The sequence below is a fragment of the Bacillus sp. 7894-2 genome, assembly GCF_002272225.1.
Taxonomy (GTDB): domain Bacteria; phylum Bacillota; class Bacilli; order Bacillales; family Cytobacillaceae; genus Cytobacillus.
This window is the reverse complement of the sequence record NZ_NPDG01000015.1, coordinates 1-115,343: the sequence shown is the minus strand read 5'-3', so window position 1 is coordinate 115,343 and position 115,343 is coordinate 1. Positions and strand designations below refer to the sequence as shown.

The window sequence follows — 115,343 nt, the reverse complement described above, 5'->3', positions numbered from 1 at the left end:
TTACGAAGAAAAGGTATAATCCACTCCTCCCGATTCAACTGGAACAAAACTTCTAACCTAGTAATGCAGAGTTTAATGAGTTTCCCGTTAAAAAATAATACAGAAGAAAAGTTCCTTCCAAATATAGTTTCTGCAGAAAATGACAAATCAAGGAAAAAAGTTGCTGTCTTTTCACCTCTGCCTCCTTTAGAATCTGGTATATCCATTTATTTTAAAAATATATTGGATGAGCTGTCAAAACATTATGATATATCTATATTTATCGATGAAGGGTATATACCCGAAAAGAATATCTCTCACAATAAAAATATTAATATCTATAATCACAGCACATTCGAGGAAAAGAAAAACGAATATTCCCATATTATTTATCAAATGGGAAATAGTTTATATCATGCTTATATGCTACCTTATATGCAAAAGTATAAAGGGGTAATAATTTTACATGACTTGAATTTACATGGCCTAACAAATGCTATTACTTTAGCTAAAGGGGACAAGAAGGGTTATCTAAGAATCTTAATGGACGATTATAAAAGAAATGAGGCCTTTAGAATTATCAGAAAGGTTACGAGTGGTTCAAAAGATGGAAGGTTCGAGAAAATAATTGTTAATAAACACTTTATTAACAATTCAAAACTAATAATTGTTCATAATGAGCATTCTAAAAGAATTCTATCTAAAAAGGGCATCAATAATGTTGAAGTGCTTAATCTGCCGACACATTTACCATCTTTAATTGAGGAAAGTAATATGGAAGATAAGTTGGTATTATCGTGTTTTAGTCATGTAAGTTCAAATCGAAATATTGAGATAATAATAAAAAGTGCGAGAAGGTTATTTGAACGAGGGTTTAGAAAATTTCATTTAAATATAATCGGTAAATATGACCCGCAATATTTAATAAAATTAAAAGAAATGGTTAGTCAATTTAATTTGAATGACCATGTAACTTTTACGGGTTATGTTAACGATAAAATATACAGTGAGTATTTAGCAAATACCGATATAGGGATTAATATAAGGTTCCCTACAAATGGAGAAACCTCCTTAACTTTACTTGAATTATTATCATATGGAAAACCAGTGATAGTAACTAATATTGATAGCTTTTCTGAATTTCCTAATGACGTATTAATAAAAATACCAGTTAAAGAGGGAATAGAGGATGTTTTATTTAATAATCTTTTATCCCTATATAATAATAAACAGAAAAGATTAAGCCTTGGAGAAAACGCTAGAAATTATATAGCAAACTATCATTCTGTCTCTGCGTATGTAAATCAAATTAAAAAATTGTTGGATTAAAAAATTTAAACCATAGGAGTATCTGTCATGAATCCTAAAGAACTAAGAAAATATTGGAGAGAAAAGCTGGAAGTACCACCCGGATTATCAGAATTAGATATTATTAATTTCTGGAAAAATGAAGATAAACCTTATTCCAAAAGAGTAGAAGCTGTAAAAGATTATGGAAGGATATTCAATAAAAATATCTTGGTTGAAACCGGAACCTTCCATGGCGATATGATTGTTGCTGTGGAAAATTGTTTTGATAAGATAATTTCTATTGAATTAGATTTAAAGTTATATGAAGAAGCAAAACAAAAATTTTTTCATGAACCTAATGTAGAAATCCTACATGGTGATAGTGGGAAAATCTTAATGGACGTCCTTAATGATATACATGAACCCTGCTTATTTTGGTTGGACGGACACTACATTCCTAACACAAATTATACTGCAAGGGGGGAGTTAGATACACCTATCATGCAGGAGCTGGAGCAAATATTTAATCATTATTGCAAGGAACATGTAATTTTAATTGATGATGCCCGCTGTTTTATAGGACCTAATCCTGTTCTTAATGGCTATCCGACAATCAAAGAATTAAAAGAGTTTGTTTACAAAAAAAATCCAGAATTGACTTTCGAAGTTTCAGATGACATTATTTGTATTTTCAAAAAAAAAGTTAGTAAAAATGATATATAAACGCATATTCGGCTAATAAAATGACCCCGGTATTGTACTAAGCCGTTCTCTTTTCGAGTACCCGCAGGTATAAAAGAATATATAAAAACATCTATAAAAGCAGTGCAATTCACATGTAGAATCGCACTGCTTTTTTATCTTGAAAGAACAATAGCTCTTCTCAAAACAAGACTGTTTAATTCAAACCGGCAAGGTTAGTGAAAAGAAGGAAAATCTTTTACAATTGAAGAATGTAGTAAATGGTATCAAGAAGATTCTGGGAAATGTCTAATTAATTATAAAAGACCGTCATTTGAGGGTCTTTTTTTAGTAAAGAATTTTTAATATAACAATTAGCCTATCATTGGCAACAATTACATAAAAAACTTGTAACCTTTTCTAATGCTCGAACGATTAATAAATGAATACATAACGAGGGGGGAAAAGATTGCCTAATTTTGAGAACTTAGAAGACAGGATTATTGAAGCATATCGTCAACACTATTTAGATGTGTATCGGTTTCTTATTTGCTTTACAGGAAATCAAAATGATGCAGAGGACTTGACTCAAGAAGTGTTTATTCGTGTACTTAACAATTGGTCCAATTTTAACACCGGCAATTTAAAAACATGGATTTTTTCAATTGCAAAACATGCTGCCATTGACCATCACAGAAGGAAGAAATTTAGTTCAATATTTGGGGAAGGATTTTTCAAACAAATAGTATCCACTGAAAAAGAACCTAATGAATTAATCGAACAAAATGAAACCAAAAGGCTGGTTCATGAAGCAATTTCAAAGTTAAAACCAAACTTTAGGGCGGTAGTCATACTAAGAGGCATAAACGAATTTTCAATAAAGGAGACATCTGAAATCCTTCAATGCAGCGATTCAAAGGTTAAGGTAGATTATCACAGAGCCTTAAAAGAACTTAGAAAGAAATTAAACATTGATGCAGAGGAGGTTATTGGAAATGCAAACTGATAAGGATTTGTTTGACCTAATTAAAGAATCGTATCCACTCAACCCTAGAGAAGAGTTTGTAATAGATACTTCTAATAAACTTAGAATAAGTGCAAAGAAATTAAATAAAAAAAGAAGAGTTAAACAATTTTCTTTTGCCTCAGCCAGTATTGCAATGTGTCTTATAGCAATATCATGGTTTTTCTTCTATGGCGGAAAAGACATACTTACCAACAATCTTTATTCTTCCCTTGGAGATGAAAAATCGTTGTCTTCAGTTAAAGAGCAAGAACCCTTAGTTTATATATATCAATCACACAATTTAGAGTCATTTTTCACAGAAGTTAAAACAAGTGATGCCAGTCAAGCTTTTCACGATACAAAAAATATCACATTAGTTGGTGAGAGATTAAGCCAATCATTGTTAAAGAGAGGTATTAATTCCATCCATGATAAAACCAATATAACAGCAATTTTAAAAGAAAAAAGCTTGTCTTTTAGCGAAACGTATACTGTTTCAAGAGAGCCATTAAAAGTCGCCCTGGAAAACAATAAAAGCATTAAAATGGTATTTGATATACACAGAGATTCAAGAAAAAGAAGTGAAACAACCATCAAGTTAAACGGAAAAGATTACCCAAGGATGGCGTTTATAGTATCTCGTTCAAGTATTAATTACGAAGATAATTTTAAGTTTGCTGAAATCTTGCATAAAAGAATTGAAGAAAAATATCCTGGCTTATCGAGAGGAGTCTTTGTTAAAGACAATCCACCAAAACAAAATACTTATAATCAAGACCTTTTTGGGAACTCAGTTTTATTAGAAATTGGTGGACCCGAAAACACATTGGAGGAAGAATATAAAACCGTAGATGTCCTTGCAGAGATAATTACCGTCCTACTTAAGGAACCTAATAAATGACAGTAAATTAGCGATAAAATGAGCAATGGAAAACTAATTCCATTGCTCATTATTATTTTTACTACGAAACTGAACTGTTTATTTTCAATTCACTTCTGTTCTTTATTGCATATAGATAATATCTTTGAGCTCAAATATTTTATCGGTTATTCCCAGTCTTTGTGCCGGTGTTAGATTTTCTCCATCTTTTGTTTTATAAGGCAAACAGAAATTAAAGTAAACTCTTAAAATTGTCAATGCGTATTGGGCATATTCCGGATTAAAATTGGCATAAATGTAACTTTTGCCGTCTCCTCTCGCAGTAACTAGAGGGCGTTCTAAAGGAGATAGCCTTCTCCTTATTAATTGAATAAACGCGTCAGTTGCATTGTGATTTACATCTAACAACATTCTAGCCAAATCTCGTTTTTCGTATGAGGATGCATCAGTCACACATTCGACAGTACGATAACCGTTATCCGTTGATGCAAGTGGATGTAGCAATGGATTATTAGCTCTTTTGTAATTCTTACCGTCAGGTAACAGTTCGTGAAACTTATGGTATTTTAGCAATTCGGACATATACTCAACTGCAATAGTTCTAAGACTTCTTGATTTAATATCATTTCTAGCAGCCCACTCAAACAACACTTCTCTGGCATCATGGTACTCTGTCATAGCTTGACTTAATGATTTATCCTTATCAACTTTTGACACGAAAACATGTCCATCGTATCTTTTGATTTCTTCGGCAAAAACTCTGTAAACTGCCGCTAGGATTGAATAGTCCTCGTCAGTTACAATTCTCCATTCACGTACATTCAGTGCGTTTTTAATTAGCCAATAATGGGCAAGAGTTGTATAAGTTGCGTTGACATGAATGCCATCTACGTACTTACTCCTGATTTCAAATTTATCAAGGTCATTTTCGTATTCTGCCTTGCTTTGATTGTCATTGGTGGTGGGTGGCATTGGATAGGAGGTAAAACCTCTTCTAAATCTTGCATTCTTTTTAGCCAATTCATGAAGATGGTCATCTTTATAAAGAACAGTATCGAGTGCTAGGTCATCAAGAGAGAAATTCCAATCGTAAGCTATATCAGCCCTGAAGACATATCTACTTTGCATTTCCGAAGTGATGACAATGTGTGTTGGGAATTTTGACTCCTCACTTCTTTCTGCCGGAGACTTCCTACCATGCCCCTTTTTCCTGACGTTGCTAAGATGGTATGTCATTTTATCCGTATTTAACCAACACTCACCAATATTTAGGTTCTTAAAAGCCTTCTGTTCATGTCTCTCTAGAAACTCAAGGCATCTTTTATAAACCAATTCGAGTTTCTCATAATAGGTCTTCACACCAATATCCAACATCTCGATAGTTCTATTAATCGCAACCTTGTTTACAACTGCTTTTGCCAAATCCAAAAGAATATCATTTCGCTTTTGATGGTAAGTAGTAGAATTCTTTCTCTTTGGCATTACAGAAGTAATTTTTAAGCATTTTTTACATTGATATCTCTGTGCTTTAGCTTTATTTATTCCTTTTTTCTTGAAACAATCCGCATCGGCAAAGGGCGTTTCATCCGAATAAATGCAGCCGCTTTTATGAAACTCGTAGTCTGGTTCTACATCTTGCAAGGTTTCTAAGGTAATTAGCCTTTTAATCTCTTCAACTACAGACCAATTTGATACGGTTTTGCAGCCACATCCTAAAGAAATTCCTTGTCCAGATTTTTCGGGGTCTGGGTTACATAATAAATCCTTTTCATCCCCAGCACCACCTAATTTGTACCTGCTTGGTTTGTTTTTTACATTTTCATACCTCTTTTGAGGCAATCCGAACCACTTGCAATAGGGATTAATACAAAAATTATATTGTATGTCGTACTGATTACCTTTCCAGATAAAACTCTTGGGGAGGTAAACGTGATGATGATATCTCTTCGCAAACTTCTTCGGGTCCATTAAGGGATAGTTCTTGATTCTATCCAAAATTTCCTCCTGGGAAACTGGCGACAATACATTAACAATGGTATCTGTATCGGTAGAAAGACGCTTAATTTTCGTCATTTTAATCCTCCGAAGGGTCTTCAATTCCAAGTAGGGTTAAAAGACGTTTATTATTGCGTTTTTTCTTAACCCAAGTTATGAAGTCTTCATCCAATAGAATGTTGGTTAAGAAAAAATCAATAACTTCATTCTCAGTGCGTTCTGAATACTCCGCATACTGCTTAACAATAGTCCTCGATTTCTCAGATACTAACCAATCCACTTTTTCAGAATTGAGATTTTTAGGTTTAAGGAAATTCAAATTTATCACTCCTTCAACAAAACTCTTTTAGCATACAAAATCGCACCTCAATTAGCAAGAGCATAATAAAAATTATGCTGATGCTAAACATTATGGGATTTAGATTGCGAGTTTAAACCTTTTACCTTTAATAAATACTGGAAATACAACAAAAAAGCAGAGCGAATTCATATGCGAATTGCTCTGCTATTATAGCTGCTTTTATATGTGTTTTTATATGTGCGGGTACCTCAAAAGAGAATGGCTTAGTATTGTACCGGGGTCATTTTGTTTATCCCAATTAATAACTTCCAATTCATGTTTATCCCTTTTAAAATCTGATTTCAAATCCAAACCCAATAGGCAATAAAAACAGATAGAATCATGCATATCAAACTCAAAGGGAGTCCTGCTTTAAAGAAGTCTGAAAATCTATAGCCTCCTGGACCATATACCAGCAAATTGGTTTGGTAGCCTATTGGAGTCAGAAAACTGCATGAAGCGGATATGGCTGTAAGCATTGCAAGCATCTTTGGATCTAAACCGGACTGAAGTGCAACGGTGTAGCCAATAGGAAACATAATGGCAGCTGTAGCAAGATTATTTAGGAGTTCAGTCATAATTAAGGTAACAAGATAGAATAAAAATAGAATTCCTATTATGCCTGTAAACGACTGAAACATTGTTAAAAAAGAAGCTATAAATTTTGCCAGACCAGTAGATTCAATTGTGTTCCCAATTCCAATAGAGCTCCCCATAATAATGATGACACTCCAGTTAATGGATTTTTTTGCTTCATTAACCGTAATAATTTTTGTTAGGACCACGGTCAGCGCTGAAATTAATGCCAGGCTGAATATGGACATCAGCTGAAATGCCGAAGAAAAAATGATTCCTATAAGAATCAATATGACCACGACTTTTTCCTTTTTTGTATTATTATGTTTATTTTCTATAGGAGATATAAAATAGAAATCTTCAGCATTCGTCCATGTTCTTAAAAAATCATGATTTGCCAGCAATAAAAGAATATCTCCCTTTTTTAAAACAAAATTTCCAATACCTGAAGTTGTAAATTTTCCATTTCTTTTAATGGCTACAATTGCTGCATTATACCTTGAACGAAATTTGCTTTCTTTAACTTTTATATTTAATAAAGGAGATTTATCTGAAATACCTACTTCTAAAAATGTAGCTGGGAGGCTATTATGTTCTTTCCTTTTGTCCCCCGAAACTTGTCTTAATCCAATAATATTGCAGACCTTTAATAATCCATCAGGGTTTCCTGAGAAAACAAGGATATCCCCTTCCTGAATAGGTTCATCATTTGGTGCAGGAATAATAGATTTCCCGCTGCGGATTATTTCAATTAAAAATAATTGTTCCAGATTGCGCAGCATGGCATCAATTATGTTTTTTCCAATTAATGTGGAATTTTCTTCGACACTAAATTTGTGGATAAAGGGCAGCTTTCCATCTTGGAATAACTCACTATTATGTGCTCTTTCGGGCAGAAGCCGATGACCTATTACTACAAAATATAAAATTCCCGCAACCGTAATAGGTATGCCAATATAGGCAAAATCAAACATTTTGAATCCGCTTAAGCCTTTTTCTGTTAATAATCCCTGAACAACTAGATTTGTTGATGTCCCTATAAGAGTAATAGTTCCTCCAAGGATAGCAGCATAGGATAAGGGAATAAGCAGTTTAGATGGTTTTACCCCATTTGCAATTGCCCATTTCTGAAGGACGGGGATCAGCATCGTTACAATTGGGGTGTTATTCATAAACGCAGATATGGCACTTGTTGGCACCATCAAGCGAAACAATATATACTGTATCGATTTGCTTTTGCTTAATATTCTCTGAATTATTGCGTGCAATATGCCGCTCTTGGATACAGCTGCTCCTACAATAAAAAGAAACGCAACAGTATGGACTGCCGGGTTTGCAAAACCCTTTAATGCTTCAGAGGGAGTCGTAATTCCCGCAACTATAAGAACAGCCAGTGTAAGAAAAACCATGAACTCTGCTGGAAACCATTCTTTAATGAGTCCAAAAAACATGATGGAAAGAATGCAGCATAGGATAATTGCATCGATATTCATAAGATATCTCTCCTGACAATTCCAAATAAGTAATCATATTATACCTATGTGATAATTTCATTTTTGCGTAGTTGTTCGCCTCGTTTTTCAAACAAATACCATTCTTTTAGAAAATTTTAGCGGCTTGCCAAATATTTTGGACAGGAATTAATGGAGTTGCCTATAACAAAAAGGACATAAATACATAAAGTAACTTAGACAGGTAGGTCCTTTAGAAAAACTAACTTTTTGAATAAATCTTTAAGTGGCAGAATCAGCAGGAAGAGAAAGTCTTTAAAGAAACAGCGATATGGTATTCCCTATGAATATTCCATGACTATCAGTGTTTCTTTAAAGATTTAATTTAATTTGGAGCTTTTCAACTGATTGAAAGGAATTGGAGGAAGGAGACATCTAAATGAAAGGAATAATTCTTGCGGGAGGGACAGGAACACGTCTATTACCTTTTACTAAAATCCTAAATAAACATCTATTGCCGGTTGGCCCCTATCCTATGGTCTATTGGCCAATTATCAAACTAAGGGATGCAGGAATTAAAGACATACTTATCATTACTAATGAGAAGCACCTGAGCTTATTTAAAGAAATGTTAGGTGATGGAAGGGAATTCAATATAAAACTTAAATTTCAATCACAGCAAAATGAGGGCGGAGGAATTGCTGATGCACTTCTAGCTTCGCGTGACTTTATAAATAAAGAAAAATTTGTGGTTGTATTGGGTGATAATCTCTTTGAAGATTCACTAACACCCCATATAAAAGCTTATGTAAACCAGAAAAAAGGGGCAAGAGTTCTTTTGAAGGAAGTCAGTAACCCAACACGTTACGGGGTTCCGAAATTAGATTTGCATGAAAAGAAAATACTTTCCATTCATGAAAAGCCAAGCAGTCCGCCTTCTTCTTATTGTGTAACTGGCATATATATGTATGATGAGGAAGTATTCAAGCTTATTAAAAGCATTAAGCCATCAGAACGAAATGAGCTGGAAATTACAGATGTAAACAATCTGTATATACAGAAAAACCAACTGGAATATGATATTTTAAATGGCTGGTGGATGGATGCAGGAACCCATCATTCGTTATTTTTGGCTCAAAAGTATATTTATGAAAATATGAAAGAAGAGGATCATCATGGTTAAAAATATTCTCGTCACAGGTGGAGCAGGATTTATTGGTTCAAACTTTATTTCCAGAATGCTTAAGAGTGAAAACTATTATATTACCAATATTGACTCCCTGACATATGCTTCTAATAAAGAGGAAATTCAAGCCTTTGAGAATTCAAATTATTATCGTTTTATTAAATGTGATATAGGAAATGAAATTGAATTAAATGAAGTCTTCGACTTGAAATATGAGGCTATTATTAACTTTGCCGCTGAGACACATGTGGATAGGAGTATTCTTAACGCGTATCCATTTATCAAGACAAATATTCAAGGAACATATAATTTATTGCAGGCTGTCCTAAAAGGAAAAGCAGGTAAAATGATTCATATTTCAACAGACGAAGTATATGGTTCCCTTACCCCTGAAGCTTCGCCCTTTACAGAACAAACTCCTCTTGCACCCAATAATCCTTATTCCGCTAGTAAAGCCAGCTCTGATTTGCTTGTCCGCTCTTTTTATGAAACCTACCAGCTCCCACTATTCATTACACGCTGCAGTAATAATTATGGACCTATGCAGCATACGGAAAAGTTTATTCCTAAAATCATTACAAACGCACTTCATAACCAGGAGATCCCTTTATATGGTGATGGATTAAATATAAGAGATTGGATTTTTGCAGAAGATCATTGCAGGGGTATAGAAATGGTCTTAGAAAAGGGAATTGCAGGTGAGATTTACAATATTGGCGGTAATGATGAGAAGACCAATTTGGAGGTAATTCAAATTATTTTAAACCAGTTAAACAAAGATATAAGTCTTATCAAGTATACAGAAGACCGCAAAGGCCATGACAGACGCTATGCAATGAATTCAGGCAAGATATCAAAGGAACTCGGATGGAAGCCAGAGGTTTCATTTGAAGAAGGGATCAGCAGAACGATTAGTTGGTATAAATCCAGATACAAAAGAAGAAGGTGACGAAATGGATATATTAATCACCGGCGGAGAAGGTCAATTAGGGAGGGAATTGCAAAAATTCCTTAGCAGTAAGCATCCTATCAAAAGTCTTGGAAAAAGAGAGCTTGATGTAACAAATAAAGAAGAGGCAGAGTTCATAATTAAACAGTTAAAACCCGATATTATTATTCATGCAGCAGCGTATACTGCAGTAGATAAATGTGAGTCAGAGAGAAAGAAGGCTTTTGAAGTTAATAGTTTAGGTGCCGGATATATAGCTTCAGCAGGGAAAAAAGTAAATGCAAAAATCATCTATATAAGTACTGATTATGTTTTTGATGGAAAAAAACAGAGTTCCTATACGGAGGATGATATTCCAAATCCTCTTTCGGTCTACGGGATGAGCAAATGGCTTGGTGAAAGAATGGTTCTAACCAATAGTGATGCATCGGTTATCCGCACTTCCTGGCTTTACGGACATGAAGGGAAAAATTTCGTTAAAACCATGCTTGCACTCGGAAAGGAAAACAGGGAAATAAGAGTTGTCGATGATCAGATTGGTTCACCTACCTACGTTAATGACCTGGCAGAAGTTATCGAACAAATAATGGATAAGAAAAATGGTATTTATCATTTTAGCAATACAGGCTCATGTTCATGGTTTTCATTTGCAAAACGCATTTTTGAAGAAGCAGGCTATGACCCAAATAAAGTACTGCCTATAACCAGTGCAGAATATGGTGTTCCCGCACAAAGGCCCGCCTATTCAGTATTGGAACATCAGGCAATTATAAATCAAGGCATAAAGACTCCCAGACATTGGGAGTACGCAATGAAAGAATTTATAAGGAAGGAGTTAAGAAAATGATAGAAGGAGTAAAAACTAAACAGCTTATAAAGCATTGCGACGATCGCGGATTTTTTGCCGAGCTTATCAGGGATGATGAGCCTGAGTTACTGTCAGGGTTTGGGCAGGCTTCCTGGTCCATGAGCTATCCTGGTGTCATAAAAGCATTTCATTACCATGAAAAACAAGATGATTTGTGGTTCTTTCCTTCAGGTAATGCACAAGTGGTCCTTTATGATCTTAGAGATAAATCATCCACTAAAGGGGAGACTAACGTATTTTATATGGGTGAGGAAAACCCTATTTTGCTTCTTATACCCAAGGGAATTGCTCATGGATATAGGGTACTTGGGGAAAAGCCTGCTGTCATCATTTATTTTACTACTGAATCCTATGATAAAGATAATCCTGATGAAAAGAGAATCAGCTGGGATGACCCTACTATAAACTTCAAGTGGAATACTGAATTCAGGTAACGTGAAAGGAAGAAAAATGATGAAAAAAGGCATTAACTTGATTGGCTACGCCAGAGCAGAATTTGGATTGGGAGAAGCCTGCCGTTCAGCAGCTAAAGCATTTCATGCAGCTGACATTCCTTTTTGCATTATTAATTTTCCGCACTGTCCTGCCAGGCAAACTGATTTGACATGGAGACACAAAGAAGTGGAGGGACCGATTTTTAAGACAAACCTTTTCTTAATAAATGCAGATCAGCTATTTATTCATTACCAAAATAATCATTTGAAAAAGAGATGGTTTATGAATCGGCATAATATTGGATACTGGCACTGGGAGCTTCCCATTTTTCCTGATTTGTGGAATAGCAGCTTTTCGATTGTGGATGAAGTGCTGGCTCCTACAGCATTTATAAGAAACTCGATTTCACAAAAGACCTCAAAACCTGTTAATATCATTCCGCATAGTATCTCTCTGGAAATTCCTCAGAAAATAAATAGAAAGTATTTTGGCCTTCCAGATAACCGTTATCTATTCTTAGCGATGTTCGATACAAGAAGCACATCAGCAAGAAAAAATCCCGCTGCAGCAGTTGAAGCGTTTAAATTGGCATTTGATAAGGGTGATAAATCAGTGGGTCTAGTCCTTAAAGTGAATAATGGCTCACATACCGCAGAAGAGTTGGATTACCTTAAACAAAGTGCAACCGGGTATGAAAATATCTATATAATTAATCGAATTCTAAGTCGTCAGGAAGTAAACGGATTAATTAATGTTTCAAATAGCTATATTTCCCTTCATCGATCAGAGGGTTTTGGTTTGCCAATTGCTGAAGCCATGTATTTAGGTAAACCTGTTATCGTCACAAATTGGTCAGGAAACACTGATTTTACGAAACCACATAACTCTTTTTTGGTTAATTTCACACTTAGTAAAATTAGCAAAGACCATGGTCCCTATCATGCAGATCAACTATGGGCTGAGCCTGATATTAGCCATGCGGCCACGCTGATGAAGACAATTGCTGGTAATCAGCAGCATGCAAGAAGAATTGGAGTGCAAGGAAAAAAAACAATTGTAAGGAAATTCTCGCCATTAACTGTTGGAAATATGTACAAGGAACATCTTAAAAGATTGAAACTATTATAGAAAAATAGTTATTTAAAGAACTTAAAGTCATTCGTGATAGAAAAAAGAAATCTGGGAATTAGCACATTTTGTACAAACATGCTCAAATCCACTCCCATTAAATAAACTCTGCGAATAAAATATTCTTAATCTAGTGAAAAATTTGGATATAAGGAGCTGTTCAAATGAAGAAAGCTTTAATTACAGGCATAACCGGGCAAGATGGATCATATTTAGCTGAACTTTTATTAAGCAAGAATTATAAAGTATATGGGCTTAAGAGAAGATCAGCCACTCCTAATGAAGAGAATATTAACCACATTGCAGAAAATATAGATATCATTCCCGGGGATCTGACTGATATTCCTTCTTTGATAAATGCAATCAGGATTTCTGATCCTGATGAAGTTTATAACCTGGCAGCCCAATCTTTTGTCGGCGACTCCTGGGGACAATCAATATACACCGGTCAGGTTACCGCTCTTGGTGTATCAAATCTTCTGGAAGCGGTAAGGCTTGTAAAGCCTGAAGCCCGTATTTATCAAGCCTCAAGCAGTGAAATGTTTGGCAAGGTATTAGAAATACCGCAAACTGAAAAAACTGGATTTTACCCGAGAAGCCCATATGGAGCTGCTAAAGTCTATGGACATTGGATGACAGTTAATTATAGGGAAAGCTATGGAATGTTTACCTGTTCGGGTATTTTATTCAACCATGAGTCGCCCCGCAGAGGCCTGGAATTTGTATCCCGAAAAATAACAGATGCTGTCGCTAAAATAAAGCTGGGAAAACAAAAGGAACTAAGATTAGGAAATTTAGACGCAAAAAGAGACTGGGGATTTGCAGGGGACTATGTAAATGCTATGTGGCTCATTCTCCAGCAGGAACAACCTGATGACTTTGTCATTGCAACTGGAGAAACACATACAGTCAAAGAGTTTGTTGAAATTGCTTTTAGTCACGTGGGTTTGGATTGGAGCCAATTCGTTGTACAGGATCCAAAATTCATGAGACCTGCTGAGGTTGATCTGTTACTGGGAAATCCAGAGAAAGCAAAAAGAATATTAAATTGGTCTCCAAGTGTATCATTTGAAAGTCTGGTAACAATGATGGTAGATTCTGACCTTAAAAGAAACAGTGGTAAACAATGAGAGCTTTGATTACAGGGGTTTCAGGATTTGCAGGCAAATACCTCGAAAATTATTTAACAAATCAAGGTGCAGAAGTTTTTGGAACATCAAGACAATCAAAACCTCCAAAGAAGTACTATACACTGGACCTCGCAGACAGGAAGGCTGCGGAAAAAATAATCAGAGAGGTAAAACCAACTCATATCTTTCACCTGGCAGGAGCAAGTAATGTAAGAGATTCATGGAAAAATATAAGCGATACATTTGAATCCAATACAATGGGGACTGTTAATCTGCTTGAAGCCGCAATAAATGCCGATACTGGCCCGCGCATCATTACAATTGGGTCTTCAGAAGAATACGGAAATGTCACTATACCGCTTAATGGCATAACAGAGGAGGCTCAAATAAATCCCATCAGCCCTTACGGATTAAGTAAGTCAGTTATTAATAAACTAATAAATCAGTATAAAATCTCGTATGGTATTGATGCTATTCATTTACGGCCTTTTAATCATATAGGTCCTGGCCAAAAAAGGGGATTTGTTACCTCAGACTTTGCCTATCAAATTGCCTTAATAAATAAAACAAAATCCAACAATGTATTAAAAGTGGGAAATCTTGAAGCAGTAAGGGATTTTACGGATGTTAGAGATATTGTTAAAGCCTATTATCAAATAGCTTTAAAAGGGAAATCAGGAGAATCATATAATGTATGTTCCGGCAAGGGAATTAAAGTACAAGAGATACTCAACATGCTGCTGTCCTTTTCAGCCAGGGAAATAATAGTTGAGCAAACAGCTGAAAATATGAGGGCTTCTGATATTCCTTTCTATGTAGGAAGCCCGAAAAAAATTAAAATTGCTTCGGGCTGGGAGCCCATTATTCCAATTAAAGATTCATTAAAAGATATTTATCACTTTTGGCTAAGCAGTCAGCAGGTAGGAGAATAGAGCAGTTTTAAAATCACTAAAATTGAGTAGGAGGAGCGAGGTGAAGATAAATGTCTAAAGCAAACATTAATAAAACTAACCTGAAAATAAGCTGTATTTTAACGAGTTATAATCGTCCTCAAAGAGTCCGTGAGGCCATTGCAAGTGTGCAGCAGCAAACGTATCCTAATTGGGAGCTCATTATTGTAGATGACAATTCAAATGCACAAACTAAAAACGTATTAAAAGGAATTGCAGATAAGGATCACCGAATTACATTAATTCACACAGGAGTAAGTCCGAAGGATCGCCCGAAAACAACCAGGTATGCAACCTGCATAAATTTGGCTTTGCAGAGGATAACAGGTGATTTAGTAACATATTTAACTGATGATGATATTTATTATCCAGCACGATTTGAGAAAATGGCAGAGGTTTTTCAAATGAACCCTCATATCTATGTGCTTTATGGCAAACAAAAAGTAATAGTGTTTTCGGGTAATAGGGTAAAAAGGACTTTTATTCGTCCATTAGTGGGAATAACACGGGAACCAATGGGGAAGGTTGATCATAATTCCTTTATGCACAGGCGATCCTGCTTAAAGCTCGTGGAAGGGTGGGATGACCACCCTGCCCATTGGAATGCCGGTGACGCCGCTTTTTTTAAAAGGCTTGTAAAACATTGGGATTTTTACCCCCTGCATGTATTAACCGATGAACACAGAATACATGGTAAAGGTGTTCAAAGGAAACTTCAACGCGGAAACAAACCATGGAATAGTGAAGATGCTGAGTAGGCTGATTTCCCATGATTGAAGGTAGTTTTTTACTGAAATATTAAATATTCATAATCTAATATTATTATTGGAGCTTACTCAGCATGTCTTCCAGTCTTTTTTCAAAAGTATGTTCTTTTAGGACACGCTTAGAGGCGAGTTTAGCGATTTCCTTGCGCTGTTTTTCATGTTTAATATAATAGTTGATTTTTTGAAGCAGTTCTTCTTCGGTTTTAAATGATACGATCTCTTTTCCTTCGATAAAGTGGATTGGCAGATCCTCTTTGTACTCAATTAATTGAAAACCTCCGCAAGCAGCAACATCAAAAGTTCTATTATTTATGCTATTGCCCTTTATGCCAATCCGATTTTTGTTTTGAGTCAAATTGTAAGGCCTATGCGTATTTAGAACAATTTTTGCTCCGTTATAATATTTAGCCGCAATCGATGGTTTCACCCAACTATCATGAACCTCCAATCTGGGATGGTTTTTCAGCCGGACTAATGTATGTCTCCATTCGCCGATTACTTTAATTTTATAAGGTGTTTTTTGCAAAAGAACTTGGATTAGCTTCACTCTCTCAGGATATGGAAAACCAAGGAGACAAATATCACTTTTATACGCTGGTTCCACCTGAACAGGCTTAAATATTTCAGTTGAAGTACCTAATGGCAAGTGGAAAGTATGCTGGTGTCCTTTTTGAATATAGAAATCCATGGCGGCTGTGTCGATAGTAAAAATATAATCATAATCAGGTACTAGCACTTCCGATTTGTCCATGTAATAAGGATCTTCAGTAAGCCAGACTGCCGTCTTAATTTTTTGCGTCTTTAGCCACTGAATTAAATGTGAAGGGACATTAAACCCAACGAGGGCAATAGCAATTTCCGGTTTAAACTGATTTACCATGGTTATTAGATTTCGAGTGCCAGTTAGGGGATCCAATAGTTTCACTTTGTTTTTCTTTTTAAGCTCTCTCATAATCCACTCTTCAAAAAAATTATAAATCCCTGTATAACCTGATGAAATAAATAGAATTCTCATAATTACCACCTAAAAATTTATAGAAATGCAGTTTAAGGTATTGATTCCTTTTCCTTCCATTTTATACATACTGATTGAAGTTTCACTTTATATTTGGGTAAACCTACTTGTATGTTATGCAGCTTCACCTGCTATGTGTTTGGGCTTTTGCTTAAATTCAACCACTATCCGTTTCGATTTTTTCTTTAGTATGGCAATAATCCAAGCCATCCACATTTAGAAGATTATAATGCTGTGTACAGGAATTTTTGGAGGGAGAGAATGTGAGCAGAAATTTCATGAAAGTGATTCCGTATCAAGAAATATGTACGGCCAAAGACTTTAAGGAATTTAAATTAGGAATACTACCGGAGAATACTTTATATCATTTAAGTGATCCAGAAAGAACCCGCATCATACCACCCGTGCGGCCATTTCCAGGTATAAGATTGCCGAATGAATGTGTAACACAGGATTTTTATGTAGCAAGTCTTAAGAACACTTTATGTTTAAGGAATCAGACTATTATCCAAGACAGAAGGTTTGTTCTTCCTGATAGCTTCAGACATTACGAGTTTAATGCCTCTACAACCAATCTCATCTATCATGGAAGATCAAACCGATTCTCACTGAAGGTTAAAAGCCAAAACACAAAATACCAGTCAGGTGATTATATTTTTTTAAGCGGAGAAAAAAGCGGCTTCGGACATTTTTTATTAGAGGTTATCTCCAGATTGTGGATTACTAAATATATTGATGTTAAGAATGTAAAATTTATTATGAATTCAGAAGATCGAAAAAGCTGGCAACTCGATCTGCTTAAACCATTCGGAATAAGTTTGAAGCAAATCATATACTTGGATAAACCTATCGTGTGTGAAAGACTTCATATACCAGTCCAGTCCTTTTGTTTAAGAAAATACACCTCAACATTTGCCTATAAAACATGGAAAACGATCGGAGACTACTATGACAGGGGGACAGGGTTTGAAAAGATTTATGTCTCCAGATCAAAATTGAAAAACCAGCGAAGAGTTTTACTGAATGAGAAGTCTGTTGAAAGGATTTTTTCTTTAAACGGGTATAAAATTATTCACCCTGAAGAATTAAAGGTCTCAGAGCAAATTAATTTATTTCGTAACGCAAAGGTCATAGCAGGAACTTCAGGTTCAGGTATGTATAACAGTGTCTTTCTGCAAAATCATCCAAAAGTTTTAATCCTTGCCTCTAATAAGTTTTTTAAAATGAGTGATATATTGGTGAATACATCTACTGGAGGCAAGCTGCATTATTTTCTCGGTCAGACAGCGGAATTAAATGCTTCTGGCAATAAAGCAATCTGGACATTAAACACAAAGCACCTGCACCAATTTTTGAAGGAATTTTAAAGAATCTTTTAATATGTATGAATGAATTAGGGGAGATGAGAAAGTGATAATATTTATCCACATACCAAAAACAGCTGGCACCTCCATGAGGAAAACAATTGAAAATCAGTATAATATTCATCAAATCCGTTCATATTATGCTGGATATCAGGACGCTTATAACAAACTAAAGGGAACTCCGCAGTCAGAACTATCTTCGGTAAAGTGGGTACAGGGCCATTTTCGATTTGGGCTTCATGAAGCTATATCGCACCCTGTTCAGTATATTACCATGCTTCGACATCCTGTAGACCGTGTCATTTCCTATTATTATTTTTTAAGGGAGAACCCTAGACACCCTTTATATAAACAAGCTAATTCTTTAAATTTAAAGGAATTTATTATGGATGAAGATGGAATTATTCAAGATGGAATATATAACTTACAAACAAAAATGATTTCCGGTGATGGCACTCCATCAATAGAAAAAGCAAAAAAAAATATCGAGGAACACTTTTTGATGGTCGGAATAACGGAGCGTTTTAATGAGTCATTGGCTATTATGAGAAAGAAGCTTGGATGGAATGTCCCTTATAATCATAAGCACAATGTAACTAGAACACGTCCGAAAATGGCACAGGTTCCAGCAGAAGTCAGAAAGCTGATCGAACAGAAGAATGAAATTGATTTTCAGTTATATGAGTACGGAAAAGCTTTCCTTCAGAAAGAAATTAATTCTTTGAATTGATAAAGTGAAACTTAATGAAATTATTGATAGATCCTGACCGAAAAAATGAAAGGCTGACTCGAATGATAGATTTGAGTCAGCCTTTTTCTAAATTGAAAGATTAACTTATTTTCATCTGCAGAGGAAAATATCAGGATTGGCGCGAAAGCAAACTCCTTCCCCGCAAAATAGTATACTCAAGTCTTCTTTTTGGTATAAACGCTTATTAATCTTTTATTCTCTTTCAAGATTCTTTCGGTATGCGGGCTGACTTCAAATCCCGGCAGGCTGATCCGGGATTTTTTCTGCAATGTTTTCATGGTGCTGTCAGCATGTATTCGCGGTAATTTCTTTTTCTTATCCGCTGGTTCCTTCATGGTCTTCGTCCTCCTGTTCGGCAGGGAGCATTAGGTCGTATATTGATATGAGTGAAGTGAATAGCAAATAGTCGAATTCGGTTACAAAACGGCCGGAGGTCACTTTAATGATATAATCCTCTTCGAAAATAGAAAAAGGGATTAGTGCCAGCTTTTCTTCCGCATCATAATAAACTTCCCTGCGGTTTAGCCGGCTATGAATCAAGGCTTTATCGGTGTAGTGCTCAAGGAGATAGTCTTTCTCTTCCTGTGTTGAAAACCTGCATAACGATGCCTTCATATCGACTTTTTCCGCAAAGTCAGCCAAAAGCTTTTCGATTCCTGCAAGATAAGCTTCTTCATTTCCATAATAAATGTCAATCGGTTCATTTCTCAATAAATATTGAAACGATTTCAGCTTATTCATATGTGAGTTTAACAGGTCGCTGTTTTCTTCAAGCAAATCTCTTGTGTCAGTGGCCAGTTCATTATTTCCGACTCGTTTCAAATAAGATCCAAGAAAAACAAAAGCATCGACAAGAGCAAATATAATCGCGACAATCAGGTAATTCTGCCAGTGATCAAAAATGGTTTCCGGCTCATTTGTCCAATAAATTACTGCACCCAGTACATAAAGAATATACCAGGTTTTACGAATGACGGACATTTTTTCTTTTACTTTCTTTTCCCAAAGCCAGACAGAAATAACATAAAACCCAAGACAAGCGACAATGATCCACACAGCAATCTTAAAGAATATCAGCAAATAAATCGCCTCGTCTGCCATAAAATGAATTTCTGTTAGAATATTTGCATAATTTTAATACCATTATATCAGAAAATATGCCATAAATTTGAAAATAAATGCGGAGGAACTAAAAATATGAAGAAATACCTAACTATGACGGCGGCTGTTCTTGTAATTCTGATAATCATCAATCACTTTTAAAGCAGGCAGTTGAATTATGTGAAGAATCCAAAAAGGATGCACATATAGACAGAGATCTATTTGCCATTAATTGGAGTGTAAGCTGTAAAGAGTAGTTATTAGTACAGTTTTTCATTTTTTATAAAAAATGATATAAATGCCATCCTCAACTTGTCCACTCCTTGTTGCGTCCAGCCGCATATAAAATAGTAAGCCATAGAAAAACAAGCTTTTTTATTTTGGAAAGCTTCGGATTCTGTTGGCTAAAAACAAAAAGTAGGAGTGTAGAATATGAAGAAAAACCATTCGTACGGCTGTGGAAGCAGCGACAAATGTCCTCCATTACCGAAGTGTGACACGGCTAAATCGCATACTCATTTTTGTGATGTAGGAGATCCGCAAAATACAGGCGGAGTAGAGCAGACAATAATTCTTGGAGATGTTCCAATTCAGACATTAACTGAAGCAGATATTTATCTTCCTTCATATGCCACAGAAATTAAACAAATCCGAAAGAATGTATATCTGACACAATGTAAAGCTGTACCTGTTATCCCGGAAGGCTTCCCTGAAACACCTCCAACATCTGTAAAGCTTTATGTAGAAGGGTATATTCACAAGAACATTCAATATGTTGATGATTGTGAAGGCTATGTGAAAGACTACAGTGTCAACGTTCCATTTAAGTGCTACTCCCTGGTAAACACCCTTCCTGAAATTGATTGGGAATTCAGCAATAAGAACAGCAATTCCAACGAAATCAGAGAGCTTGCAAAAAATGGCATGGGTGCAGACAGATGCAGCTTTGGCTCCTTCACATTTGAGTTCTTGAATGAGCCAATCAAGTGTAAACTTCTAAATGCTTCCGTTACTCAAATGGATATTCTGAGCGATTTTGATAAATGGGGCAGATTTGACAAGATTACTGAAAAAGCAGAAGTTAATTTGCTAGTAAGATTAACTCAGCGTCAATTGGCAAACGGCGGGGGAGACCAATAATCGGGTTTTCCTGGTAATGAATGAGAGGGTATCTTCAGTAGATACCCTCTTTACATTTGTACGATTTGCTCCTGAAAAAAATCCATAGACAGCAAGGCTTTGCCCATGATTTCAAGACCGGGATGATCTTCTGCATTCCCATGCCAGAGAACACGAATACTCTTCAATTTACAGGTGATTTCCTCTGTGAATTGCTGGAAATATTCGAAATGATGATCCAGTCTGTTTTCGTGAATAAACATAAACTCCTTTTTATTAGACGAAGCTGGCATCTGAGGAGGGGAAATCCACTCCAGCTCTATGGTTTTATCTATAGAAAGGGGCATCCTTATGTTTTGCAGCTTATTATGAGTTTCAAAAAGGATGTCTGCCATTAGGGTACCTTTGATGAAAATTGTTTTTAAAGGCAAAATGGCAGAGCATTGCAAAGATTCCACTGACCATTTTATTTTTGAAATGTGACCATTCTTAATAGGCACCGTCAAGCAATCGAATATTGTAATGTCCAGGTCCGCTTTTCCTATTAAGACAGGAAGCTTGACTTGAAGTCCATTCCAGAAACATTTACTGCAGCATGGCGCAGGTTCTTCTTCATCCATAAGACTGCTGCTTGAGGATGATTCCTCCAGCAGCTCAAACAGGTCATCACTTAACTCCTCTGAACCTTCACTTTCATCAGAGACAGGATTCACGCTTTCTTCAGTTTCGTTTATTGACTCTTCTTCTTCATATTCAGGTGATTCGCTTAAAATAACACCCTGCAGCATAGCTGAGAAGTATTCAAGCAATGATGAAACTTCCTTATATGTTGCTTCTTCTGGATTGGCTGACGATTCAGATTCTTCACATTCACTCTCCATAAATAATTCTTCCTGCAAAAAGTCATGACTGCTAATAGTGTGATCAGAAGATTCATCCAGCAGTGCAAGGAACTTTTCCTGAAGCGGGGGAGTGTCTTCACACTCCTTATCCAGGATGCTGCAGGCTTTTTTCAGAAGAAGTGAGAACTCGCCTTCATAGCTGGACGACTCTTCATTATAATTGTTTTGCCAATGATCTTCAGAGTCACCATCCTTTGCTTCTTCCAAGATAGGATGCTCTCTTTCGGATGAAGATTCTTCGCACTTTACATGATTGACAGTTTCACGGGCAGAAGATTCACTCTTGTCAGAGCCAGCTTCTAAAATCAGTGCAAATTCTTCATCCTGTTTGCTCTGAAAATAGTCAAATCCATTTTCTATGGAGGAAGACTCGCCGAGCATCTCGGCAAACTCATCCTCCAATAAAATAGCAGACTCAGATTCTTTATTAGCTGCTTTAGGCATGCTGCTGTTCAATTCTGTATCTTCATTTGTATCGGTCATCATGACGTCATCAAGCATGCTAAGGAATTCCTGTGTCAAATCAGTTTCTTCCGGATCCTTAATAGAAGATTTGTATTCTTGCATTTCAGCCTTTTGCTCAACTACTATGGTTTCATGATTGTCTGCTTGACCGGGAATTTTTTCGGCTGGCATAAATTCGTTCAGTTTTGTTTCTGCATCCGGCCGGGATGAATCTTTCTCATCAGACCCGCCAGGTAAATGGCTCTTGGTGAATGCAGGCTGATTTGAGTATCTGCTGGGTAAAGAAGGGGACCAGCTCAGCATTGGAGAAAAGGGCGTCAGCATGTCATTCAGCTGCGCCGGAAGTCTGAATTTTTTCGGCTTAGTCATTTCGTTTTTGCCTTTAGGAGGTACACTCTCCTCCTCCTTATTTTCCTTTTCAGCAGATTCTTCTGATAGTGCACTGGTTTTGGTAATAAGGTTCGATTCAACTGATGGAGGCGGTAAAATAAGCGGTAACGACTTAGTTTTTCCGCGGTTAAAAGAGTTCCAGGCTGCCTTTTGATCTTTTTTAGATTCCTTTTCATCTACAGCTTCAGCTGGTTCTTGACTATTTGAATTGTTTCCTGTATAAAAGAAAAATTGCTGCTGTTCCATCGGATTTCCAGTATCTGCATCGATCCGGTAAATCCGGTTATAGGCACTTCTCATATCACTCATATACATAGGAAGGTGCTGCAATTGCAGAGCATCCCCACCGGTCCCCTCCTTACGTCAAATAGTAAAAGCTAATCATTCATCGGAAAACAGACTGCTGACTTTATTCACAATCGAAGCAGTCATCGTGATCATTGGTGGTTGAAGAAACACGGATTTGCTGTTTTTGCAAAACTTTAATGAGTAAGTCTATAACCATTTTTTCCTCTACCTTGGTAAATACTCCTTCTCCGATCGGTGAGCGGTTAGGCAGAGGACGGCGGTCAATCGCTTCATCCCATTCAATTATTCTGCTTGAAATCAGTTCACAAAATGGCAATTCATTATAATGCTGCACACTTTTCTGATGAAACTGAGAAAGATCACTCGATTGTAACTCATCTTTCTCCGGGTACCCCCGCGGCACAGGCTTGGATACAAGGAAATCAAATTCCTGCCGGTGATTCAATTCAGGCATCACCGGACAGGTAAGAAATTTTTTTATTTCTGTCACACATTGGAACGGAACATCAACTGTATAAGAATGAATATCAGAAGCTACCGTTTTATCTGTATGCATTTCAATGTCAGGACAGGGGGTGGCATACTGAATATTCTTGCGCACAAAGCCTTTAATAAAAAGCTGATCAGCAGGCAATAACAGCCGGCATTGTGTTAACTTTACTGTTTTCTTGATATCTTTAATTTCCAGAACAGGTTCCGGAAAGGTAATAAGGGCATTTACATTTACTTTTAGAGATAGCTCAGCCAGAACGACAGGGACCTTTGCCGTAATTTTGCCAATATTGACATGAGGATGATGAGGGGTGCTTTCACAATCACAGTTCTGAGCAGAAACCTGGCATTCCGCTTTATCTCGATCTTTATTTTCTTCAGACATTTGGGCTCCTCCTGAAATCATGATAATCACATCCTATGCATGATAATCGTCTATGTTTGGGCGCATACCTATGTAAAAAAAGAGAACTGCAAAACCAAAAAATGGGTACGGGAAATTTGGTAGGTGAATGTCATTTTATGGGCTTTTGAATATGATGCTAGTAAAAATAAAAAAGCAATACCTGTCCCAAAAAGGAACAGATATTGCCACTCGTTGTATTAAAGTGCTGTTACTCTGACTTGTTGGTTTTGAAGAACTTTCACAGTAAACTGCAGGAACATTTTTTCAGAGATGGTTTCAAATGTTCCTTCCTGCCAGTTGGCATTGTTGTGGAATGGCTTGCGGTCAAGTGCTTCATCCCATTCAGTAATTCTGCTGGAGATCAGCTCGCAATATGGCATTTGATTGTAGAATTGGCTGCTGTCCTGATGGAACTGGGAAAGATCGCTTGATAGGAAGTGATCTTTTTCAGGATAGCCATGTCCAAGGTCCTGCTGTCTGAAGAAATCAAATTCTGCACGTGCGTTCTGGAAAGGAAGCTGTGGAGTTCTATCAAAATCTCCCTCTGCAATTTCGACGACACATTCAAAAGGCACATCAGTTGTCAGTGAACGCATCTCTGAGTTCACGCAAACACCTGAATTGTAGCAAGGTGCAGCATATTGAATATTTTTTCGTACATATCCTTTAATGAATAAATGATAAGAGCCTTCTACAAAAGGATCCGTTCCTGCTGCAACACCAGGCAGAAGGAGTTTGCACTGGACGATTTGAACTCTCTTTTTAATATCTTTAATTTCCAGGACTGGCTCCGGAAATTTAATTTTAGCTGCGAGGTTTGTCCTAATATTTAAAACAGCAAGTTCAACAGGCACTCTAATGATGGCTTCACCTGCGTCTGCAATAGGAGTGGATCCAGGGGAATAAGCACAATCTCCCACATTAGCAGACACATTAAGATCTACGCATTTATTTTCTTTTTTCAATGTTGTTCCTCCTTATTAAATTTACTTCAAGATATATTATGCAAATCCTTATATGAATGCATTGGACAAACATGGAAATTTCTATTGTTGATGCAATGGCGGATAAATGTGAAAGGGTACGGGCACAATTGGACTCCTATCACGCATAAGATTCAAAAGGAGGAGTGAGGAGAAAATGGATAGACACAATTTTCTTGCTGTTGATATAGGAAACAGCTGGTATAAGGCATTAGCTTCTGAAAATGGTATTTTGTCAGAATATCAGATTCCCAATGCTATTGCTTTATTTGATGCGGAATTTTACGAAAAGCCATATGATGACGATGATATCGTGTTTGAAGATAACTTAATTGTGGAGGTAAAGAGCAAGGCTGTTGTAGATCGAAGAGAAATATTCTATATCGGCAAGGGAGCGGCTAAACAGCGGGACGTAAGCCTGACTGCTTTCAATAACCAGAAAGTTGATGAAGACAGAACCTATCTGCTGTTATTTGGTCTTGCAGGCTACCATGCTGCACTTCAACACCCCGAAGAAACAGAAATCACCTATTCTATTGATCAATTAGCTGTATCTCTTCCAACTACACAGTATAAAGAGAGAAAAACCCGCCTTAAAGACAAACTGGCTGGAACACATACAATCATTTTTCATAAAGTACCCGGGCTTTCAGAACCAAAGGAGTTAACCGTTAAAATCACCATAAATGATGTGATTGTCGGTGCTGAAGGTGCGTGTGCCTATCTGGGGTTAACCAGAGATCAGGAAACCTTGGGCATTAAGAATGAAGAGCTTGTTAAAGAATCACAAAAAGGAATCATCATTGGCGACCTTGGAGGCGACTCAGTCGATTTTGTGGGAATAAAAAATAATAAGCCTGTTGCATCTGTAGAGGGGGAGCCGTTCGGGATCAACCAGTTTCTGGATCATATCATTCAAAGAGTGAGTAAAAAGGAAATGTACCGGTTTGACTCCCGTGCCGAACTGGAGGAGAAATTGGCAGAAGGACCTTCAGGATGGTATGTGGAGCCATTTGCAGGGGTCAGGAAGGATATAAGCAAATACATTTTGCCGCAGTTAAAGTCGATGGCAATCAAATACCTGGAACATTTTGATCGGGTAAGGAGCAGTTCATCAGAGATTAAAGGGGCTGTCCGATATATCGCTGTAGGAGGAGCAGCCAAACTCGCCCAAAAGCAAATTCAGGAAGCTGCCGCAAAATGGTCGGATAGAGGAAGGCCAATTGAATTGACTTTTCCTGAAAACATGGAAAAATTAAATGTCCTTGGTCTTATGATTCTTGCAAAGATGAATCAGCTTAAAAGGGAAAAAGAAAGTAATCATTCCATTTCAAACAGAGGTTAAGGATGATGGAAAAGTTGAGAACATATACCGACTATGCGAATAAAACAGCCTTAACACTCCCGGATCATTTTATTGATGTAAAAACCGGCAATTCAATAAAAGTCTCACAGAAAATTCAGGAACAGGTCGATTACCATTCCAATAACAATACACTGATCCATTTAGTCCTATCCGCTTTAAACAGCTATCTCCATCCTAAAAATACGAACAGCGACATCATACTTGCAGAAATTAATGAAATTAAAAAAATGATGCAATCAGGCTATGTTCCAGTCCAAAAGCTAGCAGTTAAAGAAAAGATTCTTCATGCGTCAATTCCAGATGAGGTTGATTTAAAAGAGGTAGAGGATGTACTGGAGGCATTTGGAGGATAATACTCTAAGAAACCAAAAAAGGTGCACCATGTCACAAGGGTGTACCTTTTTTGGTTGGCTGTTTAAATTAGGATGAGAATGAAACTTTTATAAGCGGACGGCAGGCAGACAGGTAACAGCACAAAAACAGGAAAGATCCACATTAATGCAGATGCCTGTAGGAATAAGATCTTCTACGTTTTCACAGTCGATTTGGCTGCAAGGGGAACAGAAATCTTTTGTATGTGTTTTAAATGGGTCTTTAGAAGATTTACATTGCTTGAATGTCAACAGTTCCAATACAGCGCATTTGCCATCAAATTCTTTTATTCTAAAAATGAATGATGTGATACAAGCAAATTTTTTTTCCTTAGAATGATTAGTGAACGTGGTTACACCTGTGGCTTTGAATGGTTCACAGTTTCCGCAGTATAACAGGAAAGGAATTGTATTCTTTCTTGGCTTCTTATGCCCCCCCATAAGGTCATCAATGGATTCCCGGCAGGAACTCCTGCAGTCATCATCCATACCCGCTTTTTTCTGCGCTCTGAAAATGGCTTCCAAAACCTCTTCAACACAATTTTCATAGAAATTTTTCCGGTGTTTCCCCTCATCCCATTCCGGTTTTATATGACAATCACAGTCATAATCATGCTCATGGCAAAAATCATGCCTTTCAAAGTCTTTATTTTTTTTTCCGCACAAACCCATGATTTTTCACTCCCCGAAAAATTAGTTCCACCATTAGCATACGGCTGAAATGAATATATCGAGTGAGAATCCCGCCTATAGACCGGAAAAAATTTGGTCTGAATTTAAAATAATTTTTAAAAGCAATGAAATTAGTCTGATTAACATGTCCAGACCTTTATTCCTTAATAAACATATATTAAAAGTATATAAAACTAATTAAGGAGTGACTTTGTGGAACAGCCAATATTTTTAGAGCCTGTTTTCCAAGAAAGGATCTGGGGAGGTACAGCTCTTAAAAATATATTTGGCTATAACATTATTTCAGAAAAAACAGGTGAATGCTGGGCAATATCCGGACATGCACATGGCGAAAGCACAGTGTTATCGGGAAAGTTTACTGGGAAGAAGCTTAGTGAACTCTGGAGGGACCACCGTGAATTATTTGGTAATCATCATGCACAAGATTTTCCGTTGCTTGTAAAACTGCTTGATGCCAATTCAGATTTATCTGTTCAAGTTCATCCTGATGACGAATATGCACAAAAGCATGGAACTGATATGTTTGGTAAAAATGAATGCTGGTACGTCCTGGACTGTATAGAGAATGCTAATATCATCTTAGGCCACAACGCCCAAACTAGAGAAGAGCTAACAAGTTTAATCGAAAAAGGGGAATGGGGTGAACTGCTGAATAAAATCCCAATTAAGAAAGGGGATTTTATATATGTTCCCAGCGGGACTGTTCATGCTTTAGGGAAGGGGACCCTCATCCTGGAGATTCAGCAGAGTTCGGATACCACATATAGACTCTATGATTATGACAGAATAGACGGCAATGGAAAGAAGCGCGAACTTCATTTGAGACAGGCTATTGAGGTGATTTCTGTACCTCACTATTTGCCTGAGCTTCAGCCGGAGTATGTTAAAAAGGGCAAAAACCGGTTTATAAAGTTCTTGGAAACTGAAAACTTCACTGTTTGCAAATGGGAAATACAAGAGTATGCTGAAATGAAAAAAGAAGTACCATTTCTGCTAATCAGTATTATAAACGGTAATGGGAGTTTAATCATAAATAAAAATCGATACAATCTGAAAACAGGCGACCACCTCATCCTGCCGGCACCCGTAACCATGTACTCACTTGAGGGTGAATTTGAGGCTATCGTTTCATACTCTTTATAATTTCCGTTTCTTAACCTTTTAGAACTTACAGGAAAAGCAGTCCAAATCAGGCCTGCTTTTTATTTTATATTGGATGTATATAAAACTCGTTAATTTCATCCCCGAAAATATCCTGCATATTCCATTATTTATATGTTTTCAGACTGGCAGTAGTATGAGCAGGTCAAAGGTACAAGCCATTTCTGCATGTAAACATAGAATAGTATTGGCAAGTACTTGCTGTATAAAGTGAAACTTCAATCAGTGGGGTTCTTACTGCCCGTTAGACTGCGATAAAATTGACTAATAATGAAAAGGAAAGCTTCAGGCCTTGGAAATAACATATTAAGGAGTGAATACGATGAAGCTTTATTTAGACCCTGGACACGGAGGGACGGATCCGGGTGCTCTGGGAAATGGAATAAGAGAAAAGGATATTGCGCTTGATATCGCAAAAAATATAAAAAACATCTTAGTTGCAGGTTATCAGAATGTAGAAGTAAAAATGAGCCGTGAAAACGATACAACTAAAAGTTTGAGCCAAAGAACATCTGAAGCGAATAGCTGGGGGGCTGATTTTTATCTGTCCATTCACTGCAATGCAGCAAATGGAGCAGCGAGGGGGTATGAAGATTTTATTCATAACAGCTTAAACAGCTCTTCGCAGACCGCCATTTATCAGAATAGTATTCATGCTGAAGTTATAAAGCTGAATAACCTTATTGATAGAGGGAAGAAGAAGGCAGACTTCCATGTGCTGCGTGAATCTTCCATGCCAGCCATGTTAACAGAAAATGGGTTTATTGATAATTCTGCTGATGCCGCTTTAATGAAAGATCCGATATGGAGACAAAGAGTGGCACAGGGACATGTTAATGGAATCGTTAAAGCCTTTAACCTAAAAGCAAAAACAGCTGTTCCGCCAAAGCCGCCGAAGCCAGCCGATCCCAGTAATCTGTACAGAGTGATCGCCGGGTCATTTACAAATAGAAAAAATGCTGAGGACAGGGCCGCCCTTCTAAAAAACAAGGGCATTGAATCGGTTATAGCCATTGCTGAAATATCTGGCAAGGTCTGGTACCGTGTACAAGCCGGGGCTTTCACTACAAAGGAAAATGCAGAAAAACAGCTGGAAGCAGTAAAAAAAGCAGGAATAAGTGATGCCTATGTACAGTCTGACGCTCCGCCGGCAGTTCCTTCTGAACCCAGAGGCTATTCCATTCTCGGGGCAACTCATTTGTCAGCTGAGCATATGAATCAATATGCAAAACAGACAAACCCGAATGCCCCAAATTTAGGTTCATTCTATTCAGCTTTTGGAGAATATTACGGAATCAGAGGGGATGTAGCTTTTGCACAGGCCATGCATGAAACCAACTTCCTCCGATTTACCGGTGATGTTAAACCAGGCAAGAATAATTTTGCAGGACTCGGCGCTACAGGGAACGGTGCGTCAGGAGCAAGCTTTCCCACACAGGAGGAAGGCGTACTGGCACATCTGCAGCATTTATATGCCTACGCTTCGACACAGCCCCTGCCTTCCAAATACACGGTAGTGGATCCGCGTTTCAGCCTGGTGAAAAGAGGTTCGGCTAAGCTATGGAAGGAATTGAACGGCAAATGGGCAGTACCCGGTACAAATTATGCTGAATCTATCATGAACATCTACAAAAATATGATCAGATTTTCTAATGGAAAACTGGAAGCTGTTTTAAAGGATATTGAAGGAAGTAAATAAAAAAGGCGGACTGATCTGCGTCCGCTTTTAAATCACATACATGAACACACAAAGAAAATGTGTCATGCTTCCCATCATGATGAAAATATGAAAAATCTCATGAAAACCCATTGAATTAAATTCGAGGAATTTTGGTTTAACAGCATAAATCACTCCGCCGATTGTGTAAAGGATGCCTCCGAGCAAAAGCAGCATAACACCTGCTGAGCTTAAAGATTCAGAAAGAGGAGAGAAGGCGAAAACGATAATCCATCCCAAGGCAATGTATAACGCTGTAGAAAGCCAGCGCGGACAGTTGAACCATATCATTTTAAACAGAATGCCTGACAAAGCAACAACTGTAACTATTCCAAATAAAACCCAGCCAGTCACACCATTTAAAGTGATGAGGCAAAAAGGTGTATATGAACCTGCAATCAGTACATAAATCATAGAATGATCAAGCTTTCTTAAAAAGGCAATGACTTTATCTTTAGCGACGACCATATGATAGGCAGCAGATGCTGAATAAAGAAGCATCAAACTGATTCCAAAAATAGCAACAGCCGTAATGGCAATCGGTGAAGAGGTTGTCAGCGAGGCTTTGATCACCATAGCAAGCAATCCGGCAAAGGATAGAATGGCCCCTGCTAAATGGGTTAGTCCGTTGATGGGCTCCCGGATGTACGAATTCATTATATCTCCTCCTAATGTTCTTTCATATAGTTTTAATAACTACTTATTATAATATATACAAAACAACACATAGTCAATATTTACAATCTGCGTTTTTTTAAGTAGAATTTATATAACGACAAATGAGGGGTTTGAGGGATTGTATGGAATTGAAAAAGCTCATGGCGGATAACCAAATTCAATTGGAAGATATACCGCAGATTGACCTATACATGGATCAGGTAATCCAGCTATTTGAAAATACTTTTGGCAGCACGACGAGAAATGAAGAGGAAAAAGTGCTGACCAAGACAATGATAAATAACTATGCAAAAGGAAAGTTGTTTTTTCCTGTTAAAAATAAAAAATACTCAAAGGAGCACCTTATATTAATTGCTTTTATCTATCAGCTAAAAGGGGCTCTGTCTATAAACGACATTAAAAGCCTGCTGGATGGCATCAACTCGAGGACGGCAGAAGGAAAGTTGGATCTGGACCATTTTTATCAGCTTTATCTCGATTTGGCAAAGCGGAATACAGATGCATTTATGAATGATCTGGAAAATCAGGCGGGCAGGGCGGCAGAACTAAATAAAGGGAAGCCATCCCAGCTCGAAAAAGTCCTGCTGGCATCTTCACTGGTTCACATGAGCAACTTGTACCGCAAAGCAGCTGAACGCATTGTGGATGAGGTAAAGGAGACAGAGGATGAGGATGGCAAATAGAAAATTCATTAAAAAGAAAGAAAAACGAAAAACGGGATGGCTGCGCGAAATCTTTGACGAGATCCTCGATTCAATTGTTGTGGAATTCTTTATTCGGACCATACTGTGGATACCGCGGTTAATTATCAGCTTTTTTAAAAATGTGTTTTGATATGAGCTTGTTGGATCGGACATAAATAGGGGAAATTCAGCCCGATGTGTCCGAATCTAGAGCTGCTTCGCACACAAAAAGCAATAATCAGGGAATCTGAGTCCAAACCTGTGGCAACTTCAGACACAAAAAGGGAAAATCCCGGGTTCAGAGTCCGAACCTAAAGCCACTTCGGACACAAAAAGCCAAAATCAGTGAGTTTGAGTCCGAACCTGAGGCAACTTCGGACACAAAAAGCGAAAATCCCGGAATTTGAGTCCGAACCCGGAGCAACTTCTAACACATAAAGGGGAAATCCAGCAGGCAGAGTCCGAACCTCCAAACAAACAGAAACCCGGGCCACCAGAGCCCGGGTTCATTTTTATAGAAATACGAAATAGATAACCCCCGCCAGTACAATCCTGTAAATGGCAAAAGGAATCAGTTTAATCTTGCCGATAATTTTCAAGAAGAAGCGGATCGAAATTAAGGCAAAAACAAATGCACTGATGAATCCTGCAATAAAGAACGGAAGCGCCTCGACTGAAAAGTAATCAAGATTCTTGATTAATGAAAGAAAACTTGCACCGGCCATGATCGGCACAGCCATGATAAAAGTAAAATCAGCTGCAGCCCGGTGTGAAAGGCCAAGCAGCACGCCGCCGGAAATGGTGGAGCCTGAACGCGAGAAACCAGGCCAAAGGGAGAAACACTGTATCAATCCGATAGATAAAGCCTGTTTATAGGTGATTTGATCAACCGATACTGTTTTCGGGTTTTTGCCTCCAAAAATATCAGCAAAAATCATTAGAAATGCACCAATAACCAAACCAATCAGTACAGTCTCAGTTGAAAACAGATGTTCATCAATATAATCCTCAAACAAAACGCCAAGAATCCCTGCAGGAATTAACCCGACAATTACTTGAGATAGTTTTAGGCGGCTTTGTGTTTCTTCAGAGCTTTTACCTCGTCCCCCAAGACCGAGCATTTCAATGAACCGATCTCTAAAAATGATCACAACCGCTAAAATGGAACCGAGCTGAATAACGACTTTAAAGGTATTGGCTTCATATTTAGATAAAAACTCTTTTGTATTAAGCCACATATCATCGACAATAATCATATGTCCTGTTGATGACACTGGGGCAAACTCTGTCATTCCTTCAACAAACCCCAATATAATTGCTTTCAATATCATAATAAAATCCATAACTGTTAAATTCTCCTTTTAATCTGATGCAAACAACTCCATTTAAAGATTATAAACCATTTAAGATAGATTGGAACACTTTTTTACAAAGTAATATAGATGTAAACTGTCTATTAATTCAGCTGGAAATGACGCAGAAGTGATTGAAACACCGGTCAATGATAGGCAGAAATCACAGTTCAAAGTCTTTAAAACCTCAATAGGTTCTTACTAAAAAATAGTTCGATCACTAATTCACAAACTCTTCACAGAATTCCAAAGTCTTGTGAGAAAAATCACCAATTTCAGAGCTGATTTACCATATGATAAAAGCAGATAAACCAATCGATTAAAAGGAGGAAATTAAGATGAGAAAAGGAGTAAAATATCTGCTTACTTCCGCAATAGGCATAGGCTTGCTAACGGGATGCAGCCAGGGGGCAGCACCTGAAAATGCACTTCAGCCCGAGGAAAAAGTACTGGCAGCAGAAACCCAGCCTGAAGCAATCGCTCCGCACAAAGATTTAAATCAGGAGCCTATTCCATTGAAGATTGAAAGAGTCGGAGAGAATGAAGTGAATGTCGAAATGACTTCCCAAATTACAGATATCGAGATCGATAAAGGAAAATTCTATAAAGCGTGGACATTTAACGGGGAAGCACCAGGACCGGTAGTAGTTGTCAATGAAGGGGACACAATCAATTTCACCTTAAAAAACATGGATCCGGCAATACCGCACAGCATGGATTTTCACGCTGTACACGCAGCTCCTTCAAAAGACTTCTCCAACGTCAAGCCTGATGAGACGGGAACATTCAGTTACCCTGCCAATAAACCTGGCGTGTTTATGTATCACTGCGGAACTTCACCGGTATTATCACATATCGCAAACGGAATGCACGGAACGATTATTGTTAAGCCAAAAGCCGGCTATCCGACTGATAAAGAGATTGATAGAGAATATACAATTATTCAAAACGAATGGTATAAATACAACGACCTTGATGATTTTACAAATGGGGTTCCGAGTCATGTAGTTTTCTCAACAAAGGCGCTAAAAGAGGGAGACCCTAATACAAATGGGGATACGTTCACACTTAAAGACAAACCGCTTCTGGCTAAAGTAGGGGATAAAGTAAGGATGTATGTAAATAATGTGGGGCCAAATGAAGTGAGCTCTTTCCATGTGGTGGGTACAGTGTTTGATGATGTATACATTGACGGCAACCCTTTTAACCATTACAAAGGTCTCCAGACGGTCATGCTCCCGGCGAGCGGCGGAGCTGTTGTGGAATTTACCGTAACGAAGGAAGGCAGCTACCCCATCGTGACGCATCAATTTAACCATGCACAAAAAGGAGCCGTCGCCATTCTAAAGGTAACTGCGACCGGTGAAGACGACGGTAAGGCTACAATGAGCCACTAAATATAAATAAAAACTCAACTCAAACTAAATTATACAAGAGAAAAATTAAAAATGGAATACCTTTTTCGGCTATCTTCAAAGAGATAGCCGGAACGCATATTTCCGGGCAGGTGATTGCTGAGTGTATAAAAAAATCGGATGGTTTCTATTATTTTTCAGTATGATCCTGGCCGGAAAAGCTTCCGCTCAGGAATTCTCTGCAGCATCATCAAAAGAGCTGAGAGAAGCCTTGTCGGATCCGAGTGTATCAGTCATTAAATTACATTCTGGAAAATATGAAGGAAGTTTTTCAATAGAGAGAAAAGTTCATATTATCGGGGATAAAGGAACAAGAATTATAGGATCTGAAAATGGCCATGTGCTGACAATTTCAGGTGATGATGTCATAGTGGAAAACCTGGAAGTGGAGGGAAGCGGATCACAGAATGCCGGAATCTATGTGACAGGAGACCGTGCCTATCTTCACCATATAGCGCTGAGGAATGTTTTTCACGGCATATATGCAAGGAATTCATATGGACACCGGTTTGAAAATAATATCATTACAAGCTTCCAAAGTAAGGACCGTCACAAGGGCTTTGGCATCTATTTGGTTGAAGCTCCAAATACTGCGGTAAGAAATAATTACTTCTACCACACGCAGGATGGTGTTTATGTGTCCTATTCTGATTTTTGCGAAGTCAGCGGGAACATCATGTCCAAAGCACGCTATGGCGTGCACACAATGGATTCCCGTAATGTTTTAATTGCAGACAATAGGGTGACCGAAAGCATCAACGGGCTCATGATCATGCAAAGCTATGAAGTATTTATCCTGGAAAACTATTTTTATAAGAATACAGAAAATGAGGGTGCCGGGATTTTTATGTATGACACCTTTGATTCCAAAATTGCTTCCAATATTGTGAGGGGCAATTACAGAGGAATGATTCTTGAAAATGCACAGCGGAACAGACTTGAATTTAATCAGATTCAGGAAAATGATACCGGCCTGGAAATGGGGAAGAATTCAAATGATAATATCATTTATTTAAATAATTTTTCCGGGAATACAAGGCAAATCATCTCTGAAAAAGATAACAGGAATCTATTCAGTAAGGATACCTATGGCAACTATTTTGATGATCATCAATTATTGAATCTGGATCATGACCATAAAGTGGACTTTGCCTATAAAAGCGGGGATGTTTTTTATCAGTTGGCAGATGAAGAGCCTTTACTGCAGATCTTTTATCAAAGTCCGGCCGTAGAATTGTGGAATATGATTGAACAATACACTCCGATTCCATCAGATGCCTTTATCATAGATGAGTCACCGCTTGCTAAAGCTGCGCCTGTAAAGCAGAAAGAACTCAAATCAGAAAAAAGGAATGCCCTTCCAAGCCGTGAACCTTCTTTAATCCTGTTCTTTTTTCTTATCACTTTAACAAGTTTGCTTATATTGAATTATGGGAGGAAGCACTATGAAATTTAAACCTGTTCTCCTAATGGCTGTTCTCGCAATATTGCTGAGTGCCTGTTCTTCACCAGCATCGGAGCCGGCAGAAATTAAACTGAATCAGGATAGCTGTGCTGCCTGTAATATGGGAATCGCTGATTTGGAATCAGCAGCACAGATAATTTTAAAAAGTGGTGAGCCTGTATTGTTCGATGATATTGGGTGTATGACACAATATTTACAGTCAGAGAAGCCTGAATATGAGGCAGCCTTTGTCCATGATTATCTCAGCAGGGAATGGATATCGTTTGATGCTTCTGCATTTATACAGCACAGCGATATTGAAAGCCCCATGAGCTATGGAATAGCAGCTTTTGAATCATTGGAAAAAGCTGAGGAATACCGGAAAGAACATGGAGGAACTGAATATTCGAAAGAAGAGCTCCTGAAAGCCGATATAAAGAGCTTTAAAGGAGACGGAAAGAATCACAGCCATTAACGAGATATTTACCCTCAGCACGAGGAGGAATCAAGATGAATCCCGGACTTTTGTTTACTATGACAAAACATGAACTACGGCTGCTGTTAAGAAGCAGATGGCTTTTAAACTTTATGATTCTATTTTTCTTTCTGGCAGTTCTCCTTTATTTATACGGCCTCCAGTCTGTAAAATCTGATCCCGCTGAAGTAACGTATGGGCTGGAAGGTGTTAATGACAATATTGAGACAATGGGTGTGAACCCGGAATATTACGGCCTTAAAGAAATAAAGACGGAAGAGGGCAATACAGAAGGGTTCAGCCAGTCTGCCTACAACCGTTCGATTGCCATGCTGATCAACCTATCTCTTTGGATGATTCCGGTCATTTGCATGATTCTTGGAGGTAGTTCCATTATTGCCGATAAAGAAAATGGGAGATTATCCTTATATAGAACCTATCAGGCATCTTCAGGATATTATCTGATCAGTAAATTCCTGGCTTTGGTCCTCTCGTTATTCTTTGCAGCAGGTATTTCATATGGGTTATTCGGCTTGATCTCATCTTTGGCTGGCAGTTCTTTTGCAGCCCATATTTATCAGGTTTTTCTGCTGGTGAACATGTTTTTAATCCTTGTATTCTCAGCGGCATCCTTACTGATTGGAGCCCTTTCCAAAACAAGGATGCAGGGACTGTCAGCAGCCATTATAGTATGGATTCTAATGGTGTTTGTCTACGAATTTATCATCTTTTCTGTCATCGGGTTGGTTCCATATGCAGTCAAGCAAAACAGCCTGTTCATGTTTATCCTTTTGAACCCGGTTGAATCCGTGCGCGTATGGTCGATCTCTAAACTGAATTCTGAATATGTATTCGGTCCTGAATACTTAATAATCGAAGAGTGGGGAGCAAATGGCTCTTTAACTCTTGCCCTTACAATATCCATTACCCTCATAATTCTAATCACCATCCTATCTTCAGCCCGGCTTTTAACGAAAAGAGGTGTTTAAGATGATCGTGGAAATGAAGGAGTTATCCAAAGCATATAAAAACAAGACAGCATTAGCACCATTGAATCTCCACATTGATCAGGGGGAATGTATCGTATTATGCGGGGGGAATGGAGCGGGAAAAAGTACGATGATCAAAATGCTGACAAATGTTGAAAGTCCCACCACTGGAAGTGTGGTGTTCCATTCCAAACAGCAAAAGCCATTTGCTTACATGCCTGACCAAATGATGTTCCCAGCAGAGCTTACACCTTATGAAATCCTTGATTATTATGCTCGATTTTTAAATAAAGACAAGGAAACGATCAAATTAGTTTTAGAGAAAACAGGCTTATGGAGCGAACGGAACCAGAAAGCTGGAGGATTTTCAAAAGGGATGAGTCAGCGGCTTAATCTGGCTCAGTGTCTGCTCGCCGATACCGACATCTATATTCTTGATGAACCGACAGACGGATTGGATCCCTATTGGGTTATTCAGCTGAAAAAGATAATAAAGGAGTTGAAAGATAAGAATAAAACGATCATTATCAGCAGTCACATTATGAGGGACGCCATAGAAATCGCCGACAAACTGATTATCTTATTTAACGGGAAAATAAAATTTCATGGAACACTTGATCAAGCTTACAAAGAATACAAATGTGCCTCCTTAGAGGAAGTATTCCTTTCTATACACAAAATGGAACAAAAATCGGACTGAGACAAAGAGCGATTCCATTTAGGAACCGCTTTTTTGTCCTCTGTTTTCATAAAATGAATATTGTTCAACATCTTTTGCCCATAGCTTTGCATTTTTTCCGCTAAGCTCAGCAATCCATAGATCGCCTTTTTGCTCTGCAAGCTTTTTTCTGACCCATGTTAATTTACCGGCTGTCTTTAGGTAAAGAGGGTTATAATCTCCAATTGAATTTTTGGGATAGGTGATTCTCGTCTGCTGGGTCTTGTTGAGCTGAATCAGACAGAGTGTTGGCTCAGGCCGTCTTTGCGGATCATTTGACCATTCACTTTCATCCACTCGTGATGCTACGAGTATTTCATTATCCACCCACGTAAAACCCATTTCTGCAAATTTAGCAGGGGTAAGGTTCAAGGTTTTAAAGGCAGGCAATTCTGCCACCTTCAATTTTTTATTCTTGAAGCCCATCACAATTCTGCCCCCGCCTGCAATGTAGCCCAATAAATTCCTGCCCGGCGCCCACTTGGGGACGTCCAGATGAAGGATCATCTCATCAAGAACTTCAAAATTCTTCCCATCAGGAGAAATGACGCAAACCATATCACTGTCCATGGCCAGGGATGCAGTTGGACTCACTATGAAAGAAATCCATTTTCCATCAGGTGAGAATTCAAATGTAGTTGCGTTAATGGACATAATGGAAGCATTGCCGTTGCCTATTTCCTTAGGTAACGTGAAAAACGGTTTCACATGCTGAGTTAAATTCATATCCTCAAGCTGTTCCGGCAGCTGAACCTTATATAGAATGGGGCTGGTCCAGCCGTCCGGCTTTAAGTCGGCGCTTGAAGATAAAATAAATCCTTTTCCGTCAGGATACCAATTATAATCATCTACACCTAAAGCGATATTGTAGAATTGATTCATATCCGATATGTTTAAGACTCCGTTGCTGGTGAAAGCAATCCTGTAGTCGGAAGGTGCCCATTTGGCATTCCCGCCCCCTTGAAAAATCCTCTTATGCTTCTTTGACTTTACATTGTATACCCATATCTCTGTGCTGTTTTCGATAGTAGGCGAATGAGGTTCCTGCGCTTTTTTTTCATATAGGAGCCATTGGCCATCATAGGACCACTTTGGTGTATTTGTGAACTTTCCAGGTTCAGCAGAAATCTGTTCTTCAGTCACTCCGGTCTTGATCCACAAATAGCCATTTCGTATAAAAGCTGCCTGCAAATGATTTTCTGCCGTATCTCCCCATGCATCAGACGGGATAATAAGCAGGAAGCAGCAAAGCAGCAAAATCAGCTTGCGCATATCCTTCTCATCTTCCTTCAAGTTATTTAATCATGCTTATTATGGACAAAGAGAGTTATTTTATTGAAATTAATAAAAAGAGCACAATGAAAAAATGGTTTCTATTTTCGATATAATTTCATTTACTTTATAATGATGGTTTAGTATACAAAATTGCCCAGCACCGTTTTTTCGGATGTTAATGGGGTAAAAACAATTAAAAACGGATTAATATTGGAGGAAATCAACTTTGTTCATTGCTATTTTGTTTTTCATGTTCATGTCCTTTTTCCTGTCGGGAAGTGAGACTGCCTTAACGGCTGTTAACAAAATGAAATTAAAATCCAGAGCAGATAATAATGATAAGAAAGCACAAAGAATTTTGGATGTCGTGTCAAAGCCTGATGAGATGATTACATCGATATTAATTGGCAATAATATTGCTAATATCATGCTGCCTACACTGGTTACCATCATTGCGCTTGACTATGATTTCAATGTAGGGGTGGCGACGGGTATTCTGACTGTGGCACTAATTTTATTTGCGGAAGTTCTGCCAAAATCCATCGCAGCAAGCTTTTCCGACAAAATTGCTTATCTTGTATTTCCGGTCATTAGAATCCTAATGCTGATCTTAAAGCCGGTCACTTTTCTAATATCCAGGTTCACGAGAGGAATTATTAAATTTCTTTCAAAAAATGATGAGGATTCAGTATCAGTATCCAAGGAAGAGCTTATTACCATGGTTGATATAGCTACAAGCGAAGGAACCTTCCATGAAGAAGAAACACAGCGAATTAAAGGGATCATTGATTTTTATAATTTAGATGTCAGCGATGCGCTAAAAACGCCGCGAATGGAAATTGAAGGCATTCCATTTGAAGCAACAATAGAAGAAGCAAAGAATATAGTGCTGGATAATCGTTTTACAAGGTATCCGGTGTATAAAGATAATATGGATAACATTGTCGGGGTTTTCCATGCTAAGGTTTTGCTCTCCTGGTCCAATCAGCCAGAGAAATCCCTGAAGGATTTTACCGACTTAGAGCCGTTATTTGTCTATGAATTTCATAGCATTGACAAGGTATTCAAAATGATGATGAAAGAAAGGAAGCACCTTGCCATTGTTCTTGATGAATATGGCGGGACGAAAGGCATCATCACCCATGAGGATATTCTTGAAGCGATGCTGGGCCAGGAAATTGAAGACGAAACGGATGAAAACGCGGAAGTGCTGATCGACGAATTAACGGAAAACCATATTATTGTTCACGGCAAACTGGCAATCCGCAGAATCAATGAAGTTTTTAAAACAAAAATTCCCGAAGAGGAAGACATCCTTGCAGGATTTTTATTAAAAGAACTGGGGCATTTTCCTGAAGAAGGGGAAACATTCGAATACCACCATCTGCATTTTGAAATAAAATCGATTGAAGATAACAGAATTAAACTGGTCGAAATTAAGAAGAAAACACCTTGATGTATATGAGCATTATTTCCAGACGGGAATAATGCTTTTTTATTATCACTAAATAAACCAGGATAGAATGAGGGATAATAGTTACAGGGATACAAATAATTTATTTTTATTTTTCTGAAAAAATAGGTCCTTTTTAGTATATAATATAATAAAAACAAATATCAGAGGTGATCTTAGCATGGAAAACAAACCATTTCATTATGACGGAAGCGTACAAATGAACTACGAAACAGACAGTGAAGCAACTTCAAGCATTCCTTTTGAACTAACGGATGAAATGAGAAAAAATATCGGAACTAATCCGTATTCACCTAAAGAACAAGAATAAATATGGACCCAATGAGGGTTCTTTTTTTTGAGGATTATCCAACATGAATTTTGGGTATTTAAAAATAGCATGAGCAAATCATTTGAAAATCTTTTTTATTTTGAATATGATTATCTCGGATTAAGAATAAAAATGATCATACTGCAGGATGAATACATATTTTACTTCTGATTCAAACTAAATTGACTACTCAAATTGGAAAGGTGATAAAATTATGGCTCAGGTTTTATACATTACAGCACACCCTCATGATGATAAGGTGTCATATAGCATGGCAGCAGGAAAAGCATTTATTGATTCTTACAAGGAAGCTAATCCAAATGACGAAATCGTTCATATTGATTTATACAAGGAAAATATCCCGGCAATTGATGTTGATGTTTTCAGTGGATGGGGCAAGCTTCAGTCAGGCAAAGGTTTTGAAGAACTGTCTGAAGATGAAAAGTCAAAAGTAGGCCGTCTTTCAGAACTAAGCGAACAGTTTGTGGCAGCTGATAAATATGTGTTTGTTACACCGCTTTGGAACTTCTCGTTCCCTCCGGTAATGAAAGCGTATCTTGATTCAGTGGCAGTAGCCGGCAAGACATTTAAGTATACTGCTGAAGGCCCAATCGGGTTATTGACTGACAAAAAGGCGATTCACATCCAGGCTCGTGGAGGCATCTATTCCGAGGGGCCTGCAGCAGAGATGGAAATGGGTCACCGCTATTTAACAGTATTAATGCAATTCTTCGGCGTTCCTTCATTCGAGGGTCTCTTTGTGGAAGGGCACAACGCAATGCCTGATAAAGCTGAAGAAATAAAAGCTGACGCCATTGCCCGTGCAAAAGACAAAGCGAAAACATTCTAAACAAAAGCAGCGGATTTCCGCTGCTTTTTCTTTTTTGCTAGGCATATATAAGAAGAGCTCTTGTCCCGGAAGAATAGTATAATACAGGAAGTATATAAGCTGGGAACGAAAGGGGGACATTTTGTGAAAATCTCGGAATTCAGCCCCAGCCATTTAAATGAGAATGATGTTACCAAGCTGCTTTATGAGGGTATTGAGGATAATCTGCAAAAAGGGGATTTAATTTTTGTGCCTGGAAGCAGCAAAGCAGCAGAATATCGATTACCGGAAGCTATCAGGCTTTATCAGGAAGGAAGAGCAAAAAAGCTGCTTTTGTCAGGTGGTGTAAAATGGCCGGGCAATGAAATGACTGAAGCAGAAATGTTAATGAAAAAAGCCATTTTGTACGGCATTCCTCCAAATGACCTCTTCCTTGAAAATAAATCTCTTCATACAAAAGAAAATGTTCTTGCCTCTATGCTGGTTATGGACCGGATGTGCGGACTCGAGAACATCTCCAATATCATCGTTGTAACAGCTCCATTTCATATGAGGAGGCTGCACTTAACATTATTGACATATATGCCGAATTGGATTAACTATTCTTTAGTATGTTCTAATGATGGTTCAACCGGGAAAGAGCAATGGAAGCAGCATCCTTATGGAAGAAAAAGAGCGTTTGATGAAGCAGGGAAAATAATTGATTACGTTAATAAGGGAATTCTTATAGATCAGGAAATTTAATGACAAGAAAAAACCCCGCCAGTATCCAATCGGCGGGATCCTTATTAAAATGTATTATAAATATTCTCGCATTCTTCCGCTGTAGGCTCGTAAAAACAATGGAGCTTAAATTTCCCCGCAAACGGCTGATTGTACCATGTGGGTGGACATTCGCCAGGCGGCCTGAAATACCATAGTGCAAATTTAGCGGGCCAAATCCTTTCACCTTTTACAGCCCTACGTGCGAGTCTTCTCTCCACTTCTCTTGGCCGCTGATAAAAATAGCCTTTCTGAACTGCTTCAAAAGCATGCGGCTGGTGTATCATCTCCGGTATAGTGCGGATTCCTTTGAAATCAGAACAATTTCCCCTGATTCGGTTAATCCCCACATTTCCAACCATTAGCATGCCCTGCTGGCCTTCTCCTTCAGCCTCGGCCCGTAGAAGGCGGGCCAGTAAATCTATATCCTGTTCGCGTGCCTTCACCACTGCCATTCTGACTCACCACCGTTCCCTCAATATTAGATAGGCTGATATAGGGTATGCACAAAAGAGGGGGATGTGCTTTTAACAAGAGAAAAAGCTCCGGCAGAAGCAGGAGCTTTTAGTTGGCATAAAAATTTTCGGTATAATAAGGCTGTGATTTTGAATTAAAAGCGACACCAACACCCAAAAATTCATAATCCGCACGCAGAATGTTTTTGCGGTGTCCGAGCGAGTTCATTAATCCTTCGTGAGCAAATATACTGCTGAATTGGCCGGAAGCAAGGTTTTCCCCGGCTAACATAAACGAAACTTCATCCGCCTGCATTCTGTCAAAAGGGGAGAGGCCCTGCAGATTGGTATGGTCAAAATAATTGTTCTCTGCCATATCGCTGCTGTGCTTACGCGCCGTTTCCTTAACAGTATCGTCCCACTCCAGAACGGGCACTCCATGAGTTACTCTCTCTGCATTGGTAATATCGAACAGCTGCCATTCAAATCCTTCTTTTAAAACACTGCTGGCATATGCATAAAAGGATTCTTTTTGCTTTTCAAGTGATTTGCTGATTATTTGAATGGATGTGACCGTATTGTTACGATGCTTATCATAAAAAATGGTTACGTAATTCCCATCCAGTTCGTATAAGTCATAATCACGATTCTCTTCAAGCTGGAAGATGACCAAGTCTTTTCTCATTCTATCCAGCGGCTTTCCAAGCTGCTGTGTCACGGATGACTTTGGCGTCCCGTAGGCAATCTCTTTTGTGGAAGAAATCAGATCCTGATTTGTATAGATGCCCGCTGCTTTTTCCTGCTTGTCATAAGCAACCATTACGAAATTTTGATAGTGATCATGATAGGCATGCCAGTCTGTTCCATATTCATTCGCGGAGATACGGCCCGAGGGACCAAGATTTTTTTCGATTTCCGCCTTATCATCTCCTATTTCTATGTTATGAATAGAAAAGGTTTGTTCCTCAGGGGCTTCCAAAACAGGTTTTTCGGCTTTATCCTCAGGAGAAAGATTTTTTTCCCCGGTATATTGCCCGATTGTCAGGAGAAATTGATCCGCCCAGTTTTGCGCCTCCTCCATAACGTCAGTTATTACATTCTGGAGGTCCTTATTGTCTTTAAAAAGCTGAATATCTGTTTTTATATTATCCATTACAGTTCCTGACTTGGAATCATCAGCTGATTTTTCATCCGGCTGTGAAAAAGCGAAACCGAGAAATAACAGGATAAGTATAAATAAAACCTTCCTCAAATAATCTCCTCCCATGCACCTTTAAACCCATTATCAAAGGTATGCCCATTCATTATAAGATCTAAAAATCCGGAAATGCAAAACATTGCGGCTTTCCTTATTTTTCTACCCTGTTTGCCTGTCACTTTAACCGTGATTCGATATTTTCCGTTTTTAAGTGAAAAGTTTGGGTAACATAATTATAAAAATGAAAAATGAACAGATGAGCTGCAAAGGGGGAAGCATGATGAAACTAACACCTGAACAACGAATTGAACTCCATGGATTTAATAATCTGACAAAATCGCTCAGCTTTAATATGTATGATATTTGTTATACGAGGACAAGGGAGGAGCGTGAAGCCTATATAGATTATATTGATGAGGAATATAGCGCGGAGCGGCTCACAAAAATACTTACGAATGTTTCCGATATTATTGGTGCCCATGTCCTGAATGTGGCACAGCAGGATTATGTGCCACAAGGTGCAAGTGTGACGGTTCTTGTATCTGAAGGTCCAGTAGTGGAGGTACCGGCTGAATCTTTTGATGAATCTCCCGGACCGCTGCCGGATAACGTAGTCATGCAGCTGGATAAAAGCCATATAACCGTTCATACCTATCCTGAATATCATCCAGACGAAGGAATCAGCACATTCAGGGCTGATATAGATGTATCCACCTGCGGAGAAATTTCCCCGCTAAAAGCCCTTAATTACCTGATCCATTCCTTTGATACAGACATCATGACTATAGATTACAGAGTCAGGGGATTTACACGGGACAAGGACGGGAAAAAACTTTATATCGACCATGATATCAGTTCAATCCAAAATTATATTCCTGACGAAGCAAAAGAAGATTTTGATATGATCGACGTAAATATTTATCAGGCACACACCTTTCATACCAAATGTAAAATAAGGGACTTCGATTTGGATAATTATTTATTTGGTTACACAAAGGATAAGCTTGATCCAAAAGAGGCCGAAGAGATTACTGAGCGGCTTACAACAGAGATGGACGAGATTTTTTACGGGAAGAATATTAAACCCGGTTCTATATCAGAGTGAACGTGAAGGCTCCCAATCAGGGAGTCTTTTTTCATAACTCCCAGAATTCGGGAAATGATAAAGAATAACGACATTTAGGGGGATATGGGATGGAAGAAAACAAGGTTCATTTGACATCAGGTGAAGTGGCAGTTTTATGGACGGGTTACCAAAATGACAGTATGTCATTGCCTCTTTTGGATTACTTTGATAAAACCGTGGAAGATGATGAAATAAAACCTGTCATTGAATTCGCCCGTCAATTATCGGACGGTCATATCAAGTTTTTGACCGATTTATTTCAAAAAGAAAGGTTTCCAATACCTGCAGGTTTCTCGAGTAATGACGTTAACCTTAATGCGCAAAAATTGTACACAGATACGTTTATGCTGGAATTCCTACTGCAGATGGCCAAATCCGGTCTTGTTGCGTATGGCAGCTCTTTGGGCATGAGTGCCAGGAAAGATTTAAGAACATATTTTATAAAATGCATCCATCAAACCATGGAATTGTTTGAAAAAGCTACAGATATAGCTTTAGAGAAAGGAATTTATCTGAGAAGGCCATACATAGACCTTCCAGCGGAAATAGACATGATTGATGATAATAGCTATTTAAGCGGGTTAAATCCTTTAAGGAAGCCGCGGCCGCTAAATGCAATTGAGATTGCACATTTATCATTTAATGTGGAAACCAACATGGTGGGAACGATGCTGGCTCTCAGCTTTTCACAGGCTGCTAAATCAAAAGAGATTATCAGCTATATGGAACGGGGTAAGGAAATTTCAAAAAAACATGTGAAGATTCTGAGTGCAACATTGCTGGACAATGATATACAGGCTCCTAATTCCCCTGATTATGCTGTAAACGGCAGTTCTGAATCACCATTCTCAGAAAGGCTGATGATGCAGCTTATGGCATTTCTGAGTACATTGGGATCAGGGAACTATGCAGCAGCTGCTTCAGCCAGTCAAAGAAGTGATATAATCCTGAATTATGAACGTCTTTCTCTGGAAATCGCCCAGTTTGCCAAAGACGGGGCAGACATTATGATCAAACACAAGTGGCTGGAACAGCCGCCAGGTTCACCCAACCGGAAAGACCTGGCCAGAAGGCAAAGCTAGAACCAGGGAATGCTGCTCTCCTGGTTCTTTTCAAATATACAATCCTATTTCCAAAACTTCCACCATTTTTTTTCAGGTTCCTGTGAGGCAGCCGCGCTTCGGAAGGAAACAATCATATCCTGAAAAACATCTTCCCGCTGCTTTACTTCATGCCAATATTGCTCCCGCTCTTTATTAATGGTTTCGATATAAATTTCCCTGTCCGTATTTAATGTTTCAATCAGCGAGCTGATTTCGGTGCTGGTCACCTCGGCAGAAGAGGAGATGTAATGGATCATGGTTTTGAATTCTTCGGAGGATGCTTCCGAGGATTCCGTCAGTTTGTTTGTCAACTGATGGATTTGATCAGTTGTACGTTTCGAACTCTTCGCAACCCTTTTCGAAAGAGTTCCGAACGCTTCGGAAGTATCCTCCGAAGTCTGGTCAATCCTCGCTGACAGTGATTCAATTTCCGCTTTCGTTTTTTCGCCTGATTTGTAGATTGAATCCGATAGGCTTTTCACGGTATGCAAAGATCCTTTGCTAATCTCTTTTTTCACTTCTTCTAATACTTCCTTTCGAACGCCGCTGCGAATTTCATTTCTGATATCTGAAAGTAAACTGTCCCTGAAATTTTCCATGATAGCCATGAGCTGTTCAGCATTCATGACTGATTCCTGCTCTTTATGTAATGCTGTTTCCGGTTCTATTGCCGCCAAAGCCGTTTCATTTGCTGGTGAAGCCGTTTCAGAAGCATAGTCCATATGTTTTTGCATTAATTCCCGGATCATTTCCTTGCTCAGGTTTTTATCGCGCATTTGCTTCACTTTTTCAAGCAATGCAATTTCATGGTCTGTATAAAAACGGGCTCCCTGTTTGGACCTAGGAATCAGCAATAATCCGTTCAAATCCTTTTCCCATTGTCTTAAGGTCCCCGGAGGCACATTTAGCATTTTCGAAACCTCTTTAATTGTATAAGCCTTCATATATTGCGTATCCATTTAACTCAGCCCTTTCCAAAATAGATTCTGAATCATTCGGAAGCGGGTTCCGAATCAATTTCTACTAACCTATTCAGCATGCTATCCCTCTTTTTCCTGCCGCATGACAAAAGCTATCAAAACAAGACCTTATTCATCAGAAAAAAGCAAAAAACCGATCTCTTGACAAAAATTCTAAAAAAAATTGCCTATCATCAGGCGATTTGTCATATCCGCGCGGGTATGGCACAATGGTGGGGGAGTTTAGCAAACTAGAATATTATGAAAACAGCGAAATGAAAAGGGAGTTTGATCAATTGGGCAATAGAATTATCGCAATGTCTATAGCTGCCGGGGTTGGATTGTCTCTGACTGTGGGAGGCATAAAGATGGGGAGCAATGAACACTCAAATGAAAAGGAAATTTCCTATACAGCTGTTCCGCACGCGGAGGCACAGCATGCCCCGCCCGTGAAGCAGGAAATTATGAAGAAATCGGTGCTTCTGGATGTGCCATTGTACAACCAAATGGATCACCCGCGTTTATATAATGGTTGTGAGATTACCAGTTTAGCAATGATTATAAGCTATGAAGGCGTTAAAGTATCAAAAAATGAGTTAGCAAAGGAAGTTAACCGGGTACCGCTCAAGTTAAGCGGAGGTGAGTACGGGAATCCCAATGAGGGCTTTGTCGGCAATATGGAGGATGGTCCGGGATTGGGCGTTTATGAGGGGCCGATTTTCGATCTGGCGAAAAAGTACTTTCCTGACCGTGCTGAGAATCTGACTGGCAAGCCGTTTGATGTGCTGCTTGAAAAAGTAGCGAAAGGGTCGCCGGTCTGGATCATTACAACCGCAAGTCTGTCACCCGCTGCATCTTTTGAGACCTGGAATACACCGGGCGGACCGGTGGATGTGACCTTCCAGATGCATAGTGTGGCAATAACCGGATATGATGAGGAAAATATCTATATTAACGATCCGTATGGCACTAAAAATAAAAAGGTGCCTAAACAGCAGTTTATAGAAGCCTGGGAGCTAATGGGATCACAGGCTATTGTCATTAACTAGCATAATAGCAAAAGAAGGGGCTGCAGAATGCAGTCCCTTCTTTATTCGCTTGATGATCCTAATCTCTTAAACTTCAAAAAGATCCATTTTAAAAACGGAGGCACCACAAAGAAGATAAAGAATAAGCGAAAAAGCTGATACCCTGTTACGATGGCCAGATCGGCCCCGGTTTCATGGGCGATGATGGCCATTTGGTCCATTCCTCCCGGAGCAAGGCTCAGTAATCCGGTGGCAGGGGAAAGATGAAAAGCGTGCATAACCCAAAAACTGAGCAGAACCGAACACACCACGAGAAGCAGGCCGCTTAAGGCAGCAAGTGAAATCGTTTTAACCTTATTGCCCAGCTTTTCAGGCTTCATCATCATGCCGATGTGGGCTCCTATTAAAAGCTGTGATAAATCCAAAACAGACGGAGGGAGCTGAGGCCCGTTAATGCCGGAAATGACAAGGGCAGCTGTTCCCATAATCGGACCGAGAAGGTATGTGGTAGGGAGCTTCAGGCGTTTACTTAGGATAATGCCTGCAAAGGAAACAAGAGCAAAGAGGAAAATATCAGGGAATAAATCCCTCCATAAAGGAACAGCGGCTGTAAATTCAGAACTGACTTCCATGTTCATCCATGGTCCGAAAACCAGAACAGGGACAATGAAGATAATCATCGTCAGCCTTGCAACCTGCATAAAGGTAACGACTGTGATATCAATTCCTTTAACTTCCTCTGCCAGAAGAATCATTTGTGAAAGACCTCCGGGAATACTCCCGATCAGCACTGTTGGATAATCGATGCCCAATAATTTAGCAATGAGAAGGGCAGAAATGGCACTAAAGAGAATCAGGCAAACCGTAATGAGAAAAATAAAAGGCAGCTTCTGAAGGATAAGCAAAACCGCTTCCTTTGTAAAAGAAAGGCCGATGCTGTAGCCGACAATAATGATCCCGGCATCCCGAAATGCGGCTGGCCAGTAAAATGGAATCCTGCTGAGCCGGCTTCCAATCATTACAGCAGTCAATGCACCAAGCAAAAAGGCGACCGGAATATGCAATAATGAAAATAACCCTGCACCTAATGCAGCAGCAGAAAAGGTGATGAAAACATTTTTTTTCACGAAAAAACCTTCTTTTAATTAGATTACCTAAAGATATTTATACCATATTTGAACTATGAATGAATTACAAGTTTTATGTAATGGTATGTTTTCATACATTTATATAAGAGGCGGGTATTTGTAAAGGGGGGACTAACCATGCCGGAAAAACTAAGCCATCTGGTTTTCATCTTATCGTTTATATGCCTCGGTTTATTTTTGCTGCTGGGTTTTTCGCCGCTATATGATTTTTATCTGAACAAAATCGGACATCGGCCATTTTCTCTCCTTCTCCTGTTGACAGTTCTTGTCTTCCTCTTAAGTGTCCTTGTCTTAAAGAAAGTCCAAAATTGGCAGTCTGGCTTTCATGTAGTATTTTCCATTATCCTCACGCTTTTTCTTTCCTCGGTCCTCGCGATCATTGTTTTCTTCGGGAGCCAATTTAGATAAAAGAAAAGAGCCTGCACCATCATTGGTACAAGCAGGGTCTTTTACTGGATTGGCAGCCAGTTATCCTTTTATTCCTCTCCTATTTAATTCCTTATATAAAAGATAGAATTCCTTAACTGAGAGATATGAAATCTACTCTAAATAACAAATCCGGAGCATTTTTTACACCTATTTATCTCCTTTTTTAAGCAAGGGAGTAAGAGCTAAAAAATCGCTGGGTAAATTATATATCCAAGTATAAAACCCATCGTTTGATCAAAGGATAAGGTTACCATAATTTAACGGTACAGAAGGGGGACACTATGCTGCGATGGATTAAACGCAAAATTGAATATTCCAAACTAGACCGCAAAAAGGATTTTAGTGTTTCTGACCGGATGGTATCTAAGAAATTAAGTGAGAATATTACCTATATTTCCGAGCTTTTTGAGAAAAATTCTGATGTTGTTTTTAGGCGTTTTACTATTGGTCGGCAGCAGAAAGCAGATGCTTTTCTAGTTGGAATAGATGGATTATATGACAAAACTGCCATACACGAGAACATTATCAAGCCTTTAATGGAACTTGAAACAGGGGATCTTCCTATTTTACAAAGGCTTGAGACCATAGAGCAGGATCTGCTAAGCATATCCGACATTTCAACAGAGAGAACGATGAAAAAAAGTGTATCTCAATTATTAAAAGGGGATCCCTTACTGTTAATTGACGGGATGGAGTATGTATATATTTTGGGTTCGAGAACATGGGAAATGAGAGGCATACAGGAGCCTGTAACAGAAACCGTTGTTAGGGGACCTAGAGAAGGATTTGTTGAAACCTTAAGAACCAATACAGCCATGCTTAGACGAAAGATTCATAACCAGAACCTAATCATAGAACAAATGACGATGGGTACCTTGTCACAAACAGACGTGGCAATTGCATATATTAACCATTTAGTGAATCCTGATTTATTAGAGGAAGTAAAAAATAGGCTCAGAAAAATAAATACTGATGCCATATTGGAATCGGGGTATATTGAAGAATTCATTGAAGACGCACCTTATTCTCCCTTTCCTACCATATCCAATACTGAGAGGCCGGATGTTGTATCTGCGAGAATTTTGGAAGGAAGAATTGCCATTTTAGTAGACGGTACTTCCACTGTATTAATTGTTCCATATTTAATGATGGAATCATTCCAGGCAGCTGAAGATTATTATTCAAGGCCCTACTATACATCATTCATAAGAATGTTAAGGCTTATTGGCTTTTTGGCATCTACGTTAGCCCCTGCCGTTTATGTGGCGTTTCAAAATTTTCATAAAGAAACATTCCCTACTGAATTATTGATCAGTCTATCGGCATCAAGGCAGGGTGTTCCTTTCCCGCTTTTTATTGAAGTATTTCTTATGATGATTAGTTTCGAATGGCTGCGTGAAGCTGGTATACGTATGCCAAGGCATATAGGACAAGCTGTTTCCATTGTCGGGGCATTGGTTTTGGGAGAATCTGCTGTGAATGCAGGATTTGTTGGTGCTCCCACGGTCATCATTGTTGCAATTTCAGCGATTACCAGCTTCATTATAACCCCGTTGAATGATGCAATCGCTTTGATCCGATTCGCTTTTTTATTTGCTGCTGGAATTTTAGGGATTTATGGGGTTATGCTTGCTCTTACCTTTTCTCTGCTTCATGTTGCTTCTTTGCGCTCCTTTGGCGTGCCATACATGTCGCCGTGGTTCCCTATTATGTGGTCAGACTGGAAAGATTTTTTAATCAGAGCGCCATTTTGGAAATTGAATCACCGTCCAGAAGCCTTACACACTCTGAATGATCTGCGTACGGCGAATGGCAACAAACCAAAATCGGGCAAAAAGCAAGAAGGGGGAGAAGAGTAATGAAATATTCGGCTCTATTACTTCTCCTTTTTATGTTAGTAATGCTGAGTGGATGCTGGGGGAGTAAAGAATTGAGGGATGTGGGAATTATGTCGGGTATAGGAGTTGATAAAGGAATCGACTCGGGATTTGATGTCACTGCCCAAACGATTAAACCAGGTTCTAAAAGTGATCTCCCCATTTCTGCCATTGTCCATACTACTCATGGAGAAACTGTTTTTGAAGCAGTCAGGAATATGATCAGTGAAGCAAAAAAGAAGGAAATCCATCAACATATTGATTCGCTCATTATTGGAAAGGCTGTTGCCGAAGATGGAGTGACTTCTGCTTTTGATTTCTTTTTACGTGATCATGAACCTCGGTTTAACATGTCTGTTTTCTTAGCGGAAGGAAATGCTAAAGAAATTTTAGAAATCTTAAATACCGAATTATATGATATTCCAGCTAGAGAGATGAAAAACTCTCTTGTCGAGCAAAAAGCATTATCAAAAGCCCCTTATGTGGAATTGCATAATTTTTACCAACGTTTAATTGATCCCTATCAAGACCCTTATATGCCAATCATTCATAAGATAGATAATGATTTTAAGAATGAGGGTACAGCAATTTTTAAAGGAGATAAGTTGGTGGGAGAGCTAAATGGAGTTGAAACAAGGGGAATGCTAAGAGTACAGGGAGAGTTAGAAGGGGGGATTCAGGTTATTCATGTGCCTTTATCTGAAGAAGAAACCGTTAACGTATCCATCGAAGTTAAAGACTCAAAGACAACTATTAATAATTTTTTGAAAGACGGACAGCCAGTTATAGAGATATCAATTCAAGAGACCGGATTTATTGGTGAAACCTCAAAAGCTGTCAGATTAGCGAAAGATGATATTAAAAAAATCAATCAGCTTTACAAAAATGCTATAAAAAAAGAAGTTGAAGATTCTGTGGATAAAATTCAAAAAGAATTAAAGGCAAATACCTTTGATTTTGCTGAAATCATTCGCAGGAATGAAAAAGACTATTGGAAACATCATAAGGAAAATTGGGAGGAAATATATCCCTCATTAAAAGTAGTCGTAAAAGTCAATACAGAGTTGCCTGCAAACGGTTTAGTAAATTATGAAGGAGGAAGATAATGTGGAAGTTGTTTCATATCGGCAATCCGTCTTTCTTCTGTCCATGATTTTGCCCGTTACTGGCCACTTTCTTTTATTGCCGACAATCTTTTCCATGGCCGGCCATGAGGCATGGGTGGCCATCCTCCTAGCCATGCCTTTCGGGTTTTTTTTGGGGTTTACTATCTTTCGGCTGCATATGATTTATCCTAAATCCACATTAGACGGGATGCTTGTGCAAACCTTTGGCAAAATAGCCGGAAAGATTATGATACTGCCTTTTGCTGTTTATTTTTTATATTTAACAATCATAACTTTTTTTGGAATTGTAGACTTTGTACAGGTGATTTTTCTGCCTGAGACACCAAGGTGGGTAATCGGTACTGCATTTTACCTGATCGTTCTTTATGCTTTATTCGTAGGCATTGAGAATATTACAAGAATTAGCGAAGCTATCCTGCCATTCATCGTTATTACTGGTTTTGCAATAGCTATAAGCACTTTTGGAGAAAAGGATTTTAATAACTTGCTGCCTATTTTTGAAGAAGGCCTATTTCCTCTCTTTGATGCCATTATTTTAACTGTTGGCCTATATGGGGAAATGACCTTACTGTTAATGGTACAGTTGAGAAAGCAATATGAAAGTTCGAAATCCTTGCTGTATACAAACAGCCTTTTAGTCCTTTTGATTGCAATTATGTTTGTTGGAACAGTAACAGGTACATTGGCTGTTTTTGGGGAGCAGTTAGTTAGAACACTTGAATATCCTGCACAAAGTATCGTGAGACTTGTTTCTTTCGGATTTGTGGAACGTTTTGATGTTTATGGAATTATCGTAATTGTATTTGGCGGGATCATCCGTATTTCTGTCCTGCACAGTTCGATTGGAAAAAGCTTTGAGCCCTGGTTCAAAGATAAAGGTAAATGGGGGGTACACTTTGCTTCTGTAATAGTAGTTGTGTTATTCACTGTTTTCGGTATTAAAAATTATAATCATTTTATTTCTGATTACATATCTAAATATTATCCTCTGACTGCTTTGATCTCCTTCACAATTCCTCCTTTTACTTGGCTAGTTGCTGAAATCAGAAAAAAGGTTAAGGAGAAAAACGCAACATCTCAAATTAATAAAAACTAATTGAACAGTTGCTGGCAGGCAGAAAAGAAGAATACACAGTGTCGAGGTGCTCCATGTGGAGAGCCTCGACCAATCCTATACAAAACTAACATAAACTAACTGATGGGAAGCTCTAACCAATTAGTCTGCCCTAAATTATTTATTGATTTTTTTCCTAATTAAATAAAACCACATCAATGCATAGGTTAAGAACAGAAGGAGCAAAAATAAGGACACAGACAAGTCGTTCTGAATGATCATTCCAGTACACCTCGCTTTATGTATGCATTTATTTTAGGCTGTCCAATGGAAACGGAAAAAATAAGTAGAATACCACCGCAGCAGGCAGGGAAATCAGCATGGCAACCGCAGGTCTTCGATAGTGGATTCGCAATACAGCAAATAGAGCGATATTCAGCCAAATGTTATGCCAGCTGTTCCAGCCGTTATCGTACACATACATTCCTTTGTGGGCAAACAGTGATTGAATAATGGTAAAAAAGCCAATCCATATAGCAGAGTAAATGTATCCCTGTTTTTTATTGTCAGGGTAGCGCTGCAGGTAAATAATCAGAGCCATAGGAGTAATAAAAAATGTGAAAGCTAAGTTAATAATCGAATGATTTAGCCATTCAGCCGTAATACCTCTAAAAGCCCACAGTGTATGATTAAAATAGAGCATATTGTAGGTCAGGTTGATCGCAATAAAAAATAAGACAGTAGGATATTGCTTTTTCCACTGCGACCAGTCAATAAAGCGGTAAGCGAACAATATCCATACGATGATTACAAGTGCAAGATACATAGTAACATCACCTTTTACATTTAATACATACAGGTATTTCCATTTCACAAAAAAATATTCATCTAAAATGCGCCTTCTTTGAAGGAAAGCGGACTTACCTATATAATGGCTTTATTGTGTTAATTGAAGAAAGGAAGAGGACTATGAAAGAAGCAAAAATTCCCCCGCAGATCAAATTAATCGCCCTTGATATGGATGGAACATTACTGAACTCCAAAGGGGAAATTCCTGAAGAGAACCGTGCAGCTATAAAAGAAGCAAAGGAGAAAGGAATCGAAGTCATTTTGAGCACCGGCAGATCCAGGTTAACGGCAGGCGATCATGCTGATTCTCTAAAATTAAATTCTTATTTGATCACGGTAAATGGCAGCGAAATATTTGGACCTGGTGGTGAATCCATTTTAAGAGCTCCAGTGGATTCTAAAGTAATGGAATGGATGTGGAATCTGTCTAAGACACACAAGACCAATTTCTGGGCAACCAGCTGCGAGCGCGTGTGGATGAACGAAATGCCGGAAAATATCCATGATCATGAATGGCTTAAATTTGGATTTGATATTTCAGATGATGCGATCAGGGAGCTGATTCATAAAGAGCTTCAGTCTAAAGGCAACCTGGAAATTACTAATTCCAGCTTAACCAATATAGAAGTCAATGCTTTAGGCATCAACAAAGCCAAAGGTATCCTAAAAGTAACCGACCTCCTTGGTATTTCAATGGAAAATGTAATGGCGATGGGAGACAGCTTGAACGATATTGCCATGATTAAAGAATCAGGCTGGGGAATAGCGATGGGCAATGCACAGGACATTGTTAAAGAGACAGCCGATGCTGTGACAGGAACAAATGATGAAGCCGGTGTTGCACTGGCCATCCGCAAATGGGCTCTATAACTTAAACCAAAACACCGGCTATCAGGCCGGTGTTTGATTTTTACGAATGGTTTCCTGTACTTCCACTTCCACATTTCCTTTAATCGCCCTTGAGATCATACAGGATGCTTCTGCTTTTTGGACAAGCTTATGTGCAAGAGTATGGTCCTTATCATCAGCGTCTGATTTAAGCACAATAACTGGGTGATGAATAATTTTTTTGTAAGTAATCACCCCTTTGGTGACATCAACAACTCCTACCGACTCCATTGTAAGGTCCTCTTTATCGAGCCGGCTGCGTTCCATCATGGCTGCAAGTGTAATAATATAACAAGTAGCCGCCGCCCCGAGCAGCATTTCATCCGGATTCGTTCCGATTCCGGGACCGTCCATTTCCGGTGGAATGGATACCTGTGTTCTCAGGCCGCCTGTTTCTATTTCCCCAACATCATTGCGAAGACCAGGCCAATGTGCTTTCAAGTGAAAATGGTGTTCAGCCATATTTGAATCCTCCAAGCTATGTATTCTTACTTACACCTTAAAGAGGAAGCGGCAGAATTGCAAGCTTTACAGATTTCATGATTCAGGCTAAGATAAAAACAGCCAACTTAATAGTTTTACTGCTAGGGGTGCCCGATGCTCGCGGGCTGAGAAAGAAACCGGACTGTTTTTTACCCTTCGGACCTGATCTGGATCATACCAGCGTAGGAAAGTAGTAATTTCGGAGAACAAACATAATTCTCTATAGATTATTCAGCCAGGTCCTTATATGGATCTGGTTTTTATTTTGTTCTCTTTTCAAAGGCTATTGAGCGGCAAACGCAGAGGAGGAATGAATGTGAACATTCAAGAGATTAGCAGTCTATTGGAAAAAGTAAGAGAGTTTAATCCTTTAGTACATAATATCACCAATGTGGTGGTAACCAATTTCACTGCCAATGGCCTGCTGGCAATTGGGGCATCACCTGTAATGGCATATGCGCATGAAGAGGCGGGTGATATGGCTAAAATTGCCGGGGCACTGGTTCTCAACATGGGAACATTGACTGAAAAAGAAGTGAAAAGCATGCTTATCGCAGGAAAATCAGCCAATCAGCATGGGGTGCCGGTAATCTTTGATCCGGTTGGTGCCGGCGCGACAGCCTATCGCACAGAAACAGCCAATAGAATAATGGAAGAATTAGATATTAGCATCATAAGAGGAAATGCAGCAGAAATTGCCAATGCAGCAGGACAGAAATGGAATATTAAGGGCGTTGATGCAGGAGAAGCAGAGGGAAACACTTCTGAGCTCGCAAAGTCAGCAGCAAATAAACTTGGTGCAGTCACCGTCATTACAGGAAAACAGGACATCATTTCAGATGGAAGAGCCACTTTTACCATTAACAATGGACATCCCCTGTTAACGAAAGTAACGGGTGCCGGATGCCTTTTGACTTCTGTTATTGGAGCTTTCGCTGCTGTTGAAAAGGATCCAGTAAAAGCGGCAGCTGCTTCATTGGTCGTGTATGGCTCTGCCGCCGAAATCGCTGCAGAAAAAACGGATGGCAGGGGCCCGGGCACTTTCCAAATAGAGTTCTTGAATAGCTTATATACTATCTCAGCCTCAGATGTTGAATTGCGCGGCTCTTTTAGTCAGGTAGGAGGGGAATAAAAATGAAGGTGAACAAAGCTTTAACCATAGCAGGATCAGACAGCGGCGGCGGTGCTGGTATTCAGGCAGATTTAAAAACCTTTCAGGAACTCGGTGTTTTCGGCATGTCAGCGTTAACTGCCGTAACGGCACAAAACACCAGGGGAGTGCAGGGAGTTTATCCCATGACCGCAGAGGCTGTTGCGTCACAATTACAATCCATTGGAGAGGATTTAAGGCCTGATGCAGTCAAGTCAGGTATGCTCTTTAGTGCTGAAATTATCGAGACGGTTTCAAAGGAGATTGCGGAATACGGATGGAACAATATCGTCATTGATCCGGTGATGATAGCAAAAGGTGGAGCATGTCTTCTTCAGACTGAAGCCATTTTAGCGATGAAAAAGCATCTAATTCCGCTCTCGATGGTGATTACACCCAATATACCCGAGGCGGAGGTTTTAACGGATGCTAATATTCGTTCAATGAAAGATAAACGGAAGGCAGCAAAAGAACTACATAGGCTTGGAGCGAGACATGTCATCATTAAGGGCGGCCATGATGAGGGAAAAGTGGCTGCCGATCTATTATTTGACGGTGAAAGTTTTACCGAGTTCAAGAGTAATAGAATACAAACAGTAAACACGCACGGTACTGGCTGCACCTTTTCGGCTGCCATTACAGCCGGACTCGCTGAAGGCTTTTCTGTGCCGCAGGCTGTTGATCGTGCAAAGCAATTTATCCAGGCAGCAATTGAACATGACTTAAGAATTGGCAGCGGTCATGGACCAACCAATCATTGGGCTTATAATTTGAAGAAAAAGGAGAATTTCGTTCATGAGAATTAATTCAGAGGAAATGAGTGAGCTGCTTAAAGTATATTTAATAATGGGAAGCGTAAATTGCTTCCAAGAGCCTGAAGATATTCTCCGATCAGCAATTAATGGGGGCATATCCCTGTTTCAATTCCGTGAAAAAGGTGCAGGATGCCTGCAAGGCAAAGAGAAGGAATCTCTTGCAAAAAGGCTTCAGGCAATCTGCAACGAGAGCGGCATTTCTTTTATCGTCAATGATGACATTGAATTGGCGCTTACTATTAATGCAGATGGAGTCCATATAGGCCAGGAAGACGAACCGGCAGATGTGGTCAGGAGAAAAATCGGCAGCAAAATCCTTGGCGTGTCCGTTCATAATATGATTGAAGCAGAAGCAGCAATCCGGCAGGGAGCAGATTACCTCGGCATTGGCCCTATTTATCCGACAAGCACAAAGAAAGATGCCAAAGCAGTTCAGGGTCTTACTTTTTTAAAGGAATTGAGATCTGCTTCTATCCAGATTCCTGTGGTAGGTATTGGCGGAATTAACTCTAAAAATACACCTCCCATTATGGCTGCTGGAGCAGACGGTGTTTCAGTCATTACGGCAATCAGCCAGGCGGATTCCCCTGAAAAATCAGCCAGGGAGTTAAAAGAAGCAGTAAGGAGAAATGTCCATTAATTTTGAGCATTTTTTTTAAAAAATCAGTATTATCGATTGCCTTTCAAGTTTCAGTGTTTATTACTATGCAATTATTGAAAAGCCATGGTAATGTTGTACTCATACAGATTTTTTCGTAAGGAGATACAATTGCAATGAAACTCGTATCATGGAATGTGAATGGCATTAGGGCCTGTGTGAAAAAAGGCTTCACAGATTACTTCAAAGAGGTGGATGCAGACATCTTTTGCATCCAGGAGTCCAAATTGCAGGAGGGACAGATTGAGCTCATCCTGGATGGCTATCACCAATATTGGAATTATGCGCTTAAAAAAGGATATTCGGGTACAGCTGTATTTACGAAAAAAGAGCCTATCTCTGTCCGCTATGGATTGGGCGATGAGGAAACAGAACCAGAAGGCAGGATTCTCACGCTTGAGTATGAAGGCTTTTATCTGGTGAATGTCTATACGCCAAACTCAAAGCGTGACCTGGCCCGGCTTCCATACCGCCTTGAATGGGAAGAGCGGATTCGGGAGTATTTGCTCGGGCTGGATGAAATAAAGCCTGTTATTATGTGTGGTGACTTAAACGTGGCCCATAATGAAATAGATTTAAAGAATGCAAAATCCAATCGCGGAAATTCCGGGTTTACCGATGAAGAACGTGAAAGAATGACCAGTTTGCTTGGTTCCGGGTTTGTTGATGCCTTCCGCTATAAATATCCGGAAGCCGAGGGTGCCTATACATGGTGGTCGTATATGGCAAAAGTAAGGGAGCGGAATATCGGCTGGCGGATCGATTATTTTATTGTGTCAGAAAAGCTTCAGGAAAAAATAATAGATTCACAAATTCATTGCGACATTATGGGCAGCGACCATTGCCCGGTAGTCCTTGAAATGGATCTATAGGATGAAGCCTCTGCAATGTGCAGGGGTTTTGTTTTAGAAAAACAGGCAATAATTGAATTAAGATTAGCTAAAGGAATGGTTTTATGAACAAAACAGAAATGCTGAAGCTTTTTGTTCTTATTGAAAGAGTGTATCCGCCTTTCCGGATCAAAAGCGAAATTGTTCATCATTATTTTGATCACTGTCTCGAATTCGACTACGATATAGCCTTCAACAGCATAAAAGAGCATATCAGGAAAAGTCCGTATCCACCGTCAATCAGTCATATCGGCGGGTTTTATGAAATGGCAGACTGCCGGAAGTGGGAAAAAGAATATTTCCTTGCTGATCATGTTTGTTGATAGTGATGGGTTATTTTGTTATAATGCCCGTAAATAAATAGAAAAGGTTTTCTAGGGTTCCGCAGCAGATGCTGGACTGGTCCGAGAGAAAACTCATAGCCTTTATGGCTATGCCACGGAGGGATAAAAGCCTGGGAGATACTGATCATCAGATATCTTCCGGGCTTTTTTCTTTTTCAGAAGATATTATTCGTTAAAAAGGAGCTGATATCATGCAGTGGCTAAAGGTATTTATTGCTGCATTTTTTGAAGTGTTTTGGGTCATTGGCTTAAAGCATGCGGATGATCCATTATCATGGGCAGGGACCATCATAAGCATCGCTGTCAGTTTTTATCTGATGATCATGGCGGGCAGGGTGCTGCCGGTGGGGACTGTATATGCTGTCTTTGTTGGCATGGGGACTGCCGGAACAGTATTATCTGAAATTATATTTTTCGGAGAGCCTTTGAAATTATCTAAAATCCTTCTTGTTCTTGTTTTATTATTAGGAGTACTTGGTTTAAAGCTGGTGACAAACGAAGACAAATCGAAAGGAGCTGAAAATTCATGAGCTGGCTGTATCTGATTCTGGCTGGGGTTTTTGAAATGACAGGTGTCACCATGATTAACAGCTGGCACCAAAATCGAAACTGGCAGTCCTTACTTCTGCTTATTGGCGGCTTTGGCGCCAGCTTCCTCTTCCTGTCTCTGGCCATGAAAGAACTGCCGATGGGCACAGCTTATGCCGTCTGGACCGGAATTGGCGCCGCCGGTGGAGCAATCCTTGGCATGATCCTGTACGGGGAACCGAAAGACGCCAAGCGAATATTCTTTATTGCAATGGTATTAAGTGCGGCAATTGGGTTAAAACTTGTGTCTTAGCTATGAAACCCGGTCTAACCAAGAAACGCTCGCCATCAATATCTCCTAGCAGTTCACCAGCATTCCATAGTAAAAAAACAGAAGTTCGTTCATATTAAAAAGGACATGAAAAAGAGGTGACTGCTATGAATTTTGATTACACAGTTGAATCAGAGAAATCCATTGAAGAAACAATTACAGCATTGGAAACGCATTTAAAAGAAGAAAAGTTTGGTGTACTTTGGACTTTTGATATTAAAGAGAAGCTGGAGGAGAAGGGCTTTCATCTGGATGAAGAATTTAAGGTCCTTGAAGTTTGTAACCCCCAGGAGGCGGAGAGAGTACTGAAAGAAGATAAAATCGTTGGCTATTTTCTCCCCTGTAAAATCGTTGTATATAAAGAAAGCGGAAAAACAAAGATAGGATTGCCAAGGCCAAGTGTGTTAATGAGCATGATGGAAAGTCAGAACCTTAAAGAAATGGCATCAGATATAGAGAAGCGCCTGATTGCCTGCCTGGATAAGTCCATTTAAGCCGTTTCCATAATAAAACTTCCTTCCAAAGACAAACAGCAAATAACACTGTTTGTTTTTCTTTTTATGCCTTACAATAGAATATAAATTCTAAATGTTGTGAAGGTGAATCCATGGATACAAAATTAATTTTAATCGAAGGTCTGCCAGGTTCAGGCAAATCAACTACGGCAGGATTGGCCTATGATGTGCTTAGGCAAAACGGAACCGAAGCAGAAGTATATTACGAAGGTGATCTCGACCACCCGGCAGATTTTGAAAGTGTCGCTTACTTTACTAATGAAGAATGGCACCTGTTATTAGAAGAATTTAGCCCTTTCAGAGAGCAAATTTCAGAGAAAGGCATTTCAGAAGATAATGGATTTTTGCTGCCTTATAAAAAGCTGGGATCAGATATTCCAGATGCATTTTATGAAATAGCATTTAAACATGATATCTATGAGCTGCCATTGGAGCAAAATATAAGACTCATCACTCAAAAGTGGGATAGATTCGCCAGGCAAGCTGAAAACAGCAATAAAGTTCATATTTTTGAATGCTGTTTTATCCAGAATCCGATTACAGTCGGAATGATAAAATATGGGGCACCCCAAACAAAGATACTGGATTATGTTTTAGCGCTGGAACATTCGGTGAAAAAGCTTAATCCGATGCTAATTTATATCAATCAGGATAACGTTGACTACTCCTTTAAAAAAGCGATTAAAGAACGGCCGAAAAGCTGGTCTGAGGGCTTTATTAATTATTATACGCAGCAAGGATATGGAAAGCAGAATCATCTAAGCGGGGAAGAGGGAACAATAAAGGTTTTACAAGCAAGGAGACAGGCTGAAGAAGAAATCCTGAAAAAACTGTCAATCCGAAAGACCATTATCAATAACTCTGCCTATGATGAGCATTCCCACAAAACCGCTTTAGAGAATTTCCTGATCAATTACCCTGTAAGGAAAGGAAAGGATTAAATGACGCATCAGGAAAATTGTCCTTTTTGCTATCCGCACAAGGACCCTCACCAGAATATCATTTTTGAAAATCGGACCTGTTATTTTCTTCAGCACGATAAAGAACAGGACGTTTTGGAGGGCTGTGGAGTCATTGTGCCAAAAGCTCATCATTCAGATGCCTTTCACTTAACGGCTGAAGAATGGAAGGATACATATGAACTTCTTCAAAAAGCCAAGGGTTATTTGGATAAAAAGTATGCATCCGATGGATACACTCTTGGATGGAATGTTGGTGAAGCTTCCAATCAATCCATTCTGCACAGCCATCTGCACGTTATACCCAGATATAATGATGAACCACACGCGGGAAAAGGGCTCAGACATTGGCTGAAGCAGCCTGATAATAAAAGATGAAAAAACACACAGCATGACTGTGTGTTTTTCAAGTTACTGTATTTTCGGAGGATTGCTCTTGACTTCAAGTACATCCAGCAGAAACACAAACACCGGTATACCGACAATCAATCCCCAAACACCGAAGAAATGCTCTGAGAAAATCAGGACGATGAACGTATAAAATACTGGCAAATCCGTTTTGGAAGACATAAGCTTCGGGTTTAAAATATAGGCTTCAATCGCATGGATCACCATAATTAACAGGAGGATATAAAACACCTGGATGAAGCCGCCTAGTGAATAGGCAATTGTACATAAAGGAACCAGGGAAATAATCACGCCTGCCACCGGGATCAGACCAAGAAGGAAAATAAGTATAGACAAGCCCATCAGGTGAGGGAAGTCCATGATCCAGAGGGCAAGTGTTGTCAGGATACAATTCACTGTGGCAATGACCACCTGAGCTTCAATTACCTTTCCAAATGTTTGCACAAACTTACTTCCAAAATAGGAAATCTCATTATAAAATGCAGCCATTTTGCTGTATTTGAACTTTAAAGTAAACTCCATAAGTTTAGGCTTTTCAAGCAGGAAGAACAAACTAAGGATAAGCGACAGCAATACTTGAATCGCAATATGACTAATATCGGAAAAATATTGAAGCAGGAACGCAAAGCCCTGTTCGAGATACTTCGTAATTTCATTTCTTTCAAGCATTTGTACAATGTAAGTGATAACAAGATTGTCATGTTTCTGAGTATAAAAGCTTTCAACCTGCTTAAACAGCTGAGAAATTTCATTTACTATTAAAGGAAGATATTTAATAATCCCGATAGAAAGCAGGCCAATAATTCCTATATAAAGGGTTACGACTGTCAGTTTTCTATTCAGTTTAAATCTCGATAGAACCAGTTTCACGAGCCTATCCATCAAGAAGGAAAAAATAAAAGTTATCAGGATTAAATTAATCATGCTTCTCGACAGGTAAAGAGCCAGAACTATAATTCCAAAAATGATGAATCGTTTAAAGCCGTTATTATTAAATAGTGATTTAATCGTTTCCAATTCTATTCCTCCACACTTTAGTAAGTTTCTTCAGGGTTCCATTAAATGCGGAGATAATTACTCTGAAACATGTAGGGTGTCATGTATTCATTGCTTCTATGGAATGCAGCAGATGTAAGAGGCTGAAAATACATGCGCCGTACTTTAAAATTGGTTGTTTTGGCAGTAGTTTTTACTGCAGTTACCAGTGTACTGCAAAAAGCAGGGTTTTTCAGAGCTGGTGAATCGATCACAATGGCATCTCTTCCCAGGTCATTGAAATCTATCTGCTCCTGGCTTTGCTGCACTGAAGGAATCAAACCGGATAAAAGCAGGAAAATGCTGATAAATATGTGAGCCAACTTGTTCATCCTCTTATTTTCAATATATTTATTATTTTATAATACTTTTACATTTAATTATATATCTATTTACATTCGAAATAAAAAAATTTGTTCCGGAGAAAGGATGAAGGTATTGAATACAAAATACGCAGTCATTACCGGCTGTTCAAGCGGATTTGGAATATTAATGGCCATTGAGCTGGCAAAGAACGGTTTTCATGTACTAGCCACCATGAGGAAACTGGATAAAAGCAAAATATTAATGGAGAAAGCTGATAAAGAGGGAGCACTTGCTCAGATTTCCATTCACGAATTGGATATCACTTCTTCAGCTTCTATTGAAAATTTTAAAAGCCTGCTGCTCCAATTGCCTTCTGTTGATATATTAATCAATAATGCAGGCTACGCAGGAGCAGGATTTGCTGAAGAAATCCCGCTGGATGAGTATAGAGAACAGTTTGAAACAAATGTCTTTGGAACCATCGCCGTAACCCAGGCAGTTCTGCCATTTATGCGGGAACAGGGATCGGGAACCATCATAAATATCAGCTCCATCAGCGGAAGAGTCGGTTTTCCGGGCTTATCGCCATATGCCGCTTCGAAATTTGCAGTAGAGGGCTGGAGTGAATCACTTAGGCTTGAAGTCAAGCCATTTGGAGTAAATGTGGTGCTTATTGAGCCAGGATCTTTCAGGACAGGCATTTGGACAACAGGGAAAAAGATCGCGGAACCCTCATTGAAAAACGACTCGCCTTATTACCCGTATATGACAAAAATACAGAAGTACCTTGAACAAGGAGAGCCCTTTTACGAAGATCCAATGATCGTTGCAAAAAAAGCAGTGGACATTATCCGGGAAAAAGAACCTGCTCTCAGATACCCGGTAGGTAAGGGAGTCCGAACAAGAATACGCCTGAAACACCTTCTGACGTGGAAAGCGTGGGAGAAAGTCATATTCAAGACACTATATAAAGATTAATATTATTTTCATTTTTTCATACCGATTAAAGGACAAAAAGGTTTCAAAATTTTCCTTTTTTTCTTCTTTTTTCTTAAGTCCCCAATCTCTGATTAAATTTCTTGCATCTAGAGAAAATAAGAAAACTAATCTTTGATCGTCTGGGGGACTCGGAATGAAAAAGGGAATGAAAAAATATACGATCACGCTGTTATCATTCATAGCCCTGCTGCTTGTGTGGAACCAGACGGAAGCTGAAGTTTCAGGACCGCCAACTATCCATCTGCGCGTGATGGAAACAACTGATTTACATGGAAATATGATTGGGTATGATTATGAACACCGCAGGAAAACAGTGGAGTTTGGGCTTTCCAGGACGGCCAGCCTGATTAAACAGGCAAGAAATGAGTCCCCTAACTCCCTTTTATTCGATAACGGGGACATTCTTGAAGGCAACGGGCTTGATGAATATGCCTATAGAAGCCATCCTCTGGATATGGCTAATGTCCATCCTGTTTTTAAGGCCATGAATACGCTGCTTTATGATGCTGCAACAGTGGGAAATCATGAATTTAATTATGGAATTGATTTTATGGAAGAAAGCCTGAGGGGAGCCAACTTTCCTTATGTGAATGCCAATATCTATGTGGAAGACAGCAATCAGCTTGAGGAAGATGACCTCAATTATTTTAATCCCTACACCATTATAGAAAAAGAAGTGACAGATACAACGGGAGAAAAGCATCGGCTGAATGTCGGAGTCATCGGCTTTATTACTCCAATTGTTGCGGAGTGGAATAAAGAGTATTTTCGCGGGAACCTTAAAGTGAAAAATATAAAAGAAACGGCAGAGCACTTTATTCCTATAATGAAAAGCAAAGGGGCGGATATCATTGTGGCCCTTGCCCATACCGGCCTCCAATCCGATAGAGGCCTGGAGGAAAAAAAGGGCAATTCAGTTCAGGCACTCAGCAAAGTTCAAGGAATAGATGCCATTTTATTCGGACACAGCCACTCTGTTTTCCCTGTCAAAGATGAGCTGCAAAAGGTGCCGGGAATCGACTTGAAGACAGGGACCATAAATGGAACAGCTGCTGTTCAGGCTGGCTACTGGGGCAATCATCTCGGCCTAATCGATTTGAAAATAGTCTTTGAGGATGGAGAATGGAAAGTAAAAAGCAGTCTATCCTCCATCAGGCCTGTTTACAGGACTATCAAAAGTAAAAAGAAGGAAGTCATCCCGGGGGACCCGTTAATAGAGCAGATTATGAAAAAGGATCACCAGGATGCATTGGATTTTTTAAAACATAAAAAGTAAAAGGCGCCCAATGGACGCCTTTTTCCTATAAAACCGAAAACTCTTCATTTTTTAAATCAGTAATAAACATATGTCCCGGTGCATGTGTAATCATAATCTCCGGCTTCACATGCATGGCAACTGCCTGAGGAGTGACGCCACAGGCCCAAAAGACCGGTACCTCTCCATCTTTAATCGTCACGGCATCGCCAAAATCGGGCTGATGTATATTGTTTATGCCGATTGCTTCAGGGCTGCCGATATGGACAGGCGCCCCATGGACAGAAGGGAAGCGGCTTGTCACCTGGACAGCCCGAATGGCTTCCTTCTCTGTCATCGGCCGCATACTCACGACCATTGGCCCTTCAAACCGGCCTGCTTTTACACACTCAATATTGGTTTTATACATTGGAACATTCCGATTTTCCTCAATATGGCGGATAGGGATATTGTTTTTCAGCAATGCTTCTTCAAATGTAAAGCTGCAGCCGATCAGAAATGCCACCATATCATCATCCCAATAAGAAGTGATGTCTGAAAGCTCCTCTGAGAGAACACCGTTTTTATAAATCCTGTATTTGGGCAAATCGGTTCTGATATCAGCATTTGGAGCTGAGAGCATCGGGACAGGAGATCCAGGTTCCGTCACATCGATGATTGGGCATGATTTTGGATTCCTTTGACTGAAAAGGAGAAACTCAAAAGCAAGATCCTTTGGCATTATGGCAAGATTGGCCTGAATGAAGCCGTTTGCCATTCCTGCTGTCGGCTTCTCCCATACCTTGCTGCGGATTAATTTCCGCGCCTCATTGGGATTCAATAGAGAAGGGGAGTTCATAACAAGATCTCCTTTCATGCTTATTTAAATAGCTCAGGGATTCCATTGATTAATGAGTAAACCCCCATGTAAGACATGGCAATCACGATAATGACTCCGAATAGAGTCATCCAGAGCGGATGCTTATAATCGCCGACAATTTTGGTTTTATAGGCAGCAATCAGCATGACACCTAATGCGATCGGCAGGATGAGACCGTTTAACGAACCTACTAAAACCAGTATTTTTACCGGCTTTCCAATTAAAACAAAGACAAATGTAGAAACGGCAATAAAACCGACAATCACCCATTTATGATATTTTTCAATAGAAGGGCTCAATGTGCGAATAAATGAGACTGAGGTATAGGCTGCACCCACTACAGAAGTAATGGCGGCTGCCCACATAACGACCCCAAACATCTTATATCCAATATTGCCCGCAGCCAGCTGGAAGACAGAAGCTGGCGGGTTGGATGGGTCGAGTGCCACCCCCTGTGACACTACACCAAGTGCTGCAAGGAAAAGGAAGATACGCATAATGGAAGCAATCCCGATTGCACTCACAGAGCTCTTTGTGACTTCAGGAAGAGCTTCTTTTCCTTTGACACCTGCATCAATCAGGCGATGGCCGCCGGCAAAAGTGATATAGCCGCCGACCGTACCGCCGACAAGTGTAATAATGGCCAGGATATCAATTTTATCCGGAACAAACGTTTTGACGACAGCTTCACCAACAGGAGGCTGTGCCGTGAACATGACATAAAGAGTAAGCCCAATCATGACAAATCCTAAAATCTGTGTGAAGCGGTCCATTAATTTTCCCGCTTCTTTTACAAGAAAAATGCCAATCGCCAAAATTCCGCTTAAAAGGGCGCCTAATTCAGGCGAAATGCCGAATATAACATTAGTACCTAAGCCGGCACCTGCAATATTCCCGATATTAAAAGCCAATCCGCCCATGACAATCAGGGCAGCAAGGAAATACCCGAGGCCCGGGAGAACATCATTGGCAATATCCTGTGCGCGTTTTTCAGACACAGCGATGATGCGCCAGATATTCATCTGTGCACCAATATCAATAATAATAGAGATTAAAATGACAAACCCGAAGCTCGCAAGCAGGGTTTCTGTAAAAACGGTCGTCTGAGTCAGGAAGCCTGGTCCAATGGCAGAGGTAGCCATAAGGAAAGCAGCGCCAAGCAACAGACTGGCATTAGATTGCTTTTTCATTCATTTTCCCCCAATAGTTCAATTAATGGTTATTTTATTATGCTGTTCGCGCTGAAGATGGTGATTAGTGCCGTTTGAGCTGCCTAATCCGGCATGAATGGTACTATTACACCATAAATGCGATCCGCGCTTAACAAGTCACCAATTTTTCATTAACCCCATCTATACCAGTTTTATTTCAAAAACTCACTGATTTTTGCCACCTGGATACCAGCTTCATTCAATGCCTTCGGAATATACTGGGCAAATTCAAGAGCACTTTCCCCGTCACCGTGGATGCAGATCGTATTGGCCTCAATGGAAACATCAGTGCCTTGTACAGAGTGAACTTTTCCTTCCTTGACCATGCGGATTACCTGATTAGCAGCAGCGCTGTGATCTGTAATCAGTGCATTGCTTTCCCGTCTTGACGTAAGCGATCCGTCCTCCTGGTAGGTCCGGTCCGAAAACACTTCATTGGCAGAACGGAGGCCAATTTTCCTGCCGGCTTTAACCAATTCGCCCCCTGAGAGACCGAACAGAATCAGTTCTGGGTCCACTTTGTAAACAGCTTCTGCGATTGCTTCCGATAATGTTGCGCTTTTTGAGGCCATGTTGAACAGTGCGCCGTGCGGTTTAACATGCTGAAGCTTACCGCCTTCTGATTTAACAAAAGCATATAAAGCGCCAATTTGGTAAACTACCAGGTCATAGGCTTCCTGAGGTGTAATACTAATATCCCTGCGGCCGAACCCGTGCAGGTCCTGGAGTCCCGGATGGACACCCAGGCCAACATTTTTCTCAAGCGCCAATCTGACTGTTTTTCGCATAGTCGCCGGGTCTCCGGCATGGAAGCCGCAGGCGATATTGGCTGAGGTGATGTGGTCCAGGATTTCCTCATCGCGTCCCATCTTGTAGGAACCAAAGCTTTCTCCCATATCACAGTTAATGTCTACAATGTGCATGTTAATTTCCTCCTCTGGTTTTTAAAGATATCCCTTGTTTTAATTCCTTTAATTTCAGTTCTCTCTTTATGAGTAACTGCTGCGCCTGTCCATTTGATATTTCTTTAAACCGTAAGGCGTCCCCGGGTTTAGCCTGCGCCAGAAGGGGAAGATCGACAGCCGCAACCTGTCCAATTTTCGGATAACCGCCGGTTGTCTGCCTGTCAGCAAGCAGGACAATCGGATTCCCATCCGGCGGAACCTGAATGGAACCGAAATTAACAGCCTCAGAAATTTGTTCAGCATGCTCTGACAGCGCGAGGGAAGTACCCTTCAATCTGTATCCCATCCTGTCCGATTGGGCGGTCACCTCAAATGCGTGATTAAAAAGCTGAATCCTGCTTTCATGGGTAAATAAATCAAATTGACGTCCCCTGGTAATCCTGATTTCCGGATTCCCTATAGTTTCCGGAATGAGTTTTGAAGCAATGCCCCAGTCGTTTTCCACAAAAGTTTTATCATGGAGCTGCTTAGACAAATAGTCCTCCATTTTCAAAGACTGGAGGGAAGGTTTGCCGGTCTCCAGCACATCTCCAGCCTTTAATGCTCTGCCTTTGAAGCCTCCAATACCAGCGCGGAGGTAGGTGGATCTACTGTTCATTACTTCCGGAACGGAAAAGCCGCCGGAAACAGCCAGATAGGCCCGGCACCCTTTTTGACATCCCCCGAATTTAAGTTCACTGCCTTTTTTCACAAAAATGGACCGCCATGTCCGAATAGGCTGGCCATTGATCAAAGGGGAAAGGTCTCCGCCGCAGATTGAAATTAACGTGGCTTCTTCAAATGTCAGGGTTGGGCCCATCATTGTTATTTCCAAGGCAGGATCATTTTCCTCATTTCCGGACAGCAGATTGGCCATCCGATGCGAAAAAGGATCCATGGCTCCGCTGGCTATGACGCCAAACTTCTGATAGCCGGTTCTCCCCAGATCCTGGATGCTTGAAAGGAGTCCAGGCTTTAACACTTTAATCATTGATCCCTCTCCTCCCAATGATGGTATTCTTCCAGACTGATTGGCTTGAATTTAATTTTATCGCCAGCTTTTAACAAGGTGGGGGATTCATCCAATGGGCGAAACAGCTGAACAGGAGTGCGGCCGATCAGCTGCCAGCCTCCTGGCGTCTCGATCGGGTAAATCCCGGTCTGCATCCCGGCAATCCCAACTGTACGCTCGGGAATTTTTAACCGTGGTGTATCCCGTCTTGGTGCGGCAATTTGTTCTGACATTCCGCCGATAAAAGGAAACCCTGGCGCAAAGCCGATCATATAGACCAGATAGCTGCCTGAAGAGTGAATGTCTATTACTTCATCAGGGGTAAGTCCGTTATGTTCGGCAACATAATCAAGATCAGGGCCGAATTCTCCTCCATAGCAAACCGGTATTTCGACAACTCTTGCTTCCATTGCCTTATTTTCACCCAGCTCTTCCATAAGCGGTTTTATGAGAGAACATATGTAGTCAAGTGGAAGTTCTCCATTTGAATGCTGATAGATCTCAAATGGATTATAAAAAACAGTAACGGTCGTGTAAGCTGGTATGTATTCTATCATCCATTCTGGAGGATGTTTCTCGAGAAAGGCTGTCAGTGTCTGCACTTTTTGATGTGCATCCTCACAGATTTCGTTCCCAAGTTCAATTAGAACAGCATTGTCTCCTAAAGGATGTACAGTGTATAGCATTATTTCACCTGCTTTCGAAATAAATGTAAGGAACTGAAGGTTGTAAAAATATTATTTAATAATAATAAAAATCCATTTTCACCGAAACGAAATACACATATTATTCTTTTCGAAAATAAGGGAAATCTATATTTATTCACGTTAAGACGTAAAAAAATATTAGTAAACTTATATATTTATGCAACGTCTTCAGCTAAACAATATAATATCATATAATAGATTGAAAATTCTATTTGTGCAAATTATTCTGCCGGAAGGCGAACCAGAATCTTCATAGTTTATTTTGTTCTCTAATATGGGAATAAAGTAGGGACATTATGAATTAGGGAGAGATTATTGTGGGTACAGAAATAAAAATGAACTTATCAGAAAGATTCGAGGCTGCCTTTAACCGCATTCACAAGGCCTTGAAACAATCTGCTAAACAAGCCCGAACAGACAGATTTTACAAGCTGATTGAAATACAGAAAAACCATTCGCTGATTCGATTATATGAGGATGATTTACATCAGTTTGCCAAACTGAGAAATGCTATTGTACATGAAAAAATTGATCTGGATTATTATATAGCAGAACCTCACCTTGAAACGGTGGAAAAAATTGAACTGATTGCCGGCCATTTTGAAAAGCCCAAAACCGCGATGTCGATTGCTGCCACACCCGTATTTTATTTTTATGAAGATGGCAAGCTTTCAGATGTACTGGCCATTATCAATAAATTTTCGCATTCCCAGTTCCCCATTTATTCGCGCGAAGAGGAATATTCCTGGCTGCTAACATCGGCAGATATCGTAAAATGGATGGCTGAGCATTTTACGGAAGAAACGATTCAGCTGAAAAAGGTGAAAATCAAAGAGCTTTTCAACAAGAAATCGAAGCACCAAATAGCCTTTGCCGCACCGAATACTTCCATTTTCGATTTGGAGGATATGTTTGAGGAGAGCAGAAATAAAAATGAAAAGCTTGAAGGAATCATTGTAACCGAGAATGGAAAGCCGACTGAAAAACCAAAAGGCATCATTACAGCCTGGGACCTGCTGGAGGCAGATTCAGAAAATTAATCTTTTTCATGATTTAGAATTATAAAACTTTTTATCTCATTATAAGTAACATCTTCTAAAACTCCGGTAAAGATGATAATATAAACTGATAGTTCAATAGAAAATCCGTGTACACGGTAGAGGTTCTAGCTACCCTCTTTAAAAAACTAAGGAAAACAGGTCTGCTTTCTTAGTGGTCCTGTTTTTCTATGTTAAAGGAGAATTTTTTTATGAAAAATGATAAAGCGCTCGTTGTTTTCAGCGGCGGCCAGGACAGTACAACCTGCTTATTCTGGGCAAAAGAACGTTTTGCCGAGGTGGAAGCAGTCACTTTTAATTATAATCAGCGGCATAAGCTTGAAATTGAATGTGCCCAGCATATAGCAAAAGATCTGGATATCAGGCATCATATCCTTGATATGTCCCTTTTGAATCAGCTTGCCCCAAATGCACTGACCCGTGATGATATCGAAGTAAAGGATGGAGAGAAGGGCGAACTACCATCCACATTTGTACCCGGGAGAAACCTTTTATTCCTGTCCTTTGCCGGTGTGCTTGCGAGTCAAATCAATGCAAGGCATATTATTACAGGGGTGTGCGAGACAGATTTCAGCGGCTACCCTGATTGCCGGGATATGTTTATAAAATCACTTAATGTCACACTGAACCTGTCGATGGATGGGCAGTTTGTGATCCATACGCCTTTAATGTGGCTTAATAAAGCTGAGACATGGAAGCTTGCAGATGACTTGGATGCCCTTGAGTATGTGCGTAAAAATACGCTGACATGCTACAACGGCATTCCGGCAGATGGCTGCGGTGAGTGTCCTGCCTGCCATTTAAGACAAAAGGGCCTTGAAGAATACCTCAGCGAAAAGGGGGAGCTTTAAGCCATGTACGGTTTCAGGATTGTTGAAAAACTTCAGAAGATTAATGAAGACATTAAGCCGGATCAGCTGAAATACCACCATAAGCGTGTAATGGTCAGCAAGGAATTCACTTTTGATTCAGCCCATCATCTCCATTGCTATGAAGGCAAATGCAAAAACCTGCACGGCCACACCTATAAGGTGATTTTTGGCATAAGCGGATTCGTGGATGACAGAGGGTTAATGATTGACTTCGGCGACATAAAAGAAATCTGGAAAAATGAGATTGAGATATACCTTGACCATAAGTACCTCAATGAAACGCTGCCACCTATGAATACGACAGCCGAGAATATGGTTGTCTGGATTTATGAAAAAATGACAGAAAGCCTGCAAAACAGAAAAGAGCAATATGACGGAGCAAGAGTTGAATTTGTGCGCCTTTTTGAAACTCCTACAAGCTATGCGGAAGCCAGAAGGGAGTGGATGGAGGTTGAGTAAAATTCCTGTTCTGGAAATCTTCGGGCCGACCATTCAGGGGGAAGGAATGGTGATCGGCCAGAAAACGATGTTCGTCCGAACAGCTGGATGTGATTATTCCTGCAGCTGGTGTGATTCCTCTTTTACCTGGGATGGCAGTGCGAAGGACAGCATCCGCCAGATGGAACCGGATGAAATTTGGAAGGAGCTTAAAGAACTCGGCGGGGATGGATTTTCTTTCGTAACCATCTCAGGCGGCAATCCGGCTCTTCTGAAAAATTTAGGTGAATTTATTTCTCTGCTAAAAGCTGAACGAATTAAGCTCTGCCTCGAAACACAGGGAAGCCGCTGGCAGGATTGGTTTTATGAAATTGATGAACTGACCTTGTCCCCAAAGCCGCCGAGTTCAGGCATGAATACGGACTTTGAAGTGCTTGATCTGATCGTGAATAAACTGCAGACCAGCAGAAGGGTAGATCAGCAGTTCTCTCTGAAGATCGTTGTTTTTGATGATGCGGATTATGAATATGCAAAAGACGTTCATAAGCGCTATCAGGGGGTTCCGTTTTATCTGCAGGTTGGGAATGATGATACGGTAACAGCAGATGACCGGGATTTACTCCAAAGACTCCTGGATAAATATGACTGGCTTATTGAAAAAACGATTCATGACAATGAGCTGACAGATGTGAAAGTACTTCCGCAGCTGCATACCTATGTATGGGGCAATAAGCGGGGAGTATAGCAGACGTAATCCCGCATACAAAATGCGGGGTTATTTTTGTATAGTAATTGCAATATATGACAGATTTCGTGCAATATATGATATTATACGTTTAAACTTAACAAGGCATACGTGCTGTAAATTTCTATAGATAGGGAGAGTTAGATGACAGATAACACCATTATCCGTTTTAATTCGGTGACAAAAAGATATGATAATGACCCGCCAGTTTTAGAAGATGTCAGCTTTGAAATTGAACGCGGGAAGTTCTATACCCTGTTAGGGCCATCGGGCTGCGGGAAAACGACGATATTGCGGCTGATTGCCGGCTTTACTGAACCGTCTGAAGGGGATATTTATTTTAATGGGAAAATCATTAATCATGTTCCTGCAAACAAAAGACAAGTAAACACGGTTTTCCAGGATTATGCCCTGTTTCCGCATCTGAACGTATTTGAAAATATTGCATTCGGCTTAAAAATCAAAAAGATGAAGAAAGCGGAGATTGAGAAAAAAGTAAAAGAAGCACTGAAGTTTGTAAACCTTGAAGGCTATGAAAACCGGGAAATTAGAGAAATGTCAGGAGGGCAGCGCCAGCGTGTTGCCATCGCAAGAGCCATTGTCAATGAGCCTGAGGTCATTCTCCTGGATGAGCCCCTATCCGCACTTGACCTGAAGCTGCGGACCGAAATGCAGTATGAGCTTAGGGAGCTGCAGAGGAATCTTGGCATCACGTTTATATTCGTTACACATGATCAGGAGGAAGCACTGGCCATGTCAGATGAAATCTTCGTGCTTAACAGCGGAAGCATTGAGCAGAGCGGCACTCCTACTGATATTTATGACGAGCCGATCAATCGCTTTGTAGCTGATTTTATTGGTGAATCCAATATTGTTGCCGGAACGATGATCAAGGATTATCAGGTCCAGTTTGCCGGGAAGTTATTTGAGTGTGTTGACGGAGGCTTTGAGCCCAATGAAGAGGTTGAGATCGTGATCCGGCCTGAAGATCTCGCTATTACAGCCCCGGATGATGGGAAGCTGAAGGTTAAAGTTGACTCCCAGCTATTCAGGGGAGTGCATTATGAGATCAGCTGCTATGACAGCGATGGAAATGAATGGCTCGTCCACTCAACCAAAAAGGCGACCGTTCGGGATCAAATTGGTCTGTATTTCGACCCTGAAGCGATTCATGTCATGAGACATGGTGAAACCGAAGAGGAATTTGATAAGCGATTAGAAGCTTATGAAGAGGGAAGCCATGAGAACTAATTCCCGCAATTTTTATTTGATACCTTATGTGCTTTGGATTGCCCTCTTTGTTGTAACACCATTGCTTCTAGTTCTGTATTATTCATTCTTTGATATTGAAGGGCATTTCACATTTGAGAATTATCGGAAATTCTTTACGCCCGTGTATTTAAAAATGACCCTAAGCTCCTTTTGGTACGCCTTTTTAATTACGTTTTTTTCATTGCTGATCGCTTATCCGACTGCCTACTTGCTTACAAAAACAAAGCATAAGCAGCTATGGCTGTTATTGATCATCCTGCCATCCTGGATTAATCTGCTTTTGAAAGCCTATGCTTTCCTTGGAATCTTCGGGACATATGGCGCTGCGAATAGCTTTCTGGAAGCGGTGGGAATCGGCGGAAGACAAATCCTGTTTACGGATTTCAGCTTTATTTTTGTGTCGGTCTATATTTTTCTTCCTTTTATGATATTGCCAATATTTAATTCTTTGGATGAATTGAATCCAACGCTTTTGGATGCTTCCAATGATCTGGGCGGGTCTTCCTGGGTAACATTCAAGCGTGTTATCTTTCCATTGACACTGGATGGCGTGAAAGCAGGATGCCAGATTGTCTTTATCCCTGCTTTATCATTATTCATGCTGACAAGACTGATTGCAGGAAACCGTGTCATCACTCTTGGAACCGCCATTGAGCAGCACTTTCTTGTAACACAGGATTGGGGAATGGGCTCTACCATTGCCGTCTTCCTGATTATTGCCATGGTGCTCATTATGGTGCTGACAGGCAGAAGAAAGCGGGGGATCCTATAAATGAAAAATAACAGGAAATGGCCGGCAGTTTATTTGGCTCTTATCTTTATCATCCTGTACGCCCCGATCTTTTACTTAATATTTTATTCCTTCAACAGCGGAGGAACCATGTATCAGTTCGAAGGATTTACTTTGGATTGGTATCGGGAGCTGTTTGCGGATACCCGATTGCTCATTATTGTCCTGAACACTGTGATTATTGCTCTTTTATCTGCAGCGATATCCACCATCATTGGAGTGGCCGGGGCACTTGCAATTGCTTATGCACGAAAACGAAAAGTAAAAAACACGCTGCTATCACTGAATAATGTGCTGATTGTCAGTCCGGATGTCATTATTGGCGCGTCGTTTTTAATTCTCTTTACGATGATCGGTCTTAAGCTTGGGTTTGTATCTGTTTTACTGGCACACATTGCCTTCAGTGTTCCGATTGTCGTCCTGATGGTTTTGCCTAAGATTGAAGAAATGAGCACATCGATGATTTATGCTGCTATGGATCTTGGGGCCAGCAGATTGGATGTACTGACTAAGGTCATACTCCCTTATATCACTCCTGGAGTTTTCGCAGGCTTTTTTATGGCCCTGACCTATTCCCTGGATGATTTTGCCGTCACTTTCTTTGTTACAGGCAATGGCTTTACCACTTTGTCTGTTGAGATTTATTCTCTGGCAAGAAGGGGAGTTTCATTAAATATCAATGCTTTATCCGCTTTGCTTTTCCTATTTACTATCATTCTGGTTACAGGCTATTACTTTATTACAAAGCTCAATGAGAAGCCGAATGGAATGGGGGTAAGGCAATGAAGAAGCTTATTCAGGCACTCGCCGCCGTATTAATCGTTTCATTCGCCTTGTTGTACATCGTTTCCGGGCTGAATACCTCCCAGGGCTACACAAGCGGCAATACATTGACCATTTTTAACTGGGGCGATTATATTGATGCAGAACTGGTGGATAAGTTCGAACAGGAAACAGGCATTAAAGTCATCTATGAAACATTCGATTCCAATGAAGCGATGATGACAAAAATTGAACAGGGCGGCACTGCCTATGATATTGCAGTCCCATCAGAATATGCGATTGAAAAAATGAAAGAGGAAGACCTGCTGCTGCCGGTTGATCATTCTAAAATTCCGAACCTGAAATATATTGATCAGCGTTTTATTGACCTGCCTTTTGATCCCGGAAATGCATATTCGATTCCCTATTTTTGGGGCACAGTTGGCATTCTTTATAACACCGATATTTTGGGTGATAAAAAAATCACAAGCTGGAATGATCTGTGGGATCCTGAGTTAAAGAACCAGATCCTTCTGATTGATGGGGCAAGGGAAGTAATGGGTATGGGACTAAACAGTCTTCATTATTCTCTTAATGACAAAGATAAAAGCCATTTGATCGATGCAAAAGAAAAACTCGATCGCCTTACACCTAACATTAAGGCCATTGTGGGTGATGAAATCAGAATGCTGATGGAAAATGATGAAGCCGGCATTGGCGTTGTTTGGTCCGGTACGGCACAGGAGCTCATGTGGGAGAAGGATAATCTTGAATATGTAGTTCCGGAAGAAGGCTCCAATCTCTGGTTTGATAATATGGTCATCCCTAAGACTGCCAAAAATCCGGAAGCGGCCCACCAGTTCATGAATTTCATGCTTGACCCGGAAAATGCGGCTCAAAATACAGAATACGTCGGATATTCAACGCCAAATAAAGAGGCACTGAACTATATGGACGAAGAAACAATCTCAGACGAACGCTTTTATCCTGATGAAGAAATGACAGCACGGCTGGAGGTTTATGAGAACCTCGGAAAAAGGATGCTTTCATATTATAATGAGCTCTTCCTTGAGTTTAAAATGCATAAGAAATAGGGAACTGCCAGGCTTCATTCCTGGCAGTTTTTGTATTGGAACTGATTCATGGATCTAGGGAATGCTAGCGCAAAGGAGGATGGAAAAATGAAAAGATACTTCAGCATATTTGTATTGATTTTTTCATTCGGAAGTGTGGGAACTCCCATAAGTGCTGCTTCCCAAAAACCTGAGTTGGCCATTGTCATTGACGATCTTGGGAACAATATGAAGGGAACAAAAGAAATGATGGAACTGCCGGTGACCTTGACAGCTGCCATCATGCCCTTCATGCCAACGACAAAAGAAGATGCAGAATTGGCAAATAAAAATGGGCATGAAGTCATCATTCATATGCCGATGGAGCCGAAAAGAGGAAAAAGCAGCTGGCTTGGTCCGGGGGCCATCACAACAGATTTAACAGATGAAGAAATCCGCAGCAGAGTAGAGAGCGCCATTAAAGAAGTGCCCCATGCGGTCGGCATGAATCATCATATGGGTTCAAGTGCCACTGAAAATGAACGGGTCATGAGAGTTGTCCTTGAAGTATGTAAAGAACATGGTTTATTTTATCTTGACAGCAAAACAACCGGAAAAAGCGTCGTCGGCAAGCTGGCAAATGAAATAGGTGTCCCTTATGTCGAAAACAATATTTTCTTCGATGATATTTACACGACAGCACATATCACAAAACAGGCAGACAGACTTGCTGAAAAGCTTGTGAAAAACGAACGCATCATCGCAATCGGCCATGTCGGCATCACAGGTACAAAGATGGTTAGTGTGCTAAAAGAGTATATACCTGTATATAAAGAAAAAGCTCAAATTGTGCCGCTGTCAGAACTGATTCCAGGCTACGAACTGATTGATGACGGACCTTAAAAATAAAAGCTGCAACCCCTAAACGGTTTGCAGCTTTAATGGCGTGTGTGAAAGTGGTCTAGTGGTGGTATAGGTACCTGTCACCTATACAGGTGGCCGCCCACATTCCGGTCTGGTTAGTCCCGCAACGATGGCGTTTAGAAGAGGTGGGCGACCGTGAATATAGTATATGCAAAGACGGTGAAAGGATGCAGATACTTCTTATGAAAAATACGGGTATTTGAAAAACTTTCAGGAGTAAAATAACTATCCATTGCAAAACATAACAATGTCAGTATTTCAGCAATTAAGGCATTATCTTGAGTATAAAGGGGTATGTAAGGAATAAATCAAAAGGGAAGGGGTGACCTGTATGCTTTGGACCTTAGCAGGTATTCTGCTTGTATTATGGATTCTCGGATTAATATTTAAAGTAGCTGGAGGCATTATTCATATTCTGCTGGTAATAGCAGCGATCATCATTGTGGTTAACTTTATTAGAGGAAGAGCATCAGGCAGGGGGTAACAGGAAAAGCCTTCATAAGGTATGGAGGCTTCCAAGATTAGTTTACATAACATTATTATATAAAACTAATAAAAGACCAAATAAAACCGGCCCTATGAGAAGGGGCCGATTCCGATCATGCTATAACCAATTCTGCCTTCAATTCTCCAGCAAGCTCCTGGACTTCGCTGCCTTCCAATGTTTCTTTTTCCAGAAGGGCTTCTACCAGTTTCTCAAATTGAGGCTGATGATTGGCGATAATCAATTCGCATCTTTCTAATGCTTTTTGGAATAGATCCTGCATTTTAGCTTCTTTTTGTCCTTTGTTGAAAGTAAGCTCGAAGCCGTTATCAAGTAACCCTGTATCAACCATTTGCTCTATGATATGCTTCGCTTGTTTAACATCACCGCTCACCCCAATGCTGTGCTCGCCAAGAATCATTCGTTCTGATACACCGCCGGCGAGTATCATCGCGACCTGGTCAAGCAATTCACTTGTTGTCGATAAGTGAAGTTCTTTTTGAATAGGAGCTACATACCCAAGGGCTTCGCCACGCGGAATGATGGTTGCTTTCCGGACGGAACCCGGTTTTGTTAAGGCAGCCACTAAGGCATGGCCTGCTTCATGGATTGCAACCCGCTGCTTCGTTCCGGCATCTTGCAATGCACGTGTGGTCGTTCCCAAAATGGTACGGTCCAGAGCGTAATCCAAATCTTCTTTTGAAATAATTTCCTGGCCGTTTCGGACTGCTCTGCGGCTTGCCGTTTCGAAAAGGGAATGAAGATCTGCGCCTGAAAATCCGGAAGTGCTTTCTGCAAGATCGCCCAGAGTTGTCATAACATCTTCAGCCAGCAATCTATTTCTCGTATGGATATTGATGATCTCTCTCCGACCCTTTGTATCTGGAAGAGGGACATTGAAAGAGAAGTCAATTCGTCCAGGACGCAGGAATGCTTCGTCGAGCATATCCTTCCGGTTTGTGGCGGCAATAAATAATATTCCATCATTGGAATGTCCGCCGTCAAGCTGGACCAGCAGTTCAGTTAATGTTTTTTCACTTTCTTCTCCGCCATGCTGCTTTCTTCGTCCTGCAAGTGCATCTACTTCGTCAATGAAGACGACAGCAGGAGCATGCTTTCTGGCATTCTGGAAAAGGTTTCTGACACGGGATGCACCAACACCTACGAATAATTCATTAAACCCGGAACCGCTTGTTGAGAAGAAAGTTGCTCCAAGCTCCTTGGCAATTGCCTGAGCCAGCAGGGTTTTTCCCGTTCCGGGAGGTCCGTATAAGAGAATTCCCTTCGGCGGCTTGATCCCCATTTTTAAAGAGCGCTCAGGTTCTTTTAAAATGGATAGAGTCTGCATGATTTCCTCTTTCATTTCTTCCTGGATCCCGCCAACATCTTCAAGCGAAATAGTAGGCAGGGCTTTAGGCTTCGAGACACTTTGCTTCATTGTATTTGTAGCGCCCATTCCGCCTTTTCCTGATTTAAACAGGTAAATTCCAACGGCAATGAACAAAAGGACTACACCGCCCAGAATCCAGGGGGTTAAAGGTCCTGTGTTTGCGAACGAATATTGTATATTATAGGTTTCTACTAATTTATCAACCATCTCACTGTTGGGAGGCACATGGGAGATGTACTCTCCGTCAGGAGCTGTTATCAGAAGTTTTCCATTTTTATATTCCTGTACTGCAACAGTCTTTCCATCCTGGGAAGCTATAATTTTTTCCACAGAAGAGAACGGGACAGTCACATCCTTTTTTCCTGCTTGTACGGTCCAAATAACCGCAGCCAAAATCACCGTGACTACCAATGCAATAGAAATAATCGTCGAAGGCTTCTTAAGACGTGATTTCAACTATTTCCCTCCTCATTGAACATATCTACATTATAAGAAATTAAAATTGTTAAATACAGGGTTTTACACTTTTTAAACGTTGTAAATTATGGAAAAATAATTTTATCTGCTAGAAAGTGTGCTACAACAGCGTTCAGAGGCTATTGATTTGTGAAAAAATTGTGACAGGCAGGGAGGTACCTGTTTGATATATTTAAAAAATTTTCACCAGGGACCACTTTTCACTCTTACTCATTTCATATATACTAAAAGCGGATAATTCAATAACGTGCCACAAGGGGAGCATATCGCTGAGAGTGAACAGTTCGCTGTTCTGACCCTTTGAACCTGTTAGTTAATGCTAGCGCAGGAATGTGGAATGATAGGCAGATATAACTTTCTGCCTGCTTGTTCTCCCTTGGGGTATCGTCACGAGACTAAAGGGGGATTTTTTTATGAAGAAATTAAGGTTAATTGCAATGATAGAGGCTTCGTTCTTTGCTGCCTTTGCTATCATTCTTGATTTTCTGCCATCCATCAAGCTGTCGCCATCCATTTCCATATCTGCCGCGATGATTCCCATTTTCATTCTGGCTTTCAGGTGGGGCTTTAAGGTCAGCTTCATTGCAGGCCTCTTATGGGGGATTTTGCAGATTGCCATGGGGGATGCCTGGATTGCCACTCCGCTTCAGGCATTTATCGAGTATTTTGTGGCATTTGCCTGTATTGGATTTGCCGGTTTGTTTTACCGCGTTATCCAAAATCAGCTGCGCACCGGCAATAAGAAGAAAGCGCTGGGCTGGGTGGTCGTGGCGGTATTTATCGGAAGCCTCGCCCGATATTTCTGGCATTTCATAGCAGGTGTGCTTTTCTTCGGAAGCTATGCACCTGAAGGGATGTCACCGGTCCTCTTTTCCTTCCTGGCAAACGGCGCAACCATGCTTGGAGCGGCCATTCTCTGCTCAATCGTGGCTGTCTTAATTATTTCATCGGCACCGAGATTAATCATTCGAAAATCGGTTGAAAGTCTTCAAACTCACAAGAATGCTTCATGATATATATGCCTCTTTGAAGTATTTCAAAGAGGTTTTTTTATATATTGGGAAATTGCTCCTGAAAAATGGGTATATTACTCAAAAAGGGGAGTGAAGACTTTGTCCAATACATTGCAGGGAAACATTATCACAGGTGTTTTTGATGTGGAAGCCAGTGCCTTTGAAATCCAGAAAGTAAAAAGCTTCAGTACCCAGTCAGTTCTCAACAAAAATCAATGTGAAACTCTGTATAACTATCTGTCCCTTCATGAAGAAGATGAGGGAGGGCAAATCATTACACTTTACGATCAAATGCCGCTCATGCTGACCCGGCAGGAAATATGCAGTCTTAAGAAAGATTTGGAGAACATTAAAAAGCTATATCAGTAGAAAATCGCTTTGCAGCTTGCAGAGCTTTTTTTTACGCAAAAATTATTTTGACAACTTTGTGACAAAAAGTTTGACAAATTTGTGAACATAGTTAGAATATTAAATAAAAGGAGATGGGGATATGACACTTCAACAGCAGCGCGTATTGCATTTTTTCAGAAATAGTACAGCAGCAGGAATTATTTTAGGTTTTATTGTTTTTATTTCAAGCTTTTTTGTAAGCGGCATCACAGGCGAGTATGTATTATCCATCGGCTTAAGCATTATGGTTTCTTCCATGCTGCTTTTCGGATTCGGATTTTTTATCAATGTAATGGAAGAAATGACAAAGGGAAGCAAGGGAATCAGACAATACAAATAAAACCGGCCTCCAATGGGGAGACCGGTTTTTTTATACTGTCTAGCTCCAGCGTCGTGATCAAGGCGCTTCTATCCTAATGTGAAGCATGTCCAGAGGTTAACACCCAAATAGAACCGACTACAATAACAATCACCATAAATACGGCATAAATCATATTGACCAGGTTCGTCTTGCCGTCTTCACCTTCTCTTAAGTGCATGAACATGAACAGCTGCATGCCTGCCTGAACGACAGCCAGTGAGCCGATGATCCACATGATCACTTTAAAAGAAAGGTTCGTTTTCAAAGCAATTCCTGCTGCTGCAAATGTCAGCACAAGGGAAACTACAAATCCAATGACATGGCTTATCGGGAAGCTTTTTGATTGATGATGCTCCATTTAAGCCACCAGTCCTTTCAGATACACAAATGTGAAGATAAAGATCCAGACTACATCAAGGAAGTGCCAGTAAAGGCCGATAATAAACGTTTTCCTTGCAGTAGTAGGGGTAAGGCCTCTTTTTAGAAGCTGGATGATAACCATCGTTGCCCAGCCAATTCCCAAAGTTACGTGAGCTCCATGTGTTCCCAGTAAAACAAATAAGCTGGAAAGGAATGCGCTTGTCTGCATCGTTGCGCCTTCATGGGCATAATGAATAAATTCATTAATCTCCATGAACAGGAAGCCTGCGCCAAGAGCCAGGGTAATCACCAGCCAGGTGATTAGCCCTTTAAGGTTATGCCGGCGCATTTCAAAAATGGCAATGCCCATTGTAAAGCTGCTTGTCAGAAGGAGCACGGTCTGTATCATGACATCCTTGATGACAAAGATATCTTTATGTGTTGGCCCTCCTGCAAAGCGTTCATATAAAACTCCATATACTCCGAACAGAGTGGCAAACAGGACGATTTCAGCGCCAAGGAAAACCCAGAAGCCAAGAATATTCATGCGGTCCTGCTCAGTTTGATATTCAAGCGGCAGAGTCGTATCCACTTTAGCTGACATGATCGTGCACCTCTCCTTCTGTTTTTCTCCACGCATTTTCAATTCTATGAATCTCTTCTTTTGAAACATGGAAGCCTTCATTGTAATCGAATGAACGGATAATCAATCCGGCAAAAATGCCAATTCCGGCAACAGCTGCCGCGATGTGCCATTCAAACACAAGGAAGAAGCCTGCGATGCCAAAGATAACACCCATATAAATCGGTACCCATGAGTTGCTTGGCATATGAATTTCTTCTATTTCACTGTCATGCAATGTTAAGCCTTCATTCTTTTTCTTCATGTGCCAGAATGGATCAAGTGATTTCACTTCCGGCAGCTTCGCAAAGTTATAGAACTGAACAGGTGATGCAGTAGACCATTCCAGTGTTCTTGCATCCCATGGGTCGCTTGAGATGTTTCTGTCCGCATAGCGGATGCTCCAGTAAATGTTATAGCAGAATACAGCGAATCCGGCTGCGAGAACAATAGAACCAATCGCTGAAAGCATGAATAGAGGTGCAAAGCCTGATTCGGCAGAGTATGTGTATGCACGTCTTACAGCTCCGTTTAATCCAAGGAAGAACATAGGCATGAATGTTACGTTAAAGCCGATAACGAATAGCCAGAAATGCCATTTTCCGAGTTTTTCATTCAGCATGAAGCCGAACATTTTTGGCCACCAGTAGTACAGGCCTGCAAATACCGCAAACACGACACCCGGAATTAATACATAGTGGAAGTGGGCAACCAGGAATAAGGTATTGTGATACTGATAATCCGCTGCACCCATTGCCAGCATGACGCCTGTAACCCCGCCGATGACAAAGCAAGGAACGAATGCAAGTGCCCAAAGCATCGCAGAAGTTATTTTTATGCGGCCTTTCCGCATCGTAAACAGCCAGTTGAACATCTTAACTCCAGTCGGGATGGCAATCGCCATCGTCGTGATGGAGAAGAATGAGTTAACTGCAGGTCCTGAACCCATTGTATAGAAATGGTGAACCCATACAACCATACTTAGAAGGGCAATTCCAAGGATGGAAAATACCATCGATTTATATCCAAACAATGATTTTCTTGAAAAAGTTGCAATGACTTCGGAGAAAATCCCGAAAGCAGGAAGGGCAACAATATATACCTCAGGGTGTCCCCATAGCCAGAACAGGTTAGCCCAAAGCATATCCATGCCTCCGCCGGATACGGTAAAGAAGTGTGTTCCATATAGACGGTCAAACGTCATCAATGCCAATGCGACTGTGAAAATAGGGAAAGCAGCCACAATCAGAATGGATGTTACGAATGTAGTCCACGTAAACATCGGCATTTTCATCAGTGTCATGCCTTTTGTTCTCATTTTTAGAATCGTGACGATAAAGTTGATACCTGTCATTAATGTACCGATACCGGCAATCTGCAGGGCAACTGCATAATAGTTATTGCCGATTCCCGGACTGAATTCCTTGCCTGCAAGAGGGAAGTAGGAAGTCCAGCCTGCATCAGGTGACCCTCCGATAACGAAGGAAATATTGAATAGCATAGCTCCGCTGAAGAACAGCCAGAAGCTTAGAGCATTCAGCTGAGGGAAGGCAACGTCACGTGCACCGATCTGCAGCGGAATGACAACGTTCATTAAACCAATCAAAAACGGCATCGCCATGAAAAGAATCATAATCACACCGTGTGTTGTGAAAATTTCATTGTAATGCTGTGAATTCAGGAATTCCATTTCAGGACGTGATGTCTGAGCTTTCATCAGCAGCCCGTCCATCCCGCCGCGGAAAAACATCAATACGGCGGAGATGATATACATAATACCGATTTTTTTATGATCAACTGTAGTCAGCCATTCTGTCCACAGGTATTTCCATTTTTTCAGATAGGTAATCCCTGCCACTGCACCAATCATTGTCAGCAAAATGGCAATCTGGGAACCTAGTATAAGGGGATCTCCAGTAATAAAAAACTCATCCCATTTAATGCCCATGATGGTCACCTCCATGGTTTTCTTCACTATCGTCATGGCCTTTATCTTCACCATGACCTTCAATTACATTCGGTTTCTCATTTTTATAATTATCGTCTTCTTCGAATGTCTTGCCCTGATACCCATGACCTCTGTAGAGTTCAGGATTTGTATATGCCTTAGAGTCGGGATCAGCATGATTCACCCATTCCAAATGAGTATTTGAATAGGTCAGCCTTCCTAAATGAGTAGGCTTCAGCAGCCCTACGTATTCTTTCTCTGTCAATTTAGGCGCTGTATCCTTAACATCTTCAACCCATTGGTCGAAATCCTCCTGGGTTTGGGCAAGCACTTCAAATTTCATATCCGCATAGCCGCGGCCGTTAAAGTTCGTATTCTGGCCTTCATATGATCCAGGGTTGTCTGCAACAAGATATAATTCTGTTTCCATTTTCGGCATGGTGTACTTTTGTCCGCCAAGTGCAGGCACCCAGAAAGATTGCATAGTGCTTGCTGAAGTCATTTTGAAAAGTACAGGTCTATCTTCTGGAATATTGACATAGTTCACCGTCTCAATTCCTTCTTCTGGATAACTGAAAATCCATTTCCAGTCTGCAGATGTAACATGTATGGTAATAGGCTCTTTTTCTTCGTAGCCCTTTGGTGCTTCTTCGAGAGCATAAAGTGTTTTTACGGTCGGGATCGTTAACGCAATGACAATTAAGATCGGAATCCCGGTCCAGATAATTTCAAGGAGTGTGCTTCCATGTTCCTCAGGCGGTTCATAATCCTTATTTTCTGGTTTCTCACGATATTTCCAGACGATGTAGCCGAATAATCCAAATACGACTACTACAACAAGAAGCATCCAGATCAGGGACCAGTTAATTAATTCGGTAATACTTCTTGCAACAGGGCCCTGCGGTTCAAACACAACCATATTACAGCCGCTGAGAATAAGCATCGGCAATATAGCTGTTAAAGAGAGCAGCATTTTCTTCATCTGATGGTTCATCTCCTTTAAACAAAAACTATTGTTAAATAATTCACAAATAATGTGCGTGTTTTCACAAACATACCAAAAAAATATATAGATGGAAAAATTGCACACCCTTGAAACACTTATTTAACTTAGTTATCACTGTGTAAATGATATTAACATAAGCAAAAATAAAAAGTTGTGACAAAAGTTAGAAGGAAATAAATGTAAACATTTGGTACAACACTTCATTTTCTGCAAATAGCATTACGGCAACGTTTTAACACCAAAATAAACTTTTGAACAACTTATGAACTTTAATTCAGTTAATTTTTCCCAAGGGATTTTTTCGATAATGGAGGATAAAATACTTAAAAAATCCGAATCGTGGTGCAGCAAGATGAACTTTCGCAACCTGAAAATCAAGAAAATCCGCAAACTCAATAAAAATACGGATCAATCTATGCAGCCGCCGCTATTATCTTTTGTGGATAAATTCGAAGAAACCCAGGATTTCAGGGAATGGAATATTCAAGTTAATGACCAGAAAATCAGGATATTTTACCTTGAGTCTGTTGTTTCAAAAGAGAAATTTTATGAGCTTGTATTTGTGCCCCTATCCAACTTAAAAGGGGAACACATTGAAGAGTTTTTGATTTCTCTCAACGGCAAGGAGACAAAAGATCAAGAAGAAATCATCAGCTTATTGTTAAAAGGGAGCTTTGCGGTCTGCCTTCCTGAATCACAGAAAATTTATATGGTAAGCTTTCCAAAAGAGCTGGAAAGAACGATCCAGGAACCTGTAAATGAAGTTGTAGTTAGAGGGTCGCATGATGGTTTTATAGAAAACCTGCAGACCAATATATTCCTGATCCGCAACCGTATCGAAAGTCCGGATTTAACTGTCAGCTATATGAACATTGGGACTAAGTCAAAAACGAAAATTTCATTAGTATACCTGAAAGGAATAGCAAATGAGGAGATTGTCAAAGAGATTAAGAGAAGACTTTCATTTATTAAAGCGGATTTGATTATCAGTCCCGGTTATATTGAAGAGTATATTGAGGATAATACATTCAGCATATTCCCGCAAATCCTTAACACAGAACGTCCGGATCGTGTAATGGCAAACTTAACGGAAGGCAGGATTATCTTAATGGCTGAAGGCAGCCCTACAGCTTTAATAATGCCTGCAACGTTTGTTACTTTCTATCAGTCACCTGACGATTACAATAGCAGATGGATACCGGCAACATTTATCCGTGTTCTCCGGTTTGTGAGTTTCGTCATAGCTATTACACTTCCGGGGATTTATATCGCCATTAATGCTTTCCATCATGAAGTAATTCCCCATGAATTAGTGATTCCGTTGAAAAATTCAGTTGAGGGAATACCGTATCCGCCATTATTGGAAGCGTTCATGATGGAACTGACCATTGAATTAATTCGTGAAGCAGGAATACGTCTGCCAAGGCCGATTGGGCAAACAATTGGAATAGTAGGGGGACTTGTCATTGGCGATGCGGTTGTTAATGCAGGGCTCATTTCAAATATTATGATTGTTGTGGTTGCTTTAACTGCGGTTTCCTCTTTTGTGGTACCGTCAAATGAAATGAGCACAACCGTCCGGCTCCTCCGTTTCCCTCTGATGATTCTCGCTTCCATAATGGGCTTTGTTGGTTTAATGTTTGGGATCATCTATATATTAATTGCACTATGCAGACTTGAGTCCTTTGGCGTTCCGTATTTTGCCCCGTTTGCACCATTTCGTCTAAAAGAAATAAAAGACACATTTATCAGGCTTCCGCTTTGGATGATGAATAAGCGCCCGCAAAGCTCGGGTGCCATTGATCTATTAAGGCAGAAGGATTCAAGAGGGTGGAAGAAGCATGAAGAATAAAGAATCAATCGATCTTCCTCAGCTTTTTTTTATCATTATTCAAACACAAATCGGAGTAGGAGTTTTATCTCTTCCCTTCACGATGTATAAGGCTTCAAAGACAGACGGCTGGATATCTCTGATGGTAGCAGGGGTCTTTGTTCAGCTCATTCTGACTATGTATTATTTCCTGCTGAAAAAATTTAATGGAAGTAATATATTTGACATCGCCAGAATAACAGCTGGAAAGATAATCGGAAACTTTATTATTTGCTTATATCTTCTGTATTTCTTATTGATTGGAGTAATGATCCTCTCGCTCTTTGACAAAATTATTGCCACATGGATACTGCCCAGAACTCCAGGCTGGGCAGTTGGAGGCATATTTTCTTTTTTGGCCGCCGCTCTTTGCAGGGAGGGAATTCGAGTTATTGGCCGATTTTATACATTGGTAACACCCTTGCTTCTTCTGCTGATCTTTTTGATCACATACACGATAAAGGATGCAAATATTTATTTTCTTTTTCCTATCGGTAAAGAAGGGATCAAGGATATTTTACTGGGAAGCAAAGAAGCTGTGATTGCAATGCTTGGCTTTGAGATGGTTCTGGTTATTTATTCACTGACAAATGCCGAACACAAGCGAAGATACCGTATAATTACCGGTGCCAATGCGCTAATTACTTTACTTTACACCTATTTGATCATTATCCACTTTATTTATTACAGTCCAGAAGAGATTGCGCTCGTTCCTGAACCGATGTTATTTATTTTAAAGTCCTATTCGTTTAAAATCATCGAACGAACCGATTTATTCTTTTTGTCCATTTGGATTATTTCCGTGTTCACTTCTTTTGTGAGCTACCTTTATATGTCGGCAAAAAGTGCAAAAAGATCCCTAAGGGGAAAAACCGCTTCTTTGTTTATCTTTTTACAGCTGTAATTTTCCTTGGCGCCAGTGGAATCATGTCAATTATAGGATTAACAGAGAAGCTATCCCAAGTGATGTCTTATGTCAGTTTACTTTTTATTATTATAATCCCTTTCCTATTGCTGGTCTTTTCTTACGTATTTAAGAGAAAACAAAAAGGGGGCAGCAGCCGTTATGATTATCATTAAAAGAATACTTCTTCTCCTGATGATCAGCATCTTCCTGACCGGCTGCTGGGATCAGAACTTATTAAAGGAAGCAAGGCTTTTTATGAGCGCAAGCTTTGATCTTGAACCTGACGGCAAAATACGTGATGGCGTTACATCACCAATTCTGGGAACAAGCCCGGATTCCCCATCAAAAGCCCGGTCAGAATATTTTACCGCTACGGGGAACACTCCCAGGGATGGAAGAGTAAATATTGACAAAATAGCACCCAAAAAATTTGATGCTTCCAAATTAAGAATAATGATTATTGGCAGTGAACTGGCAAAGCTGGATATATATCCGGTTCTCGACGTTTTTTATCGCGATCCTAAAAGCTCCTTAAGTGCCAAAATCGCGATTGCTGAAGGAAGAGCGGATGAAATCCTTAAAAGCAGGCTGCAGGAGGAAGGGAAGGTTAGTGATTATTTACATAACTTAATAGTAAGTACAGAAATAGTATCATTTATCACAGAAGAAAATATCCAATCGATTTGCGCTGAGCTGTTTGATCCCGGAGAAGATTTCCTCTTGCCATACCTCGGCCTGACTTCGGAAAATGAAGTCAAAGTTAAAGGACTTGCCATGTTCAACGAAAGGTCATTTACCGGTGAAAGTCTTGGGGAAGATGAGTCAAAAATGTATATCCTTATGGATGATCAATTAGGGAAAAGCATGAGATTCACTAAAAAAGTGACAAAAAATGAAGAAATAGGACAATTAAACTTTATATCATTCGATGTAATTAAGTCTTCAAGCAAATTAAAGCTTCAAATCAGCAACAATTCAATACAGGGTGCGGATATAAAAGTAAAAATGAAAATTAGTATTACAGAGTTTCCTCAGAATAAGCTGGATAAGAAGGATAAAGTAAAAAAATTAAATAAAAAGTTATCTCAAGAGCTGACTAAAGATGCGCAAAGGACAATAAAAAAAATGCAGGCTGCCAATTGTGATGGTTTTGGTATTGGAAGAAGACTCATTGCCATGCACCCTTCTGTATGGGAATCTGTAAAGTGGAAAGAGGATGTATATGCAAATCTTCCAATAAACGTAAAAGTTAAAGTTGAAATAGCCGGAAACGGCATTATCAACTAAACAACTGACCCCCCCAGATTGTAAAAAATTGTAAAGAGCCAGCAATGGCTCTTTTATTAATTGAAAAATACAGAATAGTACAGTAACATGAAGTAAAAATAGATAGAGACAGGGTGAGGAAATGATTGATTTAAGAAGCGACACAGTCACAAAGCCGACTGAAGCTATGAGAAAGGCGGCTTATGAAGCGGAAGTTGGAGATGATGTTTATGGAGAGGATCCTTCGATAAATCAACTGGAGGAAACAGCTGCTGAAGTGCTTGGAAAGGAAGCAGCACTTTTTGTAACGAGCGGCACACAGGGAAATCAGATCGCCATTTTAACACATTGCCGACCGGGCAATGAAATTATCCTCGAAGCAGAAAGCCATATTTTTTATTATGAAAGCGGAGCTTCTTCTGCCTTTGCCGGTGTCCAGACCAGAACGTTAAATGGGTCAAGAGGGGCCATGGATCCCTCTGATGTGGAGTATGCCATTAGGGGAGAGGATCAGCATTTTCCTGAGACAGGATTAGTTTGTCTGGAAAATACGCATAATCGTGCCGGCGGAGCTGTAATACCCATTGATAATATGAAGGAAATTCATAAAATTACAAAAGCTAATAATGTCCCAGTACATATGGATGGAGCAAGATTATTCAATGCCGCAGCAGCACTGAATCTGCCGGCTTCGGAATTAGCAAAGCATTCTGATACTGTCCAGGTATGCCTATCTAAAGGACTTGGTGCTCCGGTCGGATCCATACTGGCAGGGAATAGAGATTTTATAACAGCCGCCAGAAAATGGCGCAAAAGACTCGGCGGGGGTCTCCGCCAGGCTGGCGTGATAGCTGCTCCAGGCCATATTGCATTAACTCAAATGAGAGAACGCTTGGCAGAGGACCATGAAAATGCCCAATATCTTGCACAGCAGCTTGGAAATATAAGAGGGATTGAAATTGTAAACCAGGTGGATACGAATATCATAGTGGCAGATGTGAAAAATCTAAAGATGAATTCATCGGAATTTGTTGAAAGATTGAAAGCTGAAGGAGTTCTTTCAGGAACTTTCGGCCCTAGTTATGTGCGTTTTGTTACGCACTATGATGTGAACAGAAATCAGCTTGAACAGGCCATTACAGCGATTCAAAAAACAGCTGATCAAGTTATATAAACAGATGAAAAAACGCATGTCATCTTCGGGCATGCGTTTTTCCTATTTAGAAATATCTCTGCAGCGGCGCAGCAGTGTAATGTTGGGAATGAAAGTGGCTCTGATGCCAAATACTGTGATAGGGATAGCCTTGTTGAATAGGCTGATACCAGGGACCATACTGCGTCTGGGAATATCCGTAATAATGGGCACCATTCATGCCGGTAATAATATATTGCCTCAAAGAAAATCCTCCTTCCCATCTATTATAAATAAACTATGCAAAGCCTTTTAAAGTGGCCCCTCAATGAATACTCAATTTTTCCACCTATACTTTTCGTCTTACTCCGTATGATAAAAAAGTAAAACTAACACTTTTAAAGGAGAATAAGACTATGTTATTAAAGAAAAACTTTCTTCTCGGTGTTTTCCTGATTCTAACCCTTGCTGCATGTAATAATACTCAGCAGGGCATGGACTCAGGAGAGTTAAAAGGGGATGACCTGGAGGAAATTAGCAATACCAATAATGTGAATGTGGACAGGGAAAGACGGGGAATTGCTCCACTTGAATTGCAAAAAGTAAATAATGGTTACCTCACCATTGATCCTAATTCATACAGCACTGCAACACCAAGCCAGGAATTCCCTCATAGCCAATTAGCTGATGATGGCGGTATGCCATTGTACCAATTTGGAGAGGGCCAGCAGCAAAATCAAGGCATGGAAGGCGGACAGCCTGAAGGGCGTCAATTTGCTCAGCCGTTTGGCCAACAAGGCCAGCAGCCGCAAGCACCTGCAGAAAACCCTCCACAGGAAGGAACCGGACAGGCGCCAGAAGGACAAGGTGAACAGGCACCAGCTGCTCAAAATGATGAAATAAACAACTTTGAATCTAAAGTAATCCAATTAACCAATGCAGAACGGGAGAAAAATGGGCTAAACGCTCTAAAATCAGATAAACCGCTAAGTGGTGTGGCACAAGCTAAGTCGAATGATATGCAGCAGAAAAATTACTTTTCTCATACGAGCCCAACATATGGTTCGCCATTTGATATGATGAGGGATTTTGGAGTCAATTACAGCACAGCAGGCGAAAATATTGCCATGGGACAGCAGACTCCTGAACAAGTGGTGCAGGCATGGATGGAAAGTGAAGGGCATCGCAAAAATATATTAAACGGCACCTTTACACATATTGGTGTAGGATATACGGATGACGGATCTTACTGGACACAAATGTTTATTGCAAAATAAAGCAACAAAAAGGAAATCGGCGCGTTAGCCGATTTCCTTTTTGTTTATTAAAGGTTCAAGCTGACTTTTTATATCATCAAGCAGTTCATGAATAGTCAATTCTGTATCTGTTTGCCCTTTATCTAGAGCAGATTCCAATAGCTTTGCAAAATCACTAAAGTTAGATTTCATAATAGACACCTTCAAACAGCAATGTATTTTATGATTCTATACCCTGTGCATTTTTTTTGAAACTAACCATATATACTATTCGAATGCGGGCTGAGGCGTGAAAAAAATGCACTTTCATCCAACTTTCTTTAACATAAATGATTTATATACTATAAAGACGGGTATTAAATACTGATTATATTTTCCGGCTGCCCCCATACCTTTGATTTGAACAGCGAATAGTATAGCAGGAAAGAGAATTTAGATTATAATTACCTTGTTAAATTGGAGGTCTGATTATGAGATTGGTGCAAATGGATATTGATCAGCTATTGGAATCTACATCTGAGATTGCCGAAGAAGATCTTGGCTATATGATCAGACAGGTGGAAATTGATCATTTATTAGAGCGTACCCAGGATTGGTAATATATAATAGAGAACTCCCCTCAGTCATAAGCTGAGGGGAGTTTTTATGCTGAAAACGTATCTTCTTGCGAATGACTCTTCGATCGAATAGATTTCCTGGAAGACAGGACTATGCCGACAATCACAATTCCCCCGCCAATTATCTGATACAAGTACAATTTTTCCTGTGTGAAACACAAGGCAAAGATAATAGCGAAAACAGGAAGAAGATTGAGAAAAACCCCCGCTTTGGCTGCTCCGATTATGTGAACTCCAAAATTCCATGATAGAAAAGCCATAATGGAAGCCAGAAACCCAACATACATCAAGATTCCTATAGAGGGAAGAGTGAAGACAGGTTTTGCTGCCTGCAGCCACAAATATTCAACCAGGCTTAAGGGCGCCAATAGTAAAATTCCAAGAAAAACAGATACATAAAAAGCAGACAGCAAAGGCAGCACGTCGGCATATTTTTTGCCAATCACAGAATACAAAGCCCACATAAAAACCGCTGCCAAAACGTAAAAGTCACCGGCATTTATTTTCCATGAAAGAAACACTTCAACCGATCCCTTTGAAATGACAAATATAATCCCAAAGACTGACAGGAGGATTCCTGATGCCTGGTGTGCCTGAAGCTTTTCTCTTAATAAAAATACGGCCATTATCGCGATGAAAAGCGGTGTTGTGCTGTTTACCACTGACGCATTTATAGACGTGGTGTATTGCAGTGCAACATAAATGATTGTATTGTAACCGGCAATACCGGTCACAGCCAGGAGCAAAAGGATTTTCATATGCTTCCTTATAATATTCCAATCATTTTTAAGCTGCTTTAACATAAAAGGAGTTAAAAGCAGAAAGGCAATGATCCAGCGCATAAGGGAAAAAAGGACTGGCGGAAAATAATCAACACCAATTCTCCCTATAACAAAATTACCTCCCCATATCATATTAGCTAATATCAGCAATAGAAAGCCGTTTGTTTTGTTTCTCTCATCCAGCAATAATGAAAACCTTCTTCCTCTATTTAATAAATAAAATTTTAACTCTGTCATCAAGAAAATACACTAATTTCAGAAAAAATTTTCTTGAAAAATTTGTAACTATTGGAAGAGGCAGCGCGTCAACTTACTTAAAAAGGGGTGTCTGTCATGAAAAATAAATGGCTTTTTCTTGGGTGTATCACATTATTCCTTATCATCCTTGTGTCTATATCATTCTTTAACAGATTAAAAATTGTGAGTACTCTGGCAGGAACTAATGAAGAATTAGTTGTTTTAAACAATAAAGTGTGGGATATTACATTCTCAAAAGAACTTAATCCGGATAGTGTTAACAATGCCTCTGTTTATATTCTGAATGAGAAGGGAGAAAAAGAGCAGGTAAGAACCTCTCTGAAAAACAATAATAAATCCATTGAAATTCAGCCGCCCGAGGAAGGATATAATCTGCATTCACCTCACTATACATTGGTGATCACCAATGATATTAAAACAAAGAAAGGACAAAATCTGAATAAATCAGTAAAAACAGCCTTTAAAGTTATTAATACATTGCCGGCAATCGGCTCAAGAAAAAAATTGAACAGTTATTTTTCAAAAATGCTTAAGGAAGAAAGGACTTTCTTTTCCGGAAGGGATATGGCGGTGAGCGAGGAGAGCAGCAGCGCAAAAAGCTCAGAAGATTCTGCAGGGACAGATTTTTCGGGGACGAATGTGCAGGTTACGGGTATTGATGAAGCCGATCTGATCAAAACAGATGGAACGCACATATATAAAATCTCCGAAAATAAAGTCCAGATTATCAAGGCAGTTCCGGCAGATAAAATGGAGCTGGAATCCCAGTTAACTTTTAATGGAGACTTTTCTCCCTATCAGTTATTTATAGAAGGCAGCCAATTAATCGTTTTGGGCCACAGTTATAAAGATGTACCTGAACACATTGGTAAGGCTTCTGCAGAAAAAATGATTGCACCTGCATTCCAATCCACAAAATCATTTGTTTATAATATCGAACATAAACAAAAACCAAAAAAAGTGAGAGAGGCAGACATTGAGGGAAGTCTGCTTGCTTCGAGGCTAATGGATGGAAAAGTATATTTAATTACAAGTTATCATCCCGACTATTGGATACTGGAAAGAAATGAAAATGCCGACCTGCGTCCCCGTTATTACGATACTGCCGAGAGTAAAGAGCAGCAAATCGTTGATTACAATGAAATAAAGTATTTTCCAGGTTCTCAAAATGCAAATTATACGAATATAGCTGTATTAGATTTAAAAGACGTCAGTAAACCATTAGCAGTCACAAGCTACTTAGGCAGCGGAAATGAATTTTATATGTCCAAAAATAATTTATACCTGGCAGCCACTCAATACAGTAATGAAATCATCGCCAACAGACAGATGCCACATCCGGATACGAGCATCTATAAGTTCAATATTAAAGACGGGAAAGTAGAATTCCAGACATCTGCGGAAATAAAAGGCACCGTTTTAAATCAGTTTTCTATGGATGAGTATAATGGGAACTTCAGAGTCGTGACAACCAAGGGGGAAGCCTGGGATGAACGAACTCCTTCATCCAATAACCTTTACATTTTGGATAAAAACTTTAAACAGATTGGTAAGCTTGAAGACCTGGCAAAAGGGGAGAGGATTTACTCTGCAAGGTTTATGAATGACCGGATTTATATGGTTACTTTTAAGGAAACCGATCCTCTCTTTGTTATTGATGGCTCAAATCCGGAAAACCCTTTTGTTCTCGGCGAATTAAAAATACCCGGCTTCAGCAATTACCTGCATCCTTTGGATGAAAATCATCTCATTGGCTTTGGTTATGATACAAAGATTAGTGGAGGCAAAGAAGCTGGCAGCCAGCCTCTTATTACAACGGACGGTGTTAAAATATCTTTATTCGATGTAAGTGATACAAGTAAACCTGTTGAAAAGGATACAGAAATAATCGGAGGCCGCGGCACCCACTCGACTTTAAACTACGACCATAAAGCGCTTTTCGTTGATAAAAAGAGGAATCTATATGGATTCCCCATTTCAATCTACCGGAATAAAGAAGGAAGCCAGTTTGAATCCATATTCGACTTCCAGGGTGCGTTAGTATACAAAATTACTGTCCAAAACGGAATAGAGCTTCAAAGTGAAATTACCCATCAGACAGAAAAAGCAATCTATGAAGAATGGGAAGATACAATCGAGAGGCTTATCTATATCGGTGATTACATTTATAGCATTTCACCTCAAAAAGTGGATGCCTATCATACAGATGGGTTTCAAAAAGCTGGAGAATTAAATTTAAATTAAGAGAACTGGCCTTCCGGCTGGTTCTTTTCTTTATAATACCGACCAATATAACATTGGAAATGAATTTCCATATCGTGGTATGAATTTGTTATTAATGGCTATTCTATAGTATATAACTATAATTTTACTAAATGGCTGGTGAGAATATGAACGGCAGCAGTATTCCTAAATTGATATCGTCCGAAATGGCCATGCTCTGGAATACCTATATAGCAGATACAGCAGCAGTCTGCTGCATAAAGCACTATATAGAAACAAATGAAGACCCGGATGTCCTGCCGGTATTGAACTATGCATTGACTATCGCAGAGGATCACATAGACGAAATTTCCTCACTCTTTACTGCAGAGGAATTTCCCATACCCGATGGATTCAATGAGCAAGATTTGCACATTGACGCTCCCAAGTTATTTTCAGACATAACCTATTTAAGATTTATGCATCATTTAGGCAGAACCGGATTGAATGCCTATTCCCTTGCTAAATCAGTTTCTGCCCGAGAAGACGTTCGCAGCATGTTTAAGAAATACTATGAACAAACCGAAAAACTCTTTGATATGGCAGCTGAGGCTATGCAGGAAAAAGGAATCTTCATTCGATCACCTTATATTGAATATCCTAAACAGGTAAAGTATGTATCAGACCATAGCTTCCTTGGCGGGATTGCAGGGAAAAAACGACAGCTGCTGGCTATCGAAATTGCCCATCTGGGCACCAATATCGAGTTATCCAATATTGCCAAAACCATGCTTCTAGCATTCAGCCAGGTAGCTAAGGAAAAAATGATAAGCAATTATTTCAAAAAAGGCTATGACATGAGCCTGGAGCATGTTGAATATTTTCTCAATGTCTTAAAAAATGACGATGTAGCCTATCCAAGCACATGGGATGGGTCCATTACAGACTCAACGGTCACACCTTTTTCGGATAAATTAATGATGTTTCTGATCGCCAGTATAACTGCTGTCGGGGTAATGGACTTTGGAATAGCAATCGGTGCAAGCATTAGAAAAGATTTGGCTATCCAGTATGCTAAAATGATGATCAAAGTCGGCAGTTTTGCAGACGACGGAGCAAAAATGATGATTGACAACGGCTGGCTGGAAAATCCCCCTCAATCACTTGATAGAGATGAACTCAGAAAAAAATAGCGGTGAAGCATTCTTTTAAAGGGAATGCTTCATTTTTTATGAGTGCTGCCCAATAATTGGGGTAATAGAATACTAGCTTAAAAAAAAGAAGGAGATGAAACTGAATGCATAAATCGATGCTTGCTTTTACTGCATGCATGATGCTGACAGCCTGCAGCGCGGGGGAAGAGAATAAAGATGAAGCGGCTAAAAAAGACAACAGCAGCCAGGAATACAATGAAGCCACAAACACAGAAGGTGAAAAGAAGCCACTCTCTATTGCCGAGCTGGATGAACGCATTGACGAGGGTATGAATATTGATACGTACTCTGCCGAAGTGCAGTCATGGGCTGAAAAGGGTCAGCTGGAAATGGAGGAAACAGTAGTCGTTGAAGATGAAAATACGTCATCAGCAGATATTCTTCAGCTTGCTGATGGATTTTTAGGAGTGGCATATGACGAGAAAGAAGTTACAGAAGTAAAAATGTTCCAGTCTGCAGAGCATGCAAAAGAATATTTTGAATCACTATAATGAATAGTGGACCTTCCAGACGGAAGGTCCACTTTCATTCAGGACTGTTTACCATAATTGCTGCAACTTGCATTAATCGATCATAGAAAAGGACAGATGCAGGATTTTGTTCGAGGCCCGTCTGCTGAAAGGCCTCCTTCATACAGGCCAGCCATCTTTGCGCTCTTAATGGTGTAATTTCAAATGGAAGATGTCTTTGTTTCATGGCAGGCGGGCCAAACTCCTGGCTGTAGAGAGGCGGCCCCCCTAGGAATTGCGTAAGGAACATTCTTTGTTTTCGCTTAATATCCTCAATATCTCCTTCAAAAAGAGGACTTAAAACGGGATCTGCATACACACGCGGATAAAACGCCTCAACCAGTTTTTCAATAGTTTCAGTTCCGCCTATTTCTTCAAAGAGTGATTGAAAATTTTGCACGATACTTCACCTGCCTGTAATTCATATATTTTATTGTCATTATATAGAAGTAATTCTAGCTTAAACGTGACATAAATCACAGTTTAAAATTATTCTTAGACAAACATCCGCCAAAACTTTCATTTTTAAGCATAAAATTTTGTTAAAAGAAAAAATTGTGAGAAAATTATCCAGTAATTCAATAGTTAAAATGAGGTGAAAGAATGGAAAATTTACATTCAGCTGTATCATTACATAACGGTGTCAAAATGCCTTGGCTTGGTCTTGGTGTTTTTAAAGTTAAGGACGGGGACGAAGTTGTCCATTCAGTTAAATCTGCCCTGAAAGCAGGCTATAAAAGCATTGACACGGCCGCGGTCTATGGGAACGAAGAGGGTGTAGGCCAGGCAATTAAGGAAGCAGGCGTACCTCGTGAAGAATTATTTATTACCACGAAAGTCTGGAATTCTGATCAGGGTTATGACTCAACAATCACTGCATTTGAAACCAGCCTTGAAAAACTTGGTCTCGATTATATTGACCTTTACCTGATTCACTGGCCTGTGAGAGGGAAATATAAAGAAACATGGAAAGCACTCGAAACTCTTTATAAAGAGAATAAAGTAAAAGCCATTGGTGTGAGCAACTTCCAGATTCATCACCTGGAAGATCTCATGAAGGATGCCGAGATAAAGCCGATGGTCAATCAGGTGGAGCTTCATCCTTTACTCAGCCAGTCTGAGCTTAGAGACTTCTGCAGAAATCAGGAAATTCAGATAGAAGCATGGTCACCGCTTGCACAGGGAGAGCTTCTTGAAAACGCAGCATTGAAGGAAATTGCCCAAAAGCACGGCAAATCGGTTGCACAGGTTATCTTAAGATGGGATCTTCAGAACGGAATTGTTACTATTCCAAAGTCAGTAAAAGAACATCGCATCATTGAAAATGCCGAGGTATTTGACTTTGAACTTTCTTCAGAAGATATGGACAAAATCAGCAGCTTAAATGAAAACAGACGAGTAGGTCCGGACCCTGACAACTTCGATTTTTAAATACGGAAAGAAACCGGCAGGCATACATAGCCTGCCGGTTTTCTTTTACTCCTCAAAATAATCCCGAAATTCTTCTGTATCCGTTTCAGTTTTATTCCTGTAGTAAGGATTATCTTCAGTCGAATTTTCCGGATCAAGATTGGTCTTTATGACAAGTGTTGGCCCCGTAGTATGTTTGGCAATCATCCGATCATCCAGTTCTTCGAAGTCCGGAAGCTTTTTGCTTCCTGGTTTTATTGGATCCATGGCTGCACCTCCCAATTCATAGCGTGCAATGACCAGGTACAATTTATTCATTAAATCCCCTTAAATACGAAAGAATGTTTGCACAGGCGGAAAAAAGGATATTAGGAATAAAACAATCTTTGTGTTATATAAACCCACCCAGGTTTTTGTTGGAGGAAGATAAATGAGTATTTTCGAGAACATTTTAGATATCCTGGAGAAAAAGGGGGCTATTTCTATCCCTTCTCTGCTGGACGAAATGAATAGGCCAAGTAATTTTCAGAGAACCGGCGCGAAGCCTGTTGAACTATCACATGTTAAATCAGTCATCAGCAGGAAAAGAGAGCTCTTTCATATTAAAAATAATATTGTCACGATTGACCCTGATAAAGAACCCATTCTTTTGAGTGTCAGCCTCGGCGGTTATCCCGGGCCATGGTATAAGATTGAAGTGGATTTCATCAATGGCCGTTTTGTTTATTTTGAATGGCATTTAAGTAATTTTTCATCAAGAAATGAGCTGCCGAAAGCGTCAGGAAGCATTGAAGAATTTAAAAAAGAATTATACCGGCTGAAAATTTGGAAGTGGCAGAAGGAATACAAAAACCCAGGGATAGTAATGGATAGTGTGACATGGTCTATAAAACTGGTTACGAAGGAAAATATTTTTGAGAGTCAGGGGATACAGTCTTTCCCTAATGGCTGGGAAAAGTTTTGCATGGCACTTACGAATCTGACAGGAAAATATATTTGTTAAAAAGCTGCTGCTGAAAAACCGGCTGCAGCTTTTTAGTTTTCTGAAACGATCTTCAGGACAAAGCTCTTATCTTTCTCATCAATATACAGGCAATATTCTTCTTCCTCTGTTATATCCAGCAGCTGCTGAAGTTCTTTGGGAATATGGATGGAGCCATTTTCAGAAATTAGCCTTTTATTGTGGGTTGATTCCAAATTGGCTCTTTCAATAATAATCTGATCATGATCGAATCGAAGATCAGCCAGTTTACCCGGCAAAAGGCCAAATTGGCTGCGCCACTTGCTCGGAAGAAGAATTTTACCCGTTTTGTTGAAGTTCTTGCACTTGTACATTGTCATCATGCTGATCAGCTCCTTCTATGCTTGTTAATCTATTACACATATTGGAACTTTCAAAACACGATTTTCATGCAATTTCGCAAAAAATTCATTGGCTCCCCTAAAAAGGATGAATAAAATTCCTGTAAATACAAAACCTTTAAAAAAAGGTGGGGTAAGATGAAAAAGAAGCTATATTTGGTGCTGATAATTCTCCTTTCCTGGCTGACTGTTCCATTTATAGGCAAAAAGGATTTTAAGCGATTTTATCCTGCTGCTCTGTTTATGGGGTTTTATGTATTAATAGAAGGGATTATTGCTGAAAAAAACAATTGGTGGACGATTAAGGAAAGATTTCATCCCAAGCTCAGTGGTGAACTGCCATTAGTTTTAGGACCTTTTTTTGCAGGGTCTATATGGATATTAAAATTCACTTATAGAAAGCCGTTGCTGTATTTACTTTTGAATGCTCTGGTCGATGCCTTTTTCGCCTATCCTTTTTATACTTGGTTCAAAAAGATCGGAATATGGAAACTTCGGCGCTTTTCACAAATGAAGCTGTTTATGCTGTTTTTGCTGAAGTCAATCTTCATGTATGTTTTCCACCTCATCTTTGTGGATAAAAAAACAATATCCAGGTTAGCGAATGGATTTAAAAAAACCTTTATGAACAGGGGAGTGGAGAGATGAAAATGCAAGAAAGAAAAGACGTTGCCTGTACGGATGATAAGGATATTCTTCATCATTTAATGGAAGAACAAATTGCTTATATCTGTGTGGAAGAAGAGGAAGAGCGGATGAAGGAAGAAACTATGAATAGTGTCGATGGCGATTAGGATACTTCCCGGAAAGAGGTGTATAATGAAGAAATTAATAATCAGTCTTATGGTAATGATGTTCATAACCGAATACATTCCCATCTCGACATTCGCCGGAGAAGTGTATGCAGAGAAACCGGAACCAGCCTATGCGAAGTGGGGCAGACTTGCTATGGAAACAGCAAAAGAGAAATACCCCAGGGCTAAAATCCTTGACTACCTGCATATCGGAAGAGAAAAAAGACAAACCACAGATATCGAAAGGTTTAAGCTATGGGTAGAGGATGGCGGCAAAGAATTCGGTTTATACATTGATATTGAATTTGATTCAAAAACGGACAGAGTTGTCAGGATCAATATGAGGAAATCAGCTAATTAGCTCACTCAGAAGCAAAGCGGGACTTCACCAAGGTGAAGTCCTGTTTCCTTTTATCGCAGTCTAACGGGCAGTAAGACCCCCACTGATTGAAGTTTCACTTTATCGCAACCTCAAATTTTGAATAACAATCAATCGAGAAGTCTGCATATGGATTATTGCTGCGGAAGGCACAGGTGCTGATGCCGATCTGTCTGGCAGGCATTAAATCTGTATCCTGGTCGCCAATGGCCAAATCAATATGATATCGCCGGTGAAGATATTCATAGGACTCCGGATGCGGCTTTAAAGAGAAACCATCAAATTCCGGGCAGATAACTTCTTCAAAATAGGAAGTAAGTTTCCAATGCTCCAGCAGTTCCTCCGTTGATTGCCGGTTACGGTGGGTGACAAGCACGTTAACATTATTTCGCTCTAATATTCCCCTTACATATGGAAACAATGGCTTTTCATCATGCATAAAAGTGGCTTCCATTTGACGGAAGTCAGCAATTTTTTCTGGAGGAACATCAAATTTCTGATAGGCTGTCCCGTTTTTCAGGGGCTTGAGCACTTCGTCAGGATCCAGCTTTTTGCCGGATATGCGAATAAAAGACTGAACCAAAGTGGGCCAAGTATCCAGAATCGTGCCATCTAAATCCCAGAGAACATTCATAATAATCTCCTCCTTGCTATGTATTCATTGTATAGGCTGTGAGGAGGCAAAGGCAACTACCCGGCCATTTTACCTGCCGGGTATCTATTATCTCAATACATTAAAGTATCTGGCTTCAGGATGGGCAAACACCATTGCAGATACAGAAGCCTCAGGTTCCATCATGCATTCTTCAGTAAGGTGAACACCAATATCCTCAGGCTGTATAAGCTTAAACAGCTTTTTCTGGTCCTCCAGATCAGGGCACGCTGGATAGCCATATGAAAAGCGCTGCCCCTGGTATTTCGCCGCAAAACGGTCCTTCATCGTCATTTCAACCGGATCCGGGAACCCCCAGCGATCGCGGATCTGGCGATGGATCAGCTCAGCAAGGCCTTCAGCCGTCTCCAAAGCCAGCGACTGCAGGGCATGGCTTTCCAGAAATCTGCCTTCCGCTTTTAAACTGTCTGCTATACCGCGTATTCCTTTCCCTGCTGTCACAGTGAAGAAGGAAACATAATCCATTTGATCGCTTTCTTTTGATTTAAGGAAATCTGCCAGACATAAGAATGGCTCTGTTTCCTGGCGTGGAAATTCGAATGTCTCAATGACCGTTTTTTCATCCTTAGCATAAATAATCACCTTATCTCCATCTGACTGGGCAGGGAAGAATTGATAAACTGCTTTAGGCTCAATCCAGCTTTTCTCATTTGCTTCAGCAATCAGTTCATCAACCAATGCGTTAATTTTAATGGCTTTTTCATCTTTTTCCGCAAGCAGCTTTTGCAGGTTTCCTTTTAAGCCAAGGTGATGGCCAATCAGCATCTGCTTGTTAATATACGGCTCAATATGCGAGAGGGAATAGGCTTTCAGCAAATGCCGTTTTAAATCTTTTGGAACAAATACAGGTACTTGTGTGCTTACTGTTGGTTTAGGCTTTACTGCAACCGCCACTGATCCGCGGTCATAAGGAACAGCATTTAGCGCTGCTGCCTGTTTTTGATCCTGCTGGATTCGCAGTTTCTCAGCTTCTTCAGGCTCCTGAAGCTGATTGGCTAAAGAGAGACCGTTCATAGCATCCTTGGCATACAGCACGAGACCGTCATATTCCTTGGAAATTTTAGTATCCGTAAATTTCCTTGAAAGGGCGGCGCCGCCAACTAAAATAGGAATATCAATTCCAGCCTGTTTCATGTCGTGTGCCGTTATGACCATCTGCTGTGCAGATTTAACAAGCAGCCCTGAAAGGCCAACCATATCCGGATTCTCACGCCTGATGTTTTCAATCAGTTCAGCAGGGGAGACTTTGATTCCCAAATCTATCACTTCATATCCATTATTGCTTAAAATAATATCCACAAGATTTTTCCCTATATCATGAACATCGCCTTTAACGGTTGCCAGGATGATTTTCCCCTTGGATGAAGATTGGGCTTCACCTTTTTCCATATGCGGTTCAAGATAAGCGACAGATGCTTTCATAACCTCGGCGCTCTGCAGAACCTCTGCGACAATCAGCTGATTATCATTGAACAATCTCCCTACTTCCTTCATTCCGTTCATTAAAGGGCCATTAATGATATCAAGCGGAGCAGGGTATGCCTGGAGAGCAAGTTCGAGATCCGGCAGCAGCCCTTCTTTTGTTCCTTCGAGTATATAATAGGCGAGGCGTTCTTCAAGTGTCATATCCGGAAGAACACTTTTGCTTTCTTTTTTCTTATCCCGGTAAAAATCAGTGAAAATGGCAAGTGATTCATCAGTAGTTTCAAATAGCAGCTTTTCAGCCATTAAAACCTCTTCCTTAGATATGGAAGCAAATCTTTCGAGTTTTTCTGTGTTCACTATCGCATAATCCAGGCCTGCCTGGGTGCAGTGATAAAGAAATACAGAATTTAAAATTTCCCTGCCGACAGGAGGAAGGCCGAAGGAAACGTTACTGATTCCCAAAATAGTTTGAACCTCCGGCAGAGCCTCTTTAATAAGTCTGATTCCATCTACCGTTGCCTTTGCAGACCCGATGTATTGCTCATCCCCTGTCCCGACAGGGAAGACGAGGGGGTCAAAAATAAGATCCTGAGGCGGGATATTATATTTATTTACAAGCAAATCATGAGAACGCTTTGCAATCTCAAGTTTACGTTCAGCCGAAACACCCATTCCTTCTTCGTCAATCGTTCCGACAACCACTGCAGCACCATAGCGGTGAACAAGAGGGGCAATCGCCTCAAAGCGTTCTTCGCCATCTTCCAGATTAATCGAATTTATGATGGCTTTACCCTGTGAATAGGTGAGAGCTTTTTCAATCACTTTTTCATCTGTTGAATCGATCACGAGCGGAACTTTGATTTTTTTAACTAATTCCTTGATGAAATTCTCAACATCCTGCATTTCTTCACGATCAGGATCTGCCAGGCAAATATCAATAACATGGGCACCGCCTTTTACCTGGGCACGGCCTATCTCTGCAGCTTCCTCGAACTTTCCTTCTGCAATCAGCCTTTTAAACTTGCGGGAACCAATTACATTGGTTCGTTCGCCGACCATTATGGGTCTTAAAGTTGGATCATCATAAATCAGAGGTTCAATTCCGGAAACTTTATGCAGGGAGTTCCCCTCATAATTCCTTGGCTTATAATCTTTAACCGACTCAGCAATTGCCTGAATATGTTCAGGTGTGGTTCCGCAGCAGCCGCCTACAATATTCAGCCAGCCTTCTTTGGCAAAACCCTCAAGCTTGCTCGCCAATGATTCGGGAGTTTCATGATACTGTCCTTCTTCATCAGGCAATCCTGCATTGGGATAGCAGCTGACTGCAGTGGATGCCAATCCTGATAGAGAACGGATATGGTCCTGCATGAATTCGGGCCCTGTCGCACAGTTCAGTCCAACTGCCAGAGGCTTCATATGTTCAAGTGAAATATAAAAGGCTTCAATCGATTGGCCTGCAAGGGTTGTGCCCATCGGTTCAATTGTCCCGGAAACAATGAGCGGCAGTTTTATTCCCGTCTTTTTTGATGCCTTTTCAATGCCGATAAATCCAGCCTTCACATTCAGCATATCCTGACTGGTTTCGAGGAGAAGAAGATCGGCTCCGCCGTCTATTAACCCTCTGGCCTGCTCTTCATAAGCTTCTATCATGTTTTCAAATGTAGAACCGCCGGTAACACTCAGTGTCTTCGTCGTTGGTCCCATAGCGCCTGCCACATATCTCGGCCATTCAGGAGTAGACATGCGGTCTGCAGCTTCTCTGGCAATTTCAACAGCAATTTTATTCAATTCATAAGCTTTTTCTTCCAGATCGTAATCTGCGAGAACAATGCTGGTTGCGCCAAAGGTGTTGGTTTCAATAATGTCTGCGCCGGCTTTTAAATATTCAAGGTGAATATGTTCAATAACCGATGGAGCTGTAATATTTAAATTCTCGTTGCAGCCTTCATATTCTTCTCCGCCAAAATCATCTGCTGTAAGATTGGCTCTTTGAAGCATGGTGCCCATTGCTCCGTCCATGATCAGGATCTTCTTTTTTAACTGCTCCTGCAGTGATGGTTTATGCATGCTGTTTCCTCCTTGAAAGCCGTTCGGTTGTCTCACGGGCATAGTTTGATAGCTCGACAGTCATTTCATAGCGCATAAATGGAGTGATAAGGTAAATGCCATTAAACAGCTCTGCCGCAGCATCGATCAGCGACTTGGCAATGGCAATGCCTTCAGCGCCAGCTCGTGCTGGATCATCCTTTAATGAAGCCATCCTGCTTCTAATACTGTCGGAAATTTTGATTCCCGGAACTTCATTATGAAGAAATTCTGCATTCCGGCTGCCGGTAAGAGGCATTAAGCCTATATAGACAGGTGCTTTTAAATCTTTCACAGCCTCATGAACCTCAAGCAGTTTTTCTTCAGAGAAAACAGGCTGCGAGATAAAATAATCCGCACCATGCTCCAGTTTCTTTTCGAGCCGCCCAACCGCTTTTTCCAATGAACGTACATTGGGGTTAAAAGCGCCCGCCACTGAAAAGGCAGCTTTATGGCCAAGGTCTTTGCCTGAAAACGATAATCCTTCATTTAACTGCTTGATCATACTGATCAATTCAAATGAAGAAACATCATACACAGAAGAGGCGCCTGGAAAATCACCGACACGGGCAGGGTCTCCTGTTACAGCAAGAATATCATTTAAACCCAGGGCATGAAGACCCATTAAATGGGATTGAAGTCCGATTATATTCCGATCCCTGCAGGTTACATGAACAAGAGGGCGTAATCCGGTCTGCTGCTTGACAAGATAGCCGAGTGCAGAGTTGCACACCCTTGGTGAAGCAAGGGAATTATCTGCAAGAGTTATAGAATCAATTCCAGCATCCTTCAATGCCTTTGCACCTTCGAAGAAGCGGGCAGTATCAAGCTTCCTTGGAGGATCCAGCTCAACAATTACCGATGGCCTTTCTCTGACAATATCCTGAAGAGGAGGGAGCTCTCTTAATGGTTCAGGTTTCTCTGAAACAATTATTTTATTAACTGCCTTTATCTCTTTTTCCTCGATTGGGGGAAGTCCTTTTAAAACGTCAGCAAACGCCTTGATATGGTCAGGTGTTGTTCCGCAGCACCCTCCAAGCAGGCGGATGCCCTGATTCCGGAATTCTATTGCAGACTGCCGGAAATACTCCGCGTCACCTTCATAGTGAAATTTCCCGTCCGTATAGGCTGGAATACTGGCATTTGGATAGGCAGATAAATAGGCATTCTTTGGCAAAGGCACACTTTCGAACGTTTTCAGCATATGATGGGGGCCTAGCCTGCAATTGATTCCGACAACATCAGCGCCCATTCCGTCAAGCTTTGTTAATGCATCTGCTATAGGAGTCTGGTTCTGAAGAACTCCAGCTTCCTGAAGTGAAACCTGTGCGATAATCGGCAAATCGGTTTCTTTTCTGACTATAGCGAGAACCGTTTCAAGTTCTTCAAGATCATAGTAAGTTTCAAGCAAAATACCATCTACATCCTCAAGCAGCAGACAATAAAGCTGCTCACGGAAACTTCTTTTTATTTCCTCCAGTGTAATCATGTTCGGTTTGAACCCTCTGATCCCGCCGATTGTACCGGCAACATATGAACGTCCCTCGGCAGCTTTTTTGGCAATCCGGGCTGCAGCACTGTTAATCTCTTTCACAGAGTCTTCAAGCCCATACCGCTGCAGCTTCAGATAATTCGCCGCATACGTATTGGTTTGGATCAACTCAGCCCCTGCGCCTATGTACGCTTCATGGATGTGCTGGATCTGTTCAGATTGCGATAGATTTAATTCCTCAAAACAACTGTCGGTGCCATAGGAATAAAGAAGAGTTCCCATCGCGCCATCTGCTATGATGATTTCATTCTTTAATTTATCCAGGAAACTCAAAGTATCACCCCCGCTGTAAAATGGATTGCTTTGTTTGTCCGGCAGCAGATAAAGCTGCCTTAAAATCTTCTATAATATCATCTGCGTTCTCCAGACCAACAGAAAGACGGAGAAGACTGTCTGTTATTCCGCGCTGTTCTCTTTCAGATGCAGGCATGGCTGCATGCGACATTTTGGCAGGGTAGGAGAGGATGGATTCAACTGCTCCGAGACTTACTGCAAAAACAGGAATTTTTGCATTTTCCACAAATACTCTCATCGACTGTTCATCTTCAAGTTCAAAAGATAAAACAGCACCTGCGTTCACAGCCTGCTTTTCCTGGATTTCATAGCCGGGATGTTCTGTAAAACCGGGATAATGAACCTTCTTTACTGCCGGGTGATCATGAAGGAAACGGGCAATCTTCTCAGCCGATTTCACAGACTGATCCAGCCTTACCTGCAGCGTTTTAATGCCTCTCAGGACAAGCCAGGCATCCTGAACACCCAGAATAGCTCCAAAGGAATTTTGGAGAAAAGCCAGCCTTGCACCTAATTCCGGATCCTTCACAACAGCTAATCCGGCAACGACGTCACTGTGTCCGGATAAAAATTTGGTTGCGCTGTGCAGCACGATATCTGCCCCTAAAGAGAGCGGTTTTTGAAGGGCAGGGGTCAGGAATGTGTTATCCACAAAAGTCAGCGCTCCATGCTGCCTTGCCAGTGAACTGATGGCCTGGATATCTGTCACCTTCAGCAGCGGGTTGGAAGGAGTCTCTACATAGAAAACCTTTGTGTTAGGGCGGATTGCTTTTTTTACTTTCTCAAGATTTGTCATATCAACAAATGTGTGCTCAATGCCAAAACGGGACAGGACTTCTGTTGTCATGCGATAGGTTCCGCCATAAACGTCTTCTGTAATGACCACATGATCACCCTGTGACAAGAGGAGGAATGCTGTGGAAATGGCAGCCATTCCAGAAGAAAAGGCAAACCCTCTAATCCCTTCTTCAAGCTCTGCAATTACTTCCTCAAGTGCTTCCCTTGTTGGATTCAGGCTGCGGCTGTAATCATATTTTCCGAATGCATCTATATCTTTTTGATGGAAAGTGGAGGCATGCTGGATCGGTACACTGACACCTCCTGTTTCCGGGTCGAATTTTTGATTATTGTGAAGCAGCTTCGTTTGAAATGTGTAATTCGTACTCATCGTACTGCCTCCTTTAAAACCTTTGCAAAAGCATGTTCAAGATCAGCCTTCAAATCTTCTGCATTTTCAATTCCAACCGAGAAACGCAGAAGCCTGTTACAGACTCCGGTTTCAATGCGGATCTCTTCAGGGATGTCCGCATGAGTTTGTGTTGCGGGATATGTTATAAAACTCTCGACTCCGCCAAGGCTTTCAGCAAAGGAGATAAGGGAGAGGTTCTGCAGAAAAGGATTCACCCAGGTTTCATCCTGGACCCGGAAAGATATCATGCCTCCCTTGCCTGGATAAAGAACATCCGTTACGGCATCGTGGTCTGATAAGAAAGCCGCTAATTCCCGGGCATTTTTTTCATGACGTTCCATGCGAAGAGATAGTGTCTTCATGCCTCTGATTAAAAGCCAGGAATCAAATGGGCTAAGGACCGCACCGGCAGCATTGTGGTTCATGGCCAGATCCTCACATAACTTTTTGCCTTTTGCGACAACTAAACCGGCAAGGACATCATTATGGCCTCCAAGATACTTTGTCGCACTATGGATGACAATATCAGCACCAAGCTTTAGAGGCTGCTGAAGAAGGGGAGTGTAAAATGTGTTATCAACAATCAGGAGAATATTATGCCGTTTCGCGATATCAGCTATCAACTGAATATCTGTCTCTTCCATCAGCGGATTTGTGGGAGTCTCCAGAAAAATAGCTTTCGTTTTTTCGGTGATTAATTCTTCAACATTTTCCGAAGTGCCCGTATTCACATATTTGCTCTGCAGTCCCCATTTTTTGAAGCCCTGTTCAAGCAGACGATAGGTTCCGCCGTATAAATCCTTGGAAACAATCCACTCATCACCTGATTTAAAGAGGGAAAGAATCGTAAGGATGGCAGCCATACCCGAACTGCAGGCATAGCCTTGATCGCCTTCTTCCAGATTTGCGATCGCCTTTTCAAGCAGCTGGCGGGTAGGATTGCCTGTACGGCTATAGTCAAAACCGGTTGACTGGCCAATGCCTTCATGCCGGTAGGCAGTGGAAAAGTATACAGGCGGATTGACTGCACCTGTTGCTGATTCGCTCCTGTTTCCAATTTGCGCTAATTTGGTGTCAATATTATACATGCTGGTAAACACTCCTTCTTTAAAATAAAAAAAAGCCTTCTATAAGAAGAAGACTTTTAATGTGAACAGCCATTCTTCTTATCTTTCAAGTTTTCTAAAAAACTTGCAGGAATTAGCACCTTTTCAATCAAAATACGATTGCTGGTTGCTGAGGCGTCGTCGGGCCTTACCCTCGACCTCTCTGGATAAGAAATCAATTATTAAATTTTCTCTAAACTTTACTACAGTAAACCGTTAATAGTCAACACTTTTTTGAATATTTCATGTATTGATTTTAAATGACTTCTTCCTGGCATAAACTGTTATAGGTAGATCGCTTTAAAGTTCAGAATATTTCCTTTATAATGATGATGAACATAATATTTTTCTTGGAGGGAAGCTTTTATGCAAGAACATAGTCACTGTCTTCACAGATTTGCCGAAACAGATGGGCCGGCGGTTTTCCGGACAATTGATGGCATTGAAGTGAATGTCGCCGGCAGCTTATTTCAAAAGTGTACAACTTGCGGACATTTTGATTTTCCCGTGGATACCAGAGAAGCTATTGAATCTTCCCTTAAAGAAAAGAGAAAAAATACCAATGAATCGAAACAAATCTATATAAACCTGGTAGAAACTTTTTAAAGCCGAAACCTTTCGGCTTTTTTTATATGTTCAGTTATTTCATATTTATAAATGTTTAACCTTTTACAAATCATTTTTTTAGAATAAGTAATTGCTAAAAAAATTTTTTAATAGTTTTCCACTATATTCATGTTTTTATCTTTGTACAACTAGATTTTACGTGTTAGAATAACTGTGGAAACGTTTTATCCTCTGAAAAATATTATTATTCATAAAAATGAATTTGTTAATCCCTTCTAATGATGGGTATTGTACTTTTAGAGAGCAAAAACGTATTGAATTATTCACTTACAAAACAGTTATGGAGGTAATTTTCCATGAAAAAGCCATCTAATGGTGAGGGACCTTTTGAACAGGGATTTCATGGCCCAAACCTTGGCTACGTTATTGAACTTTATGAAAGATATTTAGAGGATCCATCATCAATTGATCCTGAAATGAAAGAGTACTTTAAAAAAAATGGTTCCCCTCTTACGAGTGAAGGAACGGCGCAAATGGCTTCATCAGCAAATCAGCCAATGAATGCCGGACAGCTTGAGAAGACGCTCGCTGCTATTCGCCTGGCTGATACTATCCGCACATATGGCCACTTGGCTGCCGATATTTATCCGCTGGGTAACAATAAATCGGAAACTGCTTTATTTGAACTGAGCAAATATGGCTTAACTGAAAATGACTTAAAAGAGATCCCTGCTGGTGTCATTACTAAAGATGCCACATATCCTTTACGCAACGGACTTGAAGCAATTGAATTCCTGAAGAGCGCTTATATGGGACCCATTGCTTTTGAATTCCAGCATATATTTGATGAAAACGAAAAAGACTGGCTTCGCCGCAAAATTGGGGCCAACAGCCATAAGCTGTCAATGCAAAAGACGGAAAGACTGAAAGTTTTAAGAAGACTGACTGAAGTTGAGGAATTTGAAAAGTTCCTTCATAAAACCTTCGTCGGACAAAAGAGATTCTCCATTGAGGGTCTGGATACAATGGTTCCTTTATTGGATGAAATTGTTTCTGAATCTGTTTCGGATGGAGCAAAAACGATTAACATCGGCATGGCCCACCGCGGCAGGTTAAATGTTCTTGCCCATGTGCTTGGAAAGCCGTATGAAATGATTTTCGCGGAATTCCAGCATGCGCCGAATAAAGAACTGGTTCCTTCTGAAGGATCTATCGGCATCAATTACGGCTGGACAGGCGACGTGAAGTATCATCTTGGTCTTGATAAACAGATCAAAGATGAGAATACGACCATTGCCAGACTGACATTAGCTAACAATCCGAGCCATCTTGAATTTGTCGGTTCACTTGTTGAGGGCTACACGCGAGCTTCACAGGACAACAGAACAAAGGCCGGTTATCCTGAAGTAGATCCAAAAGCGGCTTTAGCCATTATCATTCATGGAGACGCAGCATTCCCAGGACAGGGGATTGTAGCAGAAACACTTAATCTCGGACAGCTGACCGGCTATAACACTGGCGGTTCGATCCATATCATTGCCAATAATACTATTGGGTTCACAACAGAATCATATGATTCACGCTCTACCAGATATGCAAGTGATCTGGCCAAAGGGTATGAGATGCCAATTATGCATGTTAATGCAGACGAACCTGAAGCAGTAGTTGCAGCGGCAAGAATTGCCTGCGAGTATCGTGCTAAATTCCAGAAGGATATCCTCATCGACTTAATCGGGTACCGCCGTTTTGGACATAACGAGATGGACGAGCCTATGACGACGAATCCTCTTATGTATAATATTGTACGCAAGCGGCCAACCGTGAAAGCGCTGTATGCTGAAAAGCTCTTAAATGAAAAGATCATCAGCAAAGAGGAAGCTGAAGGCGTCCATAATGAAGTACTGGAAAAAATGAAGGCAGCCTATGAAAAAGTCCCAAAAGAAAAGAAGGCAGCTGAGTTAACCGATCCTCCTGAAACTGTCGAAAAGGGTCTGCCAAAAATTAATACAGCCGTTTCAATTGATAAACTAAAGCAAATCAATGAAGAATTATTAAAATGGCCGGAGGATTTCAAGGTATTTGATAAACTCGGCAAAATTCTGCAGCGCAGATTGGAAGCGCTTGAAGGGGACGGCAAGATTGATTGGGGTCTCGCAGAAACACTGGCATTTGCAACCATCCTATCTGATGGCACACCTGTCAGACTGACTGGCCAGGATTCAGAGAGAGGAACATTTGCTCAAAGAAACGTTGTTCTGCATGATCATACAACTGGAAAAGCGTATTCACCTTTGCATAAGCTTTCAACTGCCAAGGCTTCTTTCGCTGTCCATAATAGCCCATTATCTGAAGCCGCTGTTGTAGGCTTTGAATATGGATATAATGTATTTGCTCCGGAAACGCTTGTTTTATGGGAAGCTCAATATGGTGATTTTGCCAATGCAGCACAGGTAATGTTTGACCAGTTTATTGCTGCCGGCCGTGCAAAATGGGGCCAAAAATCAGGTCTTGTCATGCTCCTTCCTCATGGATATGAAGGACAGGGACCTGAACATTCAAGTGCGCGCCTGGAAAGATTCCTGACTCTTGCAGCTGAAAACAACTGGACAGTTGCCAATCTTTCTTCATCAGCACAGTACTTCCATATTTTACGAAGACAGGCTGCCATACTTGGAAAAGAGGAAGTTCGCCCGTTAGTGATCATGTCTCCGAAGAGTCTGCTGCGCAATCCGACTGTCGCATCAAATGGAATTGAATTGAGCGAAGGAGAGTTCCGGTCTGTAATCGAACAGCCTGGTTTAGGCCAAAATCACGAAAAAGTGAAACGCATCATTCTTGGAACAGGAAAGATTACAATTGATTTAGCCGAAAGCCTGAAAAATTATCCGGATCAGGATTGGTTCCATATTTTACGTGTGGAAGAAATCTATCCATTCCCAATGGATCAGATCAAAGACATTTTAACCCGTTATCCAAATGTCGATGAAATTGTCTGGATACAGGAAGAACCTAAAAATATGGGTGCATGGAATTTCGTTGAACCTAGACTGAAAGAAATCGCAGGCAGCGATATTGATGTCACCTACATCGGAAGAAGACGCCGATCAAGCCCGGCAGAAGGTGACCCGACTGTTCATAAGAAAGAACAAGCACGCATAATAGATGAAACCCTATCGCAGTCTAACGGGCAGTAAGTCTCCCGCATTAACACTTAGATAAATAAATTGTAGACTTAGCGGGAGTCAAACTCCCCGTAC

120 protein-coding genes and 5 riboswitches (1 of these 125 running past the window's edge) are annotated in these 115,343 nt (G+C 40.2%); of the genes, 79 read left to right on the top strand and 41 right to left on the bottom strand.

The window, feature by feature from the left end:
• The 4 genes from CHI10_RS03560 to CHI10_RS03545 form a co-directional block, all read left to right on the top strand.
• Nucleotides 1–1,308, top strand: the 3' portion of a protein-coding gene (locus CHI10_RS03560) for a glycosyltransferase (RefSeq protein ID WP_095242950.1). It extends 1,002 nt beyond the left edge of the window; the window shows 1,308 of its 2,310 coding nt (coding positions 1,003–2,310); the start codon falls outside the window, past its left edge; its stop codon occupies nt 1,306–1,308.
• 27 nt (nt 1,309–1,335) lie between these two features.
• On the top strand, nt 1,336–1,992 hold the full coding sequence (locus CHI10_RS03555) for a class I SAM-dependent methyltransferase (protein ID WP_095242949.1): 657 nt from the start codon (nt 1,336–1,338) through the stop codon (nt 1,990–1,992).
• A gap of 427 nt (nt 1,993–2,419) precedes the next feature.
• Nucleotides 2,420–2,956 (top strand): RNA polymerase sigma factor, encoded by a 537-nt coding sequence (locus CHI10_RS03550; protein ID WP_095242948.1) that lies wholly within the window; start codon nt 2,420–2,422, stop codon nt 2,954–2,956.
• Nucleotides 2,946–3,857, top strand: coding sequence for a stage II sporulation protein P (locus CHI10_RS03545; RefSeq protein ID WP_179288943.1), 912 nt, complete (start codon nt 2,946–2,948; stop codon nt 3,855–3,857). Before CHI10_RS03550 ends, CHI10_RS03545 begins: the two co-directional genes overlap by 11 nt.
• 102 nt (nt 3,858–3,959) lie before the next feature.
• Here the strand turns inward: CHI10_RS03545 and CHI10_RS03540 are convergent, their stop codons facing one another.
• The 3 genes from CHI10_RS03540 to CHI10_RS03530 all read right to left on the bottom strand — a co-directional run bounded on the left by CHI10_RS03540 (nt 3,960) and on the right by CHI10_RS03530 (nt 8,240).
• Entirely contained in the window at nt 3,960–5,909 is a 1,950-nt protein-coding gene (locus tag CHI10_RS03540; protein WP_095242946.1) for an insertion element protein, read from the bottom strand.
• A 1-nt stretch (nt 5,910) separates the two neighbouring features.
• Nucleotides 5,911–6,150, bottom strand: a complete 240-nt coding sequence (locus CHI10_RS03535) for a hypothetical protein (RefSeq protein WP_095242945.1) — start codon at nt 6,148–6,150, stop codon at nt 5,911–5,913.
• Between the two features lie 323 nt (nt 6,151–6,473).
• Nucleotides 6,474–8,240, bottom strand: a complete 1,767-nt coding sequence (locus CHI10_RS03530) for an SLC13 family permease (protein WP_095242944.1) — start codon at nt 8,238–8,240, stop codon at nt 6,474–6,476.
• A 397-nt stretch (nt 8,241–8,637) separates the two neighbouring features.
• Here CHI10_RS03530 and CHI10_RS03525 point away from each other — a divergent pair, with 397 nt between their 5' ends.
• The 8 genes from CHI10_RS03525 (at nt 8,638) to CHI10_RS03490 (ending at nt 15,602) form a co-directional block, all read left to right on the top strand.
• On the top strand, nt 8,638–9,381 hold the full coding sequence (locus CHI10_RS03525) for a sugar phosphate nucleotidyltransferase (RefSeq protein ID WP_095242943.1): 744 nt from the start codon (nt 8,638–8,640) through the stop codon (nt 9,379–9,381).
• Nucleotides 9,374–10,333: a dTDP-glucose 4,6-dehydratase gene (gene rfbB, locus CHI10_RS03520; protein ID WP_095242942.1), complete on the top strand. Its 960-nt coding sequence runs from the start codon at nt 9,374–9,376 to the stop codon at nt 10,331–10,333. The genes CHI10_RS03525 and rfbB overlap by 8 nt, the downstream gene beginning before the upstream one ends.
• Nucleotides 10,272–11,180: a dTDP-4-dehydrorhamnose reductase gene (gene rfbD / locus CHI10_RS03515; RefSeq protein WP_286137022.1), complete on the top strand. Its 909-nt coding sequence runs from the start codon at nt 10,272–10,274 to the stop codon at nt 11,178–11,180. Before rfbB ends, rfbD begins: the two co-directional genes overlap by 62 nt.
• Complete coding sequence (locus CHI10_RS03510) at nt 11,177–11,635, top strand: dTDP-4-dehydrorhamnose 3,5-epimerase family protein (RefSeq protein ID WP_095242940.1); 459 nt, start codon at nt 11,177–11,179, stop codon at nt 11,633–11,635. The genes rfbD and CHI10_RS03510 overlap by 4 nt, the downstream gene beginning before the upstream one ends.
• A 16-nt stretch (nt 11,636–11,651) precedes the next feature.
• Nucleotides 11,652–12,764, top strand: coding sequence for a glycosyltransferase (locus CHI10_RS03505; RefSeq protein ID WP_286137019.1), 1,113 nt, complete (start codon nt 11,652–11,654; stop codon nt 12,762–12,764).
• 164 nt (nt 12,765–12,928) lie between these two features.
• Nucleotides 12,929–13,894 (top strand): GDP-mannose 4,6-dehydratase, encoded by a 966-nt coding sequence (gmd, locus tag CHI10_RS03500; protein WP_095242938.1) that lies wholly within the window; start codon nt 12,929–12,931, stop codon nt 13,892–13,894.
• Nucleotides 13,891–14,826: a GDP-mannose 4,6-dehydratase gene (locus CHI10_RS03495; protein WP_095242937.1), complete on the top strand. Its 936-nt coding sequence runs from the start codon at nt 13,891–13,893 to the stop codon at nt 14,824–14,826. The genes gmd and CHI10_RS03495 overlap by 4 nt, the downstream gene beginning before the upstream one ends.
• 50 nt (nt 14,827–14,876) lie before the next feature.
• Nucleotides 14,877–15,602: a glycosyltransferase family 2 protein gene (locus CHI10_RS03490; RefSeq protein ID WP_095242936.1), complete on the top strand. Its 726-nt coding sequence runs from the start codon at nt 14,877–14,879 to the stop codon at nt 15,600–15,602.
• 64 nt (nt 15,603–15,666) lie between these two features.
• Here the strand turns inward: CHI10_RS03490 and CHI10_RS03485 are convergent, their stop codons facing one another.
• Nucleotides 15,667–16,626 carry a CgeB family protein gene (locus CHI10_RS03485; RefSeq protein WP_095242935.1) on the bottom strand — a complete coding sequence of 320 codons (960 nt, stop codon included), beginning with the start codon at nt 16,624–16,626 and terminating at the stop codon, nt 15,667–15,669.
• Nucleotides 16,627–16,889: 263 nt separating this feature from the next.
• Here CHI10_RS03485 and CHI10_RS03480 point away from each other — a divergent pair, with 263 nt between their 5' ends.
• Nucleotides 16,890–17,993: a glycosyltransferase family 61 protein gene (locus tag CHI10_RS03480; protein ID WP_095242934.1), complete on the top strand. Its 1,104-nt coding sequence runs from the start codon at nt 16,890–16,892 to the stop codon at nt 17,991–17,993.
• Between the two features lie 43 nt (nt 17,994–18,036).
• The gene (locus CHI10_RS03475; protein WP_179288942.1) at nt 18,037–18,720 is read left to right on the top strand and encodes a sulfotransferase family 2 domain-containing protein; all 684 of its coding nucleotides are present in this window, start codon (nt 18,037–18,039) and stop codon (nt 18,718–18,720) included.
• Nucleotides 18,721–18,896: 176 nt separating this feature from the next.
• On the opposite strand, the gene CHI10_RS03470 is transcribed toward CHI10_RS03475, so the two are convergent.
• Entirely contained in the window at nt 18,897–19,076 is a 180-nt protein-coding gene (locus CHI10_RS03470) for a type II toxin-antitoxin system SpoIISB family antitoxin (protein WP_095242932.1), read from the bottom strand.
• Complete coding sequence (locus CHI10_RS03465; protein ID WP_095242972.1) at nt 19,057–19,821, bottom strand: type II toxin-antitoxin system SpoIISA family toxin; 765 nt, start codon at nt 19,819–19,821, stop codon at nt 19,057–19,059. Before CHI10_RS03465 ends, CHI10_RS03470 begins: the two co-directional genes overlap by 20 nt.
• A gap of 453 nt (nt 19,822–20,274) precedes the next feature.
• Here CHI10_RS03465 and CHI10_RS03460 point away from each other — a divergent pair, with 453 nt between their 5' ends.
• On the top strand, nt 20,275–20,982 hold the full coding sequence (locus CHI10_RS03460; protein WP_095242931.1) for a CsxC family protein: 708 nt from the start codon (nt 20,275–20,277) through the stop codon (nt 20,980–20,982).
• Between the two features lie 50 nt (nt 20,983–21,032).
• Here the strand turns inward: CHI10_RS03460 and CHI10_RS03455 are convergent, their stop codons facing one another.
• The 3 genes from CHI10_RS03455 to CHI10_RS03445 all read right to left on the bottom strand — a co-directional run bounded on the left by CHI10_RS03455 (nt 21,033) and on the right by CHI10_RS03445 (nt 24,890).
• Complete coding sequence (locus tag CHI10_RS03455; RefSeq protein WP_095242930.1) at nt 21,033–23,048, bottom strand: hypothetical protein; 2,016 nt, start codon at nt 23,046–23,048, stop codon at nt 21,033–21,035.
• Nucleotides 23,049–23,127: 79 nt separating this feature from the next.
• Nucleotides 23,128–23,904: a CsxC family protein gene (locus CHI10_RS03450; RefSeq protein WP_095242929.1), complete on the bottom strand. Its 777-nt coding sequence runs from the start codon at nt 23,902–23,904 to the stop codon at nt 23,128–23,130.
• A 218-nt stretch (nt 23,905–24,122) separates the two neighbouring features.
• A complete protein-coding gene (locus CHI10_RS03445; RefSeq protein WP_095242928.1) occupies nt 24,123–24,890 on the bottom strand; it encodes a CsxC family protein in 768 nt (255 codons plus the stop codon).
• A gap of 175 nt (nt 24,891–25,065) precedes the next feature.
• Between CHI10_RS03445 and CHI10_RS03440 the strand changes: the two genes are divergently transcribed.
• Together CHI10_RS03440 and CHI10_RS03435 are read left to right on the top strand one after the other, a co-directional pair.
• Entirely contained in the window at nt 25,066–26,253 is a 1,188-nt protein-coding gene (locus CHI10_RS03440; RefSeq protein WP_095242927.1) for a ParM/StbA family protein, read from the top strand.
• Nucleotides 26,254–26,255: 2 nt separating this feature from the next.
• Nucleotides 26,256–26,627 carry a hypothetical protein gene (locus CHI10_RS03435; RefSeq protein ID WP_179288941.1) on the top strand — a complete coding sequence of 124 codons (372 nt, stop codon included), beginning with the start codon at nt 26,256–26,258 and terminating at the stop codon, nt 26,625–26,627.
• An 87-nt stretch (nt 26,628–26,714) separates the two neighbouring features.
• Here the strand turns inward: CHI10_RS03435 and CHI10_RS03430 are convergent, their stop codons facing one another.
• The gene (locus CHI10_RS03430; RefSeq protein ID WP_095242926.1) at nt 26,715–27,317 is read right to left on the bottom strand and encodes a CotY/CotZ family spore coat protein; all 603 of its coding nucleotides are present in this window, start codon (nt 27,315–27,317) and stop codon (nt 26,715–26,717) included.
• A gap of 213 nt (nt 27,318–27,530) precedes the next feature.
• Here CHI10_RS03430 and manA point away from each other — a divergent pair, with 213 nt between their 5' ends.
• Nucleotides 27,531–28,481, top strand: a complete 951-nt coding sequence (gene manA, locus CHI10_RS03425; protein ID WP_095242925.1) for a mannose-6-phosphate isomerase, class I — start codon at nt 27,531–27,533, stop codon at nt 28,479–28,481.
• Between the two features lie 340 nt (nt 28,482–28,821).
• The gene (locus CHI10_RS03420; RefSeq protein WP_095242924.1) at nt 28,822–30,198 is read left to right on the top strand and encodes an N-acetylmuramoyl-L-alanine amidase; all 1,377 of its coding nucleotides are present in this window, start codon (nt 28,822–28,824) and stop codon (nt 30,196–30,198) included.
• Nucleotides 30,199–30,225: 27 nt separating this feature from the next.
• Here the strand turns inward: CHI10_RS03420 and trhA are convergent, their stop codons facing one another.
• A complete protein-coding gene (trhA, locus tag CHI10_RS03415; RefSeq protein ID WP_095242923.1) occupies nt 30,226–30,873 on the bottom strand; it encodes a PAQR family membrane homeostasis protein TrhA in 648 nt (215 codons plus the stop codon).
• A 143-nt stretch (nt 30,874–31,016) separates the two neighbouring features.
• Between trhA and CHI10_RS03410 the strand changes: the two genes are divergently transcribed.
• Together CHI10_RS03410 and CHI10_RS22210 are read left to right on the top strand one after the other, a co-directional pair.
• Nucleotides 31,017–31,577 carry a DUF1836 domain-containing protein gene (locus CHI10_RS03410; protein WP_095242922.1) on the top strand — a complete coding sequence of 187 codons (561 nt, stop codon included), beginning with the start codon at nt 31,017–31,019 and terminating at the stop codon, nt 31,575–31,577.
• The gene (locus tag CHI10_RS22210; protein WP_179288940.1) at nt 31,567–31,728 is read left to right on the top strand and encodes a hypothetical protein; all 162 of its coding nucleotides are present in this window, start codon (nt 31,567–31,569) and stop codon (nt 31,726–31,728) included. The genes CHI10_RS03410 and CHI10_RS22210 overlap by 11 nt, the downstream gene beginning before the upstream one ends.
• Nucleotides 31,729–32,089: 361 nt before the next feature.
• On the opposite strand, the gene CHI10_RS03405 is transcribed toward CHI10_RS22210, so the two are convergent.
• The gene (locus CHI10_RS03405; protein WP_095242921.1) at nt 32,090–32,920 is read right to left on the bottom strand and encodes an undecaprenyl-diphosphate phosphatase; all 831 of its coding nucleotides are present in this window, start codon (nt 32,918–32,920) and stop codon (nt 32,090–32,092) included.
• A gap of 347 nt (nt 32,921–33,267) precedes the next feature.
• On the opposite strand from CHI10_RS03405, the gene CHI10_RS03400 reads away from it, so the two are divergent.
• The 5 genes from CHI10_RS03400 (at nt 33,268) to CHI10_RS03380 (ending at nt 37,952) form a co-directional block, all read left to right on the top strand.
• Nucleotides 33,268–34,326, top strand: a complete 1,059-nt coding sequence (locus CHI10_RS03400; protein ID WP_095242920.1) for a multicopper oxidase domain-containing protein — start codon at nt 33,268–33,270, stop codon at nt 34,324–34,326.
• A gap of 121 nt (nt 34,327–34,447) precedes the next feature.
• The gene (locus CHI10_RS03395) at nt 34,448–35,800 is read left to right on the top strand and encodes a right-handed parallel beta-helix repeat-containing protein (protein ID WP_095242919.1); all 1,353 of its coding nucleotides are present in this window, start codon (nt 34,448–34,450) and stop codon (nt 35,798–35,800) included.
• Nucleotides 35,790–36,263 carry a nitrous oxide reductase accessory protein NosL gene (locus CHI10_RS03390; protein ID WP_095242918.1) on the top strand — a complete coding sequence of 158 codons (474 nt, stop codon included), beginning with the start codon at nt 35,790–35,792 and terminating at the stop codon, nt 36,261–36,263. The genes CHI10_RS03395 and CHI10_RS03390 overlap by 11 nt, the downstream gene beginning before the upstream one ends.
• A 35-nt stretch (nt 36,264–36,298) precedes the next feature.
• Nucleotides 36,299–37,252 (top strand): ABC transporter permease, encoded by a 954-nt coding sequence (locus CHI10_RS03385; RefSeq protein WP_095242917.1) that lies wholly within the window; start codon nt 36,299–36,301, stop codon nt 37,250–37,252.
• Nucleotide 37,253: 1 nt separating this feature from the next.
• A complete protein-coding gene (locus tag CHI10_RS03380; protein WP_095242916.1) occupies nt 37,254–37,952 on the top strand; it encodes an ABC transporter ATP-binding protein in 699 nt (232 codons plus the stop codon).
• A gap of 18 nt (nt 37,953–37,970) precedes the next feature.
• Here CHI10_RS03380 and CHI10_RS03375 read toward each other — a convergent pair whose 3' ends face one another.
• On the bottom strand, nt 37,971–39,263 hold the full coding sequence (locus tag CHI10_RS03375; protein WP_286137003.1) for a TolB family protein: 1,293 nt from the start codon (nt 39,261–39,263) through the stop codon (nt 37,971–37,973).
• A gap of 208 nt (nt 39,264–39,471) precedes the next feature.
• On the opposite strand from CHI10_RS03375, the gene CHI10_RS03370 reads away from it, so the two are divergent.
• The 4 genes from CHI10_RS03370 (at nt 39,472) to CHI10_RS03360 (ending at nt 42,602) form a co-directional block, all read left to right on the top strand.
• Nucleotides 39,472–40,701 carry a CNNM domain-containing protein gene (locus CHI10_RS03370; protein WP_095242914.1) on the top strand — a complete coding sequence of 410 codons (1,230 nt, stop codon included), beginning with the start codon at nt 39,472–39,474 and terminating at the stop codon, nt 40,699–40,701.
• Between the two features lie 178 nt (nt 40,702–40,879).
• Nucleotides 40,880–41,029 carry a hypothetical protein gene (locus CHI10_RS22205; RefSeq protein ID WP_179288939.1) on the top strand — a complete coding sequence of 50 codons (150 nt, stop codon included), beginning with the start codon at nt 40,880–40,882 and terminating at the stop codon, nt 41,027–41,029.
• Between the two features lie 214 nt (nt 41,030–41,243).
• On the top strand, nt 41,244–41,879 hold the full coding sequence (locus tag CHI10_RS03365) for an FMN-dependent NADH-azoreductase (RefSeq protein WP_095242913.1): 636 nt from the start codon (nt 41,244–41,246) through the stop codon (nt 41,877–41,879).
• Nucleotides 41,880–42,002: 123 nt separating this feature from the next.
• On the top strand, nt 42,003–42,602 hold the full coding sequence (locus CHI10_RS03360) for a YdcF family protein (RefSeq protein ID WP_095242912.1): 600 nt from the start codon (nt 42,003–42,005) through the stop codon (nt 42,600–42,602).
• A 44-nt stretch (nt 42,603–42,646) separates the two neighbouring features.
• On the opposite strand, the gene CHI10_RS03355 is transcribed toward CHI10_RS03360, so the two are convergent.
• Together CHI10_RS03355 and CHI10_RS03350 are read right to left on the bottom strand one after the other, a co-directional pair.
• The gene (locus tag CHI10_RS03355; RefSeq protein ID WP_095242911.1) at nt 42,647–43,075 is read right to left on the bottom strand and encodes a cell wall hydrolase; all 429 of its coding nucleotides are present in this window, start codon (nt 43,073–43,075) and stop codon (nt 42,647–42,649) included.
• A 109-nt stretch (nt 43,076–43,184) separates the two neighbouring features.
• Nucleotides 43,185–44,327, bottom strand: a complete 1,143-nt coding sequence (locus CHI10_RS03350) for a CAP domain-containing protein (RefSeq protein WP_286136999.1) — start codon at nt 44,325–44,327, stop codon at nt 43,185–43,187.
• A 226-nt stretch (nt 44,328–44,553) separates the two neighbouring features.
• Between CHI10_RS03350 and speD the strand changes: the two genes are divergently transcribed.
• Together speD and CHI10_RS03340 are read left to right on the top strand one after the other, a co-directional pair.
• Nucleotides 44,554–45,378 (top strand): adenosylmethionine decarboxylase, encoded by an 825-nt coding sequence (speD, locus tag CHI10_RS03345; RefSeq protein WP_095242909.1) that lies wholly within the window; start codon nt 44,554–44,556, stop codon nt 45,376–45,378.
• Between the two features lie 89 nt (nt 45,379–45,467).
• On the top strand, nt 45,468–46,481 hold the full coding sequence (locus tag CHI10_RS03340; RefSeq protein WP_095242908.1) for a DUF3231 family protein: 1,014 nt from the start codon (nt 45,468–45,470) through the stop codon (nt 46,479–46,481).
• A gap of 44 nt (nt 46,482–46,525) precedes the next feature.
• Here CHI10_RS03340 and CHI10_RS03335 read toward each other — a convergent pair whose 3' ends face one another.
• Nucleotides 46,526–47,461 (bottom strand): MerR family transcriptional regulator, encoded by a 936-nt coding sequence (locus tag CHI10_RS03335; RefSeq protein ID WP_095242907.1) that lies wholly within the window; start codon nt 47,459–47,461, stop codon nt 46,526–46,528.
• 296 nt (nt 47,462–47,757) lie between these two features.
• Here CHI10_RS03335 and CHI10_RS03330 point away from each other — a divergent pair, with 296 nt between their 5' ends.
• The gene (locus CHI10_RS03330) at nt 47,758–48,510 is read left to right on the top strand and encodes a C39 family peptidase (protein ID WP_095242970.1); all 753 of its coding nucleotides are present in this window, start codon (nt 47,758–47,760) and stop codon (nt 48,508–48,510) included.
• 41 nt (nt 48,511–48,551) lie between these two features.
• On the opposite strand, the gene CHI10_RS03325 is transcribed toward CHI10_RS03330, so the two are convergent.
• Nucleotides 48,552–49,616, bottom strand: a complete 1,065-nt coding sequence (locus CHI10_RS03325) for an AbrB family transcriptional regulator (RefSeq protein WP_095242906.1) — start codon at nt 49,614–49,616, stop codon at nt 48,552–48,554.
• Between the two features lie 138 nt (nt 49,617–49,754).
• Between CHI10_RS03325 and CHI10_RS03320 the strand changes: the two genes are divergently transcribed.
• From CHI10_RS03320 to CHI10_RS03305, 4 genes are all read left to right on the top strand, one after another.
• Nucleotides 49,755–50,045, top strand: coding sequence for a hypothetical protein (locus CHI10_RS03320; protein WP_095242905.1), 291 nt, complete (start codon nt 49,755–49,757; stop codon nt 50,043–50,045).
• A gap of 302 nt (nt 50,046–50,347) precedes the next feature.
• Nucleotides 50,348–51,925 (top strand): spore germination protein, encoded by a 1,578-nt coding sequence (locus CHI10_RS03315; RefSeq protein WP_095242904.1) that lies wholly within the window; start codon nt 50,348–50,350, stop codon nt 51,923–51,925.
• A complete protein-coding gene (locus CHI10_RS03310; protein WP_095242903.1) occupies nt 51,925–53,049 on the top strand; it encodes a Ger(x)C family spore germination protein in 1,125 nt (374 codons plus the stop codon). The genes CHI10_RS03315 and CHI10_RS03310 overlap by 1 nt, the downstream gene beginning before the upstream one ends.
• Before the next feature lies 1 nt (nt 53,050).
• The gene (locus CHI10_RS03305; protein WP_179288938.1) at nt 53,051–54,166 is read left to right on the top strand and encodes a GerAB/ArcD/ProY family transporter; all 1,116 of its coding nucleotides are present in this window, start codon (nt 53,051–53,053) and stop codon (nt 54,164–54,166) included.
• Nucleotides 54,167–54,434: 268 nt separating this feature from the next.
• Here CHI10_RS03305 and CHI10_RS03300 read toward each other — a convergent pair whose 3' ends face one another.
• The gene (locus CHI10_RS03300) at nt 54,435–54,950 is read right to left on the bottom strand and encodes a CBO0543 family protein (protein WP_095242901.1); all 516 of its coding nucleotides are present in this window, start codon (nt 54,948–54,950) and stop codon (nt 54,435–54,437) included.
• 143 nt (nt 54,951–55,093) lie between these two features.
• Between CHI10_RS03300 and CHI10_RS03295 the strand changes: the two genes are divergently transcribed.
• Nucleotides 55,094–55,843 carry a Cof-type HAD-IIB family hydrolase gene (locus CHI10_RS03295; RefSeq protein ID WP_095242900.1) on the top strand — a complete coding sequence of 250 codons (750 nt, stop codon included), beginning with the start codon at nt 55,094–55,096 and terminating at the stop codon, nt 55,841–55,843.
• Between the two features lie 21 nt (nt 55,844–55,864).
• On the opposite strand, the gene CHI10_RS03290 is transcribed toward CHI10_RS03295, so the two are convergent.
• Nucleotides 55,865–56,323, bottom strand: a complete 459-nt coding sequence (locus CHI10_RS03290) for an OsmC family protein (RefSeq protein WP_095242899.1) — start codon at nt 56,321–56,323, stop codon at nt 55,865–55,867.
• Between the two features lie 114 nt (nt 56,324–56,437).
• Nucleotides 56,438–56,550, top strand: a riboswitch (TPP riboswitch).
• Between the two features lie 110 nt (nt 56,551–56,660).
• On the opposite strand from CHI10_RS03290, the gene thiM reads away from it, so the two are divergent.
• From thiM to CHI10_RS03240, 10 genes are all read left to right on the top strand, one after another.
• Nucleotides 56,661–57,476, top strand: a complete 816-nt coding sequence (gene thiM / locus CHI10_RS03285; RefSeq protein ID WP_095242898.1) for a hydroxyethylthiazole kinase — start codon at nt 56,661–56,663, stop codon at nt 57,474–57,476.
• A 2-nt stretch (nt 57,477–57,478) separates the two neighbouring features.
• On the top strand, nt 57,479–58,300 hold the full coding sequence (gene thiD, locus CHI10_RS03280; protein WP_095242897.1) for a bifunctional hydroxymethylpyrimidine kinase/phosphomethylpyrimidine kinase: 822 nt from the start codon (nt 57,479–57,481) through the stop codon (nt 58,298–58,300).
• Nucleotides 58,290–58,949, top strand: coding sequence for a thiamine phosphate synthase (thiE, locus tag CHI10_RS03275; RefSeq protein WP_095242896.1), 660 nt, complete (start codon nt 58,290–58,292; stop codon nt 58,947–58,949). Before thiD ends, thiE begins: the two co-directional genes overlap by 11 nt.
• 134 nt (nt 58,950–59,083) lie before the next feature.
• Nucleotides 59,084–59,839, top strand: coding sequence for an exodeoxyribonuclease III (locus CHI10_RS03270; RefSeq protein ID WP_095242895.1), 756 nt, complete (start codon nt 59,084–59,086; stop codon nt 59,837–59,839).
• Between the two features lie 83 nt (nt 59,840–59,922).
• Nucleotides 59,923–60,180 (top strand): hypothetical protein, encoded by a 258-nt coding sequence (locus CHI10_RS03265; protein WP_095242894.1) that lies wholly within the window; start codon nt 59,923–59,925, stop codon nt 60,178–60,180.
• 40 nt (nt 60,181–60,220) lie between these two features.
• A riboswitch (guanidine-I (ykkC/yxkD leader) is annotated at nt 60,221–60,320 on the top strand.
• A gap of 72 nt (nt 60,321–60,392) precedes the next feature.
• Nucleotides 60,393–60,731 (top strand): DMT family transporter, encoded by a 339-nt coding sequence (locus CHI10_RS03260; RefSeq protein WP_095242893.1) that lies wholly within the window; start codon nt 60,393–60,395, stop codon nt 60,729–60,731.
• Nucleotides 60,728–61,042: a DMT family transporter gene (locus tag CHI10_RS03255; RefSeq protein WP_095242892.1), complete on the top strand. Its 315-nt coding sequence runs from the start codon at nt 60,728–60,730 to the stop codon at nt 61,040–61,042. The genes CHI10_RS03260 and CHI10_RS03255 overlap by 4 nt, the downstream gene beginning before the upstream one ends.
• Before the next feature lie 125 nt (nt 61,043–61,167).
• Nucleotides 61,168–61,554, top strand: coding sequence for a DUF302 domain-containing protein (locus tag CHI10_RS03250; protein WP_095242891.1), 387 nt, complete (start codon nt 61,168–61,170; stop codon nt 61,552–61,554).
• A gap of 113 nt (nt 61,555–61,667) precedes the next feature.
• The gene (locus CHI10_RS03245) at nt 61,668–62,516 is read left to right on the top strand and encodes a P-loop NTPase family protein (protein ID WP_095242890.1); all 849 of its coding nucleotides are present in this window, start codon (nt 61,668–61,670) and stop codon (nt 62,514–62,516) included.
• Nucleotides 62,517–62,912 (top strand): HIT family protein, encoded by a 396-nt coding sequence (locus tag CHI10_RS03240; protein WP_095242889.1) that lies wholly within the window; start codon nt 62,517–62,519, stop codon nt 62,910–62,912.
• Nucleotides 62,913–62,945: 33 nt separating this feature from the next.
• Here CHI10_RS03240 and CHI10_RS03235 read toward each other — a convergent pair whose 3' ends face one another.
• Nucleotides 62,946–63,959: an AI-2E family transporter gene (locus tag CHI10_RS03235; RefSeq protein ID WP_095242888.1), complete on the bottom strand. Its 1,014-nt coding sequence runs from the start codon at nt 63,957–63,959 to the stop codon at nt 62,946–62,948.
• A gap of 41 nt (nt 63,960–64,000) precedes the next feature.
• Nucleotides 64,001–64,300, bottom strand: coding sequence for a hypothetical protein (locus CHI10_RS03230; protein WP_095242887.1), 300 nt, complete (start codon nt 64,298–64,300; stop codon nt 64,001–64,003).
• A 115-nt stretch (nt 64,301–64,415) separates the two neighbouring features.
• Between CHI10_RS03230 and CHI10_RS03225 the strand changes: the two genes are divergently transcribed.
• Nucleotides 64,416–65,261, top strand: a complete 846-nt coding sequence (locus CHI10_RS03225; RefSeq protein WP_095242969.1) for an SDR family oxidoreductase — start codon at nt 64,416–64,418, stop codon at nt 65,259–65,261.
• A 154-nt stretch (nt 65,262–65,415) separates the two neighbouring features.
• Complete coding sequence (locus CHI10_RS03215; RefSeq protein WP_095242885.1) at nt 65,416–66,558, top strand: metallophosphoesterase; 1,143 nt, start codon at nt 65,416–65,418, stop codon at nt 66,556–66,558.
• Between the two features lie 25 nt (nt 66,559–66,583).
• Here CHI10_RS03215 and CHI10_RS03210 read toward each other — a convergent pair whose 3' ends face one another.
• From CHI10_RS03210 to pxpB, 5 genes are all read right to left on the bottom strand, one after another.
• Entirely contained in the window at nt 66,584–67,375 is a 792-nt protein-coding gene (locus tag CHI10_RS03210; protein ID WP_095242884.1) for a putative hydro-lyase, read from the bottom strand.
• Nucleotides 67,376–67,395: 20 nt separating this feature from the next.
• Nucleotides 67,396–68,586: an NRAMP family divalent metal transporter gene (locus tag CHI10_RS03205; RefSeq protein WP_095242883.1), complete on the bottom strand. Its 1,191-nt coding sequence runs from the start codon at nt 68,584–68,586 to the stop codon at nt 67,396–67,398.
• A 173-nt stretch (nt 68,587–68,759) separates the two neighbouring features.
• On the bottom strand, nt 68,760–69,530 hold the full coding sequence (locus tag CHI10_RS03200; RefSeq protein WP_095242881.1) for a LamB/YcsF family protein: 771 nt from the start codon (nt 69,528–69,530) through the stop codon (nt 68,760–68,762).
• Nucleotide 69,531: 1 nt separating this feature from the next.
• Nucleotides 69,532–70,542, bottom strand: coding sequence for a 5-oxoprolinase subunit C family protein (locus tag CHI10_RS03195; protein WP_095242878.1), 1,011 nt, complete (start codon nt 70,540–70,542; stop codon nt 69,532–69,534).
• Nucleotides 70,539–71,249, bottom strand: a complete 711-nt coding sequence (pxpB, locus tag CHI10_RS03190) for a 5-oxoprolinase subunit PxpB (RefSeq protein ID WP_095242876.1) — start codon at nt 71,247–71,249, stop codon at nt 70,539–70,541. The genes CHI10_RS03195 and pxpB overlap by 4 nt, the downstream gene beginning before the upstream one ends.
• A 338-nt stretch (nt 71,250–71,587) precedes the next feature.
• Between pxpB and CHI10_RS03185 the strand changes: the two genes are divergently transcribed.
• The 10 genes from CHI10_RS03185 (at nt 71,588) to CHI10_RS22115 (ending at nt 79,667) form a co-directional block, all read left to right on the top strand.
• A complete protein-coding gene (locus CHI10_RS03185) occupies nt 71,588–72,310 on the top strand; it encodes a CBS domain-containing protein (protein WP_286136977.1) in 723 nt (240 codons plus the stop codon).
• Between the two features lie 113 nt (nt 72,311–72,423).
• Nucleotides 72,424–72,466: riboswitch (PreQ1 riboswitch) on the top strand.
• A gap of 53 nt (nt 72,467–72,519) precedes the next feature.
• A complete protein-coding gene (queC, locus tag CHI10_RS03180; RefSeq protein ID WP_095242874.1) occupies nt 72,520–73,179 on the top strand; it encodes a 7-cyano-7-deazaguanine synthase QueC in 660 nt (219 codons plus the stop codon).
• Between the two features lie 3 nt (nt 73,180–73,182).
• Nucleotides 73,183–73,659, top strand: coding sequence for a 6-carboxytetrahydropterin synthase QueD (gene queD / locus CHI10_RS03175; protein ID WP_095242872.1), 477 nt, complete (start codon nt 73,183–73,185; stop codon nt 73,657–73,659).
• Nucleotides 73,652–74,383, top strand: coding sequence for a 7-carboxy-7-deazaguanine synthase QueE (gene queE / locus CHI10_RS03170; protein WP_095242870.1), 732 nt, complete (start codon nt 73,652–73,654; stop codon nt 74,381–74,383). Before queD ends, queE begins: the two co-directional genes overlap by 8 nt.
• A 144-nt stretch (nt 74,384–74,527) precedes the next feature.
• On the top strand, nt 74,528–75,634 hold the full coding sequence (locus CHI10_RS03165; protein ID WP_095242868.1) for an ABC transporter ATP-binding protein: 1,107 nt from the start codon (nt 74,528–74,530) through the stop codon (nt 75,632–75,634).
• Nucleotides 75,624–76,427 (top strand): ABC transporter permease, encoded by an 804-nt coding sequence (locus tag CHI10_RS03160; RefSeq protein ID WP_095242866.1) that lies wholly within the window; start codon nt 75,624–75,626, stop codon nt 76,425–76,427. The genes CHI10_RS03165 and CHI10_RS03160 overlap by 11 nt, the downstream gene beginning before the upstream one ends.
• Entirely contained in the window at nt 76,428–77,231 is an 804-nt protein-coding gene (locus CHI10_RS03155; RefSeq protein ID WP_095242864.1) for an ABC transporter permease, read from the top strand. It abuts the gene before it with no gap.
• Nucleotides 77,228–78,301, top strand: coding sequence for an ABC transporter substrate-binding protein (locus CHI10_RS03150; RefSeq protein WP_095242862.1), 1,074 nt, complete (start codon nt 77,228–77,230; stop codon nt 78,299–78,301). Before CHI10_RS03155 ends, CHI10_RS03150 begins: the two co-directional genes overlap by 4 nt.
• Nucleotides 78,302–78,388: 87 nt before the next feature.
• On the top strand, nt 78,389–79,162 hold the full coding sequence (locus tag CHI10_RS03145; RefSeq protein WP_095242860.1) for a divergent polysaccharide deacetylase family protein: 774 nt from the start codon (nt 78,389–78,391) through the stop codon (nt 79,160–79,162).
• A gap of 352 nt (nt 79,163–79,514) precedes the next feature.
• Nucleotides 79,515–79,667, top strand: a complete 153-nt coding sequence (locus CHI10_RS22115; protein WP_113880971.1) for a lmo0937 family membrane protein — start codon at nt 79,515–79,517, stop codon at nt 79,665–79,667.
• Nucleotides 79,668–79,782: 115 nt separating this feature from the next.
• Here CHI10_RS22115 and CHI10_RS03140 read toward each other — a convergent pair whose 3' ends face one another.
• Nucleotides 79,783–81,513 carry an AAA family ATPase gene (locus CHI10_RS03140; protein ID WP_095242858.1) on the bottom strand — a complete coding sequence of 577 codons (1,731 nt, stop codon included), beginning with the start codon at nt 81,511–81,513 and terminating at the stop codon, nt 79,783–79,785.
• A gap of 266 nt (nt 81,514–81,779) precedes the next feature.
• Nucleotides 81,780–81,882, top strand: a riboswitch (TPP riboswitch).
• 65 nt (nt 81,883–81,947) lie between these two features.
• Between CHI10_RS03140 and thiT the strand changes: the two genes are divergently transcribed.
• The 3 genes from thiT (at nt 81,948) to CHI10_RS03125 (ending at nt 83,277) form a co-directional block, all read left to right on the top strand.
• Entirely contained in the window at nt 81,948–82,547 is a 600-nt protein-coding gene (gene thiT / locus CHI10_RS03135; RefSeq protein ID WP_095242857.1) for an energy-coupled thiamine transporter ThiT, read from the top strand.
• Nucleotides 82,548–82,646: 99 nt separating this feature from the next.
• Entirely contained in the window at nt 82,647–82,916 is a 270-nt protein-coding gene (locus CHI10_RS03130) for a hypothetical protein (protein ID WP_095242855.1), read from the top strand.
• 121 nt (nt 82,917–83,037) lie between these two features.
• The gene (locus CHI10_RS03125) at nt 83,038–83,277 is read left to right on the top strand and encodes a hypothetical protein (protein ID WP_095242853.1); all 240 of its coding nucleotides are present in this window, start codon (nt 83,038–83,040) and stop codon (nt 83,275–83,277) included.
• A gap of 73 nt (nt 83,278–83,350) precedes the next feature.
• On the opposite strand, the gene qoxD is transcribed toward CHI10_RS03125, so the two are convergent.
• From qoxD to qoxA, 4 genes are read right to left on the bottom strand one after another with little or no spacing between them, the layout of a single operon-like run.
• Entirely contained in the window at nt 83,351–83,656 is a 306-nt protein-coding gene (qoxD, locus tag CHI10_RS03120) for a cytochrome aa3 quinol oxidase subunit IV (protein WP_076262278.1), read from the bottom strand.
• Entirely contained in the window at nt 83,657–84,262 is a 606-nt protein-coding gene (gene qoxC / locus CHI10_RS03115) for a cytochrome aa3 quinol oxidase subunit III (protein ID WP_095242851.1), read from the bottom strand.
• Nucleotides 84,252–86,228: a cytochrome aa3 quinol oxidase subunit I gene (gene qoxB, locus CHI10_RS03110; protein WP_095242849.1), complete on the bottom strand. Its 1,977-nt coding sequence runs from the start codon at nt 86,226–86,228 to the stop codon at nt 84,252–84,254. Before qoxB ends, qoxC begins: the two co-directional genes overlap by 11 nt.
• Nucleotides 86,218–87,210 carry a cytochrome aa3 quinol oxidase subunit II gene (gene qoxA, locus CHI10_RS03105; RefSeq protein WP_095242847.1) on the bottom strand — a complete coding sequence of 331 codons (993 nt, stop codon included), beginning with the start codon at nt 87,208–87,210 and terminating at the stop codon, nt 86,218–86,220. The genes qoxB and qoxA overlap by 11 nt, the downstream gene beginning before the upstream one ends.
• A 376-nt stretch (nt 87,211–87,586) precedes the next feature.
• Between qoxA and CHI10_RS03100 the strand changes: the two genes are divergently transcribed.
• The 5 genes from CHI10_RS03100 (at nt 87,587) to CHI10_RS03080 (ending at nt 93,686) form a co-directional block, all read left to right on the top strand.
• Nucleotides 87,587–89,086 carry a spore germination protein gene (locus CHI10_RS03100; RefSeq protein ID WP_286136963.1) on the top strand — a complete coding sequence of 500 codons (1,500 nt, stop codon included), beginning with the start codon at nt 87,587–87,589 and terminating at the stop codon, nt 89,084–89,086.
• On the top strand, nt 89,076–90,008 hold the full coding sequence (locus CHI10_RS03095) for a GerAB/ArcD/ProY family transporter (RefSeq protein WP_095242845.1): 933 nt from the start codon (nt 89,076–89,078) through the stop codon (nt 90,006–90,008). The genes CHI10_RS03100 and CHI10_RS03095 overlap by 11 nt, the downstream gene beginning before the upstream one ends.
• Nucleotides 90,009–90,170: 162 nt before the next feature.
• Nucleotides 90,171–91,298, top strand: coding sequence for a Ger(x)C family spore germination protein (locus CHI10_RS03090; RefSeq protein WP_095242843.1), 1,128 nt, complete (start codon nt 90,171–90,173; stop codon nt 91,296–91,298).
• 121 nt (nt 91,299–91,419) lie between these two features.
• Nucleotides 91,420–92,451 carry a low-specificity L-threonine aldolase gene (gene ltaE, locus CHI10_RS03085; protein WP_095242841.1) on the top strand — a complete coding sequence of 344 codons (1,032 nt, stop codon included), beginning with the start codon at nt 91,420–91,422 and terminating at the stop codon, nt 92,449–92,451.
• Nucleotides 92,452–92,825: 374 nt separating this feature from the next.
• A complete protein-coding gene (locus tag CHI10_RS03080) occupies nt 92,826–93,686 on the top strand; it encodes a CAP domain-containing protein (RefSeq protein WP_286136959.1) in 861 nt (286 codons plus the stop codon).
• A 24-nt stretch (nt 93,687–93,710) separates the two neighbouring features.
• Here the strand turns inward: CHI10_RS03080 and CHI10_RS22200 are convergent, their stop codons facing one another.
• A complete protein-coding gene (locus tag CHI10_RS22200) occupies nt 93,711–93,857 on the bottom strand; it encodes a YwzD family small protein (protein WP_179288937.1) in 147 nt (48 codons plus the stop codon).
• 278 nt (nt 93,858–94,135) lie between these two features.
• Here CHI10_RS22200 and CHI10_RS22585 point away from each other — a divergent pair, with 278 nt between their 5' ends.
• Nucleotides 94,136–94,264, top strand: a complete 129-nt coding sequence (locus tag CHI10_RS22585) for a hypothetical protein (RefSeq protein WP_258750318.1) — start codon at nt 94,136–94,138, stop codon at nt 94,262–94,264.
• 44 nt (nt 94,265–94,308) lie between these two features.
• Here CHI10_RS22585 and CHI10_RS03075 read toward each other — a convergent pair whose 3' ends face one another.
• Complete coding sequence (locus tag CHI10_RS03075) at nt 94,309–95,250, bottom strand: DMT family transporter (protein WP_095242839.1); 942 nt, start codon at nt 95,248–95,250, stop codon at nt 94,309–94,311.
• Nucleotides 95,251–95,397: 147 nt separating this feature from the next.
• On the opposite strand from CHI10_RS03075, the gene CHI10_RS03070 reads away from it, so the two are divergent.
• From CHI10_RS03070 to CHI10_RS03060, 3 genes are all read left to right on the top strand, one after another.
• The gene (locus tag CHI10_RS03070) at nt 95,398–97,566 is read left to right on the top strand and encodes a beta-propeller domain-containing protein (RefSeq protein WP_095242838.1); all 2,169 of its coding nucleotides are present in this window, start codon (nt 95,398–95,400) and stop codon (nt 97,564–97,566) included.
• Nucleotides 97,567–97,712: 146 nt separating this feature from the next.
• Nucleotides 97,713–98,717, top strand: coding sequence for a DUF3231 family protein (locus CHI10_RS03065; protein ID WP_095242836.1), 1,005 nt, complete (start codon nt 97,713–97,715; stop codon nt 98,715–98,717).
• Nucleotides 98,718–98,821: 104 nt separating this feature from the next.
• Nucleotides 98,822–99,229: a hypothetical protein gene (locus CHI10_RS03060; protein ID WP_095242835.1), complete on the top strand. Its 408-nt coding sequence runs from the start codon at nt 98,822–98,824 to the stop codon at nt 99,227–99,229.
• A 34-nt stretch (nt 99,230–99,263) separates the two neighbouring features.
• On the opposite strand, the gene CHI10_RS03055 is transcribed toward CHI10_RS03060, so the two are convergent.
• Complete coding sequence (locus CHI10_RS03055) at nt 99,264–99,650, bottom strand: globin domain-containing protein (RefSeq protein WP_095242834.1); 387 nt, start codon at nt 99,648–99,650, stop codon at nt 99,264–99,266.
• Nucleotides 99,651–99,850: 200 nt separating this feature from the next.
• Between CHI10_RS03055 and CHI10_RS03050 the strand changes: the two genes are divergently transcribed.
• Entirely contained in the window at nt 99,851–100,678 is an 828-nt protein-coding gene (locus CHI10_RS03050) for an aldo/keto reductase (protein ID WP_095242832.1), read from the top strand.
• Between the two features lie 45 nt (nt 100,679–100,723).
• Here the strand turns inward: CHI10_RS03050 and CHI10_RS03045 are convergent, their stop codons facing one another.
• The gene (locus CHI10_RS03045; protein WP_095242965.1) at nt 100,724–100,924 is read right to left on the bottom strand and encodes a hypothetical protein; all 201 of its coding nucleotides are present in this window, start codon (nt 100,922–100,924) and stop codon (nt 100,724–100,726) included.
• 163 nt (nt 100,925–101,087) lie between these two features.
• Between CHI10_RS03045 and CHI10_RS03040 the strand changes: the two genes are divergently transcribed.
• Complete coding sequence (locus CHI10_RS03040; protein ID WP_095242830.1) at nt 101,088–101,660, top strand: hypothetical protein; 573 nt, start codon at nt 101,088–101,090, stop codon at nt 101,658–101,660.
• Between the two features lie 32 nt (nt 101,661–101,692).
• Here CHI10_RS03040 and CHI10_RS03035 read toward each other — a convergent pair whose 3' ends face one another.
• Nucleotides 101,693–102,001 (bottom strand): hypothetical protein, encoded by a 309-nt coding sequence (locus CHI10_RS03035; RefSeq protein ID WP_095242828.1) that lies wholly within the window; start codon nt 101,999–102,001, stop codon nt 101,693–101,695.
• A gap of 156 nt (nt 102,002–102,157) precedes the next feature.
• Here CHI10_RS03035 and CHI10_RS03030 point away from each other — a divergent pair, with 156 nt between their 5' ends.
• From CHI10_RS03030 to CHI10_RS03025, 3 genes are read left to right on the top strand one after another with little or no spacing between them, the layout of a single operon-like run.
• Nucleotides 102,158–102,667, top strand: coding sequence for a hypothetical protein (locus CHI10_RS03030; protein ID WP_095242827.1), 510 nt, complete (start codon nt 102,158–102,160; stop codon nt 102,665–102,667).
• On the top strand, nt 102,664–102,813 hold the full coding sequence (locus CHI10_RS22195) for a hypothetical protein (RefSeq protein WP_179288936.1): 150 nt from the start codon (nt 102,664–102,666) through the stop codon (nt 102,811–102,813). Before CHI10_RS03030 ends, CHI10_RS22195 begins: the two co-directional genes overlap by 4 nt.
• A gap of 25 nt (nt 102,814–102,838) precedes the next feature.
• A complete protein-coding gene (locus tag CHI10_RS03025) occupies nt 102,839–103,174 on the top strand; it encodes a DUF3889 domain-containing protein (protein WP_095242825.1) in 336 nt (111 codons plus the stop codon).
• A 94-nt stretch (nt 103,175–103,268) separates the two neighbouring features.
• Here CHI10_RS03025 and CHI10_RS03020 read toward each other — a convergent pair whose 3' ends face one another.
• From CHI10_RS03020 to CHI10_RS03000, 5 genes are all read right to left on the bottom strand, one after another.
• Nucleotides 103,269–103,826: an HAD hydrolase-like protein gene (locus tag CHI10_RS03020; protein ID WP_095242824.1), complete on the bottom strand. Its 558-nt coding sequence runs from the start codon at nt 103,824–103,826 to the stop codon at nt 103,269–103,271.
• 87 nt (nt 103,827–103,913) lie between these two features.
• A complete protein-coding gene (gene metH, locus CHI10_RS03015; RefSeq protein ID WP_095242822.1) occupies nt 103,914–107,360 on the bottom strand; it encodes a methionine synthase in 3,447 nt (1,148 codons plus the stop codon).
• On the bottom strand, nt 107,353–109,203 hold the full coding sequence (locus CHI10_RS03010; protein ID WP_095242820.1) for a bifunctional homocysteine S-methyltransferase/methylenetetrahydrofolate reductase: 1,851 nt from the start codon (nt 109,201–109,203) through the stop codon (nt 107,353–107,355). The genes metH and CHI10_RS03010 overlap by 8 nt, the downstream gene beginning before the upstream one ends.
• A gap of 4 nt (nt 109,204–109,207) precedes the next feature.
• Nucleotides 109,208–110,392, bottom strand: coding sequence for a cystathionine beta-lyase (gene metC, locus CHI10_RS03005; protein WP_095242818.1), 1,185 nt, complete (start codon nt 110,390–110,392; stop codon nt 109,208–109,210).
• Complete coding sequence (locus CHI10_RS03000) at nt 110,389–111,501, bottom strand: methionine biosynthesis PLP-dependent protein (RefSeq protein WP_095242816.1); 1,113 nt, start codon at nt 111,499–111,501, stop codon at nt 110,389–110,391. The genes metC and CHI10_RS03000 overlap by 4 nt, the downstream gene beginning before the upstream one ends.
• A 75-nt stretch (nt 111,502–111,576) precedes the next feature.
• Nucleotides 111,577–111,693, bottom strand: a riboswitch (SAM riboswitch).
• A gap of 192 nt (nt 111,694–111,885) precedes the next feature.
• Here CHI10_RS03000 and CHI10_RS02995 point away from each other — a divergent pair.
• Both CHI10_RS02995 and sucA read left to right on the top strand, forming a co-directional pair.
• Entirely contained in the window at nt 111,886–112,125 is a 240-nt protein-coding gene (locus tag CHI10_RS02995) for a hypothetical protein (protein ID WP_095242815.1), read from the top strand.
• Nucleotides 112,126–112,442: 317 nt separating this feature from the next.
• Nucleotides 112,443–115,280, top strand: coding sequence for a 2-oxoglutarate dehydrogenase E1 component (gene sucA / locus CHI10_RS02990; protein ID WP_095242813.1), 2,838 nt, complete (start codon nt 112,443–112,445; stop codon nt 115,278–115,280).
• The last annotated feature ends 63 nt before the right edge of the window (nt 115,281–115,343 follow it).

Excerpts from the sequence above, each read along its gene's own strand:
- CHI10_RS03555 (WP_095242949.1), top strand. The coding sequence starts at position 1,336 with ATGAATCCTAAAGAACTAAGAAAATATTGGAGAGAAAAGCTGGAAGTA.
- CHI10_RS03545 (WP_179288943.1), top strand. The coding sequence starts at position 2,946 with ATGCAAACTGATAAGGATTTGTTTGACCTAATTAAAGAATCGTATCCA.
- CHI10_RS03540 (WP_095242946.1), bottom strand. The coding sequence starts at position 5,909 with ATGACGAAAATTAAGCGTCTTTCTACCGATACAGATACCATTGTTAAT.
- CHI10_RS03530 (WP_095242944.1), bottom strand. The coding sequence starts at position 8,240 with ATGAATATCGATGCAATTATCCTATGCTGCATTCTTTCCATCATGTTT.
- CHI10_RS03525 (WP_095242943.1), top strand. The coding sequence starts at position 8,638 with ATGAAAGGAATAATTCTTGCGGGAGGGACAGGAACACGTCTATTACCT.
- rfbB (WP_095242942.1), top strand. The coding sequence starts at position 9,374 with ATGGTTAAAAATATTCTCGTCACAGGTGGAGCAGGATTTATTGGTTCA.
- CHI10_RS03510 (WP_095242940.1), top strand. The coding sequence starts at position 11,177 with ATGATAGAAGGAGTAAAAACTAAACAGCTTATAAAGCATTGCGACGAT.
- CHI10_RS03505 (WP_286137019.1), top strand. The coding sequence starts at position 11,652 with ATGATGAAAAAAGGCATTAACTTGATTGGCTACGCCAGAGCAGAATTT.
- gmd (WP_095242938.1), top strand. The coding sequence starts at position 12,929 with ATGAAGAAAGCTTTAATTACAGGCATAACCGGGCAAGATGGATCATAT.
- CHI10_RS03495 (WP_095242937.1), top strand. The coding sequence starts at position 13,891 with ATGAGAGCTTTGATTACAGGGGTTTCAGGATTTGCAGGCAAATACCTC.
- CHI10_RS03490 (WP_095242936.1), top strand. The coding sequence starts at position 14,877 with ATGTCTAAAGCAAACATTAATAAAACTAACCTGAAAATAAGCTGTATT.
- CHI10_RS03485 (WP_095242935.1), bottom strand. The coding sequence starts at position 16,626 with ATGAGAATTCTATTTATTTCATCAGGTTATACAGGGATTTATAATTTT.
- CHI10_RS03470 (WP_095242932.1), bottom strand. The coding sequence starts at position 19,076 with ATGAAGGAACCAGCGGATAAGAAAAAGAAATTACCGCGAATACATGCT.
- CHI10_RS03460 (WP_095242931.1), top strand. The coding sequence starts at position 20,275 with ATGAAGAAAAACCATTCGTACGGCTGTGGAAGCAGCGACAAATGTCCT.
- CHI10_RS03450 (WP_095242929.1), bottom strand. The coding sequence starts at position 23,904 with ATGTCTGAAGAAAATAAAGATCGAGATAAAGCGGAATGCCAGGTTTCT.
- CHI10_RS03440 (WP_095242927.1), top strand. The coding sequence starts at position 25,066 with ATGGATAGACACAATTTTCTTGCTGTTGATATAGGAAACAGCTGGTAT.
- CHI10_RS03435 (WP_179288941.1), top strand. The coding sequence starts at position 26,256 with ATGATGGAAAAGTTGAGAACATATACCGACTATGCGAATAAAACAGCC.
- CHI10_RS03430 (WP_095242926.1), bottom strand. The coding sequence starts at position 27,317 with ATGGGTTTGTGCGGAAAAAAAAATAAAGACTTTGAAAGGCATGATTTT.
- CHI10_RS03420 (WP_095242924.1), top strand. The coding sequence starts at position 28,822 with ATGAAGCTTTATTTAGACCCTGGACACGGAGGGACGGATCCGGGTGCT.
- trhA (WP_095242923.1), bottom strand. The coding sequence starts at position 30,873 with ATGAATTCGTACATCCGGGAGCCCATCAACGGACTAACCCATTTAGCA.
- CHI10_RS03410 (WP_095242922.1), top strand. The coding sequence starts at position 31,017 with ATGGAATTGAAAAAGCTCATGGCGGATAACCAAATTCAATTGGAAGAT.
- CHI10_RS22210 (WP_179288940.1), top strand. The coding sequence starts at position 31,567 with ATGGCAAATAGAAAATTCATTAAAAAGAAAGAAAAACGAAAAACGGGA.
- CHI10_RS03405 (WP_095242921.1), bottom strand. The coding sequence starts at position 32,920 with ATGGATTTTATTATGATATTGAAAGCAATTATATTGGGGTTTGTTGAA.
- CHI10_RS03400 (WP_095242920.1), top strand. The coding sequence starts at position 33,268 with ATGAGAAAAGGAGTAAAATATCTGCTTACTTCCGCAATAGGCATAGGC.
- CHI10_RS03390 (WP_095242918.1), top strand. The coding sequence starts at position 35,790 with ATGAAATTTAAACCTGTTCTCCTAATGGCTGTTCTCGCAATATTGCTG.
- CHI10_RS03385 (WP_095242917.1), top strand. The coding sequence starts at position 36,299 with ATGAATCCCGGACTTTTGTTTACTATGACAAAACATGAACTACGGCTG.
- CHI10_RS03380 (WP_095242916.1), top strand. The coding sequence starts at position 37,254 with ATGATCGTGGAAATGAAGGAGTTATCCAAAGCATATAAAAACAAGACA.
- CHI10_RS22205 (WP_179288939.1), top strand. The coding sequence starts at position 40,880 with ATGGAAAACAAACCATTTCATTATGACGGAAGCGTACAAATGAACTAC.
- CHI10_RS03365 (WP_095242913.1), top strand. The coding sequence starts at position 41,244 with ATGGCTCAGGTTTTATACATTACAGCACACCCTCATGATGATAAGGTG.
- CHI10_RS03355 (WP_095242911.1), bottom strand. The coding sequence starts at position 43,075 with ATGGCAGTGGTGAAGGCACGCGAACAGGATATAGATTTACTGGCCCGC.
- speD (WP_095242909.1), top strand. The coding sequence starts at position 44,554 with ATGAAACTAACACCTGAACAACGAATTGAACTCCATGGATTTAATAAT.
- CHI10_RS03340 (WP_095242908.1), top strand. The coding sequence starts at position 45,468 with ATGGAAGAAAACAAGGTTCATTTGACATCAGGTGAAGTGGCAGTTTTA.
- CHI10_RS03335 (WP_095242907.1), bottom strand. The coding sequence starts at position 47,461 with ATGGATACGCAATATATGAAGGCTTATACAATTAAAGAGGTTTCGAAA.
- CHI10_RS03320 (WP_095242905.1), top strand. The coding sequence starts at position 49,755 with ATGCCGGAAAAACTAAGCCATCTGGTTTTCATCTTATCGTTTATATGC.
- CHI10_RS03315 (WP_095242904.1), top strand. The coding sequence starts at position 50,348 with ATGCTGCGATGGATTAAACGCAAAATTGAATATTCCAAACTAGACCGC.
- CHI10_RS03310 (WP_095242903.1), top strand. The coding sequence starts at position 51,925 with ATGAAATATTCGGCTCTATTACTTCTCCTTTTTATGTTAGTAATGCTG.
- CHI10_RS03300 (WP_095242901.1), bottom strand. The coding sequence starts at position 54,950 with ATGTATCTTGCACTTGTAATCATCGTATGGATATTGTTCGCTTACCGC.
- CHI10_RS03295 (WP_095242900.1), top strand. The coding sequence starts at position 55,094 with ATGAAAGAAGCAAAAATTCCCCCGCAGATCAAATTAATCGCCCTTGAT.
- CHI10_RS03290 (WP_095242899.1), bottom strand. The coding sequence starts at position 56,323 with ATGGCTGAACACCATTTTCACTTGAAAGCACATTGGCCTGGTCTTCGC.
- thiD (WP_095242897.1), top strand. The coding sequence starts at position 57,479 with ATGAAGGTGAACAAAGCTTTAACCATAGCAGGATCAGACAGCGGCGGC.
- thiE (WP_095242896.1), top strand. The coding sequence starts at position 58,290 with ATGAGAATTAATTCAGAGGAAATGAGTGAGCTGCTTAAAGTATATTTA.
- CHI10_RS03270 (WP_095242895.1), top strand. The coding sequence starts at position 59,084 with ATGAAACTCGTATCATGGAATGTGAATGGCATTAGGGCCTGTGTGAAA.
- CHI10_RS03265 (WP_095242894.1), top strand. The coding sequence starts at position 59,923 with ATGAACAAAACAGAAATGCTGAAGCTTTTTGTTCTTATTGAAAGAGTG.
- CHI10_RS03260 (WP_095242893.1), top strand. The coding sequence starts at position 60,393 with ATGCAGTGGCTAAAGGTATTTATTGCTGCATTTTTTGAAGTGTTTTGG.
- CHI10_RS03255 (WP_095242892.1), top strand. The coding sequence starts at position 60,728 with ATGAGCTGGCTGTATCTGATTCTGGCTGGGGTTTTTGAAATGACAGGT.
- CHI10_RS03250 (WP_095242891.1), top strand. The coding sequence starts at position 61,168 with ATGAATTTTGATTACACAGTTGAATCAGAGAAATCCATTGAAGAAACA.
- CHI10_RS03245 (WP_095242890.1), top strand. The coding sequence starts at position 61,668 with ATGGATACAAAATTAATTTTAATCGAAGGTCTGCCAGGTTCAGGCAAA.
- CHI10_RS03240 (WP_095242889.1), top strand. The coding sequence starts at position 62,517 with ATGACGCATCAGGAAAATTGTCCTTTTTGCTATCCGCACAAGGACCCT.
- CHI10_RS03215 (WP_095242885.1), top strand. The coding sequence starts at position 65,416 with ATGAAAAAGGGAATGAAAAAATATACGATCACGCTGTTATCATTCATA.
- CHI10_RS03210 (WP_095242884.1), bottom strand. The coding sequence starts at position 67,375 with ATGAACTCCCCTTCTCTATTGAATCCCAATGAGGCGCGGAAATTAATC.
- CHI10_RS03205 (WP_095242883.1), bottom strand. The coding sequence starts at position 68,586 with ATGAAAAAGCAATCTAATGCCAGTCTGTTGCTTGGCGCTGCTTTCCTT.
- CHI10_RS03200 (WP_095242881.1), bottom strand. The coding sequence starts at position 69,530 with ATGCACATTGTAGACATTAACTGTGATATGGGAGAAAGCTTTGGTTCC.
- CHI10_RS03195 (WP_095242878.1), bottom strand. The coding sequence starts at position 70,542 with ATGATTAAAGTGTTAAAGCCTGGACTCCTTTCAAGCATCCAGGATCTG.
- pxpB (WP_095242876.1), bottom strand. The coding sequence starts at position 71,249 with ATGCTATACACTGTACATCCTTTAGGAGACAATGCTGTTCTAATTGAA.
- queC (WP_095242874.1), top strand. The coding sequence starts at position 72,520 with ATGAAAAATGATAAAGCGCTCGTTGTTTTCAGCGGCGGCCAGGACAGT.
- queD (WP_095242872.1), top strand. The coding sequence starts at position 73,183 with ATGTACGGTTTCAGGATTGTTGAAAAACTTCAGAAGATTAATGAAGAC.
- CHI10_RS03165 (WP_095242868.1), top strand. The coding sequence starts at position 74,528 with ATGACAGATAACACCATTATCCGTTTTAATTCGGTGACAAAAAGATAT.
- CHI10_RS03160 (WP_095242866.1), top strand. The coding sequence starts at position 75,624 with ATGAGAACTAATTCCCGCAATTTTTATTTGATACCTTATGTGCTTTGG.
- CHI10_RS03155 (WP_095242864.1), top strand. The coding sequence starts at position 76,428 with ATGAAAAATAACAGGAAATGGCCGGCAGTTTATTTGGCTCTTATCTTT.
- CHI10_RS03150 (WP_095242862.1), top strand. The coding sequence starts at position 77,228 with ATGAAGAAGCTTATTCAGGCACTCGCCGCCGTATTAATCGTTTCATTC.
- CHI10_RS03145 (WP_095242860.1), top strand. The coding sequence starts at position 78,389 with ATGAAAAGATACTTCAGCATATTTGTATTGATTTTTTCATTCGGAAGT.
- CHI10_RS22115 (WP_113880971.1), top strand. The coding sequence starts at position 79,515 with ATGCTTTGGACCTTAGCAGGTATTCTGCTTGTATTATGGATTCTCGGA.
- thiT (WP_095242857.1), top strand. The coding sequence starts at position 81,948 with ATGAAGAAATTAAGGTTAATTGCAATGATAGAGGCTTCGTTCTTTGCT.
- CHI10_RS03125 (WP_095242853.1), top strand. The coding sequence starts at position 83,038 with ATGACACTTCAACAGCAGCGCGTATTGCATTTTTTCAGAAATAGTACA.
- qoxD (WP_076262278.1), bottom strand. The coding sequence starts at position 83,656 with ATGGAGCATCATCAATCAAAAAGCTTCCCGATAAGCCATGTCATTGGA.
- qoxC (WP_095242851.1), bottom strand. The coding sequence starts at position 84,262 with ATGTCAGCTAAAGTGGATACGACTCTGCCGCTTGAATATCAAACTGAG.
- qoxB (WP_095242849.1), bottom strand. The coding sequence starts at position 86,228 with ATGGGCATTAAATGGGATGAGTTTTTTATTACTGGAGATCCCCTTATA.
- qoxA (WP_095242847.1), bottom strand. The coding sequence starts at position 87,210 with ATGAAGAAAATGCTGCTCTCTTTAACAGCTATATTGCCGATGCTTATT.
- CHI10_RS03100 (WP_286136963.1), top strand. The coding sequence starts at position 87,587 with ATGAACTTTCGCAACCTGAAAATCAAGAAAATCCGCAAACTCAATAAA.
- CHI10_RS03095 (WP_095242845.1), top strand. The coding sequence starts at position 89,076 with ATGAAGAATAAAGAATCAATCGATCTTCCTCAGCTTTTTTTTATCATT.
- CHI10_RS03090 (WP_095242843.1), top strand. The coding sequence starts at position 90,171 with ATGATTATCATTAAAAGAATACTTCTTCTCCTGATGATCAGCATCTTC.
- ltaE (WP_095242841.1), top strand. The coding sequence starts at position 91,420 with ATGATTGATTTAAGAAGCGACACAGTCACAAAGCCGACTGAAGCTATG.
- CHI10_RS03080 (WP_286136959.1), top strand. The coding sequence starts at position 92,826 with ATGTTATTAAAGAAAAACTTTCTTCTCGGTGTTTTCCTGATTCTAACC.
- CHI10_RS22200 (WP_179288937.1), bottom strand. The coding sequence starts at position 93,857 with ATGAAATCTAACTTTAGTGATTTTGCAAAGCTATTGGAATCTGCTCTA.
- CHI10_RS22585 (WP_258750318.1), top strand. The coding sequence starts at position 94,136 with ATGAGATTGGTGCAAATGGATATTGATCAGCTATTGGAATCTACATCT.
- CHI10_RS03070 (WP_095242838.1), top strand. The coding sequence starts at position 95,398 with ATGAAAAATAAATGGCTTTTTCTTGGGTGTATCACATTATTCCTTATC.
- CHI10_RS03065 (WP_095242836.1), top strand. The coding sequence starts at position 97,713 with ATGAACGGCAGCAGTATTCCTAAATTGATATCGTCCGAAATGGCCATG.
- CHI10_RS03060 (WP_095242835.1), top strand. The coding sequence starts at position 98,822 with ATGCATAAATCGATGCTTGCTTTTACTGCATGCATGATGCTGACAGCC.
- CHI10_RS03050 (WP_095242832.1), top strand. The coding sequence starts at position 99,851 with ATGGAAAATTTACATTCAGCTGTATCATTACATAACGGTGTCAAAATG.
- CHI10_RS03045 (WP_095242965.1), bottom strand. The coding sequence starts at position 100,924 with ATGGATCCAATAAAACCAGGAAGCAAAAAGCTTCCGGACTTCGAAGAA.
- CHI10_RS03040 (WP_095242830.1), top strand. The coding sequence starts at position 101,088 with ATGAGTATTTTCGAGAACATTTTAGATATCCTGGAGAAAAAGGGGGCT.
- CHI10_RS03035 (WP_095242828.1), bottom strand. The coding sequence starts at position 102,001 with ATGATGACAATGTACAAGTGCAAGAACTTCAACAAAACGGGTAAAATT.
- CHI10_RS03030 (WP_095242827.1), top strand. The coding sequence starts at position 102,158 with ATGAAAAAGAAGCTATATTTGGTGCTGATAATTCTCCTTTCCTGGCTG.
- CHI10_RS22195 (WP_179288936.1), top strand. The coding sequence starts at position 102,664 with ATGAAAATGCAAGAAAGAAAAGACGTTGCCTGTACGGATGATAAGGAT.
- CHI10_RS03025 (WP_095242825.1), top strand. The coding sequence starts at position 102,839 with ATGAAGAAATTAATAATCAGTCTTATGGTAATGATGTTCATAACCGAA.
- CHI10_RS03020 (WP_095242824.1), bottom strand. The coding sequence starts at position 103,826 with ATGAATGTTCTCTGGGATTTAGATGGCACGATTCTGGATACTTGGCCC.
- metH (WP_095242822.1), bottom strand. The coding sequence starts at position 107,360 with ATGCATAAACCATCACTGCAGGAGCAGTTAAAAAAGAAGATCCTGATC.
- metC (WP_095242818.1), bottom strand. The coding sequence starts at position 110,392 with ATGAGTACGAATTACACATTTCAAACGAAGCTGCTTCACAATAATCAA.
- CHI10_RS03000 (WP_095242816.1), bottom strand. The coding sequence starts at position 111,501 with ATGTATAATATTGACACCAAATTAGCGCAAATTGGAAACAGGAGCGAA.
- CHI10_RS02995 (WP_095242815.1), top strand. The coding sequence starts at position 111,886 with ATGCAAGAACATAGTCACTGTCTTCACAGATTTGCCGAAACAGATGGG.
- sucA (WP_095242813.1), top strand. The coding sequence starts at position 112,443 with ATGAAAAAGCCATCTAATGGTGAGGGACCTTTTGAACAGGGATTTCAT.